The 114,278-nt window shown below is 69.3% G+C and carries 111 protein-coding genes (1 of these 111 running past the window's edge); 38 read left to right on the top strand and 73 right to left on the bottom strand.

Going from position 1 to position 114,278, the window contains the following annotated elements; translation table 11 throughout:
- From WA670_RS36730 to WA670_RS36675, 12 genes are all read right to left on the bottom strand, one after another.
- On the bottom strand, positions 1-88 hold the beginning of the coding sequence (locus WA670_RS36730) for an N-acetylglucosamine kinase (RefSeq protein WP_336160856.1). It extends 893 nt beyond the left edge of the window; only the first 88 of its 981 coding nucleotides appear in the window; it begins with the start codon at positions 86-88; its stop codon lies off the left edge, out of view.
- Complete coding sequence (locus WA670_RS36725) at positions 85-1,350, bottom strand: 6-phospho-beta-glucosidase (RefSeq protein WP_336160854.1); 1,266 nt, start codon at positions 1,348-1,350, stop codon at positions 85-87. Before WA670_RS36725 ends, WA670_RS36730 begins: the two co-directional genes overlap by 4 nt.
- Complete coding sequence (locus tag WA670_RS36720) at positions 1,347-2,237, bottom strand: carbohydrate ABC transporter permease (protein ID WP_336160852.1); 891 nt, start codon at positions 2,235-2,237, stop codon at positions 1,347-1,349. Before WA670_RS36720 ends, WA670_RS36725 begins: the two co-directional genes overlap by 4 nt.
- Positions 2,234-3,223: a carbohydrate ABC transporter permease gene (locus tag WA670_RS36715; protein WP_037815791.1), complete on the bottom strand. Its 990-nt coding sequence runs from the start codon at positions 3,221-3,223 to the stop codon at positions 2,234-2,236. Before WA670_RS36715 ends, WA670_RS36720 begins: the two co-directional genes overlap by 4 nt.
- Positions 3,220-4,596, bottom strand: a complete 1,377-nt coding sequence (locus tag WA670_RS36710) for an extracellular solute-binding protein (RefSeq protein WP_043834947.1) — start codon at positions 4,594-4,596, stop codon at positions 3,220-3,222. Before WA670_RS36710 ends, WA670_RS36715 begins: the two co-directional genes overlap by 4 nt.
- 25 nt (positions 4,597-4,621) lie before the next feature.
- A complete protein-coding gene (locus tag WA670_RS36705; protein ID WP_037816374.1) occupies positions 4,622-5,818 on the bottom strand; it encodes an ROK family transcriptional regulator in 1,197 nt (398 codons plus the stop codon).
- A gap of 325 nt (positions 5,819-6,143) precedes the next feature.
- A complete protein-coding gene (gene nudC / locus WA670_RS36700; RefSeq protein ID WP_134734157.1) occupies positions 6,144-7,151 on the bottom strand; it encodes an NAD(+) diphosphatase in 1,008 nt (335 codons plus the stop codon).
- The gene (locus WA670_RS36695) at positions 7,151-8,542 is read right to left on the bottom strand and encodes a M16 family metallopeptidase (protein ID WP_134668894.1); all 1,392 of its coding nucleotides are present in this window, start codon (positions 8,540-8,542) and stop codon (positions 7,151-7,153) included. The genes nudC and WA670_RS36695 overlap by 1 nt, the downstream gene beginning before the upstream one ends.
- Complete coding sequence (locus WA670_RS36690) at positions 8,539-9,831, bottom strand: M16 family metallopeptidase (protein WP_043834952.1); 1,293 nt, start codon at positions 9,829-9,831, stop codon at positions 8,539-8,541. Before WA670_RS36690 ends, WA670_RS36695 begins: the two co-directional genes overlap by 4 nt.
- A gap of 9 nt (positions 9,832-9,840) precedes the next feature.
- The gene (locus tag WA670_RS36685) at positions 9,841-11,361 is read right to left on the bottom strand and encodes a DUF2207 family protein (protein WP_336160848.1); all 1,521 of its coding nucleotides are present in this window, start codon (positions 11,359-11,361) and stop codon (positions 9,841-9,843) included.
- A complete protein-coding gene (locus WA670_RS36680; protein ID WP_336160847.1) occupies positions 11,358-12,461 on the bottom strand; it encodes a hypothetical protein in 1,104 nt (367 codons plus the stop codon). The genes WA670_RS36685 and WA670_RS36680 overlap by 4 nt, the downstream gene beginning before the upstream one ends.
- A gap of 4 nt (positions 12,462-12,465) precedes the next feature.
- Positions 12,466-13,314, bottom strand: a complete 849-nt coding sequence (locus WA670_RS36675; RefSeq protein ID WP_336160845.1) for an RDD family protein — start codon at positions 13,312-13,314, stop codon at positions 12,466-12,468.
- 51 nt (positions 13,315-13,365) lie between these two features.
- On the opposite strand from WA670_RS36675, the gene WA670_RS36670 reads away from it, so the two are divergent.
- Positions 13,366-14,370, top strand: a complete 1,005-nt coding sequence (locus tag WA670_RS36670) for a stage II sporulation protein M (protein WP_336160843.1) — start codon at positions 13,366-13,368, stop codon at positions 14,368-14,370.
- Between the two features lie 57 nt (positions 14,371-14,427).
- Here WA670_RS36670 and WA670_RS36665 read toward each other — a convergent pair whose 3' ends face one another.
- The 5 genes from WA670_RS36665 to WA670_RS36645 form a co-directional block, all read right to left on the bottom strand.
- Positions 14,428-15,708, bottom strand: coding sequence for a DUF58 domain-containing protein (locus WA670_RS36665; protein ID WP_336160841.1), 1,281 nt, complete (start codon positions 15,706-15,708; stop codon positions 14,428-14,430).
- The gene (locus WA670_RS36660) at positions 15,709-16,659 is read right to left on the bottom strand and encodes an AAA family ATPase (protein WP_107051104.1); all 951 of its coding nucleotides are present in this window, start codon (positions 16,657-16,659) and stop codon (positions 15,709-15,711) included.
- A gap of 11 nt (positions 16,660-16,670) precedes the next feature.
- A complete protein-coding gene (locus WA670_RS36655; RefSeq protein WP_134734149.1) occupies positions 16,671-17,810 on the bottom strand; it encodes a DUF4350 domain-containing protein in 1,140 nt (379 codons plus the stop codon).
- On the bottom strand, positions 17,807-18,265 hold the full coding sequence (locus WA670_RS36650; protein ID WP_336160910.1) for a DUF4129 domain-containing protein: 459 nt from the start codon (positions 18,263-18,265) through the stop codon (positions 17,807-17,809). Before WA670_RS36650 ends, WA670_RS36655 begins: the two co-directional genes overlap by 4 nt.
- A gap of 171 nt (positions 18,266-18,436) precedes the next feature.
- Positions 18,437-19,576, bottom strand: a complete 1,140-nt coding sequence (locus WA670_RS36645) for a hypothetical protein (protein ID WP_336160839.1) — start codon at positions 19,574-19,576, stop codon at positions 18,437-18,439.
- 724 nt (positions 19,577-20,300) lie between these two features.
- Between WA670_RS36645 and WA670_RS36640 the strand changes: the two genes are divergently transcribed.
- The gene (locus tag WA670_RS36640) at positions 20,301-21,488 is read left to right on the top strand and encodes a neutral zinc metallopeptidase (protein ID WP_240690910.1); all 1,188 of its coding nucleotides are present in this window, start codon (positions 20,301-20,303) and stop codon (positions 21,486-21,488) included.
- A gap of 85 nt (positions 21,489-21,573) precedes the next feature.
- Here the strand turns inward: WA670_RS36640 and WA670_RS36635 are convergent, their stop codons facing one another.
- Together WA670_RS36635 and WA670_RS36630 are read right to left on the bottom strand one after the other, a co-directional pair.
- Positions 21,574-22,044: a hypothetical protein gene (locus tag WA670_RS36635; RefSeq protein WP_308196595.1), complete on the bottom strand. Its 471-nt coding sequence runs from the start codon at positions 22,042-22,044 to the stop codon at positions 21,574-21,576.
- A gap of 419 nt (positions 22,045-22,463) precedes the next feature.
- Entirely contained in the window at positions 22,464-23,546 is a 1,083-nt protein-coding gene (locus WA670_RS36630) for a potassium channel family protein (RefSeq protein WP_037815818.1), read from the bottom strand.
- A gap of 106 nt (positions 23,547-23,652) precedes the next feature.
- Between WA670_RS36630 and WA670_RS36625 the strand changes: the two genes are divergently transcribed.
- Complete coding sequence (locus WA670_RS36625; RefSeq protein ID WP_134668906.1) at positions 23,653-24,036, top strand: DoxX family protein; 384 nt, start codon at positions 23,653-23,655, stop codon at positions 24,034-24,036.
- Positions 24,037-24,039: 3 nt separating this feature from the next.
- Here WA670_RS36625 and WA670_RS36620 read toward each other — a convergent pair whose 3' ends face one another.
- Both WA670_RS36620 and WA670_RS36615 read right to left on the bottom strand, forming a co-directional pair.
- Positions 24,040-27,420, bottom strand: a complete 3,381-nt coding sequence (locus WA670_RS36620; RefSeq protein ID WP_336160835.1) for an ATP-dependent helicase — start codon at positions 27,418-27,420, stop codon at positions 24,040-24,042.
- Positions 27,417-30,590 (bottom strand): ATP-dependent helicase, encoded by a 3,174-nt coding sequence (locus tag WA670_RS36615; RefSeq protein WP_336160834.1) that lies wholly within the window; start codon positions 30,588-30,590, stop codon positions 27,417-27,419. Before WA670_RS36615 ends, WA670_RS36620 begins: the two co-directional genes overlap by 4 nt.
- 116 nt (positions 30,591-30,706) lie before the next feature.
- Between WA670_RS36615 and WA670_RS36610 the strand changes: the two genes are divergently transcribed.
- Together WA670_RS36610 and WA670_RS36605 are read left to right on the top strand one after the other, a co-directional pair.
- The gene (locus WA670_RS36610) at positions 30,707-31,036 is read left to right on the top strand and encodes an MGMT family protein (RefSeq protein ID WP_336160833.1); all 330 of its coding nucleotides are present in this window, start codon (positions 30,707-30,709) and stop codon (positions 31,034-31,036) included.
- Positions 31,037-31,395: 359 nt separating this feature from the next.
- The gene (locus WA670_RS36605) at positions 31,396-32,217 is read left to right on the top strand and encodes a siderophore-interacting protein (protein WP_336160831.1); all 822 of its coding nucleotides are present in this window, start codon (positions 31,396-31,398) and stop codon (positions 32,215-32,217) included.
- Here the strand turns inward: WA670_RS36605 and WA670_RS36600 are convergent.
- Complete coding sequence (locus tag WA670_RS36600) at positions 32,214-33,020, bottom strand: uroporphyrinogen-III synthase (RefSeq protein WP_134668915.1); 807 nt, start codon at positions 33,018-33,020, stop codon at positions 32,214-32,216. The genes WA670_RS36605 and WA670_RS36600 overlap by 4 nt on opposite strands.
- A 94-nt stretch (positions 33,021-33,114) precedes the next feature.
- The gene (locus tag WA670_RS36595) at positions 33,115-34,092 is read right to left on the bottom strand and encodes a helix-turn-helix transcriptional regulator (RefSeq protein WP_037815832.1); all 978 of its coding nucleotides are present in this window, start codon (positions 34,090-34,092) and stop codon (positions 33,115-33,117) included.
- 62 nt (positions 34,093-34,154) lie between these two features.
- On the opposite strand from WA670_RS36595, the gene WA670_RS36590 reads away from it, so the two are divergent.
- Genes WA670_RS36590 through WA670_RS36580 form a run of 3 tightly spaced genes read left to right on the top strand, consistent with a single transcriptional unit; the run spans position 34,155 to position 36,653 of the window.
- Entirely contained in the window at positions 34,155-34,550 is a 396-nt protein-coding gene (locus WA670_RS36590) for a DUF3224 domain-containing protein (protein WP_037815834.1), read from the top strand.
- A gap of 11 nt (positions 34,551-34,561) precedes the next feature.
- Positions 34,562-35,680, top strand: coding sequence for a winged helix DNA-binding domain-containing protein (locus WA670_RS36585; protein WP_336160825.1), 1,119 nt, complete (start codon positions 34,562-34,564; stop codon positions 35,678-35,680).
- A 22-nt stretch (positions 35,681-35,702) separates the two neighbouring features.
- The gene (locus WA670_RS36580) at positions 35,703-36,653 is read left to right on the top strand and encodes a squalene cyclase (protein ID WP_336160823.1); all 951 of its coding nucleotides are present in this window, start codon (positions 35,703-35,705) and stop codon (positions 36,651-36,653) included.
- On the opposite strand, the gene WA670_RS36575 is transcribed toward WA670_RS36580, so the two are convergent.
- The 11 genes from WA670_RS36575 to WA670_RS36525 all read right to left on the bottom strand — a co-directional run bounded on the left by WA670_RS36575 (position 36,650) and on the right by WA670_RS36525 (position 51,092).
- The gene (locus tag WA670_RS36575) at positions 36,650-37,264 is read right to left on the bottom strand and encodes a formylglycine-generating enzyme family protein (protein ID WP_336160821.1); all 615 of its coding nucleotides are present in this window, start codon (positions 37,262-37,264) and stop codon (positions 36,650-36,652) included. The genes WA670_RS36580 and WA670_RS36575 overlap by 4 nt on opposite strands.
- A gap of 10 nt (positions 37,265-37,274) precedes the next feature.
- Positions 37,275-38,402: a uroporphyrinogen-III synthase gene (locus tag WA670_RS36570; RefSeq protein WP_336160819.1), complete on the bottom strand. Its 1,128-nt coding sequence runs from the start codon at positions 38,400-38,402 to the stop codon at positions 37,275-37,277.
- Positions 38,399-38,731, bottom strand: coding sequence for a nitrite reductase small subunit NirD (nirD, locus tag WA670_RS36565; protein WP_370318216.1), 333 nt, complete (start codon positions 38,729-38,731; stop codon positions 38,399-38,401). Before nirD ends, WA670_RS36570 begins: the two co-directional genes overlap by 4 nt.
- Positions 38,728-41,232 (bottom strand): nitrite reductase large subunit NirB, encoded by a 2,505-nt coding sequence (gene nirB / locus WA670_RS36560; RefSeq protein ID WP_336160817.1) that lies wholly within the window; start codon positions 41,230-41,232, stop codon positions 38,728-38,730. Before nirB ends, nirD begins: the two co-directional genes overlap by 4 nt.
- Before the next feature lies 1 nt (position 41,233).
- A complete protein-coding gene (locus tag WA670_RS36555; RefSeq protein WP_336160815.1) occupies positions 41,234-42,571 on the bottom strand; it encodes a nitrate/nitrite transporter in 1,338 nt (445 codons plus the stop codon).
- Positions 42,572-42,597: 26 nt separating this feature from the next.
- Positions 42,598-44,022: an FAD-dependent oxidoreductase gene (locus WA670_RS36550; protein ID WP_275295801.1), complete on the bottom strand. Its 1,425-nt coding sequence runs from the start codon at positions 44,020-44,022 to the stop codon at positions 42,598-42,600.
- Positions 44,019-46,055 (bottom strand): molybdopterin oxidoreductase family protein, encoded by a 2,037-nt coding sequence (locus WA670_RS36545; protein WP_336160813.1) that lies wholly within the window; start codon positions 46,053-46,055, stop codon positions 44,019-44,021. The genes WA670_RS36550 and WA670_RS36545 overlap by 4 nt, the downstream gene beginning before the upstream one ends.
- A gap of 115 nt (positions 46,056-46,170) precedes the next feature.
- A complete protein-coding gene (locus tag WA670_RS36540) occupies positions 46,171-46,968 on the bottom strand; it encodes a TIGR02569 family protein (RefSeq protein ID WP_336160812.1) in 798 nt (265 codons plus the stop codon).
- A 577-nt stretch (positions 46,969-47,545) separates the two neighbouring features.
- Positions 47,546-48,727 carry an adenylyltransferase/sulfurtransferase MoeZ gene (moeZ, locus tag WA670_RS36535; protein WP_037816386.1) on the bottom strand — a complete coding sequence of 394 codons (1,182 nt, stop codon included), beginning with the start codon at positions 48,725-48,727 and terminating at the stop codon, positions 47,546-47,548.
- A 98-nt stretch (positions 48,728-48,825) separates the two neighbouring features.
- Positions 48,826-49,998: a DUF3152 domain-containing protein gene (locus WA670_RS36530; protein ID WP_336160811.1), complete on the bottom strand. Its 1,173-nt coding sequence runs from the start codon at positions 49,996-49,998 to the stop codon at positions 48,826-48,828.
- Between the two features lie 80 nt (positions 49,999-50,078).
- Positions 50,079-51,092: an alpha/beta hydrolase gene (locus tag WA670_RS36525; protein ID WP_442893157.1), complete on the bottom strand. Its 1,014-nt coding sequence runs from the start codon at positions 51,090-51,092 to the stop codon at positions 50,079-50,081.
- Positions 51,093-51,173: 81 nt separating this feature from the next.
- Between WA670_RS36525 and WA670_RS36520 the strand changes: the two genes are divergently transcribed.
- Both WA670_RS36520 and WA670_RS36515 read left to right on the top strand, forming a co-directional pair.
- Positions 51,174-51,797, top strand: coding sequence for a TetR/AcrR family transcriptional regulator (locus WA670_RS36520; protein ID WP_009072985.1), 624 nt, complete (start codon positions 51,174-51,176; stop codon positions 51,795-51,797).
- A gap of 5 nt (positions 51,798-51,802) precedes the next feature.
- Positions 51,803-52,477 (top strand): alpha/beta fold hydrolase, encoded by a 675-nt coding sequence (locus WA670_RS36515; RefSeq protein ID WP_336160807.1) that lies wholly within the window; start codon positions 51,803-51,805, stop codon positions 52,475-52,477.
- 1 nt (position 52,478) lies between these two features.
- Here the strand turns inward: WA670_RS36515 and WA670_RS36510 are convergent, their stop codons facing one another.
- The 3 genes from WA670_RS36510 to WA670_RS36500 all read right to left on the bottom strand — a co-directional run bounded on the left by WA670_RS36510 (position 52,479) and on the right by WA670_RS36500 (position 55,967).
- A complete protein-coding gene (locus WA670_RS36510) occupies positions 52,479-54,059 on the bottom strand; it encodes a hypothetical protein (RefSeq protein WP_336160805.1) in 1,581 nt (526 codons plus the stop codon).
- Between the two features lie 100 nt (positions 54,060-54,159).
- The gene (locus tag WA670_RS36505) at positions 54,160-55,062 is read right to left on the bottom strand and encodes an alpha/beta fold hydrolase (protein WP_037815858.1); all 903 of its coding nucleotides are present in this window, start codon (positions 55,060-55,062) and stop codon (positions 54,160-54,162) included.
- Complete coding sequence (locus WA670_RS36500) at positions 55,059-55,967, bottom strand: AurF N-oxygenase family protein (RefSeq protein ID WP_037816391.1); 909 nt, start codon at positions 55,965-55,967, stop codon at positions 55,059-55,061. Before WA670_RS36500 ends, WA670_RS36505 begins: the two co-directional genes overlap by 4 nt.
- A gap of 116 nt (positions 55,968-56,083) precedes the next feature.
- On the opposite strand from WA670_RS36500, the gene WA670_RS36495 reads away from it, so the two are divergent.
- Both WA670_RS36495 and WA670_RS36490 read left to right on the top strand, forming a co-directional pair.
- Positions 56,084-56,869 carry a TetR/AcrR family transcriptional regulator gene (locus tag WA670_RS36495; RefSeq protein ID WP_037815860.1) on the top strand — a complete coding sequence of 262 codons (786 nt, stop codon included), beginning with the start codon at positions 56,084-56,086 and terminating at the stop codon, positions 56,867-56,869.
- Positions 56,870-56,883: 14 nt separating this feature from the next.
- A complete protein-coding gene (locus tag WA670_RS36490) occupies positions 56,884-57,204 on the top strand; it encodes a DUF4873 domain-containing protein (protein ID WP_037815862.1) in 321 nt (106 codons plus the stop codon).
- A 62-nt stretch (positions 57,205-57,266) separates the two neighbouring features.
- Here the strand turns inward: WA670_RS36490 and WA670_RS36485 are convergent, their stop codons facing one another.
- Both WA670_RS36485 and WA670_RS36480 read right to left on the bottom strand, forming a co-directional pair.
- A complete protein-coding gene (locus WA670_RS36485) occupies positions 57,267-57,497 on the bottom strand; it encodes a DUF3107 domain-containing protein (protein WP_009072973.1) in 231 nt (76 codons plus the stop codon).
- A gap of 103 nt (positions 57,498-57,600) precedes the next feature.
- Complete coding sequence (locus tag WA670_RS36480; RefSeq protein WP_199817816.1) at positions 57,601-58,281, bottom strand: ferritin-like fold-containing protein; 681 nt, start codon at positions 58,279-58,281, stop codon at positions 57,601-57,603.
- Positions 58,282-58,782: 501 nt separating this feature from the next.
- Here WA670_RS36480 and WA670_RS36475 point away from each other — a divergent pair.
- Complete coding sequence (locus WA670_RS36475; protein WP_336160908.1) at positions 58,783-60,381, top strand: DEAD/DEAH box helicase; 1,599 nt, start codon at positions 58,783-58,785, stop codon at positions 60,379-60,381.
- Positions 60,382-61,301: 920 nt separating this feature from the next.
- Entirely contained in the window at positions 61,302-62,636 is a 1,335-nt protein-coding gene (locus WA670_RS36470) for an Rv3212 family protein (protein WP_336160906.1), read from the top strand.
- A gap of 6 nt (positions 62,637-62,642) precedes the next feature.
- Here WA670_RS36470 and WA670_RS36465 read toward each other — a convergent pair whose 3' ends face one another.
- The 6 genes from WA670_RS36465 to WA670_RS36440 form a co-directional block, all read right to left on the bottom strand.
- The gene (locus WA670_RS36465) at positions 62,643-63,323 is read right to left on the bottom strand and encodes a hypothetical protein (protein WP_336160802.1); all 681 of its coding nucleotides are present in this window, start codon (positions 63,321-63,323) and stop codon (positions 62,643-62,645) included.
- Between the two features lie 167 nt (positions 63,324-63,490).
- A complete protein-coding gene (locus WA670_RS36460; protein WP_037816395.1) occupies positions 63,491-64,339 on the bottom strand; it encodes a RecB family exonuclease in 849 nt (282 codons plus the stop codon).
- Between the two features lie 71 nt (positions 64,340-64,410).
- Positions 64,411-65,040 (bottom strand): MarC family protein, encoded by a 630-nt coding sequence (locus WA670_RS36455; protein ID WP_009072963.1) that lies wholly within the window; start codon positions 65,038-65,040, stop codon positions 64,411-64,413.
- Position 65,041: 1 nt separating this feature from the next.
- Positions 65,042-65,905 carry a PHP domain-containing protein gene (locus tag WA670_RS36450; protein WP_199817818.1) on the bottom strand — a complete coding sequence of 288 codons (864 nt, stop codon included), beginning with the start codon at positions 65,903-65,905 and terminating at the stop codon, positions 65,042-65,044.
- A 66-nt stretch (positions 65,906-65,971) separates the two neighbouring features.
- Positions 65,972-66,532, bottom strand: a complete 561-nt coding sequence (locus WA670_RS36445; protein WP_037353298.1) for a PH domain-containing protein — start codon at positions 66,530-66,532, stop codon at positions 65,972-65,974.
- Between the two features lie 22 nt (positions 66,533-66,554).
- Positions 66,555-66,740, bottom strand: coding sequence for a hypothetical protein (locus WA670_RS36440; RefSeq protein ID WP_037815868.1), 186 nt, complete (start codon positions 66,738-66,740; stop codon positions 66,555-66,557).
- A 167-nt stretch (positions 66,741-66,907) separates the two neighbouring features.
- Here WA670_RS36440 and WA670_RS36435 point away from each other — a divergent pair, with 167 nt between their 5' ends.
- Positions 66,908-67,309, top strand: coding sequence for an NUDIX hydrolase (locus WA670_RS36435; protein WP_336160797.1), 402 nt, complete (start codon positions 66,908-66,910; stop codon positions 67,307-67,309).
- Between the two features lie 302 nt (positions 67,310-67,611).
- On the opposite strand, the gene WA670_RS36430 is transcribed toward WA670_RS36435, so the two are convergent.
- Positions 67,612-68,724 (bottom strand): DUF2332 domain-containing protein, encoded by a 1,113-nt coding sequence (locus WA670_RS36430; protein ID WP_442893158.1) that lies wholly within the window; start codon positions 68,722-68,724, stop codon positions 67,612-67,614.
- A gap of 30 nt (positions 68,725-68,754) precedes the next feature.
- Complete coding sequence (locus tag WA670_RS36425; RefSeq protein ID WP_037815874.1) at positions 68,755-69,258, bottom strand: MaoC family dehydratase; 504 nt, start codon at positions 69,256-69,258, stop codon at positions 68,755-68,757.
- Positions 69,259-69,587: 329 nt separating this feature from the next.
- Here WA670_RS36425 and corA point away from each other — a divergent pair, with 329 nt between their 5' ends.
- The 4 genes from corA to WA670_RS36405 all read left to right on the top strand — a co-directional run bounded on the left by corA (position 69,588) and on the right by WA670_RS36405 (position 72,763).
- Positions 69,588-70,676, top strand: coding sequence for a magnesium/cobalt transporter CorA (gene corA / locus WA670_RS36420; protein ID WP_037815877.1), 1,089 nt, complete (start codon positions 69,588-69,590; stop codon positions 70,674-70,676).
- A gap of 195 nt (positions 70,677-70,871) precedes the next feature.
- The gene (locus WA670_RS36415; protein ID WP_043836938.1) at positions 70,872-71,525 is read left to right on the top strand and encodes a metallophosphoesterase family protein; all 654 of its coding nucleotides are present in this window, start codon (positions 70,872-70,874) and stop codon (positions 71,523-71,525) included.
- On the top strand, positions 71,522-72,361 hold the full coding sequence (locus tag WA670_RS36410; protein WP_238608504.1) for a DUF4032 domain-containing protein: 840 nt from the start codon (positions 71,522-71,524) through the stop codon (positions 72,359-72,361). Before WA670_RS36415 ends, WA670_RS36410 begins: the two co-directional genes overlap by 4 nt.
- A gap of 54 nt (positions 72,362-72,415) precedes the next feature.
- Complete coding sequence (locus WA670_RS36405) at positions 72,416-72,763, top strand: ClpX C4-type zinc finger protein (RefSeq protein ID WP_037815884.1); 348 nt, start codon at positions 72,416-72,418, stop codon at positions 72,761-72,763.
- Between the two features lie 56 nt (positions 72,764-72,819).
- On the opposite strand, the gene WA670_RS36400 is transcribed toward WA670_RS36405, so the two are convergent.
- Positions 72,820-73,014, bottom strand: coding sequence for a PspC domain-containing protein (locus WA670_RS36400; RefSeq protein ID WP_051172855.1), 195 nt, complete (start codon positions 73,012-73,014; stop codon positions 72,820-72,822).
- A gap of 143 nt (positions 73,015-73,157) precedes the next feature.
- Positions 73,158-73,658, bottom strand: a complete 501-nt coding sequence (locus tag WA670_RS36395) for a DUF4265 domain-containing protein (protein ID WP_238608505.1) — start codon at positions 73,656-73,658, stop codon at positions 73,158-73,160.
- Positions 73,659-73,772: 114 nt separating this feature from the next.
- Here WA670_RS36395 and WA670_RS36390 point away from each other — a divergent pair, with 114 nt between their 5' ends.
- Complete coding sequence (locus WA670_RS36390; RefSeq protein ID WP_238608506.1) at positions 73,773-74,681, top strand: hypothetical protein; 909 nt, start codon at positions 73,773-73,775, stop codon at positions 74,679-74,681.
- A gap of 54 nt (positions 74,682-74,735) precedes the next feature.
- Here the strand turns inward: WA670_RS36390 and WA670_RS36385 are convergent, their stop codons facing one another.
- From WA670_RS36385 to WA670_RS36360, 6 genes are all read right to left on the bottom strand, one after another.
- Entirely contained in the window at positions 74,736-75,911 is a 1,176-nt protein-coding gene (locus WA670_RS36385; protein ID WP_336160789.1) for an ABC transporter ATP-binding protein, read from the bottom strand.
- 3 nt (positions 75,912-75,914) lie between these two features.
- Positions 75,915-76,757, bottom strand: a complete 843-nt coding sequence (locus WA670_RS36380; RefSeq protein WP_037815895.1) for a carbohydrate ABC transporter permease — start codon at positions 76,755-76,757, stop codon at positions 75,915-75,917.
- Positions 76,757-77,704 (bottom strand): carbohydrate ABC transporter permease, encoded by a 948-nt coding sequence (locus WA670_RS36375; RefSeq protein ID WP_037815896.1) that lies wholly within the window; start codon positions 77,702-77,704, stop codon positions 76,757-76,759. The genes WA670_RS36380 and WA670_RS36375 overlap by 1 nt, the downstream gene beginning before the upstream one ends.
- Entirely contained in the window at positions 77,701-79,020 is a 1,320-nt protein-coding gene (locus WA670_RS36370; protein ID WP_275295315.1) for an ABC transporter substrate-binding protein, read from the bottom strand. Before WA670_RS36370 ends, WA670_RS36375 begins: the two co-directional genes overlap by 4 nt.
- A gap of 248 nt (positions 79,021-79,268) precedes the next feature.
- Positions 79,269-79,796: a general stress protein gene (locus tag WA670_RS36365; RefSeq protein WP_037815899.1), complete on the bottom strand. Its 528-nt coding sequence runs from the start codon at positions 79,794-79,796 to the stop codon at positions 79,269-79,271.
- Between the two features lie 76 nt (positions 79,797-79,872).
- On the bottom strand, positions 79,873-81,063 hold the full coding sequence (locus WA670_RS36360; protein ID WP_134734418.1) for an acyl-CoA dehydrogenase family protein: 1,191 nt from the start codon (positions 81,061-81,063) through the stop codon (positions 79,873-79,875).
- A 164-nt stretch (positions 81,064-81,227) separates the two neighbouring features.
- On the opposite strand from WA670_RS36360, the gene WA670_RS36355 reads away from it, so the two are divergent.
- Genes WA670_RS36355 through WA670_RS36345 form a run of 3 tightly spaced genes read left to right on the top strand, consistent with a single transcriptional unit; the run spans position 81,228 to position 82,216 of the window.
- Complete coding sequence (locus WA670_RS36355) at positions 81,228-81,563, top strand: DUF4190 domain-containing protein (RefSeq protein ID WP_043832010.1); 336 nt, start codon at positions 81,228-81,230, stop codon at positions 81,561-81,563.
- Between the two features lie 58 nt (positions 81,564-81,621).
- On the top strand, positions 81,622-81,831 hold the full coding sequence (locus WA670_RS36350; RefSeq protein ID WP_336160783.1) for a hypothetical protein: 210 nt from the start codon (positions 81,622-81,624) through the stop codon (positions 81,829-81,831).
- Positions 81,818-82,216: a DUF4190 domain-containing protein gene (locus WA670_RS36345; RefSeq protein ID WP_336160781.1), complete on the top strand. Its 399-nt coding sequence runs from the start codon at positions 81,818-81,820 to the stop codon at positions 82,214-82,216. The genes WA670_RS36350 and WA670_RS36345 overlap by 14 nt, the downstream gene beginning before the upstream one ends.
- Here WA670_RS36345 and WA670_RS36340 read toward each other — a convergent pair.
- Entirely contained in the window at positions 82,201-83,076 is an 876-nt protein-coding gene (locus WA670_RS36340; protein WP_134668866.1) for a slipin family protein, read from the bottom strand. The two genes, WA670_RS36345 and WA670_RS36340, sit on opposite strands and share 16 nt — an antisense overlap.
- A gap of 94 nt (positions 83,077-83,170) precedes the next feature.
- Here WA670_RS36340 and WA670_RS36335 point away from each other — a divergent pair, with 94 nt between their 5' ends.
- The 4 genes from WA670_RS36335 to WA670_RS36320 are packed head-to-tail and all read left to right on the top strand — an operon-like array spanning position 83,171 to position 87,105.
- On the top strand, positions 83,171-84,076 hold the full coding sequence (locus WA670_RS36335) for an aminoglycoside phosphotransferase family protein (RefSeq protein WP_275295319.1): 906 nt from the start codon (positions 83,171-83,173) through the stop codon (positions 84,074-84,076).
- 57 nt (positions 84,077-84,133) lie between these two features.
- A complete protein-coding gene (locus WA670_RS36330) occupies positions 84,134-85,444 on the top strand; it encodes a magnesium transporter MgtE N-terminal domain-containing protein (RefSeq protein ID WP_037815906.1) in 1,311 nt (436 codons plus the stop codon).
- A complete protein-coding gene (locus WA670_RS36325) occupies positions 85,437-85,934 on the top strand; it encodes a DUF1003 domain-containing protein (RefSeq protein WP_037815909.1) in 498 nt (165 codons plus the stop codon). The genes WA670_RS36330 and WA670_RS36325 overlap by 8 nt, the downstream gene beginning before the upstream one ends.
- Before the next feature lie 25 nt (positions 85,935-85,959).
- A complete protein-coding gene (locus tag WA670_RS36320) occupies positions 85,960-87,105 on the top strand; it encodes an Mrp/NBP35 family ATP-binding protein (protein WP_037815911.1) in 1,146 nt (381 codons plus the stop codon).
- A 58-nt stretch (positions 87,106-87,163) separates the two neighbouring features.
- On the opposite strand, the gene WA670_RS36315 is transcribed toward WA670_RS36320, so the two are convergent.
- From WA670_RS36315 to sigE, 5 genes are all read right to left on the bottom strand, one after another.
- Positions 87,164-87,670, bottom strand: a complete 507-nt coding sequence (locus tag WA670_RS36315) for a hypothetical protein (RefSeq protein ID WP_037815913.1) — start codon at positions 87,668-87,670, stop codon at positions 87,164-87,166.
- A gap of 332 nt (positions 87,671-88,002) precedes the next feature.
- Positions 88,003-88,428: a Sec-independent protein translocase protein TatB gene (gene tatB, locus WA670_RS36305; RefSeq protein WP_275295321.1), complete on the bottom strand. Its 426-nt coding sequence runs from the start codon at positions 88,426-88,428 to the stop codon at positions 88,003-88,005.
- Between the two features lie 98 nt (positions 88,429-88,526).
- The gene (locus WA670_RS36300) at positions 88,527-90,056 is read right to left on the bottom strand and encodes a S1C family serine protease (RefSeq protein ID WP_134668858.1); all 1,530 of its coding nucleotides are present in this window, start codon (positions 90,054-90,056) and stop codon (positions 88,527-88,529) included.
- A gap of 558 nt (positions 90,057-90,614) precedes the next feature.
- Positions 90,615-91,304 carry an anti-sigma factor family protein gene (locus WA670_RS36295; protein ID WP_336160776.1) on the bottom strand — a complete coding sequence of 230 codons (690 nt, stop codon included), beginning with the start codon at positions 91,302-91,304 and terminating at the stop codon, positions 90,615-90,617.
- Complete coding sequence (sigE, locus tag WA670_RS36290; RefSeq protein ID WP_134734579.1) at positions 91,301-91,915, bottom strand: RNA polymerase sigma factor SigE; 615 nt, start codon at positions 91,913-91,915, stop codon at positions 91,301-91,303. Before sigE ends, WA670_RS36295 begins: the two co-directional genes overlap by 4 nt.
- A gap of 235 nt (positions 91,916-92,150) precedes the next feature.
- On the opposite strand from sigE, the gene WA670_RS36285 reads away from it, so the two are divergent.
- A complete protein-coding gene (locus WA670_RS36285) occupies positions 92,151-92,807 on the top strand; it encodes an O-methyltransferase (RefSeq protein WP_009072906.1) in 657 nt (218 codons plus the stop codon).
- A 4-nt stretch (positions 92,808-92,811) separates the two neighbouring features.
- Here WA670_RS36285 and WA670_RS36280 read toward each other — a convergent pair whose 3' ends face one another.
- On the bottom strand, positions 92,812-94,002 hold the full coding sequence (locus tag WA670_RS36280; RefSeq protein WP_275291072.1) for an MFS transporter: 1,191 nt from the start codon (positions 94,000-94,002) through the stop codon (positions 92,812-92,814).
- A 63-nt stretch (positions 94,003-94,065) separates the two neighbouring features.
- On the opposite strand from WA670_RS36280, the gene WA670_RS36275 reads away from it, so the two are divergent.
- Both WA670_RS36275 and map read left to right on the top strand, forming a co-directional pair.
- Complete coding sequence (locus tag WA670_RS36275; RefSeq protein ID WP_037815921.1) at positions 94,066-94,962, top strand: LysR family transcriptional regulator; 897 nt, start codon at positions 94,066-94,068, stop codon at positions 94,960-94,962.
- 82 nt (positions 94,963-95,044) lie between these two features.
- Positions 95,045-95,833: a type I methionyl aminopeptidase gene (map, locus tag WA670_RS36270; RefSeq protein WP_037815922.1), complete on the top strand. Its 789-nt coding sequence runs from the start codon at positions 95,045-95,047 to the stop codon at positions 95,831-95,833.
- 40 nt (positions 95,834-95,873) lie between these two features.
- On the opposite strand, the gene WA670_RS36265 is transcribed toward map, so the two are convergent.
- The gene (locus WA670_RS36265; RefSeq protein WP_336160772.1) at positions 95,874-97,313 is read right to left on the bottom strand and encodes a leucyl aminopeptidase family protein; all 1,440 of its coding nucleotides are present in this window, start codon (positions 97,311-97,313) and stop codon (positions 95,874-95,876) included.
- An 88-nt stretch (positions 97,314-97,401) separates the two neighbouring features.
- Entirely contained in the window at positions 97,402-97,569 is a 168-nt protein-coding gene (locus tag WA670_RS36260) for a DUF3117 domain-containing protein (RefSeq protein WP_005155393.1), read from the bottom strand.
- 202 nt (positions 97,570-97,771) lie between these two features.
- Here WA670_RS36260 and WA670_RS36255 point away from each other — a divergent pair, with 202 nt between their 5' ends.
- Complete coding sequence (locus tag WA670_RS36255) at positions 97,772-98,566, top strand: enoyl-CoA hydratase-related protein (protein ID WP_336160766.1); 795 nt, start codon at positions 97,772-97,774, stop codon at positions 98,564-98,566.
- A 544-nt stretch (positions 98,567-99,110) separates the two neighbouring features.
- Here WA670_RS36255 and WA670_RS36250 read toward each other — a convergent pair.
- From WA670_RS36250 to WA670_RS36230, 5 genes are read right to left on the bottom strand one after another with little or no spacing between them, the layout of a single operon-like run.
- Positions 99,111-99,674 carry a DNA-3-methyladenine glycosylase I gene (locus tag WA670_RS36250; RefSeq protein ID WP_134668847.1) on the bottom strand — a complete coding sequence of 188 codons (564 nt, stop codon included), beginning with the start codon at positions 99,672-99,674 and terminating at the stop codon, positions 99,111-99,113.
- Positions 99,671-100,126, bottom strand: coding sequence for an SRPBCC family protein (locus tag WA670_RS36245; RefSeq protein WP_037815932.1), 456 nt, complete (start codon positions 100,124-100,126; stop codon positions 99,671-99,673). Before WA670_RS36245 ends, WA670_RS36250 begins: the two co-directional genes overlap by 4 nt.
- The gene (locus tag WA670_RS36240; RefSeq protein WP_037815935.1) at positions 100,119-100,448 is read right to left on the bottom strand and encodes a DivIVA domain-containing protein; all 330 of its coding nucleotides are present in this window, start codon (positions 100,446-100,448) and stop codon (positions 100,119-100,121) included. Before WA670_RS36240 ends, WA670_RS36245 begins: the two co-directional genes overlap by 8 nt.
- Positions 100,445-101,143: a permease prefix domain 1-containing protein gene (locus WA670_RS36235; protein ID WP_238608517.1), complete on the bottom strand. Its 699-nt coding sequence runs from the start codon at positions 101,141-101,143 to the stop codon at positions 100,445-100,447. The genes WA670_RS36240 and WA670_RS36235 overlap by 4 nt, the downstream gene beginning before the upstream one ends.
- Entirely contained in the window at positions 101,140-101,457 is a 318-nt protein-coding gene (locus WA670_RS36230) for a helix-turn-helix transcriptional regulator (RefSeq protein WP_037815937.1), read from the bottom strand. Before WA670_RS36230 ends, WA670_RS36235 begins: the two co-directional genes overlap by 4 nt.
- A gap of 140 nt (positions 101,458-101,597) precedes the next feature.
- Here WA670_RS36230 and WA670_RS36225 point away from each other — a divergent pair, with 140 nt between their 5' ends.
- From WA670_RS36225 to cydC, 4 genes are read left to right on the top strand one after another with little or no spacing between them, the layout of a single operon-like run.
- The gene (locus WA670_RS36225; RefSeq protein WP_336160764.1) at positions 101,598-102,761 is read left to right on the top strand and encodes a cytochrome ubiquinol oxidase subunit I; all 1,164 of its coding nucleotides are present in this window, start codon (positions 101,598-101,600) and stop codon (positions 102,759-102,761) included.
- A 4-nt stretch (positions 102,762-102,765) separates the two neighbouring features.
- A complete protein-coding gene (gene cydB, locus WA670_RS36220) occupies positions 102,766-103,743 on the top strand; it encodes a cytochrome d ubiquinol oxidase subunit II (protein ID WP_336160762.1) in 978 nt (325 codons plus the stop codon).
- A gap of 13 nt (positions 103,744-103,756) precedes the next feature.
- Positions 103,757-105,247: a thiol reductant ABC exporter subunit CydD gene (gene cydD, locus WA670_RS36215; protein ID WP_336160760.1), complete on the top strand. Its 1,491-nt coding sequence runs from the start codon at positions 103,757-103,759 to the stop codon at positions 105,245-105,247.
- A complete protein-coding gene (gene cydC / locus WA670_RS36210; protein WP_238608520.1) occupies positions 105,244-106,752 on the top strand; it encodes a thiol reductant ABC exporter subunit CydC in 1,509 nt (502 codons plus the stop codon). Before cydD ends, cydC begins: the two co-directional genes overlap by 4 nt.
- On the opposite strand, the gene WA670_RS36205 is transcribed toward cydC, so the two are convergent.
- Together WA670_RS36205 and WA670_RS36200 are read right to left on the bottom strand one after the other, a co-directional pair.
- A complete protein-coding gene (locus WA670_RS36205) occupies positions 106,736-107,320 on the bottom strand; it encodes a hypothetical protein (RefSeq protein WP_238608521.1) in 585 nt (194 codons plus the stop codon). The genes cydC and WA670_RS36205 overlap by 17 nt on opposite strands.
- 93 nt (positions 107,321-107,413) lie before the next feature.
- Complete coding sequence (locus WA670_RS36200; protein WP_037815945.1) at positions 107,414-108,319, bottom strand: glucosyl-3-phosphoglycerate synthase; 906 nt, start codon at positions 108,317-108,319, stop codon at positions 107,414-107,416.
- Between the two features lie 54 nt (positions 108,320-108,373).
- On the opposite strand from WA670_RS36200, the gene WA670_RS36195 reads away from it, so the two are divergent.
- Positions 108,374-109,048 carry a lysophospholipid acyltransferase family protein gene (locus WA670_RS36195; protein WP_037816398.1) on the top strand — a complete coding sequence of 225 codons (675 nt, stop codon included), beginning with the start codon at positions 108,374-108,376 and terminating at the stop codon, positions 109,046-109,048.
- Positions 109,049-109,053: 5 nt separating this feature from the next.
- On the opposite strand, the gene WA670_RS36190 is transcribed toward WA670_RS36195, so the two are convergent.
- Positions 109,054-109,596, bottom strand: coding sequence for a TIGR00730 family Rossman fold protein (locus tag WA670_RS36190; RefSeq protein WP_200864309.1), 543 nt, complete (start codon positions 109,594-109,596; stop codon positions 109,054-109,056).
- Complete coding sequence (locus WA670_RS36185; protein WP_043831975.1) at positions 109,596-110,381, bottom strand: TIGR00730 family Rossman fold protein; 786 nt, start codon at positions 110,379-110,381, stop codon at positions 109,596-109,598. Before WA670_RS36185 ends, WA670_RS36190 begins: the two co-directional genes overlap by 1 nt.
- Before the next feature lie 359 nt (positions 110,382-110,740).
- Here WA670_RS36185 and WA670_RS36180 point away from each other — a divergent pair, with 359 nt between their 5' ends.
- Together WA670_RS36180 and WA670_RS36175 are read left to right on the top strand one after the other, a co-directional pair.
- Positions 110,741-112,831 carry a M4 family metallopeptidase gene (locus WA670_RS36180; protein ID WP_134733763.1) on the top strand — a complete coding sequence of 697 codons (2,091 nt, stop codon included), beginning with the start codon at positions 110,741-110,743 and terminating at the stop codon, positions 112,829-112,831.
- A gap of 194 nt (positions 112,832-113,025) precedes the next feature.
- Positions 113,026-114,081 carry a chitinase gene (locus tag WA670_RS36175; RefSeq protein ID WP_037815951.1) on the top strand — a complete coding sequence of 352 codons (1,056 nt, stop codon included), beginning with the start codon at positions 113,026-113,028 and terminating at the stop codon, positions 114,079-114,081.
- The last annotated feature ends 197 nt before the right edge of the window (positions 114,082-114,278 follow it).

Below are 114,278 nucleotides of genomic sequence, written 5' to 3'. Positions count from 1 at the left end.
AAGCGCCGAGCACGACGCCGTCCCGCGAAACCACCAGCACCTCGGTCTTGCTGTTCCCCCCGTCGATCGCGACGACGGTGTCGCTCATGCCCGCGCCCAGGGCAGGAAATCCCGGTTGCGTGCGACGAGTTGGTCCGCGAGCTGGTCCGCCTTGGTGTACTGGCCGACCAGCGGGTGCGCGAGCAGCGCGTCCGCGACCCGATCCCGGCCGCCCTTGATCGCGGCGTCCAGAGCCAGGTACTCGTACGCGGTGACCCCGGCGATCAGCCCGGCGAACCGCGGGTCCACCGGAGACTGCGGAATCGGGGTCGCGCCCGCGGAATCCACAGTGGACGAAACCTCGATCACCGCGTCGTCCGGGAGGAAATCGAACGTGCCGTTGTTGCGGACGTTCACCACGTGTTCCTCGGCGGCACCGCCCGAAGTGAGCGCGTGCACGAGCTGCACCGCCGCCTCCGAGTAGTAGGCACCGCCGCGCTTCTCCAGCGATTCCGGCTTCGTGACCTGCTCCGGGTCGAGGTAGATCTTCAGCAGTTCTTCCTCGACGTCGCTGACCACCTCGGCGCGCGGACGCTCGGTCTGCTGCTTCGCGACCTGCGCGTCGTGCGAGTAGTAGTACTTGAGGTAGTACGACGGCACGGCCTGCATCCGCTGCATCCACTCGACCGGAACGCTGACCTCCTCGCCGAGGTATTCCGCGTGCTGGGCAAGGAGTTCCGGCAGCCGGTCGACGCCGTCGACCAGGACGCCGCGTTCCCAGCTCAGGTGATTCAGTCCAGTGTGGACCAGCTTGACGTCGCCGGTCGAAGCGCCGAGCAGCTTCGCGAACTTGCGCTGCAGGTTGATCGCGACGTTGCACAGGCCGACCGCGCGGTGCCCCTCCTGCAACAGCGCGCGGGTGACGATGCCGACCGGGTTGGTGAAGTTGACGATCCAGGTGCCGTCGCCGGCGACCTTGCGCACCCGCTCAGCGATGTCGAGCACCACCGGCACCGTGCGCAGCGCCTTCGCCAGGCCGCCCGCACCGGTCGTCTCCTGGCCGACACAACCGCACATGTGCGGGAACGTCTCGTCCGACGCGCGCGCCTTCTGACCTCCGACGCGCAGCTGGATGAGGACCGCCGACGCGCCGTCGACGCCTTCCTCCAGGTTCGCCGTCGTGCGCACGCGGGCCGAATGCCCCGCGTGGTTCAGCAGCCGCTGGCTGAAATCGCCGACTGCCTCGACCCGGTAGGCGTCCGGGTCGATCAGCACGATCTCGTCGACGTCGAGCGAGGCCCGCCGTCCGGCGATGCCGTCGATCAGCTCCGGCGTGTAGGTGGACCCACCGCCGACCACTGCCAGTTTCATCCCTTGACTCCCGTGAACGTGATGCCCTTGACGAACGACTTCTGCGCGAACACGAACAGCACGATCACCGGCAGCATGATCAGCGCGGTGGCGGCCATCGTGAGGTTCCATTCGACGTGGTGCATGCCTCGGAAGGACGCGATCGCCAGTGAAAGCGGCCAGTTGTCTTTGTTCTCGCCCGTGTAGAGCAGCGGGCCGAAATAGTCGTTCCAGGTGAACAGGAAGCAGAACATCGCGGTGGCCGCGATCCCCGGCTTCGCCATCGGGATCAGCACCCGCGTGAGCACCCGGAACTCGTTGCAGCCGTCGATCTTCGCCGCTTCCAGGTAGTCCTTCGGAATGGTGAGGAAGAACTGCCGCAGCAGGAAGATCGAGAAGGCGTCGAAGAAGAAGTACGGCACGATGAGCGGCACCAGCGTGCCGGTGAACCCGAGCCGCACCCACAGGTCGTACAGCGGGACGACGGTGACCTGCGGCGGCAGCATCATCGCGACCACGACGAGCATGAAGCACAGGTTCTGCCCGCGCCACCGCAGTTTCGCCAGCCCGTACGCCGCCGGGATCGCCGAGACCAGCGCCCCGATCGTCGCCAGCGCCGAATACAGGAAGCTGTTGCCGAAGTACTCCAGCAACGGGGCCTTCCGGAACACCTCGACGAAGTTCTCGAAATGCCATTCGGTGGGCCACAGGCTGGACGTCATCGCCTGGTCGCTCTTCATCACCGAGGTGAGGAAGACGAACAGCAACGGCAGCATGAAGATCACGCCGAGCGCGATGCCGACCGCGTGCGTGGCCACAAAGGACAGTTTCTTGTCCCAGCGCCGCTTGAACTTCTCCCGCGGATGCACCGGAGCAGCCGGACGCGGCGGTGCCGAAAGCGTCGTCATGCTCCGTCCTCCTGATGTTGCGTCTTACGCATCTGCCGCACCAAAATCCACGTGAACCCGGCTGAGACCAGGAACAGCAGCACGGCCATCGCCGCCGCGTAACCCATGTTGAAGTACCGGAAACCCTGTACGTACAGCCAGATCGGATACGTCAGCGTCGAGTTTTCCGGCGCACCGATCAGTTTCGAGTTCCCCGCGACGTCGGCGGTGCCCGCGGAAGCGGACGCGGCGACGATTGCTTGGGTGAAGAACTGCAGTGCGTAGATCATCGAGTTGACCACGCCGAACAGCAGCACCGGGGAGATCGACGGCAGCGTCACGTGCCAGAACCGGCGCACCGGGCCGGCCCCGTCGAGTTCCGCGGCCTCGTACTGCTCCTGCGGGACGTCCAGCAACGCGGCCAGGATGATGATCATCAGCTCGCCCGAACCCCACAGCGCGAGCAGAGTCAGCGCGGGCTTCGACATTTCCGGGCTGTTGAACCACAATCCGCCGTCGATGCCCACGAACCGCAGGAACCGGTTCACCGGACCGAATTCCGGGTTGAACACGAAGACGAACGCGAGCGTCGCGGCCGCCGGCGGGGCGAGCGCGGGCAGGTAGCAGAGCGTGCGGACGATGCCGACGCCCGACTTCAGCCGCGAAATCACCGACGCGACGCCGAGCGAGAACAGCACCCGGCAGACGGTCAGGATGATCACCAGCCACAACGTGTTGTACGCGGCGGTTTTCACCAGCGGCTCGCTGGTGAACATGCGCACGTAGTTGTCGAACCCGATCCACTGCGGAGGGTTGATCAGGTCGTAGCGGGTGAACGAGTAGAACAGCGTCGCGCCGAGCGGGTAGGCGAAGAAGATGAGGAACCCGATGGTCGCCGGCGCCATGAACCAGAACACCGTGCGCCTGCGCTTGGCCCGGGGAGACCCCCGCCGCGCCTGGTTCGGCGCGGAGGGGGTTCCGGTTTCCGCTGCGGTCAGCGTGGTCATCCGCCGGCGCCCTTCTGCGCCAGTTCGTCGTTGATCTGCGCGTCGACCTTCTTGAGGCCCGCGTCCAGATCAGGCACCGACCCGGCCTGCCACTTCTCGGCGAAGTCGTTGACCGCCTTGAGGAACGCGTCGCCGATCGGCGTCGTCGGGTTGGCGACCAGCTTGCCGCTGTTGTAGATGTCGGTGAAGGTCTTGAACTGCGGCGGCATCTTCAGGTTCGGCGAGTTCAGCGAATCCTTCGTGCTGGGCACGTTGTTCAGGCCGTTGGCCATCTCGACGAGGGTGTCGGTGTCGAGCGAGGCCTGCTTGATCAGCTCCCACGCCGCGCCGGGGTTCTTCGCGCCCTTCGGGATCGCGATGATCGTGCCGGTGCCGAACCCGCCGCCGTACTGGCCGGCCAGGCTGTCGAGCACCGGCGCGGGCGCGGTGCCGTAGTCGAGCGAGGGCACCTGGTCCTTGATGAACGCGGTGCGGAATTCGCCGTCGTAGATCATCGAAAGCTTGCCGGTCTGGAAACCGTTGTCCTTCGAGTATTCGTCACCGAGGCCGGCCTTGAACTTCTCGACCTTCTCGTGCCCGCCGTAGAAGTCGATGAGCTTCTTCTGGAACTGGAACATCTCCTTCCAGCCGGGGCTGGAAGCGAGCGACGATTTCCCGTCCGGGCCCATGAACTTGGCCCCGAAGTTCGGCGCCCAGTACTGCGCCTGGTTGGCGTAGAACGGCATCGACGGCAGGAAGCCCGCGGTCTTGATCGAACCGTCCGGGTTGAACTCGGTGAGCTTCTTGACGTCCTCGAACAGTTCGGTGGTGTTCTTCGGCGGGCCGGCGATGCCCTTGGCCGCGAACTGCGTCTTGTTGTAGAAGAATCCGTACACGTCGGCGAGCATCGGCATCGCGCACCGCTTGCCCTGGTACGACGTGTAGTCGCGGACCGCCTGCGGGATCTGCTCGAGGTCGATCTTGTCGCGCTCGATGTAGGGCTTCAGGTCCTGGAAGCTGCCGGTCGAGCACCACGCGCCGAGGTTGTCGGTGTAGAACGAGATCGCCACGTCCGGCGGGTTGCCGCCGCGGATCGACTGGGTGAGCTTGTCGTCGTCCTGGTTCCCCTCGTGCTTGATGGTGATGTTGGGGAACTTCGCCTTGAGCTTGTCCAGCGCCTTCGTGACCACGCCGTACTCGCGGTCGGTGAACTTGCTGTAGACGGTGATGGTGAGCTTGTCGTCCTTGTTCGGCGGGGCCGCGGCGTCACCGCCGCCTGCGGGCGCGGCGGCGCCGCACGCGGCGGTCGCCAGCAGCGTGCTCGCCGCGAGAGCGCTGAGCACCAGGGATCCGCGCTTGCGCGCGAGACCCCGGATGCGGGTGGGAGCGGACATGAACCCTCCTGTCCATCGGGTGGGTCTACTCGGTCGGGGACGGGGCTTGCTCTCCGGCGGACCGACGCGGCCCGAGGAGCGTGGGGGTGACGACGCCGAAGACGTCCTCACGGGCGGTGGCGAGCGCGGACTGCAACGCACCGGCGCGCACCGCGTTGCCCTGCACCGAAGCGACGCCGACCGGCGTGCGCGGCAGGACAAGTTCGTGCAGTTTTTCCGCGACGATTCCGGCGAACTCGTCGCCGCCGGCGCGGCTGGTCTCGCCGCACAGCAGGATGAGCTGCGGGTCGGCGACCGCGACGAGGCTGGCGACCCCGCTGGCGACGCGCCGCGCGAGATCGTCCAGGAACCCTTGGTGGGCAACGCGTCGTGCCTGGGTGACGGCGTCCCATCCGCTGTCCGCGGAGATGCCGTGCGCCTTGGCGAGCCGGACGATCGCGGACGAGTCGACCAGGTTGCCGTACCGGGCTCCGGCCGAGGGCCAGCTGTCGCCAGTGTCCACAGTGGCCGGATCGGGGACGCGCATCCAGTCGATCTCCCCGCCGCCACCGGTCGCGCCGCGCAGCAGCCGCCGTCCGATGACGACCGCGCCGCCGACGCCCTCGGACAGCCACACCAGCACGAAATCGTCGACGTCCTGCGCGTTACCGACGGTCATTTCCTCAACGGCGACAAGGTTTACGTCGTTTTCGATCTTGACCGTCACGCCGAGTTCGTCGCTCAGCCGCTTCGGCACGTTGAACCCGAGCCAGCCCGGGATGTGCGGTGCCGAGGACAGCAATCCGGTTCGCGGGTCGAACGCGCCCTGCGCGCCGATGACCACATTGGCCAGATCGTCGAGCTGCATGCCCGCGGCCTTGGTGACCCGGCGCAGCGCCTGCCCGAACGAGCCGACGACATCGGCGTCCTCGGCCACCGGAAGCTGCACGCGGTACTCGGCGAGCACTGCCCCGGCGACGTCGGCGACCACGAAGTCCGCGACCCGCGGGGTGAGGTCGACGGCCGCGACGTGCGCGAGGGCGCCGTTGACCGCCCACAGCTGGGCGCGCGGCCCGCGTCCGCCGCCGGCGCGCTCCCCGGCTTTGCCGACGAGATTGTCCTGCTCAAGGCGGGTAAGCAGCTGCGCGGTGGCGGGTTTGGACAACCCGATGGCGGCCTCCAGCTCGGCCCGCGTGAGCGGCCCGTTCCGCAGCAACGCCTCGATCGCCGCGCGGTCGTTCATCTCGCGCAACGTTCGCGGACTGCCGGCTCGCACCTGGCTGCTCCTTTATTAGGAAACTTTACAGACGGTTTTCCGGGACTGTAGTGAGCGCGGCCACACGGCGTCAATGGGCTCGGGAAACAGCGCGGTAACGGCTTGATACCGCGGGATGTCCGCGCTGGGCGCAGGGTGACCAGGCGAACGCGCAGGGTTGGCCGAGGCGGACCGCGGGCAGGGCGTGGTCCGGGGCGGGGAGGCCGCAACGCAACTGGGCCTCGTGAGTGGCTAGACCGGTTAGAACCGGCGTCGCCGCTCACGAGGCCCAGAGGCTCGCATCGCGGGAGAGTTACTCCTCGGCTTCCGCCCACGCTTTCAACATCACGCGGGCGATCGACGAGTTCCCCGGCAGCAGCAGATTCGACGCGCCACCGGCGATCGGCGTCGGCACTCCGGTTCCGGCGTTGCGGAACGCGGCCCGGACGTCCTCACGGGACACCCACAGCGCTTCCTCGATCTCGCCCTCGGCCGGGACCAGCGGCGCGTTGCGGTCCGCGCGCGCGGTGAAGCCCAGCATGATCGAGCGCGGGAACGGCCACGGCTGGCTGCCGAGATACCGCACGTCCCCGACCTCGATCCCGGCCTCCTCGCGGATTTCGCGGACGACGCAGCCCTCCAGGGACTCCCCCGCCTCCACGAATCCGGCGAGCACCGAGTACCGGTCCGGCGGCCAGATCGGCTGGCGCGCGAGCAGCACGTGCGAACCGTTGACGCCGTCGAGGTCGTGCACCAGGCAGATCACCGCCGGGTCGGTGCGCGGGTATTCCTCGTGTCCCTTGGCTTCGCAGCGGCTGGCCCAGCCGAACTGGATCAGCTGCGTCGGCGAGCCGTCGCGGGTGCAGAAGCGCGACTGCCGCCGCCAGTGCCGCAGCGCCTGCGCGGTGGTGAACAGCCCGGCCGACGTGTCGTCCAGCTGCTCGCCGTAGCCGCGCAGTTCGACCCACAGCTCGCCGTTGGCGCGCGGGACCTCTTCGATCACGCCCCAGCTGCCCGCCAGCCGGACGCTGTCGACGTCGCCCTCGATGGAGCCGGGCAGCGACCAGTAGTCGACGTCCTCCCACTCGCCGAGGAACACCGCGTCGGCGGGCGGTTCGGTGCCGAAGTCCATCGCCTTGCGGGTGGCCAGCGATGAGCCGCCCTCGAGGACCGGCGTGCGGCCGGTGTCGTCGAGCAGCACCACGCGGGCTTCCGACCATTTCGCGGCGAGCCGCTCCGGGTTGGTGCGCAAGGTTTCCTGCCGGTCCACTGTGGAACGCGACAGGGTCGGCAGTGCCCCTAGTTCGAACGGAACGCTCATCAGTCCTTCTCGCTGGTGGAAACTCCGAGCGCGGCCAGCTTCGGCGTGAGCAGGTCCGCGTCGCCGACCACGACTCCGGTGAAGCGGCCCGGCGCGAAGAACTCCGCCGCGGCTTCGGCGACCTGCTCCGCGGTGACCGCCGCGAGCCGCTCCGGGTGGCTCTGCAGCCATTCGATGCCGAGGCCGTTCGAGGCCAGCGCCATCAGCTGCCCGGCGAGCCCGCCCTGCGACGACGTGCCGGTGACGAGCGAGCCCATCGCGTACTGCCGCACCGATTCGACCTCTTCGGCCGTCGGCGGCACGGTGCCGAGCCGGAACAGCTCGTAGCGGGTTTCCAGGTACGCCGCCGCGGTGACCTCGTTGGCGGTGTCCGCGTCCACATTGACCACTGCGGTGTCGCCGGTGAACTCGAAACCGGAGTGCGCGCCGTAGGTGTATCCCTTGTCCTCGCGGATGTTTTCCACCAGCCGCGAGGAGAAGTACCCGCCGAACGCCAGGTTCGCCAGCTGCAGCGCCGGGTACCGCGGGTCGACGCGCGGCACCGTCTGCGCGGACAGCCGGATCTGCGACTGCACCGCGCCGGCACGCGGAACCAGCAGGACGTTGCCGCCGGTCAGCGCGGGCAGCGGCGGCAGCACCACGGCCGAACGGTCCGACTTCCAGCCGCCGAGCGCGCGCTCCAGTTCGGCCGGAACCTCTTGCGGGTCAAGGTCTCCGACCAGCACGAGCACCGCACCGCGCGGCAGCACCGAAGCGTTGTGCAGCGCGCGCACCTGCTCGGGAGTCACCTCGGCGACGTCCTCGGCCTGCGGGACCTCGCGGGTCGCCGGGTGGTCGCCGTACCGGTGCTTCTGCAGTGCTTCGCGCGCGATGGTGCGCGGCTGCGTCCGCGACACCGCGATGCGCTCGATCAGCCGCTCCCGCTCGCGCGCGACCTCCGCGTCGCCGTACGTGGCTCCGGTGAGCACGTCGCCGAGCACGTCCAGCAGCGTCGGCAGACCGTCGGACAGCGCGGTGCCGCCGAAGTACAGCCGCTCCGGGTCCACGCCCGCGTTGAGGTCGCCGCCGATCAGCGCGACCTCGGCGTCGATTTCCACCCGGTCGCGCCGCGCGGTGCCGGTGAGCACGGTTTCCGCGAGCACCTCGGCGGTGGCCGCGTGCATCCGGTCCTCGCCCGCGAACGGGATCCACAGCCGCAGTTCGACCATCGGGACGCTCGCCTTGCGCACCGCGAGCACGCGCAGCCCGTTGGACAGCGTGGTGTCCACATGGGACAGATCCGCGGCGGCGCGCTGGTGCCCCAGCGCGGGCAGCGGCCGCGGTCCGGCGGCGGTGCGGCCGATCTCCTCGGCGCTGCGGTGTGCGGCTTTGACCTGTTCAGCCGAGGTCACTGTTCCGTCCCTTCGGTGCTTGCGGGCTTCACGACGAGCACGGCGCGCGCGTCCGGGCGCAGCGCCTTCGCCGCCGCCGACACAGCCTCGCCGGAGACCGCGGACAGGCGGTCGGCGAGCTGGTAGACCAGCGACGCGTCGCCGTAGAGCAGTTCGAACGCGCCGAGCGCCAGGGTGCGCGACACGAGCCGGTCGTGCTCCGCGTGCAGGCTCGCCGCCCAGCGCGCGGTGACCTTCTTCAGCTCCTGGTCGTCCGGCGGCGTGGACGCGAGCTTCTCCAGCTCCTCGTCCAGCGCGGCCAGCACGCGCTCGCGCGGCACGTCCGGCGGGTGGATCGCGGTGATGGTGAACGTGTCCGGATCGCGCGCCTCGAACGGGCCGAAGAGCCCGGCGCCCGCGCCGACGTCGACCACCAGCGGTTCGACGTGCACCAGCCGCTGCTGCAGCCGCGAACCGTCACCGTCGGTGAGCACGCCCGCCAGCACCAGGTACGCGAGGTAGCCGTCGAGGTCGTTGATCGGGTCCGGCATCCGGTAGCCGACGGCCAGCGCGGGCAGCGGCGCGTGCGGGTCGGTGTGCTCGCCGTTCAGCTGCGTGGTGGGCAGCGGCTCGGAGAACGACGGACGGACCGGGGCCGGCCGGTGCGGGACGTCGCCGAAGTGCTTCTGGACCAGCGCCTTCGCCTCTTCCACCGCGAAGTCGCCCGCGACGGTCAGCACCGCGTTGGCCGGCGAGTAGAAGGTGTCGAAGAAGGCGGCGCAGTCGTCCAGCGTCGCGCCCTCGAGGTCTTCGAAGGCGCCGTAGCCGTCGTGCGCGTTGGCGAAAGTGGAGTACAGCACCGGCGGCAGCAGGATCCACGGGAATCCGCCGTACGGCCGGTTGCGCACGTTCAGCCGGATTTCCTCCTTGACGACCTCGATCTGGTTCGCCAGGTTCTCCGCGGTCAGCTTCGGCGCGCGCATCCGGTCGGCCTCGAGGAACAGCGCGCGTTCCAGCGCCGCGGCGGGCAGCACCTCGTAGTAGTCGGTGTAGTCCGGGTGCGTGGAACCGTTGAAGGTGCCGCCGCTGGACTGCACGTGCCGGAAGTGCGCCAGTTTCTCCAGGCTTTCGCTGCCCTGGAACATCAGGTGCTCGAAGAGGTGCGCGAAACCGGTCAACCCCTCCGGCTCGGAGCGGAAGCCCACGTCGTAGTGCACGCTGACCCCGACCACCGGCGCGGTCGGGTCAGGAGCGAGCACCACGCGCAGACCGTTGTCGATCGTGAAACGGAAGAGCTCGGGATCGGCCATGCCTCCACCCTACGCAGGCGCGGGCGTCTTCGGCTCGTCCGGTCGGAGGTCCCTCACGCCCTCGAACGCGACGGTCAGTGCGGTCACGAATCCGCTGGTCCGCGCCAACGGCACGGCGTCCTCGCCGGAGCTGCCGTACCAGTACGCCGACAGCGAACAAGCGTTAACTAGCCAAGCGTCTGCTTCCCCCAGCGCGTACGCGTACGGGAGCGCGCGAGAGCCGAGCAGTTCGTCGTCCGGCGCTTCCATCGTGCGCAGCTGTGCGTTAAGGCCGAGAAGGCGGTCTCGGAGGTCCAGTCCGGCCTTCGTCCGCTCCGGCAGGAGACGCGCGGCTGCCGTCACCACGATGCCGGTGGCGAGAAGCACCAACCCGAGTTGTGCGTAACCGACGGTGAAGGCCAGCAGGACGGTGAGGAAAACGCCGTACCCACATAGCCGCGGGCCGATCTTCGACAGTCGCTTCGGGGAGCGCCAGCCGCGACGGACAGTGTCGGCGGCTAGTTCGCGTACGCCCGCTTCGCGGACTTCGGCGAGCGTCGCGGCTTCGCCGGGCACGGCGGCTGTGTACACCGCGCGCTCGAAGGCCGTGAGGTGTTCGTCGGGTGGGTTGCGGCGTACGAGGACCCAGTTGCGCGGGCCTTCTTCGCTGATCCATAGGTAGTTACGGACGCATAGGTCCAGCACTGTCGCGGCTAGGTCGACGGAGCTGACGCGTCCGGTGAGAAGCAGTCCTACGTGCCCGGGGAGCACGCCGTCGGGCGAAGAGAAGCGGCCGTTGTCGAGAAGCTGTACGGGGGTGGCGTGGCCGGGCTGTTGGTCGCGTCGGCGGCGTACGTACACCGCGACGGCACCGGCGATCGACAGGACGGCGAAGGCCAGCCACGACCACCACACTGGCGCGGTCGCGGCGAAGGGACCGCTGGGGATGAGCTTCTCGGTCGCGGTGACGGTGCCGCCGGGGAGTTCGGCAGTCAGCTGTACGCGGGAGCCGGGCTCGAGTTTCGGCACCGAGACGCGGGTCAGGCCGGAGTGGTCGATCTGCGCGGCACCGCAGCGGGTCGTCGAACCGGGCGGACCGGCGAGGCAGCTGAGCGCGTCCGGGATGGCGGGCGCGGCGAAGGTCGCGCGGACCAGTTCGAGCCGGGTGTCCCAGCCGCCCGCGACGTCCCAGGTCACATGCTCGACGCCGAGGCTCGTGCCGACCGCACCGTCCACTGTGTACCGGAGCACGGACGTTCCGCCACGCAGATAGAAGGTCACCTGGTCGTTGCCGGATTCGGCGTTGCCCGCGCCTTCGATGCTGATGTCGCGGATTCCCAGCACGCGGTCGTTGGCGCGCAACGGAATGGTGCGGGTCATAGAGGTGTCGCGCGGCACCGACACTGCCTCGGTGACGGAGAGGCTGCCGTCGCGCTGGACCTTCAGGGCTACTTCGACGCTCTGCGGCAGACCGGGCAGCGACGGCTGGTCTTGCGCCGCAGCGGGTGTCGCGGAGAGGAACGGGATCAACAGCAGCGCGGCGAGTTTCATTGCGCGGACACCGCCGAGCGTCGTTCGGCCATGGCTTGGATCGCGCCGATCTCTGCCGCCAACGGTGATTCGCCTCGTCCGGCAGGAGTCCCCAGCGCGCGGCCACGGCGGGGTTGAACCAGCGGAGCGGCGGCGAAGGTGGCGATTCCAGCGATCAGGAGCGCGACGCCGATCAGCGCCTCGCCGACGGTGAGGGCGAGGACGACGGTCGTCACGATGCCCGCAGCGGCAAGGATGAGCCCGGCCCAGCGGACGAGCGGTTGCCTCGCGGACAGCCAGCCTTGGCGATGCGCTTCGGCGTCGAGAAGGGCGCGCAGCTCATCCTGATCCGGCCGTGCGGCAGCGAGCGGACCCGGCGGGAAGGCGGTCTTGACTGCCTGCTCGAACGGCGTGAGCGGATCGGCTTCGCCATGGCTGACCTGTCCGTCGACGATGTGCAGATGCCCGCGAGCGACGAGGTCGAGGACCGTGCCGGTGAGGTCGAGTTCGCCGCGCGGCCGGGTGCGGCGACGCAGCACGCTGGCACCGACGAGCAGGTAGAGCACTAACGCGAGACCACTGAGGACGGTCGGAAGTCCTGGCGCGAAAACAGCCAGCGGTCCAGTCGGGACAAAGCGGGCGTTGTCCGGCAACGGTCCGGTTTGGACCGCCAGATCGATCCGTTCCCCTTGGAGCAGACCGTTCTGTTCGGCATGCGCTCCCCCGCTCCGGAGTTCGGAAAACGTGCATTGCCGCGACGATCCCGGTTGACCGGCGTAACAATCCGCAGTGGACACTTCCGGCCCGTTGAAGGCGGCGGTGACCCGATCGACCGTCCGATCCCAGCCCCCGGTGAGCTGAAACCGGACCTGCCCAGCCGCGACCGCACCGTCCACTGTGTACTTCACGGTCGCCGGCCCGGTGACCGTGACCGTCGTTCCGTCGGCGGCAGCGGCACCGGAGACCTGCAGATCGGTGATCGAGTAAAGCCGGTCCTCGTCGTCGGTGACCGGGACGCGTTCGGCGATGCGGTGGACGGCTGGGGCGTCGGTGATGATGCGCTCGATGACCGTGAGCTGACCGTCCTGCGCGGTGGTGACGGTGACGTCGTCGGCGAGCATGTCCTCAGCTCGGCGGGGTGAAGGGGTTGTCGGATTTCGGCGGTGCGGGAGGCTGGACCGGCGGCGGAGCGGAGGCGGGCGGGCCGTACTGCATCGGCGCGAGCCGGGCGTGGTCGCGGTTGCGGCGTTCGGCCAGCACCGCGGTGAGGAAGACCCACGGCGGCATCCCGTACGGCATCGGCACCCCGATCGCCGCGGAAACCTGCTGCGCCAGGCCGAAACCGAGCGACGCGGCCGCTTCCGGGCGCAGTTCGTGGTAGCGGCCGAGGTACTGGCGGGCGGCCATGGCGAGGTCGTCGGTGAGGCCGCTGAGATCGAAGTGCGCGGCCCACGCCTCCAGACCGGGCGGCACCACGAGAATCGCCTGCGCGGATTGCGGCACGCGTTCGCGGATCACCAGGGTGCCCGCGAGGTAGTCGCCGACGCGCCGGCCGTTCGACGACGTCAGCGACACGATGACGGCCACCGCGCCGAGGAAGCCGAGCGCCCAGAAGTCGACGAAGAAACCGGCGAGCGCGCGGGTCAGCGCGTGCCGGAAGCTGATCGGGCCGCCGTCGAGGCGCACCACGCGCAGGCCGAGCGCGAGTTTGCCGAGCGAACGGCCGCGGCTGAGCGTTTCGAACAGCACCGGATAGCCGATCACCACCAGCACGAACACGGTCAGCATCAGCGCCACGGTGAGCGCCGAGTCGAACGACCCCGCGGTCAGCATCAGCGCGACGAGCACGAGCAGCAGCAACGCGGCCTGGACGAGGACGTCGAGCAGCATCGCGACCGCGCGGCTGGCGAGCTTCGCCACCCGCAGGTCGAGGACGACGGCCTCACCGGTGACGAGATCGGACTCTTCCTGCACGAGGCCAGCGTAGAGCGCCTGCCTCTATCCTGGCGGGAGAGGAGGTGGCCGGTGGACGTCGACGTGTTCGTCGCGGCGCACAGCGCGGAGTGGAGCAGGCTCGGCGAACTGGCCGGACGGCGCAGGCTGACTGGTCAGGAGGCCGACGAGCTGGTCATGCTCTATCAGCGGGCGGCGACGCATCTGTCGATGATCCGCTCGACCGCACCCGACCCGGCCCTGCTGGCGAGGCTGTCGGCGCTGGTCGCGCGCGGCCGTTCGGCGGTCGCCGGTTCGCACAGCCCGGCGTGGCGCGAGGTCGGGCTCTTCTTCACCCACCGCTTCCCGGCCGCGGTGTACCTGAGCCGCCGCTGGTGGATCCCGGCGGCGCTGCTGTCGGTCGCGGTGATGGCGGTGCTGGGCGTGTGGATCGCGGGCGACCCGCAGGTGCGCGCGTCGCTGGTCTCGCCGGACGAGGTGAAAGCGATGACCGCACCCGGCGGCCAATACGAGACGTACTACTCGAACGGCCCAGCGGCGTCGTTCGCGGCGAAAGTGTGGACGAACAACGCGTGGGTGGCGGCGACGTGCCTGTTCCTGGGCGTCGCGCTCGGCCTGCCGGTGATCGCCGCGCTGTGGATGAACTCGCTCAACGCCGGGGTCGCGATCGGCCTGATGTCCTCAGCGGGCCGCGGCGATGTCCTGCTGGGCCTGCTCCTGCCGCACGGCCTACTGGAACTGACGGCGGTGTTCATCGCGGCCGGGACCGGACTGAAACTCGGCTGGACAGTGGTGGATCCGGGCCGCCGGTCGCGCAGCGCGGCGCTGGCCGAGCAGGGCCGTTCGGTGGTGGTGATGGCGCTGGGACTGGCGTGCGTGCTGCTGGTGTCGGGCGTGATCGAAGCGTTCGTGACGCCGTCTGGCTGGCCGACGTGGCTGCGGATCGGCATCGGGGCGGTGGTGGAGCTGCTGTTCCTGACGTACGTGTTCACGCTGGGACGCCGAGCCGCGCTGGGCGGCGAAACCGGGGACGTGGACCGGCGGGTTGCGGGGGACGCGCTTCCCGAAGCTGGGTAGAAGTCCGTGAAGGGCTCCTTGAGGGACCTAGATTCCCTCAAGGAGCCCTTCACGGACCTACAACCGGCCTGCGGCTTTCAGGGCCAAGTAGCGGTCGGCGAGCGCAGGCGGAAGTTCCTCCGGCACCGCGTCCACCACCCCGACCCCGTGCCGGGTCAGCCAAGCCACCGAGGACTCCCGGTCCGCCAGCGCCCGCTCGGCCGCGGCCGCGTCGTAAACCGCCTCCGCGGAACCCCGCGAAGCCGCCATTTCCGCGACCCGCGGGTCCGCCACCGAAGCCACCAGCACCTCGTGCCGTGCGGTCAACGACCCCAGCACTGGGAACAGACCCTCCTGCAACGGTGCCGGTTCCAACCCGGTCAGCAGCACCACCAAAGCCCGCCGACGGGTCCGGCGCAGGACCTCCGCCACCATGCCCCGCGCGTCCGTCTCGACCAGTGACGGTTCGATCGTCGCTAACGCGTTCACCAAAGACGGCGTCGACGCGTTCGGCACCGAAGCCTGCACCCGCCGGTCGTAAGCCACCAGATCGACCCGGTCCCCCGCGCGGGAAGCCAGCGCGGCCAGCAAAAGCGCCGCGTCCATCGCCGCGTCCAAGCGGGGCGCGTCGCCGACTCGGCCCGCCGAAACGCGGCCGGTGTCCAGCACCAGAACGACCTGCCGGTCGCGTTCCGGACGCCACGTCCGCACCATCACGTCCGACGCGCGAGCCGTCGCACGCCAGTCGATCGACCGGACGTCGTCGCCGATGACGTACTCGCGCAAGGAATCAAATTCCGTTCCCTGACCCCGAATCAGCACCGCGTTGCGGCCGTCCAGCTGCTGCAGCCGAGCCAGCCGCGAAGGCAGATGCTTACGGCTGTGGAACGGCGGCAGCACGCGAACCGTCCACGGCACCTCGTGCGAACCCTGCCGCGCGGCCAACCCCAGTGGGCCCACCGCACGTACGGTCACCCGGGCCGCAACACGGTCCCCGCGGCGAGTCGGCAGCAGCGGGGTGACGAGAGCACGCCGTTCGCCGGAAGGAACCGCGAGCGGGTGCCGGTCGTCGGCACCGGCGCTCGGCGGCCAGGCATCCCGCAGCGAACCGCGAACGGTGCGTCCGCCGGGATTCGTGACGGTCAGCGTGACCTCGGCGGGCTCCCCCAGCCGGACGGAAGTGGTGCCGCTGCGCGAAAACCGCAGCGCTCGCACACTCCCGGCAAGGACGAGGTCCACGACGACCAGCACCAGCAGCACCGCGACCACGACCGCGACGCCGGTGCCGGACGGGAACAGCAGCCCGACCACCAGCGCTCCCAGGAGCGCCAGCAGCCCGAGCCGCCCGGTGACGGCCATTTAGCGCGGCACCGGCACGGAAGCCAGCACCCGGTCGAGGACGCCGTCCGCGGTCACGCCTTCGAGTTCGGCTTCGGGCCGCACGTCGAGCCGGTGCCGGAGCGCGGGACGGGCGAGCGCCTTGACGTCGTCCGGCGTCGCGTAATCCCGGCCGGACAGCCACGCCCACGCACGCGTCACGGCGAGCAAAGCCGTTGCGCCACGCGGAGAAACGCCGATGCGCACGGCCGGGAGTTCCCGCGTCGCGCGGCAGAGGTCGACGACGTAGCCGATCACTTCCGGGCCGACGGTCACCTTCGCGACCGCTTCCCGAGCGGCAGCGAGATCCGCCGCGCCAGCGACCGGACGGATGCCCGCGGCGGCGAGGTCACGCGGGTCGAAACCCTGTGCGTGCCGCCAAAGAATGCCGATTTCGTCCTCGCGCGACGGAGCCGGCATGGTCAGCTTCAGCAGGAACCGGTCCAGCTGCGCCTCGGGCAACGGGTAGGTGCCCTCGTACTCCACCGGGTTCTGCGTCGCGACGACGACGAACGGATCCGGCAGCGGACGCGAGGTGCCGTCGATCGACACCTGCCGCTCCTCCATCGCCTCCAGCAGCGACGACTGCGTCTTCGGCGGCGTCCGGTTGATTTCGTCGGCCAGCAGCAGATTCGTGAAGACCGGGCCCTCACGGAACGAGAACTCGCCGCTGTGCGCGTCGTACACAATGGACCCGGTGACGTCGCCCGGCATCAGGTCCGGCGTGAACTGCACGCGTGTCGTCTTCAGGTCCAGCGACGCCGCCAACGCCCGCACCAGCAACGTTTTCGCGACGCCGGGAACGCCTTCCAGCAGCACATGCCCCCGGCAGAGCAACGCGAGGATGAGCCCGGTGACGGCCGCGTCGTTGCCGACCACGGCCTTCCCGACCTCGGTGCGCAACGCGATCAGGGCCGCCCGCGCGTCCTGCATTTGTTCGGTACTCAAGAACGCTCCACCTCTCGTTCCACCGCGTCCAATTCGTCCGCCAGCCGCACCAGCGCCGCCTCGTCGGACGGCGACGGGCCGTACAGCACCGCCCCGACCTCGTTCGGCGCCCGGCCGGTCCGCGCGCTCACCGTCTCCACCACCGCGGGCGGACCGGCGTCGCGCGGCAATCCCAGTCTCTTCCGCAGCCGCGTCCGGGCCGCCTCGCGCAAGGTTTCCGCCGCGTGCCCGGTCGCGCCGCCCCGCCGGTACAGCCGGGCCCGGCCCTCCGCCGTTTCCGCCGACCGCACGACCACCGGCAGCGGTTCCCGCACCACCGGCCCGAGCCGTCGCGCGCGCCACAGTGCGAACAGGACGATCGCGATCCCTACGGTCAGCGCGCCGTATCGCCAGCCCGGCGGGATCAGGTCGACGAAGGGCTTCTTTTCGCTGTCCAGCGCGGGGTCCTCTGTGGACGGGACGTACCAGATCAGCTGCCGGTGATCGCCCAGCAGCCGCATGCCGAACGCCGCGTTGCCTTCCTTGGCGATCTGGTCGTTGGTGAACGCTTCCGCCGAGCCGAGCACGGTCACGGTGCCAGTCCGGTCGGCCAGTTGCACGAAAGTCGGTTCGCCGCCGTCGCGATAGCAGGCACGCGCGGTCTTGTCGTCCGTGCGGTAATGGCGCCCGCCGAGCGTGACCGAACCCGCGCTCACCGCCGCGCCGACCGTGCAATCCGGTTGCAGCGTACGGATGTCTCCCGCCCCCGCCGAGGAAACAGTCGGCGCGGCCATGTCCAGCGCGGTCGAGCCGGGCGCGACGAGCACGAGGTGCGCGACCCGGCGGCGCAGATCGGCCAACCCGTTCGCGGGCACCAACTGCGGGTTGGTGATCAGCAGGGTTCCGCCGTCGGCGGCCTCGCGCGCTTCGGCAAGCGAATGCGCGGCGCGGATCTGAACGCCTTGCTGCTCCAGCAAATGCGCGAGCGCGTGACTTCCGCGCGGTTCGTAGGAACCGGGGTCGAACTCGCCGCTGGTCTGTTTGCCGCGACTGAGCACAATGGCCAGTGCGATGATCACGATCAGCAGGAGCAGCGCGAGCGGAACCCGGGCACCGCGCCAAATTCGGCGCAGATCCGGCGAAACGGCCGTGCTCATGCGTCCGCCAGCACCGGTCGGGCACGCCGGACGCGATCGTCCAATTCGGACAATGTGCGGTAGCCGGATTCGGTGCCCGGCCGTCCGCCGTAGTGCACGTCGTCGAACTGCCGTGCGGCGGCGATGAGGTCAACAGCCAGGTCCGGCAGGAACCTCCCGGCTTCGGCGACGGCTTCGTCGGCGGTCCGGCCGGAGCGGACGTCCAGCAGCGCGCGTTCTTCCATTCCCCGCACCAGCGCGCGGAACCGATCCCGCACCGCGTCGGAGAAATCGCCGCGAGCAGCGGCTTCCTCGGCGGCTTTCCGGTACTCGTCCGCCGTTTGCCGCCGTCCGCTGAACACCTCGCCGGACGTTTTCGCCGCCCGGCCGACCTTGCCGACCCGCAGCCGCACGACCACGATCAGCACGATCAGCAGCGCCACCACCAGCAGCAGGCCGAGCGGGCCGCCGGGCACTCCGGACAACGCGTCGAACAGGCTCGGAAATCCGCTGTCCGAGCCATTGCCAGAACCGTTCGAGCACCCCCGGCCGCGCGGCCGCGTAACCGGGATCGGTGAGTTCCTGGATCGCCCGCAGCCGGGCGGGGTCCCGGTCGATGTCGACCGGGACGTCGGCGAGGAAGCCGATCACCACGCCTGCCGCGGCGGCTGCGGCGGCTGGATGCCCGCCGCCCTGGCCAGTTCGATGTCCATGCCCTCGCGGCGCATCCGCTGGTCGATGTAGAGCACCACGGTGACCAGCGCGGTGAACGGCATGACGATCGTCTCCGCGATCACCTTGCCGACCGACTGCAGCACCAGGCCGCCGGTCGTCACCGTCGGCAGGGTCGTCTGCGGGTCGAAGATGCCGCTGAACGCGCCCGAGCCGAGGCTGAACGGAATGCCGATGATCGCCGAGATCAGCCAGCTGATCACGGCCGCCAGCAGCAGCACCCCGAACACCCGCCAGAACATCCCGGCCACGAGCTGCCGCGACCGCGTGAACGCCTGCCCGATGGTGCCGCGTTCCAGCACCAGCGCCGGACCGGCGAGCGACCAGAACACATACGGCAGCACGGCCGGGATCAGGCAGAACACCGCCGCGACCATCGTGGCCAACGTGTACAGGACGGTGACCGCCAGCAGCGGCAGCAGACGCGGCGCGGCTTCGCGCATCGCCGACCCGAAGTCGACCGGACGGCCCAGCACCGCCTTGCCCATCACCACGGTGAGGAAGCCGGTGAGGAAAGTCTGCGTCAGCATGGAGATCACCAGCACGGGCAGCAGCGAGGTGAGCGCCGAGCCGAGCAAGCTGTAGGCCGCGTCGAGCTGCTGTTGCTGAGTCGCGGCTGGGCCGAGCTGGGCGACCCGGTTGAAATCGGGAACCAGCCACAGCGACGCGACGAGGTTCAGCCCCGCCGAGATCACCGCGACGACCGCGGACACCCCGAGGATCAGCAGCGGATACCGGCGGATCGCGGTGATCGCGCCGTCGAGGATGTCGCCGACGTTCAACGGACGCAACGCGATCACGCCCGGTTTGCCCAGCCCGTTCGGCCCCCAGCCCGCACCGGGACGGCCGTAGCCGCCGCCCGGGTACTGCGGAAGCGGTTGCTGGCCCGGGGATTGCCACTGTGCGCCGCCTGCCGGAGGCGGAGTCCCGCCGGGCGGCGGGAACGCACCGGGCTGCGACGGGGTCGCGCCGGGGGACGAAGCCGCTCCGGCCGAGGTCTCGCTGCCCGGCTGCGGGGTGGCGCCGGAGCTTTCGCTGCTCGACTGCGACGTCACGCTTTCGCCGCTCGGCTGAGATGTCGCGCCAGCAGGGCTTTCGCCGCCTGACTGCGGCGTCGCGCCACCCGGGCTCACCCAGCCCGGCTGCGACAGCGCAGGATCCTCACCGGCCGAAGGCGAACTCCCACCGACTGAGCCGCTCGACTGCGGAGTCGCGCCACCCGGGCTCACCCAGCCCGCCTGCGACGGCGCCGGATTCTCACCGGCCGAAGGCGAACTCCCACCGACCAAGCCGCCCGAGCCACTCGACTGCGGCGTCGCACCAGCGGGATTTTCGCTGCCAGCCGAAGGATCCGCGCCGGTCTGGTTCGTCCCGGCAGCCGGATTCGTCCCGGTCGAAGCGGCGTTTTCGCTGGCGGACGACGAAATTCCGGCGCTCGTGCCGGACGGCGCGGACGAGGTGTCCGTTTCGCCGGTCTCCGGCGGGGTGGCGGCGGACGCGTCCGGATCGGGAGCGGCGAAGCCCCGGCTCGGCGTAGGCGTGTCGTCCCCCGGCCCGGGCGAACCGGGTGAATTTGTCATCGGAGCCCCTCGTCTGCACGGCCCTTGCGGTTGCTGCCGTCACTCTTCCAGAGCCGTCCGCACCCGGCCAGACCTGGGGGGACGTCCGGACGGGAAGCCAGTCCGGCGAAGTGCTGCGGCGGGCCGGGCGTCCCCCGATATGCTGAACGGCAAGCCGGGGGACGCCCGGCCCGCGCCGAGACCCACCGGGACTGCCCTGATGACGCAACCGCCCTACGGCCAGGTGCCGCCACGCGGGACCGTTCAACCCCCGCCGGTGCCGGGTCAAGGACCGGTGCCGCCGGGCCAGTACCCAGGCCAGGCGCAAGGCGGCTACCAGGCCCAGCCTGGACAGGGTCCGTACCAGGGGCAGCAACCGCCGTTTCAGGGCCCGCCGCCGCAGGGGCCGCCGTGGCAGCAGCCGCCGCCGTCGTATCCGGTGCCGCCGCGCAAGCCGACCGGGCTGATCGTCGGGCTGTGCCTCGGCGCGGTCGCGGTGCTGGCGCTGGGCGTCGTGGCGATCGTTTCGCTGAACCGCGGGTCGGGGCCGAGCAACGCCGGCTACCAGGCCGCGCCGCCGTCGCCGTCCTCCGCTTACGAACTGCCGCCGACCAGCGGCTCGTCCGCCCCTTCGAGCACGCCGACCAGTCCGTCGGAAAGCCCGAGCACCTCGACCAGCGCCGGCCCGCACAAGATCCTCAAGCTGGCCGACCACCCGATCCTGCAGGATCCCAACGCCGGCCTGCAGAACCGCGTCTGCAACCTCCCGCCGTGGACGAGCACGCAGGACGGCGCCGAAGCCTTCTTCACCGCCGCGAGCAAATGCCTCGACGCGGCGTGGGGTCCGTTCCTCGAGTCCTACAACCTGCCGTTCACGCCGCCCGCGCTGCACTTCCCGACCGGCCCGAGCTTCGACACCGAATGCGGCACCATCCAGGTCGGCATCGCCACCGCGGCGTACTACTGCGAGAACAATCTGTACGTTCCGTTCAAGGGCCTGCAGACCGACCAGTACGGCAACAATCCCGGCGTCTACCTGGCGCTGTTCGCGCACGAGTACGGCCACCACGTACAGGAAGTCGCGGGCATCATGGACGCCGCGTGGCAGAAGATCTACGCGGCCGGGCAGAACAGCCCCGAGGGCCTCGAGATGTCGCGCCGCAAAGAACTCCAAGCGCAGTGCTTCTCCGGAATGTTCCTGGGCGCGCACGTCGACCGCGGCGGCACGATCACCCGCGACATGTACAACAAGGCCTGGAACGACCAGGAAACCCGCGGGGACAACACTTCCCGCAGCCACGACCACGGCACCAACGCGCACTACGCGCAGTGGTGGCGCGCCGGGGCGAAGGACAACCGGATCGCGGACTGCAACACCTTCGCCGCTTCCTCGTCGGACGTCAGCTGACCTGGCAGCCACTGCGCCCGTAGTGGTTCGCGTCCAGGCACTACGGATGTAGTGGTTTCCCGCAACGGCCGTGCTCCGAGCCGCGTCAGCTGAGCAGCGCGAGCTTGCCCGGACCGCGGATCACCAGGTACGCGTACATCCCGCCGCAGAAGCAGGCGAACACCAGCAGCGCCAGCGCGATCGGCGCGCGGAGGTCCTGCGCGCCCGCCGAGGTGTCCGGCATGGTGACGGAGACGATCCCGTCCGCCGGGGCGTCGTCCGGGACCAGCACCTGGAGATGCTCGTCCTTCCCGTGCCCGCAACTGTCGAGGGTGCCCTGCCGCGGTTTGCCGCCGAGCTGGAACGAGACCGATTCGGCCGCCCCGGGAACGGAACAGTCGACGGCCTTGGTGACCTGGGCGTCCACCGGCGCACCGGGAGACTTCGCGCGGATGCCGAGCATCCCCGGACCGGCGAGCCACACCAGGACCACGACGAGCACCCCGACCGCGACCGGGATGCCCACCTGAAGCCACCGCTTGACCGCGCTCTTATGCGGGGGGTCGGAAACCTGCACGACGCCATGCTTCCAGATGCCGGGGGCAAAACCCAGTGAGGTGCCCGCGCACGGGTGACCCCGGGCGAGGTCGCGTCCGTCACTCCCGGTGGATGCTCGCCGCCACCCGACTCGGGGGCGGCCCTTGCCACTACCCGGCTCCGGCCAGACCTCGCCGCCACCCAGCCCGCTCGGCCCTCGCGCCACCACCCGGCGCCGGTCGGCCCTCGCCTCTGCCCTGGCGCGGGGCGGTGAGCCTCGTCTCCGCCCCGGCTCGCCCGCGCGAACGCCCCATGCCGCGTTGCGTGCCTCTCACACAGCGCATTCCGTTGCGGCGGCGGCGCATGGATGAAGCACCCAAAGCGGCATTGGTTGCGTCCCACGCACCCAACGCGGCCCCCGCCCCGAACCCAGCGGAACCCCAGCGAGCCCGCCGCACCTCACCGCTCGATCTGATCCACCTGCGTGACCTTCTTGACGTACAGCAGCCGGTCCCCCGGCTCCAGCGCGTCCGCCTGCGGAGCGTCCACCCGGTAGAGCACGCCGTCGCGCACCACGCCGAGCACCGTGTCCGCCAGGTGCCGGGGCGAGCCGCCTTCCTCGCTCGGTTCGATGCCGCGCTCGGCGATCGCCAGTCCGGATTCCGGGGTCAGCAGGTCCTCGACCATGTCCACTACAAGCGGAGTGGATGTCGCCATCCCGAGCAGCCGCCCGGCGGTCTCGCTCGACACCACGACCTGGTTGGCCCCGGACTGCTTCAGCAGGTGCACGTTCTCCGCCTCGCGCACCGACGCCACGATGTGCGCCTTCGGGGCCAGCTCGCGCGCGGTGAGGGTGACCAGCACGGCGGTGTCGTCGCGGTTCGGCGCGACCACTACGGCCCGTGCGTGCTGCACGCCCGCGACGCGCAGGACGTCCGCCCTGGTCGCCGAGCCGTGCACGGTGACGAGGCCGAGCGCGCTCGCCGCGTCCAGCGCCTGCTGGTCGGTGTCGACGACCACGACGCGGTTGGCCTGCACCTCCTCGTCGCCGAGCAGCGCGTTGACCGCCGAGCGGCCCTTCGTGCCGAAACCGACGACGACGGTGTGGTCACGCACCTTCGTCCTCCACTTCTGGATTTTGAACGCCTGCCGGGAGCGCTCGGTGAGCACTTCCAGGGTGGTCCCGACGAGGACGATGAGGAAGAGCACCCGCAGCGGCGTGATCACGATGACGTTCACCAGCCGCGCGGACGCGGTGGCCGGAGCGATGTCGCCGTAGCCGGTGGTCGAGAGGGAAACTGTCGCGTAATAAAGCGAGTCGAGAAGGGAAAGGCCGTCGCCGTTCGCGTCGCGGTAGCCGTCCCGGTCGAGATAGACGATCAGCACCGTCGCCAGCAGCGCCAGCATGGCCCCGATGATCCGCTTGACGATCGCCCGCATCGGGCTGACGGTCAGCTCCGGCATGCGGATCACGCCGACGAGCTCGTGGTCGGGCCGGTCGTTCAACCGGACGTTGAGGGGCAGCCGTTTCAAGGCCTTCATGCACCGGCTCCCCGCGCGCGTTCGGCGTCACTCACAGCCGGGAGGATAACCCAATCGGAGCACCCGCACACCCGTCGCGGCGATCATGCTGTGGCAGGCTTGCCGCATGTCCGAGCCTCGCGCGTCGCAACGTCCAGCGCTTCTTCTCGCCGCCGTCCTCGCCGGGGCGGGCGTTCTGCACTTCGCCCGGCCGAAGCAGTTCGACGCGCTGGTCCCGAAGGAATTGCCCGGTGACCGGCGCACCTGGACGTACGCGTCGGGCGTCGCCGAGCTGACCGTCGCCGCCGGGATCGCGATGCCGCGCACGCGCCGGCTCGGCGGATTGGCGGCGGCGCTGCTGTTCGTCGGGGTGTTTCCGGGGAATGTGAAAATGGCGTTGGATTATCAGCGGCGCGGCCGTCCGGCCCGCGACCGCGCGGTGGCGTGGCTTCGGTTGCCGCTGCAATGGCCGTTGGTGAACTGGGCGTTGACCGTCCGGGATCGGGCCTAGCTTCTATTCCTGCGGAACGTTGCGCAGCAAGGCGCGCAGGCCTTCCGCGTCCAGCAGGTCGGCCGGGCGCAGCGTGTGTCCATGCCGGACATAGTGGAAGGCCGCACGCACCCGTTCCACCGGCACTTTCTTCAGCGCGGCCCATGCCAATCGGTACGCACCGAGCTGAATAGCCAAGGCCGGCAGCCGTTCTTCGGACGGGACGGAACCGGTTTTCCAGTCCACGACGGTCCAGCCGCCGTCCGGGTCCGCGTACACCGCGTCCATCCGGCCGCGCAAGGTAATGCCTTCGACGTCCGCGGAGAACGGCACCTCCACGGCGACCGGGACCCGGTCGGCCCATTCGCTGTTCTCGAAAGCTTCTTGCAGGGATTCGAAATCGGTATCCGGTGCTTCGCCGACGTCGGCCGCGCCCGGGAGGTCGTCGATCTCCAGCAGCCGGTCGCCGGAGAACCGTTGCTCCAGCCAGCTGTGGAACGCGGTGCCGCGACGAGCGAAAGTATTGGGCGGCAACGGAAGCGGACGGCGCAGGCGTTGCGCCAGAGCGTCCGCATCGGACGCCAGGTCCACCAACTGGCTCACGCTCAGCTGCGCGGGCAGCGCAACGCGATCCACAGTGGACTGCGAGCGCGCGCGTTCGGCGAGGAGGACGTCGGTGTCGGCAGCCCAGCCGTCCGGGTCTTCCGGATCGATGACGTCCTCGTCGTCTTCGAAGTACTCGTCGTCCGGCAGGAATTCTTCTTCGTCCTCGGGTTCCGGCGGCAACGGGATTTCGTCGTCGTCAGCGGCCGGAAGCGGCTCGGCTTCCGGTTCGCGCTCCGGTTCCTCTTCCAGGACGGCCATTTCCGCCAGCAGCAGATCCACCCCGGTGGCGACGCCGGACCGCCGCTCGCCCAGCGGGTCCACCGGCCACTGCGCCGTGCGAGAGTCCGCGACCAGCGGGTTCTCCTCGCCCTCCTCCGGTTCCTCGGCCCAGACGTCCACCACGCCCAGCGGCGGATCGGCCTCGTTCATCACCTCGGCGATTTCGGAGAGGAAGATCGACGGCCCTTTGGCTCGCGTACTGCTTTCGTTCCACCAATGCCCGGAAACGAGCAGCGCCCGCTCGGAACGGGTCAGCGCGACGTAACACAACCGTCGTTCCTCGTCGGCCTCGCGGGCGACGAATCCTTCCTCGTGCAGTTCCAGCGCTTCCTGCACTTCTTTGCGGTCATAGCCTTCCGCGATCTGCAGCTTCGGCAGATCCGCCGCGTCACCGCGCAAATGCGCGGGCAGCGCGGTAGAAGTACGCAACCACGACGACGAACGACGCTTGCCCGGGAACACCTCAGCGACCAGATGCGGTACCGCCACCACTTCCCACTCCAGCCCCTTGGCGGAGTGCACGGTGAGCACCTGCACGCGATCCGGAACCACCTGCACCTCACCAGGTGTTAGCCCGTCTTCCGCGTGCGCAGCGGTGTTCAGGTAGTCCACAAAGGACAAGAGAGTCGCTGTCGGCGCTGTCTCCGCGTAGTCAGTAACGACTTCGGCAAAAGCATCCAAATGCGCGCGACCCGCTGACCCAGGTCGGGCGAGCGATTCAACGTCGAGCAGCATCGTGCGTTCGACATCCGCCACCAATTCCGGCAGCGACTGATCCAACCGACGGCGCAAGGCGGTCAATTCCGCGCCCAGACGGCGAATTCGCCGGTAGCCCTCCGCGGAATACCGCTCAGGCGCACCGGGTTCGTCGACGGCGTCGATCAGCCCGGCCTGTTCCGCGCGTTCGGCAACTAGTTCCGGCTCTTCGCCCTCCTTCACCCGAGGCTCGGGTGAGGTGAGTTCGTTGGCCCGCCGCCACAACGCCGCGACGTCCGCCGCCGCGATCCGCCAGCGCGCACCGGTCAGCAATCGAGCGGCCGCGCTGCCGGCCAGCGGATCGGCGAGCACCCGCAGGGTGGACACGAGGTCGGCGACCTCAGGTTCGTCCAGCAACCCGCCGAGGCCGACGACCTCCACCGGCAGCCCGCGCATCCGCATTTCCGCCGCGATCGGCGCCATGTCCGCCCGGCGGCGCACCAGCACCGCGGCGGTCGGCGGCTTGCCGGATTCTTCTTTCTCCGCATGCCAACGCTGGGCCATCGCGTCAGCAACCCATTCGCGTTCCGCGCGCACATCCGGCAACAGCGCGACCGCGATGTCCGCCGGACCGGCACCGTCCCGCGCCCGCAACCGTTCCACGCCAAGTCCGCGCTGCCGCAGCGGTTCCGAAATCGCGTTGGCCAGTTCCAGGATTTCCGGCGGATTGCGGAAACTGGTAAGCAGCCCGAATTCGTGCGCCGTTTCGAGCCGTTCCTCGCCACGGCGCGGGAAGTCCGTGGTGAACCGGGGCAGGTTCGCCGCGCTCGCGCCGCGCCAGCCGTAAATCGCCTGCGCCGGGTCGCCGACCGCGGTCACCGGCATCGGCGCATGCTCAACGCCGCCGAACAACGACCGCAGCAACACTCGTTGCGCGTGCCCGGTGTCCTGGTATTCGTCCAGCAGCACCGCCCCGTACCGCTCGCGCTCCCCCGCCACCACCGCCGGATACCCGTCGGCGAGCTGCGCCGCGAGAGACATCTGATCCGCGAAGTCGAGCGCACCTTCCGCCCGTTTGCGGCGATGATAATCCTCGACCAGCGGCAGCAGTGCCAGCCGGAACCGTTGCGCTGCCAGCACTTCCTGCAGCTTCACCGGCAGCGACGCGCGCTGGCCTTTGGCGCGTGGCGCATTCTCGATGACCTCGCACAGCCACTCGGTGTATTGCCCGAGCTTCTCCGTCGAGATCAGATGCTCGCCCAGTTCCCCGGCCAAAGCGAGCAGCTGCGCGGTGACCGTCGGCGGCACGCGGTCGGTGTCCAGGTCATTGTCCCAAGTGGACACCACTCGATGCGCCAGCTGCCACGACGAAGTCTCCGACAGCAACCGGACACCAGGCTGCACCGGAAGCCGCAACCCATGCTCCGAAAGCAAACGCCCGGCGTACGCGTGATAAGTCAGCACCGTCGGCTCACCGGCGACCACAGTGGCCCGCAACGCGCCCGACGGATCGATCCGCTCCAGCAGCCCCGAACCGGCGAGCCGCCGCAACCGCGCCCGCACTCGCTCCCCGAGCTGACGCGCGGCTTTCCGGGTGAAGGTCAGCCCGAGCACGCGTTCCGGGCTCACGATTCCGTTAGCCACCAACCACACCACGCGCGCGGCCATGGTTTCGGTCTTCCCCGCGCCCGCGCCCGCGACGACCAGAGACGGCTCGACCGGCGACGCGATCACGGTCGCCTGCTCGGGCGTCGGCCGGTGCAATCCCAGTGCGTCGGCGATTTCCGCGGGCCCGACGGGATTGGCGATCACCACCGGGCTCACGGTCCGGTCACCTGCCGGCCTTCCGGACGCAACGGGCAGCAACCGCGCGCCGGGCACCGGTCGCAGTCGGCGTTCTCGTGCGCCTGGTAGTCCGGACCGACCGCGGCGGCCGCGGCCGAGCGCACCAGTTCCAGCCACTCGCGCCCGTTGTCCTCGTCCATCGGCGGCTGATCCCGTTGGGTGGCCCCGGTTTTGTTGTTCCCCTTCGCGACATACACGAGCTTCGCGCCGCCGGGTGTCGTCTTGCCCTCGACCGCGCCCAGCAGCACCGCCAGCTGGTACGCCGCGAGCTGCGGGTGCTTCTCCGCGTCCGCGCCGGACACCGGGACCTTGCCGGTCTTGATGTCCACGATCACCGGACGGCCGTCCTTGTCCATCTCGACCCGGTCGACGCGCCCGCGCAGCAGCACGCGCACCTCTTCGTCGCCCATCGGCAACTCGACCTCGATGTCCTGCTCGACCCCGGCCTCGATCAGCTCCTGCCGCGATTTTTCCAGCCACGACACGAAGTTGCGCAGCATTTGCTCCACCCGCGACCGTTCGCGTCGGGAGAACCACGGCGCGCCGGCGTCGACGCGCACCCACGCTTCGTCCAGCGCAGCCTGGATCTGCTCCTCCGTGCTGCCGCCCGCGATCGCCTGCGCCAAACCGTGCACCAGAGTTCCGGTCACCGCCGCCAGCTGCGCCGGATCGCTGCCGCCGTGCCGTTCGATCAGCCAGCGAAGCGGGCACTTCACCAGGATCTCCACAGTGGACGGCGAGATCCGCATCAGGTCGCCAGGCCCGTGCACCGGGTCCTCTGTGGACGCTTCCATCAATCCGTACCAAGTGTCCGGATGCGCCCCGGGAACCCCGGCCGCGGCCAGCCGGGCGAGCTGTTTCGCCGCCCGCTTCCGGCGTTCCGGATCCGTCTTGTCGTCGCACACGACCTCGCGCAACTCGCCGACCAGTTCGGCCAGCACGAGCGACCGGCCCGGCGGTTTCATCCGGGAGTCGAGCATGCCGTCGTCGGCGCCGTTCTCCTCAAGGTCGTCGAGGAACCGGGACGGCTGCTCGTCTTCCCCGGCGACCGCGGTCACCAGCAGCGTCCGGCGCGCGCGGCTCGCCGCGAGGTAGAACAGCCGCCGCTCCTCGGCGAGGATCGGCGCGATAGCGGACACCTTGTCGTGTTCGTCCACTCCGGACAGCAGGTCGACCAGCCGTTCGACACCCAGCAACGAGCCACGCAGCCGCATATCCGGCCACGCGCCCTCCTGCACCCCGGCGACCGCGACCACTGTCCACTCGCGACCCGCCGACGCGTGCGCCGTCAGCAGGGAAACCCCTTCGCCCGGAATCGCCGCCGGTGCGAGCGTGTCCCCCGCGATGTTCTGCGACGACAGGTAATCCGCGAACGCCGCGACGCTCGCCTTGGGCAACCGATCGGCATACCGGCCTGCCGCGTCGAACAACGCCACCACGGCGTCCAGGTCGCGATCAGCCTGCGCACCGAGCGAGCCGCCGCGATCCACCAGACGCAGCAACCGTTCCTGCAGCCCGCTCGCCTGCCACAGCTCCCACAGCACCTGCTCGACGCTTTCGCCGCGGCTCACCGCCTGGTGCGTGACGCTCAACAGCTTGCCGACCCGGCGAACCGGCAACGCCTCGTTGTCAGCGAGACCGACGAGAATGTCCCCGCCTCGCAACGCTTCCACCAGCAATTCATCACTGGACCGCTGCCCGCCGCCAGCCAACTCCAGCCGACGAAGACCGCGCCGCAACCGTCGCAACGCCAACGGATCCGCTCCGCCGAGCGACGAGGACAGCAACATCTCCGCGATGTCGACGTCCAGCAATTCCGGCTCCGCCGCGATCCGCAACACCGCCAGCAACGGCCGTACCGCGGAATGCTTCGCCAGCGGCAATTCCTCAGTGGCCGAACCGATCGGCACCCCAGCAGCGCGCAAGGCGCGTTGCAGCACAAGGAAAGTCCGTGCTGGAGACCGGACCAGCACCGCCATCTCCGACCACGGGACTCCGTCAACGAGATGCGCCCGCCGAAGCTGGTCGGCGATCCAGCTGGCTTCCGCCGCCGGAGTCGGCATCAGCCGCACCCGCACCTTGCCGCCGCGTTTCCCTTGCGGGGTAACCAACTTCCGATGCGGGGAGGCACCCGGCAACGTCGCACCGAGCTTCGCGACCGCCGCCCGGACCGTCGGAGCGAGCCGGTGCGAGGTGGTCAACATGACCGTCCGGTCGCCGTCATTGTCGGAATCGGCGAACAGTTTCGGGTCCGCGCCGCGGAAGGAAAACACCGACTGATCCGGATCGCCTGCCACCACGAACTCCTCCGCGGTGTGCCCGATCGTGCGGATCAGCTGAACCTGCAACGGATCCAGGTGATGCGCGTCGTCCACGAACAAATGCCGGACCCGGCCGCGCTCGCGTTCGCGCAATTCCTCGTCGTCCTCCAGCGCGAGCAACGCCGACGTCACCAGCTCCGCGGCGTCCAGCGCGGGCGCGGCAGGCAGGCCCAGCGCGTTGCCGCCCGCCCCCTGCAGCTGGGTGACCTCCTCGTACTGCGCCCAGAAGTGCCCCGCCGCGACCCACTCCTCGCGGTCCTGGCGATGCCCGAGTTCAGTCAGATCCTCCGGCCCGAGCCCGCGTTCGGCCGCCCGCATCAGCAGGTCGCGCAGCTCCTCGGCGAACCCGGGCACGGTCAGCGCCGGACGCAGTTGCTCCGGCCAGTCGGTCGCGCCCGCCTCCAGGTCGCCCTCCAGCAGTTCGCGCACGACGACGTCCTGCTCCGCCCCTGCCAGCAACCGCGGCGGCGGCAGTTCCTCGGCGCGAGCTTCCAGACGCAGCAAGGAAAACGCGTACGAATGCACTGTGCGCACAAGCGGTTCACTCACCGTGCGCGGCAGCGGAGACTCCTGATCCGGGTCCGACGTGAGCCGCCGCGTGAGGTCGGCGCGCAGCGCGTCGGCGGCCCGCCGAGACGTCGTGAGCAGCAGCACGCTCTCCGGATCCGCCCCCTCGGCGATCCGGCGCGCGGCCGCGGTGGCGAGCAGCGCCGTCTTCCCGGTGCCCGGCCCGCCGAGCACGCGGCGGAATCCCGCGGGCGCCGACAGCAGCCGTCGAGCGTCCTCGTCCCAGGTGAACGTGGGTGCGGCGGGGACCGGCGGGCGCACCAGCCGCGCCTGCCCAGTCCCTGCTCTCCGCACGTGCACATCAGCGATGGAACCATGCCCGCTCACCCGGGTGGCGCACCGGCACACCCCTCGGCGGGACTATCATTCCCCGGGTCATGAACGACGAACTGCACGAGCGGATACGCGCAGTCATCGCCGACGTACCCGCGGGGACAGTCGCGACGTACGGCGACGTCGCAGCGCTCTCCGGTGCTCCCTCTCCGCGCATGGTCGGCCGCGCCCTCGCCGAGGACGGCCACGACCTGCCCTGGCACCGCATCCTCCGCGCGAACGGGACCCCCGCGCCGCATCTGCTGCACGAACAGCTGGAGCGACTGCGCGCCGAGGGCGTCCTCGCGGACGGCGGCAAGGTGGACCTGCGGAAGTACCGCTGGAGCCCGGACGGGGACGAGCACGGGGAGGACGAGCCGGTCGGCTTGTTCTAGTGACGGCTTTAGCTTCCTGCTGACGCTGCGGCGTCCGCGATACTGACGACCGTGAAGGACTCCCCGAGGGACTCTGATTCCCCCAAGGAGTCCTTCACGGACCTCTGCCGAAACCCGCCGCTTGGTCCGGGCCGCACCTGACCGGGCCGTCGCGCACGACCCGCACCTCGGCGTGCCGACCACCCGGTGCCCTTGAGCGACGCCACCTCCCAATCCGGAAAGCGCCGTGGCCTCACCACACCCTGGCCCCGCCGACCACAACCGCACCCCGACCGACGCCACCGAACCCGGCAAACCGTGGCGTCCGCCATCCTCCTCGGCCATAGCCCGCCCCACCCGTTTTAGGTTAGCCTCACCTCATGAGCGTCCTGACTTACCACCCCGGCAGGGTCACCGCGGTCCGGCGGGTCACTCCGCACATGGCGCGGGTCACCTTCGACTGCCCGGGGCTCGCGGCGGCGGGCCCGGCGGCGCCGGACGCGTACGTGAAGGTGTTCTTCCCCCTCCCCGGCGACGAGGAGCCGCACCTGCCGCCCGCCGAGGTGGGCGAGGACGACGTCCTGTCCTGGTATCGCCGGTACCTCGCGATGCCCGACGAGGTCCGGCCGCCGATGCGGACGTACACGGTGCGCGCGGCGCGTCCGGAGACCGGCGAGGTGGACGTCGACTTCGTGCTGCACGAGGAGAGCGGCGGCCCAGCATCGACGTGGGCGGGGCAGGCGGAGGTCGGCGGCCGGGTGGCGTTCCTCGGGCCGCACGGGCTGTACGACGTGCCGGACGGGACGACGTGGCAGCTGCTGGTCGGCGACGAAACCGCGCTGCCGGCGATCGGCGGGATCCTCGAGCGGTTGCCGCAGTCGGCGCGCGCGTCGGTGTACGTCGAGATTCCGGACCGCGCGGAGCGACAGACCTTCGAGACCAACGGTGTCGTCGAGGTGCACTGGGTGGTCCGCGGTGCGCGTACGCACGGCGAAGCGCTCGTAGACGCCGTACGCGCGGCTGAGCTGCCTAACGGCACGCCGTACGCGTGGGTCTCCGGCGAAGCAGGCGTCGTGAAGCTCGTTCGGCGACACCTTGTCCGCGAGCGCGGCTTCGACAAGACAGCCATCTGCTTCACCGGCTACTGGCGACAAGGTCTCAGCGAAGAGGCTGCGGGACGACAGCAGGCCGAAGCGTCCTAACCGAGCTTCGCGACCACCAGCTTCACCAACGCTCCGAGCCGCTGACGCTCCGGCTGTAACGTGCTGATCCCGGCTGCCTCCAACGGCGCTGCAGTCACCGGACCGACGCACGCGCAGACGACCGTGCCGCCGCGCAGGGTCTCGCGCAGCTCGGCGCCGTGGCCGGATTCGTCGGCGAGGGTCAGGAAATTCGTCGCGGCCGGGGCGCTGGTGAACACCAACGCGGCCAGTTCTCCGGACAGCACTTCGCGGATCAACGAGAACACCGGCTCCGCATCCGGCGGCGTGTGCCAGCGGTAAGGCTGCACGGCGAGCACCGACGCCCCGGCCGCGGCGAGCGGATCGGTGAACTCCGGCAGCGGCGCCCCGTGCAGTTGCAGCGCGACGCGCGCGCCCTCGACACCGGCTTCGGTGAGCGCGCCGAACAGCTCGTCGTTGGTCTCGCCGGGCGCGGAGTACTCCTCGCGCAGGCCGACGCCCCGCACCGCGCCGACCGCTTTCGGCCCGCGCGCGAAGATGCGCGACCCGGCCAGTGCGTCCAGCAGCGCCTCGCGAAGTCCCCAGCCCTCGGCCGCGTCGAGCCAGCCGCGGAACCCGGCCCCGGTGGTGACCGCGGTGAGGTCGACCGGCGCGGCGAGCACGGCTTCGGTGCCGCGACGCAGTTCCGGATCGTCGGCCAACGGGACGATCGTGATCGTCGGCGCGTGCCGCACTTCCGCGCCGTGCCGGAGCAACGCGCCGATCAGGTCGTCCGCGCGCCGCTCGGCCGTGACGCCGATCCGCACGCCGTCCAGCTCACCCATTCGCTTGCCCCGTCTCTTGCGAAAACCCGATCAGCTCGCTCATCCGCTCGTCCTGTCTCCGGCGAAGGCGGGCAGCCAGCCGAACCCGCCGCACTCACTCATACGCCTGCCCCATCTCCCGGATCGCCGCCGCCAGTTCCGTCCGCAGCCCCTCCGGCGCGAGCACCTCCAGATGCGGCCCGAACCGCAGCAGTTCGCCAATCGCGGCTTCTCCCGGTTCGACCGGCAGGTCGATTGTCAACCATCCGTCGCTGTCCGGTTCCGCTCCGGCGGCGGTTGCCTCGCGCAGCGCCCGGGCACCGACGCTGCCCGCGTAGAACGGTACGAGAGCTTGGGCCCTCGGCGAGAGGCGGACTGTCGCCTTTCGGGGGTACATCCGGCGTTCGAACTGCTCCGACCACTCCTGCCAGTAACGAGCGAGGTCGAATTCCGCCGGTCGCTCGAACTCCTCGCCGAGGTCGGTCAGCTCGTGGATGCGCGAAATCCGGTAGGTGCGATCGGTCCCCTCGCACCGGGCGGCGAGGTACCAGTTGCCTGCTTTGAGGATCAGCCCGAGCGGCTCCAGCACCCGCTCGACCTCGCGCTGGCCCCATCGTTCGTACCGGACGCGGACCCGTCGCCCGGCCCAGACCGCGTCGGCGACCGCGGACAGGGTCGGCAGGCTTTCGATGCCGCGATGCCAGCCGGGAACGTCGAGGTAGAAGCGTTCGGCGACGCGGCCGGCGCGGCTGCGCAGTTCGTGCGGCAACGCGGCGTACAGCTTCAGCTGCGCCGCCGCGAGCACCGTGCCGAGCCCCAGCTCCGCGGCCGCCACCGGGAGCCCGGCCAGCGCCAGCGACTGGGCTTCGTCCTCGTTGAGCCCGGTCAGCCGGGTCCGGTAGCCGTCGACGAGCTGGTAGCCGCCGCTGCGGCCGCGGTCGGCGTAGACCGGCACGCCCGAGGCCGACAGCGCCTCGATGTCCCGGTACACGGTCCGGACCGAAACCTCCAGCTCAGCGGCCAGTTCTTCGGCGGTCATCCGGCCGCGGTTCTGCAGCAGGAGAAGCACGGTGAGCAAACGGCCGGCACGCATGGGGCAAGTATGACTGAAATACCTGACACAAGATGGCAGGTATAGGTGATTGAGTAAGCGGCATGAACACGTTTGGCATGACGAAGTGGGAAGAGCACGTGGCGAGCGGCGAGGAGGGCGGCCCGCGCGTCGCGTACGTACACGCCGCGATGGACTACTCGGGCGTGATCCAGGGTGCGGCCACGGGCGACTACCTGCTGTACTACCCGGGCGAGGGCTACGACGGCGGCGCGACCACGTCGCCGGGCTACGACCGGTTCGAGGGCACTGTCGACGGCCGCCGCGGCACGTTCGTCGTCCGCCAGGAGTGGAGCTTCGACCCGAAGAGCATCAGCTCGAAATTCGAGGTCGTGCCGGGCTCCGGGACCGGCGAACTGGCCGGAATCGGCGGATCCGGGACAGTGCACGGCGTACTGGGCGAGCCGACGGTGTCGTACACCTTCGATTACACGCTCTGAAGGAGGCCGGGATGCTGGAGGTGTCGCGCGAACAGGCGCTGGCGTACCGGATCGCCGAGCAGGGGCTGCACCGCTCCGTCGCCGATCCGTACGACCTGCCGCTGCTGGACCTGGGTCTGCAGGACAGCATGCGCGACACCGCTTTGCTCTCGCTGGCGGCCCGGATGCCTGGTCCGGTCACGCCGGAGTCTCTTGTGGACGATCAGCGGCTCGCCCTGGTGTGGTCGCACCGGGGCGCGCCGCATTTCCACCGGCGCGCGGATCTGCCGGAGCTGGCAGCCGCTTTAGTGCCCATCGGCGATCCGGACGCGCTGGCGCGGATGTTGTGGCAGAAGAAGGACATCCAGGCGGCAGCGGAGTCCCCAGTGGACATTGTGTTCACCACCGCGCGGGCGATCCGCAAGGTCGTCACCAAGCCGATGACCAAGGGGGCGGTGAGCGGGGAAATCACGAAGTTGTTGCCGCCCTCGTTCAGCCGGTGGTGCCGTGGCTGCAACGCCACTCACGTGCACGAACAGCTCATGCGTGTCGCTGCCCTCCACGGCGGAACGAGGCTCGAAGCCGGGCAGAGTCCGGCGACGCTCGCGCCGCTGGAAGGTCGCGGACGGATGTCCACGCGCCCGGTTCCGGCGGCGGTTTCGCGGGTGCTTGAGCAGTATTTGCGCTTCAACGGACCCGCGACGCCGGGCGACGCGGCCGGTTTCGTCGGCACCGCGAAGACGTGCATCAACGAAACGTGGCCTGCCGCGGTCACCGAGGTCAAAGTGGACAGTCGACGGGCCTTCATCCCGAATGACCGGCTGGCCGCGCTGGAGAACCCGCCGTCGCCTGCCGGAGTACGCCTGTTGCCGCCGCTCGATCCGTACACTCAGGGCCGCGACAAAGCCGTCCTCGTGCCGGACAAAGCACGGGCGAAAGAGGTGTGGAAAATTCTCGGCAGCCCGGGTGCGCTTTTGGTCGACGGCGAGATTCTGGGCACTTGGCGCATGAAGGCGTCCGGCAAACGGCTGACTTTCACGCTCGCCGAATTCGATCCGCTCCGCCGCCCGGACCGCGCGGCGGCCGAGGACGAGGCGGCCCGGGCCGCGACCGCGCGGGGTTACCAGGACTTTTCCGTGACCTGGGCTTGACCGGCGGGCTACAGTTTCTGACGTGCTGAAATGGCTGCTCGACTCCGACCCGGCGCTGCGCTGGCAGGTCGAACGTGACTTGGCGGACGCGCCGCCCGAGGTCTGGACGGCCACCCGGCACAAGATCGCGACCGAGGGCTTCGGCGCGCAGCTCCTCGCCCGGCAGGACCCGGACGGTCAGTGGGCGGGCGGTGCTTACTTCCCGGCGCGATTCACGCCCGGTCCCGATACCGGGCAGCCGTGGACAGCCACCACGTGGTCGCTCAATATGCTGCGGGAATGGGGAATGGATCCCGCGGTCTTGCGCGCCAATCGCACCGCTGAATTGCTCGCGGAGAATTCCCGGTGGGAATACGACGATTTACCGTACTGGGGCGGCGAGGTCGACGTCTGCATCAACGCCTGGACGATCGCGAACGGCGGCTGGCTCGGCGTCGACGTCTCCGGGCTCGCCCGCTGGTTCACCGAGCACCAGATGGCCGACGGCGGCTGGAACTGCGAATGGGTCGAGGACTCGAAGCGCTCGTCCTTCCACTCGACGCTGAACGCGGTGAAAGGCTTGCTCGCCTACGACATCGCGACCGGCGGGACCGACGAGACGCACGCCGCCCGCCGCGCCGGTGAGGAGTACCTGCTGAAGCGTCGTCTGCTCTATCGGCTTTCGACCGGCGAACAGGTGGCTCCCTGGGTCGACCACTTCGCGTACCCGACGCGGTGGCACTACAGCGCGATCAACGCCCTCGAATACTTCCGCGAAGCCGCCGTCGTGGACGACATTCCGCCCGACCCGCGCCTCGCCGACGCCGTGGAACGGGTTCGCGCCGCCCGGCAGCCAGACGGAACTTGGCTGCAGGACGGTCGACTGCCCGGCGACATGTGGTTCGAGGTCGACGTCCCGGCCGGCGAACCTTCGAAGTGGCTCACGTTGTACGGTGCCCGGATTCTGTCCTGGTGGGACTCCGCGCAGTCCTAACTGGACCGCGCGACGCGAAAGCCGACGTCGTCCACCCGGAACGTCGGGTGGCTCCGCCGACGCACCGACACCCGGACGCTCCAGTGCTCGTCCGCCCAGCCGCCGCCCTTGAGCACCCGGTACTCGCCGTAGACCGCCGGATCGTAGAGATCCCAGCACCAGTCCCACGTGTTGCCCAGCAGATCGTGAACACCCCAGGCGTTCGGACGCTTCTCGCCAGGCGGATGCAGCCGACCGCCGGAATTTCCTTCGTACCAGGCGATCTCGTCCAGGTCGCCGTACCTCGAACCCTCAGTTCCCGCGCGGCAGGCGTGTTCCCATTCGGCTTCAGTAGGCAGCCGGTAGCCGGACGCGGACCGGTCCCACGCCACTTCTCCGCCGTCAACGCGATACGCCGCTGCCAGTCCGTCCCGTTCGGACAGTGTGTTGCAGAACCGCACCGCGTCCAACCAGGACACCTCGACGGCGGGGAGACCATCGCCGCCGTCGTATTGCTCCTGGGTGACCGGGAACGCGCCAAGCTCGAAAGCGGGCACGTCGACTGTCCAACTGCGTTCTGTCCGCCGGTCGGTGAGCGTCACCGTTCCCGGCGGAATCGGGACCATCCGCACCGTGCCGAGGCTAGCCGATCGACGCTGGGGTGTCGCCGGGATTCACTGCCAGCCGGTACCCGCGCTTGACCACCGTCTGCACCACACCGGCACCGCCGAGAGACGTCCGCAACCGGCCGATCGCCGTCTCCACCGCGTGCGCCTCGCCGCCGGACGGAAGCTCGGCGGACAACTCCCGGCGCGCGACCACCCGGCCGGGCTGTCGCGCGAGCGCACGCAGAAGCGCCATCGGGGCCGGAGCGATCTCGCGCCATTCGCCGTCCACCAGCGCGCCGGTCCCGCGGATCTGCAATACATGTCCGGCGGCATACAGCGTCGGCGAGGCGGTGACCAAGGCGTCCGCGACCGTTCTCGCTAGCGCTCCGATCCGCGACCGTCTCGGTTGGACAGTCGGAATGCCGAGCGAAGCGAGCGGCGCGGCCGCGATCGGGCCTACGCACGCCACGACCACGCGGGTGCTCAACACCTCGATCAACGCAGCGAGCCGACCGGTCCGCCGCGCCATCGCGACCGTGGACGCGGCAGCGGGCGCACTCGTGAACGGCAACGCGTCGATCGTGCCTTCCAGGACCGCGTCCAACAGCCGGTCCAGCGGCCCCGGATCAGCCGGAGCCACCCAGCGGTACACCGGGATCTCGATCACCTCGGCACCCGCCTGCCGAAGAGTCTCCGCGAAGTACGGCAATGGCTCGCCGTGCAACTGCAACGCGATCCGTCGTCCGTCCACTCCGGACTGCGTGAGGTACTGCAACAGCTCCGCACTGCTCTCCGACGCGGGTGAGTAGTCCTCCGCCAACCCGGCCGTGCGCACCGCCCCGGCTGCCTTCGGACCGCGAGTGAGCAACGAGGCGTCCGACAGATGGTCCAGCACCTTTTCGCCGAGACCCCAGCCTTCCGCGGCCTCGATCCAGCCGCGGAAGCCGATCCCGGTCGTCGCGACCACGATGTCCACTGGGGATTCCAGCAACCGCATCGTCGCCGCGTGCAATTCGGTGTCGTCGGCCAGCGGCACGATCCGGATCGCCGGTCCGTACCGGACGGCCGCACCCTGGCGCACAAGCAGCGCGCCCAGCTCTTCAGCTCGGCGCGCTGCCGTGATTCCCACCGTGAACCCGGCCAACGGCCGGACGTCCGTCACGGCGAGCCCACCTCGATCACCCCGTCCCGTACGCGAACCGGATACACCGGCACCGAAACGCCTTCCGCGTCGAGACACGCGCCGCTGCGAAGCGAGAACCGTTCCTTGTAGACCGGCGACGCGACCACCGGCTCTCCCCCGGCGTCGCCGACGATCCCACGCGACAGCACCGCCGCGCCGCTGCACGGGTCCCAATTGGACAGTGCGTACCAGCCGTCTCCGGCGTGGAACACCGCGACCTGGTGGCCGTCGATCAGCGCCGCCGCTCCGGAGAACTCCGGGATCTCCGCCGCCGCGCACACCGCGGTCCAGGATGAAGTCATGGTCATCGCCGCACCTCCGGAACTCCCAGCAGCACCGGGATCTTCTGCTCCCGCTCCGCACGGAACGAGATCGACGGGTCCGGCGTCCCCGGCGCGTTCACGAACGAACTGAACCGCGCCAGCTTGTCCGGATCCTCCAACACTCCTCGCCATTCGTCGGTGTAACCCTCGATGTGTTTCGCCATCGCCGCGTCCAGGTCCTCGCAGATGCCGAGACTGTCGTCCACGATCACCGCACGCAGGTGGTCGAGCCCGCCGTCGAGCTCCTCGATCCACGGTGCCGTGCGCTGCAACCGATCCGCCGTGCGCACATAGAACATCAGGAACCGGTCAATCGTGCGCACCAGCGTTTCGGTGTCCACATCAGACACCAGCAGTTCCGCGTGTCGCGGCGTCGCTCCGCCATTGCCGCCGACGTAAAGGTTCCAACCGTGTTCGGTGGCGATCACGCCGAAGTCCTTGCCGCGCGCTTCGGCGCATTCGCGCGCACAACCCGATACTCCGGCCTTGATCTTGTGCGGCGACCGCAGTCCGCGATACCGCAGCTCCAGATCGATCGCCAGCCCCACACTGTCCTGCACCCCGTAGCGGCACCAGGTCGATCCGACACAGGATTTGACCGTCCGCAAAGACTTTCCGTACGCGTGCCCGGACTCGAAGCCCGCGTCGACCAGTCGCCGCCAGATGTCCGGCAGCTGGTCCACAGTGGCCCCGAACAGGTCGATCCGCTGTCCGCCGGTGATCTTCGTGTACAGCCCGAAATCCTGCGCGACCTGAGCGATCACCATCAGTTTCTCCGGCGTGATCTCGCCGCCGGGAATCCGCGGCACCACCGAATAGCTGCCGTTGCGCTGCATGTTCGCCAGGAACCGGTCGTTCGTGTCCTGTAGCGCCGCCTGCTCGCCGCCGAGAATGTGCCCGTTGCCCAGCGTCGCCAGAATCGACGCCACCGCGGGCTTGCAAACCGCACAACCCGTCCCGGTGCCGTACCGGCTCACTACCTCGCTGAACGTCGTCATTTGCGTCGCACGGATGATCTCGAACAGCTCCGCACGAGACTGCGTGAAGTGTTCGCACAACGCCTTCGACTGCTCGACGCCGCACGCGTTCAGCAGCTTCGCCAGCATCGGCACGCACGAGCCGCATGACGTTCCCGCGCGCGTGCACGCCTTCAGCTTCCCGACCGAATCACAACCGTCCTCAGTGATCGCCCGGGTCAGCGCGCCCTTGGAAACCCCGTTGCACGAACAGACCTGCGCCTCGTCCGGCAACGCGTCCACGCCGACCGCCGCACCGCCGCCGGCCGGGGCGAGCAACGCGCCCGGGTCGGCGGGCAGCGGACGGCCGACCAACGCCCGCAGCGTGTTGTACTCCGCCGCGTCGCCGACCAGGACCCCGCCGAGCAGCGTCCGGCCGTCGTCGGTCACCACGAGCTTCTTGTAGGTCCCGGCCACGGCGTCGTTCACCGCGACTTCCAGCGCTCCTTCGGTGACGGCGTGCGCGTCGCCGAAGCTGGCGACGTCCACGCCCATCAGCTTCAGCTTCGTCGCGGTGTCCGGTTCGGGGAAGCTCGCCGTCGTGCCGGCGAGCTGCGCCGCGACCACCTCAGCCATCGCGTATCCCGGCGCGACGATGCCGTACACCCGGCCCTCGACCGCCGCGCACTCGCCGATCGCGTACACCGACGAATCGCTGGTCCGGCACGTCGCGTCGACCAGCACGCCGCCGCGCTCGCCAACGTCCAAACCGGACTCGCGAGCCAAGTCGTCCCGAGGACGGACCCCGGCGGAGAAGACCACCAGGTCGACGTCCAACTCCGTGCCGTTGCCCAACCGAGCCAGCAACCGCGTACCGTCCGCCTCGATCGCATCCGTCGAGGTTCCGGTGTGGACAGTCACGTCAAGGTCGGCGATCAGCCGTCGCAACAGACCGCCGCCGCCATCGTCGACCTGCAATGGCATCAACCGCGGTGCCATCTCCACCACGTGCGGCGACAACCCCATGTCCCGCAATGCCTTCGCTGCTTCGAGACCGAGGAGACCGCCACCGATCACCATCGCTGCACGACGGCCGCGACCCTGCCGTTCTGCGGCGGCCCGAATCGCGTCGAGGTCTTCGATCGTCCGGTACACGAACACACCCGGCAGATCCCGCCCCGGCACCGGCGGCACGAACGGACGCGAACCGGTCGCCAGCACCAGCGAGTCATACGACTCGACATGTCCGGACGCCGTCGTCACCGTCTTGGCTTCACGATCCACCGACACGACGACTTCGCCGAGCCGAAGGTCGACCGTGTCGTCGTCCGCGTAGTCCGATCCCGGCAACGCCAACGCGGCCGGATCCCAGCTGTCCACATAGGAGGTCAGCGCGACCCGGTCGTAAGCGGGACGGTTCTCCTCGCCGAAGACAACGACCCGCCACTCGCCCGCCTTGTCCGCCGCGCGAAGTGCCTCCACGAACCGGTGCGCGACCATGCCGTGCCCGGCAACCACCACTGTGGGCATTTCAGACCTCCGCTCCTGCCAACGCCACCTGCGCGCGCACCGCTGGCTTGCGCAGATAGCCGAACCACGTCACACCCACGCACACCGCGTAGAAGACCAGGAATCCGACGAACGCGGGAACGCCGCTGTGCGCTTCGGCGAACGACTGCCGGAACGCGAGGTTGATGAACAACCCGCCCAGCGCACCGATCGCACCGGCCAGCCCGATCAACGCGCCGGACAGCCGCCGCGCGTTGCGCAGTTCCGCCGTCGCGTCCGCACCAGCCTGAATCGCCGCCTGTGCCTTCACCTGGAAGATCGCCGGGATCATCTTGTACGTCGATCCGTTGCCGATTCCGGTGAGCACGAATAAAACGATGAACGCGGCGGTAAATGTCGCCAGCGAGTCCGCCGAGGAAGCCAGCACCAGCACCACGGTCGCCAACGCCATCGCGCCGAACGTCGCGAAGGTGACGCGGCCGCCGCCGATGCGGTCCGACAGCCATCCGCCGATCGGCCGGGACAGCGAACCCAGCAGCGGACCGAGGAACGTCACCGCGGCCGCCTGCAACGGCGTCCGGCCGAACTGGTTCTGCAGCACCAAACCGAAGGCGAAGCTGTAGCCGATGAAGGAACCGAACGTGCCGACGTACAGCAGCGACATGACCCAGGTGTGTCCATAACGGACTACCTCGCGCATCGCTTTGGTGTCCCCGCGAACGCTGGCCAAGTTGTCCATGAACAACGCGGCGCAGGTGGCGGCGATGACGATCAGGGGAAGGTAGATGTAGAGCACCAATCGCGGCGCGGTCGCACCAGCGGTGCCGATGACGAGAAGTCCGACGAGCTGAATCACCGCGACACCGAGGTTTCCGCCGCCGGCGTTCAACCCGAGTGCCCAGCCTTTGTGCCGTTCGGGATAGAAGGTGTTGATGTTCGTCATCGACGAAGCGAAGTTGCCGCCACCGACGCCGCCGAGCGCGGCCATCAGCACGAAGGTGCCCAGCGAGGTACCCGGGTGCAGCACGATGGCGGTCAGCACCGTCGGAATGAGCAGCAGCACCGCGCTGATGACTGTCCAATTGCGACCGCCGAAGCGCGCGACCGCGAAGGTGTACGGGATCCGCATGATCGCGCCGACCACCGTCGGGGTGGAGACGAGCAGGAATTTGTCCGCCGCGCTGAACCCGTAGGCCGGGCCCATGAACAGCACCACGACCGACCACAGTGTCCAGATCGAGAAGCCGATGTGCTCGGAGAACACGGAAAACCACAGATTGCGCCGGGCGACGCGCTTGCCGGTCGATTCCCAGAACTCGTCGTCCTCGGGATCCCAGTGCTCGATCCAACGGCGGGTCATGGCGTCCTCCTCGTTACGGGGGGCGGTCATTGCGCGGCCAGCCAGTCCGCGACCGCGCCGACCGTGTCGCGGCAGCTGCCGCATCCCGTGGTCGCGCGGGTGGTGCGGGCGAGTGCGGCAGCGTCGGTGGCGCCACCCCGCCAGGCTTCGATCAGCCGGCCTTTGGTCACCGCGTTGCAGCGGCAGATCACTGTGGACGAAGGAAGATCCGCCGGGCTCGCCGCCGTTGGCGCACCCGCGGGCAGCGCACGGCCGAGCAGCACCGCGAGCCGGTCTTCGGGGACCGGCGTGCCTCGGTCGTGCAGCTGCGTCACGGTCGCCGCCGCGTCCGGCAGGCCGAGCAGGATCGCGCCGGTCACGCGGTCGCCGCGGACGACGAGCTTGCCGTACCTGCCGCCGGACGGATCGTCGAAGGTCACGACCTCGGCCGCGGCGTCCTCGCTGGTCACCTGCGTTTCGCCGAGCGCGGCGAGGTCGATGTCGCGGGCTTTGAGCCGGGTCACCGTGCGGGTGCCGCGATAGCGTGCCGTGGCGTCCGAGCCGGTGAGCAGGTCCGCGAGCACCGCGGCCTGTTCCCACGCGGGCTGCACCAATCCCGGCGGCGCACCCGGGTGTCGAGCGCAGTCGCCCAGTGCGTGGATCCGGCCGTCGCTGGTCCGGAGCAGATCGTCCACCAGGATTCCGCGGTCCACCGCGAGCCCGGCGGCTTCGGCGAGCGACGTCTCCGGGCGCACTCCCGCCGCGACGACCACCAGGTCAGCGGGAACGAAGCTGCCGTCATCGAGTTTGAGACCGTCTCCGGGCAGGTGCCGAGCGGCCGTCACCTCGAATCGGAACGTGACGCCCAGCTCCGCCAACCGCCGCGCCAGCACCCGGCCGGCGCCGGAATCCAGCTGCCGTTCCAGCACATGCGGCTGCGGATGCACCACCGTGACGTTCGCTCCGCGTCCGGCCAGCCCTCGTGCGGCTTCCAAGCCAAGCAACCCGCCGCCGAGCACCGCAACCGGCGCGCCCGGACGTGCGGCGTCCACGATGCGCGCGCAGTCGTCCAGCGTGCGGAACGCCACGACCTCCGGTCCGAGTTCGAGCCCTTCCACCGGCGGCAGCCAGGGCGCGGCTCCGGTCGCGAGGACGACCGCGTCGTAAGGGAAATCCTCGTCTTCGGTGCAGACGACCCGGCGCATCGGGTCGATCCGCGTCACCCGCGTTCCGAGCCGCAAATCGACTCGCGTCTGCGCGGCCCACTCGGAATCGTGCAGCCGCACCGTGTCCGGGCTCATCCCGCCAGCGACCACAGTGGACAGCAGCACCCGGTTGTAGGCCGGATGCGCCTCCTCGCCGAGCACGGTCAGCCGTACCCGGTCGCCTTCCGGATCGCGCCGCCGGATCTCGTCCGCGAGCCGGGCCCCGGCCATCCCGTAACCGATGACGACGACGTTCCGCGCGCTCATGCTTCCGCCTTCGCCAACGACACCGCGCACACCTTGAACTCCGGCATCCGGCTCACCGGGTCCAGCGCCGGGTTGGTCACCAGATTCGCCCGCGCCGCACCGGGAAAGTGGAACGGCAGGAAGACGAGGTCCGCCCGCATTGACGGCACACACCGCACCAGCGCGACGGTCTCCCCGCGCCGCGACCGCACCACCGCGTGGTCTCCGTCGGCCAGCCCGGACCGCGCCGCGGTATCCGGATGCACCTCGACGAACGCCTCCGGCACGACCGCCGTCAACTCCGCGATCCGGCGAGTCTGCGCACCGGATTGGTAGTGCTGCAACACTCGTCCAGTCGTCGCCTGCAACGGAAAAACCTCGTCCGGCAGTTCCGCGGGTCCACTGTGGTCAACCTCGGCGAACCGCGCCCGGCCGTCTGGATGCGCGAATCCGTCGAGGAACATTCGCGGCGTGCCCAGGTGGGTCTCGTCCAGCACCGGCCAGTGCAATGCTTCCCCGGAACGCAGCCGTTGGTAAGTCACCCCGGAGTAGTCCGCGGCTCCACCCTTCGACGCGGCTCGCAGCTCCTCGAAGACTTCCACCGCCTCGTCGGGAAAACTTTCCGCAGGCTGTCCAATTCGGACCGCGAGATCCCGCAACAGCGACAGATCGCTTCGTACTCCGTCCGGCGGCTCAATCGACCTTTGCCGCAAGAGGACTCGGCCCTCGAGGTTGGTCAACGTGCCCTCCTCTTCGGCCCACTGCGGGACCGGGAACACCACGTCGGCCAGCTCCGCGGTTTCCGAGAGGACAAAGTCCGCCACCACGAGAAGATCCAGTCCGGCCAACCGTTCCTGCACCCGGGACGAGCGCGGAGCCGACACGACCGGATTGCTTCCGAACACCAGCAGGGCCTTGATTGAATCGCCCAGCGCGTCGAGCAACTCGACCGCGGAACGCCCCGGCCCCGGCAAGCTTTCCGGCGGTACACCCCAGACCTCGGCAACATGCGCACGCGCCGCCGGGTCGTCGATCTTGCGATAGCCCGGCAGTTGGTCTGCCTTCTGCCCGTGCTCGCGTCCGCCCTGGCCGTTGCCTTGTCCGGTCAGGCACCCGAAGCCAGATCCGGCACGCCCGGGCAAACCGAGTGCGAGCGCGAGATTGATCCACCCGCCGACCGTCGCGGTTCCGGACGCGTGCTGTTCGGTCCCGCGCCCAGTAAGCACATACGCGTTGCGAGCCCGGGCGAGCATTTCCGCGGCCTGCCGCTGGTCCGCGGCCGAGACCCCGGTGACCCGCTCGACCCGTTCCGGCCACCAGGTCGCGGCGATGCGCCACATTTCGTCGAACCCGGACGTCCGAAGATCCACATAGGACTTGTCCAGGTGTCCTTCGGCGACGACCGCGTGGAGAATTCCCAACGCCAGTGCAAGATCCGTTCCTGGTGCCGGGGCGAGGTGCAGCGCAGCCCGCTCGGCGGTCGGCGTGCGGCGCGGGTCGATGACGATCAGTTCCGCGCTCTCCAGATGCTGCATGAACGGCGGCATCGTCTCGGCCGGGTTCGCCCCGGCGAGCAGGACGACGTCCGCGTTCGCGAGATCGGTTACCGGGAACGGGAGTCCACGGTCGACGCCGAATGCGTGCATCCCGGCCGCGGCGGCGGAGGACATGCAGAATCGGCCGTTGTAGTCGATTTGCGACGTTCCGAGCGCGACCCGGGCGAATTTCCCGAGCAGATAAGCCTTTTCGTTCGTAAGCCCGCCGCCGCCGAACACAGCGACCGAATCCGCACCGTGTTCGCGGCGCGAGGCAAGCAGTCGGTCCGCGACGAAATCCAGTGCCTCGTCCCAGGAAACCGGCTGGAGTTCGCCGTCTCGGCGGAGCAGCGGCGAGGTCAGGCGTGCGCCGGATTCCAGCAGGGCGCCGGCGGTCCAGCCTTTCTGGCACAGGCCGCCCGCGTTGACCGGGAAGTTCCTTGGGGTGACCCGGGTCTCATCCAGGCGCATCCCGCACTGCAGGGCGCAGTACGGGCAATGTGTGTCGACGTGCGGCACAGGCGCTCCTCGGGTCGGCGATGACCCGACGGTAAGGACGCTGTGTTACCTCGACGTGCCGGAATGTTTCGGGCAGTTGACATTGCCCGCCGTCATGGCGGAGGCGCGCAGTGAGTCAGAGGATCGCGCTGACCTCGCGGGCCGCCGCGCGCAGGCCGTCCAACGCGGCGTTCGTGGACCTGGGGTCGAGTGCGTGCGAGGCGAGACGGAAGAGGATGGCGCGCAGCAGGAGCTGGGGCCATTCGGGGAGGTGGGCCCAGCGCTCCAGGAGAGCTCCGGTCGCGCCGCCCCAGATCAGCGAGTCGACCGCGGCGATCGCGGCACCCCATTCGCCTGGGCGGTAGTACGGGACGAAATCGACCACGCCGGGAGCTTCGTCACCGTCGAAGAGCAGACCCGCCAGGAGTTCGCCGTGCGCGACCTGGTGCGGGAGTTTGATCGGACGGCGGGCCGGGGCGAGGATTTCGAACCAGCGGCCGCCTTTTTCCTCCGACAGCGGGCGGTCTAGTTCTTCCCAGGCGATCCGGTCGGCTACCGCGTCGATGTCGTCGCGGGCGGAGAGGAAGTCCGGCCTGGGGAGGTCTGCGGTGGTCCGGTGGAGGCGTACCGCGGCGAGAACCGCTTCGTCACAGCGGTGTTCGGCGGTGCCAGGGAGGTAGCGCCAGGCCGACCAGTCCCCGACGATCCAGCGGCCGTCTCGTGAGCGGACCGGTTTGGCGATGCGGAGGCCGGGGTCCTCGGCGAAGTCCAGGGCTCGGGCGGTCCAGAGGGCTTGGGAGCGGTCGGTGACGCGTTTGAAGACCACGTCGCCGGCGTGCCAGGTTTCGGAGTCCGGGAGGAGGGTGATGGCGTCGGCGTCGCTGCCGAACGCGTTGCAGACGCGTTCGGTGGGGCGTTCGAGGGTTGACCGCACAAAGGGGGAGGTTACCCCGGGGGCGGTCGGATTATGGGGGAGACTCGCTGGTCGTTGGGCGGCTCGTCGCCTGGCGGCGACATTGCTTTCTGGCGTGCGGTGGGCACCCCGAAGCTTGATTGTGCTGACGGTCTGGGGTGGCTTGTCAAGGCGGGAAAGATGCCTTGACAAGCCACCCCAGACCGCAGGAGAGCTTCGTATCGGGGTGCGGGGGTGGTGTGGGTGCACCGACAGTTGAGTGCACCGGCGGCGGTTTCTCGCAGTGTGGGGCTAGCGCCCCAATGTGGCATTGGGTGCATCTGACGCACCCAATGTGGCGTTCGGTGCGTGGGACGCAACCAATGCCACATTGGGGCGGCATCCCGAGCGGGCACGGGGCGAGCGGGCGGGCCGTGAAGGGCTCCTTGAGGGAATCCAGGTCCGTGAAGGGGTCCCTCACGGACCGTCGGCTGGTCGTGAGGGGAACCCTCACGGAATCAGAGTTCCTCAGGGTGGCCCTCACGTCACCAAAAAAGCCGTGAAGGGCTCCTTCAGGGAATCTAAGTCCCTCAAGGAGCCCTTCACGGCCAAACGGTGCTCAGTAAGTCGGCAGGCTCGGGTCGATCTGCCGTGCCCAAGCCAGGACTCCGCCGCCTAGGTGGGTGGCGTCCTTGAAGCCTGCTGCGTGCAGCGCGGCCAGTGCCTCGGCCGAGCGGGCGCCGGACTTGCAGTGCAGGACGATGGGCTTGTCCTGCGGCAACTCCGCCAATGCCTCGCCGGACAGGATGCGGTCCTTCGGGATCAGCGTGGCGCCCTTGATGTTGACGATCTCGTACTCGTGCGGTTCGCGGACGTCGATCAGGGCGAAGTCCTCGCCCGCGTCGAACTTGGCCTTCAGTTCCGCCGGGGTCAGCGTGCTGCCCGAGGCGGCCGAGGCGGCTTCGTCCGACACGACGCCGCAGAAGGCTTCGTAGTCGATCAGTTCGGTGATCTTCGGGGTCTCCGGGTCCTTGCGGATCTTGACCTCGCGGTACTTCATCTCCAGCGCGTCATAGGAGATCAACCGCCCGAGGAGCGGCTCTCCGATGCCGGTGATGAGCTTGATCGCCTCGGTCACCATGATCGAGCCGATCGACGCGCACAGCACGCCCAGTACGCCGCCTTCGGAGCAGGACGGGACCATGCCGGGGGGCGGCGGCTCGGGGTAGAGGTCCCGGTAGTTGAGGCCCTTGCCGTTCGGGGCGTCCTCCCAGAAGACGCTCACCTGGCCTTCGAACCGGAAGATCGAGCCCCACACATACGGCTTGCCCGCCAGCACCGCCGCGTCGTTGACCAGGTAGCGCGTGGCGAAGTTGTCCGTGCCGTCGAGGATCAGGTCGTACTGGTTGAAGATCTCCAGCGCGTTCGCCGATTCCAGGCGCTCGGTGTGCAGGTGCACCTTCACCAGCGGGTTGATCTCGGCGATCGATTCCTGCGCCGACGCGGCCTTGAGCTTGCCGAGGTCGGACTGGCCGTGGATCACCTGGCGCTGCAGGTTGGATTCGTCGACGACGTCGAAGTCGATGATGCCGAGCGTGCCCACGCCGGCGGCCGCCAGGTACAGCAGCGCCGGGCTTCCGAGGCCGCCCGCACCGATGACCAGGACCTTCGCGTTCTTCAACCGCTTCTGCCCGACCACCCCGACGTCCGGGATGATCAGGTGACGGCTGTACCGGGCCACCTCTTCCTTGGTGAGCTCGGCTGCCGGCTCGACGAGCGGCGGCAGTGCCGTGTCTGACATCGGGTCCTCCATACTCGCGCGGGTCGCGTAGTCGATCCCAGTATGTTCAACGCCCGCCCGCAAGAGACACTTCCCTGCTCTCAGATCGTGGGACGTTGTTACGGGCCCTGCGGAGTCGGGTTCGGCCACCCGTTCGGCTTGCACACGTGGTGGTCCGCGGCGACCTTGCCCTTGTCGCCGCCGGGGATGTCGTTGAGCTTCGCGACGTAGTCGTCCGCGACGCCGAACGTCTGCTGCATCATCACCGGGGCCGGTTTGCCGTCTCCGGGACAGCCCACGTGATGGTTGCCCAGCGCGTGCCCGACCTCGTGGTTGATGGCGTACTGCCGGTACCCCGTCATGTCCGGGCCGTAGGCCTTCGCGCCGCGCACCCAGCGCGACAGGTTGATCAGCACCCGGCCCATGCTGCTCCGGTAGCACGAGGCCTCGAATTTGATCTGGAACCCGCACGCGTCCGGCCGGTGCGTGGTGTCCGGCGTGGTGAGGCTCACCCGGAAGGTCGGGTTCGGATAGCTCGCGTCGACCCGCTGCAGCCGGAGCTCGCCATTCCAGGTCCAGCTGCGCGGATCGGACAGAATGCCCTGCACCGCGGTGCCGAAGCTGTCGTCGCCCGCGTAACTGGCCGGGTCGATGCCGTCCTCGACCTCGACGGTGTAGGTGTAGAGCTTCCCACCCTTGCCCACGACGTCGCCGGACCCCGGCACGACGTGCCAGGTGCCCTTGCCCGTCTGCGTGTAAGGGCCGCCGGCGGGCAGATCCGCGGTGGGCACGTTGAGGTCCACCGGCTGCGCGGGGTTCTCCGGGATGCCGCCGCCGCTGTCGATCGCGCCGGAGGACGTGTCGCCGGACGCGACCTCGCCGCTGCTGCCGGCGACCCCGGCGTCGGACGGGCCGGAGGCGGTGTTGACCGCGACCAGCACGGTGATCACGGCCAGGATCGGCAGCGCGTACACGCGCCAGCCGTAGGTCTTCACGAATCGCGCGAACGGCGACTGCTTCTTCTTCGGCGTTGGGCGCTTCTCGGAGCCGCCGTCCTTGGGTTTCCAGGAGGCGGCGAGCGGCTCGGCGCTGGTGCGGCGTCCGCCCGGCCGGTACCGGTCGTCGCCCACGCGCTGGGCGGGCTTGCGCGCGGGCCGGTACTGGCCGACGCGCGGAGAGTCGGCCTCCGCATCGCCGGAGCCCGCCGACCCCGAGGACGCTGAACGCCGGGCCGACCCGGCGGTCGGGCCCCGCCGGTCCTTCGCTCGCGCGTCCTGCTTCAGCCGGTCCACCGACCCAGGGTGCCACACGACGGCGACGTTCCCGGCAGCGACTGGCGGGCTCCCCGGCGATCCGCGGTCCCCCGTCCGGGCTACCAGGAGCCCTTGTCCGCGCCCTCCCACAGACCCAGCACGGCCTTGGCCACCACGTGCGGACGTTCCATCTGCGCAACGTGTCCGGTGCGCGGGAGGACCAGCATCCGGGCGTGCGGAATCGTCTGCGCGGTCCGCAGCGCGCGCTTGACCGAGATCACCCGGTCGTGGAGACCCCAGACGACCAGCGTCGGGGCCTGGACCTGTTTGGCGACCGACCACAGCGACGCGGCACCGAGCGCGGTCCAGCGCCGGAAGATGCCGAACGTGCTGCGCTCCATCGCGGCCAGCGCCCACGGGAACCCGGCGCGCGCGGCGTGCTCCTCGACCAGTTCGTCCAGCCGGGCGTCCGGGAAGCGGGACGGATCGTGGAAGCACAGCTTGATGACCTGCGCGGCGCGTTCGCGGGCGGTCATCCCGGCCATCCGGCGGCGCACCCGCGCCCCGACCACCGGGAGGTAGGCCAGCGCCATCAGCGGATCGGACAGCCTGCGCGGGTCCGGGCGGCGGTCCGGCATCGCCGGGGAAATCAGGGTGAGAGTTCTCACCAGCTCCGGCCGCCGCGCCGCGACCAGCAGCGAGATCGCGCCGCCCATCGAGTTGCCGAGCAGATGCACCGGCTCGCCGAGCCGTTCCAGCCTGCTCGCGATGACGTCGGCGTGGTCGTCGAGGCTGTAGGCGAATCCTTCCGCGGGCTCCGAATAGCCGAATCCGGGCAGGTCAACGGCCTGTCCGGCCGCGGTCGGGGCGAGCAGCGCGGCGAGGTCGGTCCAGTTCGTGGACGACCCGCCGAGCCCGTGCACGTACACCGCGGGCGTGCCGTCCGGACCGGGCGTGTGCCGGATGTGGAGGCCGTCCTCGACCGTTCCCGGCCAGGCAGGCAGCGCCCCGTCGAGCGGCGGAAGGGGCGTAGTCGACAATGGCACCTGGGTCACCGGCGGGCGGACCGCCGCCGCGGCGGCGGGGCGGGAGGTCGTGGTGGTCACCGGTCCAGGATGCCTGACCCTTGGCATTTCGGGCGTACCCACGGGTAATGTCAGATTCACTTCACGCGGTGGTGAACCCGCCCGGCGAAGGCTGCGGACGGAGGAAGAATGACGGAGATGGCGCGACTGCAACGAGGCGTCCGGTTGCCCCGGACGGAGCGCCGGGCCCAGTTGCTGACGGCCGCGCAGCGCGTCTTCGCCGAGCACGGCTACCACGCGGCGGCGATGGACGAGATCGCCGAGGAGGCCGGGGTCAGCAAACCGGTCCTCTACCAGCACTTCCCCGGCAAGCTCGACCTGTACATCGCGCTGCTGGAAAGCCACGTCGACGACCTCGTCGGCCGCGTGCAGGGCGCGCTGAACTCCACCACGGACAACCGCCAGCGCGTCCCGGCCACGGTCGGGGCGTTCTTCGACTTCGTGAACAACGACGCCGGCGCGTTCCGCATGGTCTTCGAATCCGATCTCCGCGGCGAGCCCGCCGTGCAGGAGGCGGTGGACCGCGCGACCTCGGCGAGCGTCGAGGCCATCACCGAGACGATCACCTCCGACGCCGGGCTGGACGAGGAGAAGGCCCGTCTGCTGGCGGTCGGCCTGGTCGGGATGAGCCAGGTCAGCGCGCGCTACTGGCTGCAGCACAACCAGTCGATGAGCCGCGAGGACGCGGTGGCGCTCACCGCGAACCTCGCCTGGCGCGGCATCGGCGGCGGTTTCCCGCTCAAGGACAACTGACGCCCGTGCGCGTGGTCGCGGTGCCGGGCACGTTGTGCAGCCCGCTGATCTACGCACCGCTGGCGGCCGCGCTGCCCGATGGACTGGACGCGGTCGACTGGATGACCGCACCGGGTCCGTGGCGGATCGAGGACATCGCGGCGCGCGTCGCCGACCGGATTGAACAGCACGGCGGCCCGGTCACCCTGATCGGGCACTCCACGGGCGGCTGCGTCGCGGCGACGGTCGCGGCCACCCGGCCGGACCTGGTTTCGGCGCTGCTGCTCGCGAACACCGGCGCGCACATGCGCGGCCACGGCGACGTCGACCGGATCCTCGCCACGATCGCCACCGAATGGGGTCCCGACCTGCACGCAGCCGTCCTCGACCGGTCCTTCGCCGCGCCGTTGCCGCCGGATCTGCGCACTCAGCTGCTCGACTACGCCGCCCGCGTCCCGGCCGAAGCCGCGCTGGAAGTCCTGACGAGCCAACGGAATCTGGACCTCACGCCGCGGCTCGCGGCGATCCGCTGCCCGGTCGCGGTGCTGCACGGAATCCACGACCGCGCCCGCACGCTCGCGGACGCCCAGCACCTCGTCGACCACCTGCCGGACAGCGAACTCGTCACCGTCGAGACCGGGCACTCGCCGATCTGGGAAGACGTCCCGGCCACCGTCGCCGCGCTCGAACGGCTCCGCTAGCTCATTCGCGCGGTTTTCGCTGGCGGGGCACCGATCTCGCCGCTCCGGGCAGTTCGACCAGCAGCTGTTCGAGATGGTCCGGCAGCGCGCCGTGCGGATCGGTCAGCCAGGCGTCGGCTTTGCTTCGCCGCGACGGTTGTTCGCTGTCTGACAACAAGGCGACGTAACAGCCGTAGTCGATGGCGAACCCGTCGTAGAGCGTTCCCGGCCGCTTGCGGTTGACGATCCCGCGCCGTACCAGGTGAACGAGCCGGGCGTCGTGCAGATCGCGCATGGTCTCGTCGTGCGCGCCGCTGGCGTGCTCGAGCAGGAAAGTACGCGAGCGGCGCCGGCCGACCACCTCGTCCACCAGCCAGCGAAGCGTCGTCAAGGCCGGTTCGTTCCCGGCGATGGCGGCGTATTTGTCGCGCAGGTACCAATCTTGTGCGGCCTGCCGGACGTGCCGGATCCCGATCGTCGCGGTATTCGCGTGCTGCGCGGCCAGCGCGGCGATGTTGATCGCGTCGCGGGGCACGCCCTCGGCCGCGCGCACGAGTTCGGGAAACGCGGTGCGGCTGAACGCCGTGGCCACGAATTCCGCCGGGTCGTCGGTCATCGGCATCCGCGGTCGTACGTGATTAAGGAAGAGTTCGGCGAAAAACTGTCTCGACTGGGTCCGGCCGTGGTCGAACAGCAGCACGTCGTCGAAGCTGACCGCGGAGGCCGCGTCCGCGCCGACCTCGATGCCGACGTAATCGCCGTCGCGGCCCGGTTCGCGGAACCGGGACCGGCGTTCGATCGCCGCGATCTTGACCGTCGTCCCGCGCGTCGGCAGCACGCTGCGGCGCAGCAGATCCGCCAGCAACGGTTGCAGCTCAAGGGGAATCGAACTCCACTCGTCCAGCAGCAGCCACAGCCGGGCCGGCGCCAACGCGGCCGTGACCCGGGCCAGCGCCCGGCTGAGCGGCCCGAAAATGACCTGATGATGCTCGGTTCCGGTGCGCCGCAAGCGATCCGAAGCCGTCACCGATTGCCGGCTGCTGCCCGACATCGTCACCCGGCCGCGCGGACCGCCCGGTCCCCAGGACGCGGAAGCCCCGGCGCTGGTCGCCTGCTCGGCTGAACCGCCGACGGTCGTCTCCCGCTCGACATTGCCGACGACCTCGACCGTCGTCGCCGCCTCGGTCAGCTCGTCGAGGCCCTGCAGCAAGCCTCCTTGATCGAACACCTGCGTCTCGATCGCCGTGGTCAGCAGCTGTTCGTGCACCGCTTCCAGCGTGTCGACCAGCAGCTGCGTGCCTCGAAGCGACACTGGCAGCTGCTGATTCGCATACAGCCCGCTGGTGGACCCGATCGTGCGGAGATCCAGGTACACCGCGACATCGTGCGTTTCCTCGACCAGATCGGCCAGATACAGCAAGGCGTGCGTTTTCCCGGTGCCGCGGCGGCCGTAGAAGATCTGGTGGTCAGCCGAATGCAGCATCGCCGAAAACGACCCGGCCACCACGAAGGTCTTGGCCAGAGTGTGCCGGTCCACGCTCTCCGCCCGCCGGGAAATCGCCATCAGGCTGCGGTTGACGTGCGCGCTCAGCGGCTGCCCCATGCACCCGTCCTGTCTGTCGGCGACATCCCAGCCACCCAGCGTGACAGCGCCGGGCGGCCGGGACCAGCCGACAGACAGGTACGAGCGCGAACGCGAAGGGTCACGAAACCCGCAGCAGCGCCCCGATGCGTTTCGCGACCTCGCCCGCCCGCTCCTGCGGCAACATGTGCCCAGCACCGGGAAAACGGACAAACTCCGCGTCCGGCAGCTCGTCCGCGATCACTTTCGCGTGCGGCAGCGGGCAAAGCCGGTCCTTCTCCCCCGCCAGCACGACGGACGGCGTACCGCGCAAGGTCGCCAGCGCGACGCGGCGGTCGTGCGTCGAAATCGCGTCCTGGAACGCGCCCAGGCTCGCCGGATGCGCGCACAACAGCTGATCCGCGACCAGCCGCAGGTCCGCGCGGCGCGGATGCTCCCCGAACACGAGGAACCGCGCGCCCGAACGCACCATCGCCGGGCTCAACGGCAGCCGCTCGCCCTTGCGGTGCGACAACGCTTTCGCCAGCCTGCGCTCGAACCGCGCGGAGAACTGGCCCGCCATTCCGGGCAGCCCCAACGTGATCCTGTCCATCTGCCCCGAGGACGTCGCCACGAACGCCGCGCCGACCACCCGGTCCCGGACCAGTTCCGGATGCCGTTCGGCCAGCGCCATCATGGTCATGCCGCCCATCGAATGCCCGGCGAGCACCAGCGGACCCGACGGCACGCGCGCGGCGATCAGTTCGGCCAGATCGTCGGCCAGCCGCGGAATCGTGCCGGTTTCCTTGGTCGCGGGCGCGGAACCGCCGTGCCCGCGCAGGTCGTAGCGCAGCGTCCGGACGCCGGGGCCGAGGTGGTCCATGACGCCGTCCCACGTGCGGTGGTCCTGCGTCCAGCCGTGCACCAGCACCAGCGTCACCGCGGCATCGGCCGGGCCGCTCAGTTCGACGTGCAGCGCACAGCCGTCACTGGTCACGAACCGGTGCTCACGAGCCGGATTGCGCAGCCGCTCGACGGTAGTCATTTGCCCTCCGGCAACAGGAAAGACTTGCGCCAGAACGGTTTCCCTGGCAACCCGACCAGACCGGACTCCTGCAGGAACGGCATGATCTTCTCCCCGGCCCACGCGATCGTCGCGCGCCAGTGCGGGTTGTTCAGCGCCGTCTCGACGCCCTCGCGCGGCCGGATCCCGACCGCCTTGTAGACGTTCGGGTTGATGAACGCCCGCGTCACGAAGTACGAGATCAGCGCGATGCTGAACTGCTGGTAGGCGACCTCCGCGCGGCCGAGTTTCGCCATCCCGCGGGTGACTTCCTCGCGGGCGAAGGTGACGTGCCGCGCCTCCTCCAGCACGTGGATCCGGTTGACCATCCGGACCAGCGGCTGGATCTGGTCGTCGTTCATCTGCTCGCGTTGCAGCCGGTCGAGCACCTCCTCGGCGACCAGGATCGCGCCGTAGCGCGCCGGGCCGTAGGAGATGGTCGGCATCAGTTTCGCGAACTGCCGCAGCACCGGCACCGGGCCGTAGGTCGGGCAGCCGATCCGCGCGGACATCCGGGCGAACATCGTGGAGTGCCTGCACTCGTCGGCGATCTCGGTGAGCGCGAACTGCGCGTGCGCCGTCGTCGGGTCCTGTGCGTAGACCTCCTTGAGCAGCATCTGCATCAGGAGGATCTCGAACCACAGCCCGGTGGTCGCGATGCTGGCCATCTCGTGCTTGCCCAGCTCGATCCGCTGTTCCGGGCTCAGCCGGTCCCACAGCGGGGTGCCGTAGAGCGACGAGCGCTCCGGCAGGATGTACCGCTTGCCCTCGACCAGCGGCGCGTCCCAGTCGATGTCGACGTCCGGGTCGTAGAACTTGTTCGCCGCCGACTTCAGCAACCGCTGTGCCGTCGCCTCCCGGTCGGTCACCTTGAGCGTCCGCGTCATCATCAGCCCCTTCCAGCGCCTGACTCGCCGTTGAATCGAGAAGCCGCGTCCCGCCTGTTGCCCCGGGCTCTGTGCTCCAGAACATGTAACCCGTGGTAACAGTTACCTCTGGTAGCATGACCGCCGTGATCGAACGTGTCAAGCGCTCCAGCAAGCAGTCCGGCAAGCAGGCGGCCGACACCGAAACGAGCACCGGGGACGCGCGCCGCGATCGCTGGCGCAAGCACCGCATCGCCCGTCGCGCGGAGTTCGTCGAAGCGGCCCTGCGCGCGCTCGACGCGCACGGTCCAGACCTCGGCATGGAGGACGTCGCCGCGGAAGCGGGCGTCACGAAACCCGTGCTGTACCGGCATTTCGAGGACAAGGCCGACCTGTACGTCGCACTCGGCCAGCGCGGCACGGAGATCCTTTTCGAACGGCTGATCCCGGCGATCAACGCGGAACTCGCGCCGGTGCCGCGGATCCGGATGGCGCTCGACGCGTTCTTCGGCGTCATCGAAGAGCACCCGAACCTGTACCGCTTGCTGGCACACGGCGGACTGCCGGGCAAAACCACCGATTCGGACGTCGTCGCGGAGGACAAGGAGGTCATCGCGACCGCGCTGACCGCCCTGCTCGGCGACTACATGCGGATGTTCAACATGGACTCCGGCGCGGCCGAACCGTGGGCGCACGGGATCGTCGGCATGGTCCAGAGCACCGGCGAATGGTGGCTGGACCGGCGTTCGATGGGCCGCGATTCGGTGGTCGAGTACCTCACCCAGATCATCTGGGCGGCGATCGACGGGCTCACCCGCCAGCAAGGCGTGGTGATCGACCCGAACCTGCCGCTCGAGGAGAACAAGGTCGTCCAGCTCGGACGCACCGAGAACGACACCGCCGCCGGCGACGAGGCCGGCTGACGAGAGGACCCCGGATGAGCGACGAAGACGGCTACACGGGCTCGGCGACGCTGGTCGTCGACGGCACGGAGATCGCCGCGGACCTCGATCTGCGCGGCTATTTCCAGCCGATCGACGGGTACTACCACTGGTACGGCCGCGTCGCCGCGAACCCGAAGCTGGCCGAGGCGGTCGGCGGGCGCAAGAAGGCCTGCGAGGTGCGAGTCGGCGAGCACACCGCCGAGGGAGAGCTGTCCGATCCGGATCCGTGGGGCCGCTACCGGCTCACCGGCACCTCCACGCCCCCGTTCTCAGTCCCGAAAACGCTGGCCGAGGTCGAAGAAGCAACAGCCTGAACCACGAAAAAGGCCGCTCCGGAAGCTGTGCTCCGGAGCGGCCTTTCGCGTGTACGGCTGAATCAGTCGCCGACGCCGAACCCGACCTTGCGGACGTCGGACGGGGCGATCTCGACGTACGCGATGCGGTCGGACGGGACCAGGTACTTGCGGCCCTTCTCGTCGTTGAGGCGGAAGAGCCCGTCACCGGCCGTCAGCGCCTCGGCGACCAGCTTCTCCACCTCTTCGGGAGTCTGGCCACTGGACACCACCAGCTCGCGCGGCGTGTCCTTGATGCCGATCTTGACCTCCACGTGGGACCTCCGCTGGAAACTCGTTGTGACTACGCCCGGCAAGGCTAACCGAAGCGGGCCGCCGCGGTGGCGCGCGACCAGCAGGTGATTCGCGACCACTCGCTCAGCCCAGCCCCAGCGCCTGCATGCGCTTGGTGTGCCCTTGCTGCAACCGGCGGAACAGCGCGCCGATTCCCGCGAGATCGCCGGACCCGGCGACGATCAGTTCGGCCAGGCCATCGCGCTCGGCCACCACGTACTGGGCCTGGGTGAGCGCCTCGCCGAGCAGCCGGCGGCCCCACAGCGCGAGCTTGTCGCGGGCCTTCGGATCGGCCTTGATCCCGGCGGCGACTTCGCGTTCGGCGAACGCGGAGTGCCCGGTGTCGGCGAGCACGGTCAGCACCAGGTCCTTGGTCTCCGGATCGAGCCAGTTCGCGATCTCGCGGTAGAGATCGGCCGCGAGCCCGTCCCCGACATACGCCTTGACCAGCGACTCCAGCCACGACTTCGGCCGGGTGGAGCCGTGCCAGGCGTCCACTTGCGACACGAACGGGGCCATCGCGTCCTCGACCGCGACGCCGTTCGCCGCGAGATGCTTCGTCAGCAGGTCGAGGTGCCCGATCTCGGCGGCCGCCATCGAGGCGAGCGCGGCGCGGCCGGCCAGCGTCGGCGCGCTGCGGGCGTCCTCGGCCATCCGGTCGAACGCGGACAGTTCGAGGTAGGCGATCACGCCGAGCAGGTCGACGACGCCTTCGCTGATCGCGGGCGGGGAAGTTGCGGGCGCGGCTTCGGCGGGGTCGGTCACGGCGACGAGGGTATCGCCGAACCGCAGGCCCGCGCCGCGAAGAGACCGATCCCACGCCGCGCCGCCCGCTCCCGGTATTCCCCGGAAAACACCTGACCAGGTACAGTGGGGTCGGATAAACAGAGCTTCGCCGCGCCGGACCGCCCTTTTTCGAGGGCCCCGACAGCGGCGGGAACCAGGCGAACGGCCGGTGCCACCAGGGCGGCCGGGGTTCGCCGCAAGTGTGCGTGCACGCCTCCTAGCGGCATTCCCGGGAGGGCGGCTCCGGCGCCACAGGCCTCCGCAGACGAGGCCGCGGCGTGAGTCAGGCCCCCGGTCGAGTGTCGAGTGACAACCGGCCTGTGCGCGCTGGTCACGAGAGAGGCGATCACCCTGACCGCAGAACAGTCCACAACCGAACAGACCGAAACCGCGCAGGCCACCGCCGCTGTCGCTCTCGAGCACAGCGAAAACGGACCGGCCGCGCTGGACACGTCGCACCCGCTGCAGGCCGGTGCACCGGTGACCGAAGAGGCGCCGACGTTCGAGTCCTTCGGTGTGAAGCCGGAAATCGTCAAAGCGCTCGCGGAAGCGGGCATCGTGCACACGTTCGCCATCCAGGCGCTCACCCTGCCGCTCGCCATGGCCGGCGACGACCTCATCGGCCAGGCCCGCACCGGCATGGGCAAGACGCTGGGCTTCGGCGTCCCGCTGCTGCACCGCGTGCAGGTGCCCGGCGACGGCACCCCGCAGGTGCTGGTCGTGGTGCCGACGCGCGAGCTGTGCATCCAGGTCGCGAACGACCTGAAGGGCGCCGGGAAGCACCTCGGCATCCGCACGCTGGCGATCTACGGCGGGCGGCCGTACGAGCCGCAGATCGAGGCGCTGCGCAAGGGCGTCGACGTCGTCATCGGCACGCCGGGACGGCTTCTCGACCTCGCCGAGCAGCAGCACCTGGTGCTGGGCAAGATCCGCGGGCTCGTCCTCGACGAGGCCGACGAGATGCTGGACCTCGGCTTCCTGCCGGACATCGAGCGGATCCTCCGGATGGTGCCGGACGAGCGGCAGACGATGCTGTTCTCCGCCACGATGCCGGGCCCGATCATCACGCTCGCGCGCACGTTCCTGAACCAGCCCACGCACATCCGGGCCGAGGAGAACGACGCCGGCGCGATCCACGAGCGCACCTCGCAGTTCGTGTACCGGGCGCACTCGATGGACAAGACGGAGCTGATCGCGCGGGCGCTGCAGGCCGAGGGCCGCGGGCTCACGATGATCTTCAGCCGCACCAAGCGCACCGCGCAGAAGATCGCCGACGACCTGGTGGAACGCGGTTTCGCCGCGGCCGCGGTGCACGGCGACCTCGGCCAGGGCGCCCGCGAGCAGGCACTGCGCGCGTTCCGCTCGGGCAAGGTCGACGTCCTGGTCGCCACGGACGTCGCGGCGCGCGGCATCGACATCGACGACGTCACGCACGTGATCAACTACCAGTGCCCGGAGGACGAGAAGACCTACGTGCACCGCATCGGCCGCACCGGCCGCGCGGGCCGCACCGGTGTCGCGGTCACGCTCGTCGACTGGGACGAGGAACCGCGCTGGAAGCTGATCTCGGACACGCTGAACCTCGACCTGGCAGAGCCGGTCGAGACGTACTCGTCGTCGCCGCACCTGTACAGCGACCTGGGCATTCCGGAGGGCACGAAGGGCCGCCTGCCGCTGTCGAAGCGCACGCGGGCCGGCCTGTCCGCCGAGAAGGAAGAGGACCTGGGCGGCAAACGCCGAGGCCGTCGTGGTGCGAACGGTCCTTCCTCGCCCGCCGCGGAAGAAGAAGCCCCGCGCAAGCGCAACCGCGCCCCGCGCAAACGAACCCGAGGCGGCGCCCGCTCCGCCGCGGCCATCGAAGCCGCCGACGCCGCGTCGGCTGCCTCGGACCAGCAGGAAGACCGCCCCCGGACCCGCCGCCGCACCCGCTCGGGAGCAGACGCGACCGGCCCGGCGACCTCCGCGGGCAACGCCACCCCCGCGACGACGTCCGACTCCGGAGAAACCGGAGACCGCCCGGCACGCCGCCGCCGTCGCCGTCGTCCGTCCGCATCTGATACACCTGCGTCGGCAGACTGAGCGACACACCGGGAGTCAGTTACGTGAACGACCACGGGAACGGCACCGACGAAACGCCCCCCGAACCCGGATCGAACGTAGCGGGCACTCCCGCGAATCCCGACGAACGCCCCCGGCCGGATAATCCGGCCGGGGAGCACGTCCCGGACGAGGCCCCTGCTGGGGTGGGCGAGGTGCCTTCCGCTGAGCGGGGCGTTTCGTTGTCTGGGGATTCCGCTGTTGTGGGCTCTGGTTTTGGTGGGGACGCTTCGGGATCGCCTGCCGGGGAGTCGGCTGCTTCCGCTGCCGACGGTGCTTCCGCTGCAGCAGAGGAGCCGTTTGCGGGCTCTACCGGGGCGGTTTCCGGTGCTGCTGGAAGCGCTTCCCCGGCACCGGCCGTTCCTGGCTCGCAGCCCGGAGACTCCGCCGCTCACGCCGCCGACGCAGCTGCCACCGAACCCCACCGGCCTTCCAGCACCGCCGGAAACACTCCCGCGGCACCGACCGCTCCCGGCACACAGCCCGGAAACTCCGCCGCACACGCCGCCAACGAAGCTCCCGCCGAACCCCACCGGCCCTCCAGCACCGCCGGAAACACTCCCGCAGCACCGACCGCTCCCGGCACACAGCCCGGAGACTCCGCCGAGGAAGCTCCCGCTGAGCCCCGCAGGTCCTCTGCAGTCTCCAGCGCTGCTGGAAACACTCCCGCAGCATCAGCCGTTCCTGGCTCGCACGCCGGAAACTCCGCCGCACACGCCGCCGACGAAGCTCCCGCCGAGCCTCATCAGCCCCCCGCAGCAGCCTCCCGCGCTGCCGGAGACACTCCCGCCACGCCAGGCCCGCAAACCGGTCAGCCGATCGAGCCTGCGCACGAAAAGGCTTCCCCCGCAGGTGCCCACGCCGCGATCCCCCCGGTCACTCCCGAGGAGCAAACCGGCCCGATCGCGCGCGTCACCGACGAACCCGCCGGGGTCAGCAGCACCTCCGCCGAGCCCTATGGTTCCGAAAACCTCCTCCCCCGCCAGCCCGCCGCCGCGGATTCCGTTGCGCCGCCAGGGAAAGCCCGTCGCTCGCCGTGGAATCGGGGGCGGGACCGGGTGATCGCGGGGGCGATCGTGGTCGTGGTCGCGGTGGTCACCGCGATCGTCGCGATGAACAGCGACAATCTGCACACCAGCCGCGCGCTGGCCGATCCGCCGCATGCCCTCCCCGCGCCGCCGACTTCCGTGCCTGGGTCGATGACACAGCTGTGGCAGGCCCCGAGTTCCGCGACGCCGATCCCGATCGGACAGTCCGACTCCGTCGTGACCGCGGACGGCAGCGAGGTCGCCGGCCGCGATCCGCTCACCGGGCAGATCCGCTGGCACTACACCCGCGAAAATCTGCAACTGTGCACTGTGGACACCGCATGGGGCCGGGTGAACGCGGTGTACCACAAGTCCATGGGCTGCAGCGAGGTCACGCAACTCGACCCCGCGACCGGCCGCATCACCGCTCAGCGCAACGGCGACGCCGAGCTGGGCACCCGCCTGATCAACGACGGCAGCCACGTCACGACGACCGGCAAACATCTCCTCGACACGTGGCGCGACGATCTCGTGAAGAGCATGGAGTACGGCAAAGTCCCCTTCCTGCAAAACGCGAACAAACAACCCCGCCCCAACTGCACTTACGGCACGGTAGCAGCGGGCGCCGACAAAATCGGCGTGATCGAACGCTGCCCCGGCGATCGCACGGACCGCCTGACCGTCTACAAGGCGACCGCCGAGCACGAAGACGAACCGAAGGTCACCTACACCGCCCTGCTGGCCGGCAAACGAGCCCGGGTCATCGCGATGTCGGGCGACCTCACCGGAGTGCTGCTGCCCGACCAGAAGCTGTATGTCGTGTACGGCGCGGACGGTTCGCAAAAAGCCGCCTACCCCATGGATCTCCCCGCCGCGGACACCGCGAACGACCCGGTCGGCGGCACCGAGGCGACGACCCGCACCGCTGCGGGGATCTACTGGTACACCGGCTCCAAAACCGTTGCCCTGTCCCGAGACGACCTGTCCCCGCGCTGGACCTTGGACGGCACGCTCGGCCCGGGAATCACCTTCGCGACCCAGTTGGTCGTGCCCATCCGCGGCGGCCTGGCCGTGCTGAACGAAATGAACGGCGCAACGCTGCGCACAGTCGGCATCGACCGCGGTGCCTACACGGGCCCAGTCCGCCTCACCGCACTAGGCCCGGTACTGCTCGAACAACGCGGCCCGACCCTCGCCGCCCTGCGCTGACCTCCCTCAGAACCACCACAACAGACTGAACGCCGCGCCCGCGACGACCAGCACCCCGGCACCCGCCCCGACCGCCACTTTCCCGACGCGACGGTCGGCAACCCGTTGCAGCACAAGCGCAATCACCGCAGCGACGGGATGCCCGACCAGCTTGAGCGGACCTGGCCCGGGTGCTCCGTTGACGAGGCACAACACGCCGACCACGAGCACCCCGAGGGCCAGGACCGCCAGCCCCGCGGCGACCGACCCGGTGAACCCACGCCACCACCGCCCACGCGGCTTCCGCTTGACGGACGACTCATGGCGCTCGGGTGCCGCCTTGACTGGCGCTTCGTCTTCGCCGGTCGCGCGGTCTGGCAGCGCCGAATCATGGATAACCGCATCCTCGCCAGGCACAAGACCATCGGCGGCGGTCGAGTCATGGATAACCTCGAACCCGGCGCTGTCCTCCGCCGCTGAACTCCGCGACGCCATCGCAGCGCGCTTCGCCTCAGAACCAGTCAGAGCAGCATCCTCCGCCGCAACACCGCTGCCCCATGCCGCGCTATCGCTTCCACCATGCGACATCGCGGCACCGCGCGTGTCCGCGCGGCCGTTCCCCGCCGTGCTGACCGCATGCGAGCTGGCGTCCTTGACACGACGACCGTCACGAACCCCGCCAGATCCCGCGGCAAGATTCGTCGACACAGCAGCAGAATCCTTCCTTGCTACGCCGTGAACCGACCCATCACCCGCGACTCCACGGCCCCGGCCAGCGTCGCGACCATGCGCAGCACCAGCCCCGCCGCGGGACGGTTTTTCGATGTCCGGTGACGCCACGATCCTCGGGTCCAATCCACGTCTCGGGAAACCCCCTACGGCGCAAGCAAATCCCACGGTTGCGCGGCAGGGGCGGTCTGCTGTCCCGCCACGCAGCTCGGGCGGAAGTCGCACCATGCGCAGCGGCGGTCGGGGCGGGCGGGGAACAACGTGTCTCCGTCGCCGCCTGCGTCAAGGGTATCTGCTGCCAACCGCAAATCCCCCGCGGTCTCCTCGGCGCGTTCCAGGTGCCGCTTCAAGGTTTCCGGCGTGTGTTCCGCCGCGGCGATCGTGCCGGACGGCAAATGGTGCAGCTCGACCTTCGTGCACGGCATGCGCAACGTGCGGGTGGCCGCCACGGCGTACATCGCCAGCGCTTGCGACGCGCGGGCCTCGTGTTCGTCCGGGGCTCGGCGGCCGGTTTTGTAGTCCACGATCACCAGTTCGCCGCCGCGCTGGTCGATCCGGTCGGCTCGGCCTTCGATGATCATCGTCGGGCGGCCGCCGGTGGTGCTGACCGGGGCGGACACCCAGCGTTCAAGGCCGACCGGGTCGTCGCTGACGTCGTTGTCCTCCACGTACTCCGCGACCCAGCCCTTCGCGCGCGCACGGTAGCGCGCGGCCTGGTCGTCGTCGGCGAAACCGGCGTCTTTCCAGTGCTCGGCCACCAGCGCGATCCCGCGCTGCGGCGTCCGTTTCGCCACCGGCAGGTCGAAAAGCGCCCGCAACGCGTTGTGCACCACCGCGCCCAGCGTGCTGTGCGCCCACGGCCCGGTGCGCTGCGGTGTCGGCCGGTCGAGATAAGCCAGCCGGTACCGGCGCGGGCAATCGTCAAAGGTGCTCAGCCGTGCGGGCGAGACCTTGGTAAGCCGTTGCGGTTGCTCGACGCCGAAGTCGAACCCCATCTGTTCTTTCACGCCGCCCCCTTCCATCGACGCCCACGCTACGCACCACCACCGACACTTTCCGGCGTGGGCTAGCCGCCCGCGATGAAGCCCTGCACGGAATTCGCGACCAGCTCGACGGCGATCGCGGCGAGCAGCAGGCCGGCGATCTTCGCCAGCAGCGTGATGCCGCTTTCCTTGATCAGCCGGATGACCACGCCGGAGAACCGCATGCAGGTGTACAGCACGAAATGCACGGTCACGATCGCGAGCGCCAGCGCGATGTACGCGCCGAGGTGTCCGTCAGCCTGCCGGACGAACACGATGGTCGCCGCGATCGCGCCCGGACCGGCCAGCAGGGGCGTGCCGAGCGGGACGAGGGCGACGTTGACGTCCTCGGCCGCCTCGGGCTCGTTGCTGCCCGCGTTGCTGGTGAGCAATTGCAGCGCGATCAGCAACAGCAGCAAGCCGCCCGCGCCCTGCAGTGCCGGGATGCCGATGCCCAGATACGCCAGGATCGCCTGCCCTGCCACCGCGAACAGCGAGATGACCAGCAGCGACACCAGCACCGCCTGCCGGGCCGCTTTCACCCGCGTCGCCATCGGCTTGCGGCCGACCAGGCTCAGGAACACCGGCACGGTGCCCGGCGGGTCCATGATCACGACGAGGGTGATCGTCGCGCTCATGAAAAGCTTCGCGTCGAAGAAATCCGAGACGGCCATCTCAGCCTTTCACCACTTGGAAGCCGGTCGCCCGCCCCACCAATTCCTCCAGCTGGTCCGGTTCGGTCGTTTCCTGGCCGAGCCCGATGGTCTTGTTCGTGCCGTGGTAATCGCTGGACCCGGTGCGGACCAGGCCCAGCTCGTCGGCCAGTTCCCGGGTGCGCACCCGGGTCGCCGGATCGTGGTTGGGATGGTTGACCTCGACGCCGGTCAGCCCGCGCGCCGCCAGGTCACGCAGGGTGTCCTCGCTGATCGTCGCGCCGCGGCTGAAGGCGAAGGGGTGCGCGATCACGGTAACCCCGCCTGCCGCGGTCACCATGTCGATCGCGTCCTCGACCGGGGTGTCGCGGCGCGCGACGTAATAGCCGCGACGGCTGTGCAGATAGTCGCTGAACGCCTCGTCGACGGAGCTGACCAGCCCGGCGCGGACGAGCGCCTGCGCGAGGTGCGGCCGCCCCGCGGGCGAGTCCGCCGGCAGCAGGCCCAGGATTTCGTCGGCGTCGACCGGGAGGCCGTCGGCGGCCATCCGCTCGGCCATCCGCCGCAACCGGGTGCGCCGTTCGATCCGCAGCCGCGTCTGTTCCGCGACGATCGCGGGCGCGGCCGGGTCGAAGAGGTACGCGAGCAGGTGCACGCTGATTTCGTAGCCGGTGTCCGGGTCGATCGAGACCGTCGACAGTTCCGCGCCCGGCACCAGCGTCAGGCCGGCGGGCAGGGCCTCGGCGGCCGGTTCCCAGCCCGCGGTGGTGTCGTGGTCGGTGATCGCGACGACGTCGAGACCGGCACGCGCGGCAGCGCCGACGAGCTCGGCAGGGCTGTCGGTACCGTCGGAGGCCGTGGAGTGGGCGTGCAGGTCGATGCGCATCGGACCCATTCTCGACGATGCGCTGCGTCACCTCGGCACCGGGACCAGGGCCGACGCGCCCCGAGGTCAGCCGACCGGCTTCTTGCCCCGCGCCGCGCGCTGCGCCTTGATCATCGAGAACCGTTCGGCCTGCTTCTGCTTGTCGCCGAACACGAGCTCGGAGATCGTGTCGTAGAACTCCTCGGGCCGCGGCAGGTAGTCGATCCGGTTCAGCGCCTGGATCTGGCCCGCCGATTCGACGACCATCGTGCCGTAGCCCAGCATCCGGCCCCAGGCCGAACGCTGGTAGGTGAGGTCGGTGACCTTGCTGATCGGCATCATCAGCACCTTGGTGGTGAAGACGCCGGTGGTCATCACGAACCGTTTGTCGGTGACGACCAGCCGTTCGACCCACCACTCGATGATCACGTAGGCGAACCGCAGCACCACCGCCAGCGCGACGTACCAGAGGATGTTCTGCACCACCCACAGCGAGGGCGGCAGCAGATACGACACCAGCACGCACACGATCAGCAGCGCGGCTGCCTCGAACGTGTCCCAGAGGAGCACCGCCCAGTGGCGGCGGATCCGGATGACCCGCCGCTCGGTGTCGAGAAGGTACTCGTCAGGGTCGCGTGGCGCGAACATGGTTCGAGGGTATCCCCTGTCGTCAGTGGAAGATGTTGCTGACGAACGTGATCACCGATTCGGCCGAGCTGCGGAGGAAGTCCACAATGTTGCTGACAAGACCAGCAGCATGGCCCGGCTGAGCGATCACGAAGAACAGCACCAACGCGATACCCACGAGTCCCGCAAGCTTCTTCGCGTTCACAGCGATCAATCCCGTCTCTTCCATGACACCCGGAAAACTGACTTTCTACGTTGTACCGCACTGACCACTCACGCGGGAGGAAAGTCCCGCGCATGGGTCAGCCAGGCGCTCGAAGTGTACCGTACGGCTACTCTCCGTGTACAGGTTCCCGAACGCTAGGGGGCGCGGCCGGGTTCGGCTACCTTCGTGGCATGGACGGCCTCGAGCGCTGCGTGGGCGGAATTGTGTTCGACGACCAGGGCAGACTCCTGCTCATCCGGCGCGCGAACGATCCGGGCAAAGGCCAGTGGTCGCTGCCCGGCGGCCGGGTGGAACCGGGCGAAACGGACCACGAAGCCGTGGTCCGGGAGCTCCGCGAGGAGACCGGGCTCGACGTGAGACCGCACACACTGACCGGCTCGGTCGTCCGCGGCAACTACGACATCCACGACTACGAATGCACGTGGACCGGCGGAATCCTCACCGCCGGCGACGACGCCACCGACGCGCGGTGGGTCAACTCGGCCGAACTGGTCAATCTGGACGAAGCGGGCCACCTGGTGGACCAGTTGCTCATAACGCTGCGTGACTGGAATGAGTGGCCCGCCGCGTAATCCGGAGCGGCTATTTCCGTATTGCCTCCGGCGGCGTCCGCGATTGCGAACGCATTGCGGAGTTGTCGGAAAGTTTCCCCATCGTTCAAGCATCCGCGATGAGCACGGAAAATGCGCGGAACGCGTATTCGATATCGCCGGACACGCATCAGTCCGGCGGCGCGGGCGCGTGCGGGACAGTGTGACTGATGGGGTGAATGTGACACACGTTACTCACGGCGCCCGAGCGATGCCGAGCGGCACCGAGCGACGTCGTGCGCGGCGATCACGGTTCCAGCCGCGGTCGCCGCGCACGAATCAGCTCACGGCAGCCAGGTCATCCGCTGCCCGTGCGGCGCCGTCCTGGCCAGCGCGCGGGCCTCGGGTTCCCCGCCGACCCAGCTCGTCAGCCCCAGCACCGCCATCGCGGGCTCGCCGGCGGCCGCGCCGTCCGAGGACAGGTCGTCCCGGCCGGGCATGACGGTCTCCAGCCCGGCTCGGTAGAACTCCTGGCTCACCCACCACACCGGCCGGGACGAGGACAACCGAGCCAGCTCGGCCACGAAATCCGCCCGCCGGTCCCCGAGGTACGCCAGCGCGTGACTCGTCAGCACCACCAGGGGCAGTTCCTCGGGCAGTCGCGCAGCCGCCGAGGCCAGGTCGTCCACCGCGTCCCCGGCGATCAGCTCCGGCGCGTGCTTCCGCTGTTCCGCGGCAGCCGTGCGCAGCAGCCGGATCCGGTCGACCTGGTCGGCCCAGACGCACGCCTCCAGCCACGCCAGTTCGTCCTCGTCCGAGAGGTCCACCGGTGCCCGGTCCAGGCCCGCTCGGGCCGCCACAGCGACCTTCTTCGGCAGCTTGGGCAGCTTCGCACCAGGCGCGACGTCGATCGCGCAGTGCAGCCCGACAGCGGCCTTCGCCGGACCCGCCGCGAGCTGTTCGCCGCCGTCGCACTGGTAGCGGTAGCCGAACCGGTCGAGCCCCAGCAGCAACCCCGCGCTGCAGCCGACCTCGAGCAGCGCGATCTTGCCGCCCGCTTCCTTCGCCGCCGCCGTGACCGCCGGGTACAGCAGCGCGGCGCGGCGCACCTCGTTCGTCTGCGTGTAGCGGGTCGAGATGATCTCGCGGGCCTGGTCCGCGCGTTCCAGCAGGAACGAGCGGAACAACGGCCACGTCTCGCTGTCGACGCCGTCGAAACCGCCGACCGACGGGTAGTACCGCGACAGCGGATGGATCGGATCCGCCTGCACCAGCCGGTGCGCGGCGGCGAACAGCAAGGTCCCGCGCGCTTCGCCGCCGCGAGCGTCGGTCAGCAGCGCGGCGACGTCGTCGTCCTCGGCCGCGTGCGTGGCGAGGTGGTCATACAGCGGCGAAACCCCGCGCGCCTCCACCTCGGCGAACTTGCGCAGCGTCTGCTTGATCTTCTCCAGGGCGATGGCCACCCGTGCTCCCCTTCGGCGGATCGATCACTCGTGCGGCGTCGGACGGCCGGGCTGCTCCCCGCCGCGGGTGTCGCCGTAGGACCGCTTCGGCACCATCACTTTGCGCCGGAAAATGCACACGATGGTGCCGTCCTGTTTGTACCCTCGCGTCTCGACGTACACCACTCCCCGGTCGTCCTTGGACTTCGACGGGGTCTTGTCGAGCACCTCGGTCTCGCCGTAGATCGTGTCGCCGTGGAACGTCGGCTTGACGTGCTTGAGCGATTCGACCTCGAGGTTCGCGATGGCCTTCCCGGACACGTCGGGCACCGACATGCCGAGCAGCAGCGAGTAGATGTAGTTGCCGACCACGACGTTCTTGCCGAAATCGGTCGTCTCGCCCGCGTAGTGCGCGTCCAGGTGCAGCGGGTGGTGGTTCATCGTGATCAGGCAGAACAGATGGTCGTCGTATTCGGTGACGGTCTTGCCGGGCCAGTGCTTGTAGACCGCGCCGACCTCGAACTCCTCGTAATACCGGCCGAATTGCACGCTTGCGCCTCCTGTCCGGGTAACACCTGCCGAACCAGGTGCGACACGTATCCGTGGTGAGGAGTACCCTCGACCATCGGTGATCGCGCGTCAACGCGACCCCTGCCACTTCGCACGCCCTGGCGTGTCCCGGCCGAAAGGAGGTGAGGAACCGCTCATGAGCAGTGGTGATAGTCCGCTCCCTAGTAGTACGTGCGTTCCCGCCTCGCCGGCCGGCCTTCTCCCTTCCTGGTAGCCCGCGTCCGGGAACTCACGGTGCCGCCGGACGGACCCCCGCAGTCCGCCTGGCCGTCGTCTTCGTGCTTCACGACGCCTGCCCAGGAGAACCCATGCCTGCCATTCCCTCGCTAGGCGGCCTTCGCGGCCGCGGCAACAACCGGGCCAAGGCCAATCTCGACCGGCCGATCCCGGTGCCGCTGTCGGCCTATGTCGTCGATTGCGCGGTGTATGTCGACGGCAAGCGGCTGCCCGGGCGCTGGACGCACGCCGAGGCGATCCGCGAGGTGCGCAAGCGCCACGCGGGTTTCGTCTGGATCGGCTTGCACGAGCCCGATTCCGACCAGATCCAGGGCATCGCGGACACCTTCGGCCTGCACGAACTGGCGGTCGAGGACGCGCTGGAGGCGCATCAGCGGCCGAAGCTGGAGCGCTACGACGACACGCTGTTCCTGGTGCTCAAGACAGTCCGCTACGTCGAGCACCAGTCGCCGACCACGGCGAACGAGATCGTGGAAACCGGCGAGCTGATGGTGTTCCTCGGCCGCGATTTCGTGATCACCGTCCGGCACGGGAACCACTCCGGGCTCGCCCGGCTGCGCCGCGACCTCGACGACGACCCGGAGCGGCTCGCCCTCGGCGCGGCGGCGGTCGTGCACGCCATCGCCGACCACGTGGTCGACCACTACCTGGAGGTCACCAGCCGGATCGAGGCGGACATCGACGAGATCGAGGCGCAGGTGTTCGCGCCGCGTTCGTCGGTGAGCGCCGAGCAGATCTACCTGATGAAGCGGGAAGTGCTCGAACTGCGGCGCGCGGTGGTCCCGCTCGCCACGCCGGTGTCGCGGCTCGCCGAGGGCTACACGCGGCTGGTGCCCGACGAGGTCCGCTCGTATTTCCGCGACGTCGCCGACCACCTCGCCACCGTGTCCGAACGCGTGGCGGCGTTCGACGAACTGCTCAGCACCCTGGTCGACGCGACCGTCGCGAAGATCTCGCTGCAGCAGAACACCGACATGCGCAAGATCACCGCGTGGGCGGCGATCATCACGGTGCCCACGATGGTCGCGGGCATCTACGGCATGAACTTCGACTACATGCCCGAACTGCACTGGCAGTTCGGCTATCCGATCGTGGTCACGATCATTCTCGCGATCTGTCTGCTGCTGTACCGAATATTCCGGAAGAACGGCTGGCTGTAGCCGCCCTCGCGGTCCCCTTTTCTTCCCCCGGTCGCAGGAGGTTTGTCTCGTCATGTCCCGGTTGCTGTCCAACCTCAAGTTCTGGGCTCTCGCCCTCTGCCTCGTCTGGATCGTCGGCATCGTCGCGATGATCGCGCTCAACCCCGGGTTCGCGCACGGCATGAAGTGACGCCGCGTGCGCCGTAACCTTGGCGCATGCCGAAAGCGCTGGTGGTGGCCGACGAGGCCGACGAGCGGCTGTGGACCTCCGCGGTCCGCTCGCTGCGGGTCGACCTCGTCGTCGCCGCCGGCGATCTGCCGTTCGCGTATCTCGAGTTCCTCGCCGGCATGCTCGACGTGCCGTGCGTGTTCGTCCCCGGCAATCACGATCCGGACCTGAGCGGCTTCACCCGCTACGGCGGACTGTCCATGAAGGACGGTTTCCCGACCGAATGGCCGGGCCCGGCAGGCGGGATCAACGCCGACGGCCGGATCGTCGACGTCGCCGGGCTCCGCATCGCCGGGCTCGGCGGTTCGATCCGCTACCGCGACGGCCCGAATCAATGGACGCAGCGGCAGCAGGCGCGCCGGGCCCGGCGGCTGGAGCGCCGGTTCCGCTGGCGGAAATGGCGCGACGGCAACGGAATCGACATCCTGCTGACGCATTCGCCGCCGCGGCATCTCGGCGACCGCGAAGACCCGCCGCACCAAGGTTTCACCTGTCTGCACCGAACGATCGACACCCTGCGGCCGCAGTGGCTGCTGCACGGACACATCCACCCGCACGGCGAACCGGTGCCCGATCGCGTGGCAGGCCGTACCCGGATCCGCAATGTGGTGGGCTATCAGGTGATGGAGTTCCCGCGATGACCCGACCGACCGGTTTCCCGCGTGCCGACGCCGAAAACGACTTCCTGCGCGCCCGCCGCAGGCAGGTGCTGTCGCGGCTTTCCACGTGGCTGCGCCGCGAACCCGACGACGTCAACATCATGCTGCCGTTCCACGAAGTGGTGCAGGCGCTCGGTTACGTCAGCGAGACGCGGATCGGGACGCGAGTGATCACTTTGGACTCGATCGTCGGCACCGTCGACCGGAGCCGCGATTTCGACCGCCGCTTCCGCCCGACGTCCGCCCGCGTCCGGCAACGCTGGGAACGGCTCGCACTGGCCGCCCGGCGCGGCGAAGCGATCCCGCCGATCGAGGTGTACCGGATCGGCGAGCTGCACTTCATCATCGACGGCCATCACCGGGTTTCGGTCGCGCTGGCGCAAGGACTGTCCACAATAGAAGCTTCGGTGACGGTCGTGCGCACCAAACTGGACCCGAGCGGCATCCGGTATCGCGGCGACCTGATCGTGAAGGACTACCGGCGGCTGTTCCTGGAACGAGTCCCGCTGTCCGGACACGCCCGCGCGTCGGTGCTGATGACGGATCCGTGGAACTACGCGCAACTCGGCGAGCACGTCGAAGCGTGGGGTTTCCGGCTCATGCAGGACGAAGGCCGGTTCACCGACCGCGCGACCGTCGCGCAACGCTGGTTCGACGAGGAATTCACGCCGGTGGTGGCGATGCTGCGGCAAGCGGATCTGATCGGCGACCGCACCGAGGCCGAGGCATACCTGTGGGTCGCGTGCGAGCGGTACCGGCTGATCCGGACGCATCGCTGGGACGAGGAGGTCATCGAGACGCTGCGCTCCCAGCGGTGACTTGTCAGGCCACCCCTGACGTGTCAGGATGATCCTGACACCAGGAGGTTGCTGATGACTTCGTACTGCTCGTTCTGCCTCAAACCGGCCGACGAGGTGGCCAAGCTGATCGCCGGCTCCGGCGTCTACATCTGCGACGGCTGCGTCGGATTGTGCGAACAGATCCTGGCCGGGAAACACGAGCCGGGAACGCCCGAGGTGACGCTGTGGGAGCGGAAGACGGACGAGGAGATCCTGGAGAGCATCCCGCGGATGGCGAAGGTCAGCGCGCAGACGGACGCGCGGATCCAGGAACAGGTGGACCTGCTGCGGAACCGCGGCGTGGCGTGGGCGCGGATCGGCGAGGCGCTCGGAGTGACACGGCAATCGGCCTGGGAGCGGTTTTCCGCCGAGCGGAAATGAGAAGGGCCCCCTCCCGTCTGGCGGCGGCAGGGGGCCGATCGAGCTCGATGGTCTGCTCAGTCGTTGGGGATGATGGCCCAGAGGATCAGGTACGCGACGAACTGCGGCCCCGGCAGCAGGCACGACAGCAGCGCGAGCACCCGGACCTTGCCCGGCGTGGTCCCGAAGCGGCGGGCGAGCCCGGCGCAGACGCCGCCGATCATGCGCCCCTCCCGCGGCCGGCTCAACCGGCGAGTGACAGGTGCGGTCATCGTCTTCCCCTCCCGTTTGGGTTCGTACCTCTATGTCACCACGTCCGGCGTCCGGGCACATCGCTCCGGGGGACGATCTGGACCCCTAAGGGGTTGGGGCGCGGCGGTGGGGAGAAGTCGGGGTCGGGGCGGGAACTCGCAGGTCAGGATCCGGCCGCGAGCCATGCGTCGCTGACGCAGCCCTCCTCGTAGGCCCACGAACCGTCCGCCCGGCCCTCCTGCAGCGCACGCTTCGCCTCGGCGAGGTTCGCTCCCGGCGGGACCGTGAACCCGACCATGCCGAATTGGCTGAACTGTTCGCCCTCGAAGCCGAACGGGGCGAAATGGTCGATCGCCCGGCCGAGGTCGCCGCCGAACGGGCCGTCCGCCCAGACGATCATCCGAATGGTGCAGTTCCCGGACCATTCCACCCGTTCGACCGGCCGGAGCACCCCCTCCTCGTCCCGCTCGACGCGGAAGACGTCGCCTTCGGCGGCGCCCCGGGCGAACCACGGAATGCTGGCCAGGCGGACGTGATCCGGTCCGAGCGGGACCGCCCACAGCCCTTCCCTGCTCACCGGCGGCCAGTCGTCGCCCTCGGAAGGGAGTTCGAACACCACCTTGACGTGGGTCGGCTGATCAAGGTCGGCGGATTGTTCAGGCACCGCCGTATCCCGCCACCCGTCCGAAACCGCCCGACCAGCGGTGATGACGCAGCGAAGTGTGGGATTTCCCGGCGAGGGCTGGATTTTTCGCCACTCACGGTGATACTGCACCCCGTGCGTAACCCACTCGGAGTCCTCGCAGTCGGCTGTTCGGTGCTGCTCGCCGCGACGGCCGGATGTGCCGCGGAGTCTGCCCCGACGACGGCGCCGACGCAGTCCACGCCGGTGCCCTTGACCGCGATCTCGGCGCTCGGGGACTTCGCCACGCTCGATTACTGCAGCCTGCTCGACCCGAAACGGCTCAAGAACAGCACTGCCGACACGCCAGATTCCTCGTTCACCGCTTGCCAGGCGGACTTCGTGCAGGCCGGGCGGCCCCGGACGGTCACCATCGGGCCGCTTGCCGCTGATCGCGATCCCAATGTGCAGGCGTACGCGTATCCGGGTCAGGTGCCGGACGGGGTTTCGGTGCAGCAGGCCGGGTTCGTGCCCCCGCGGACGTGCGGGCGGGCGGTCACGTTCGCCGACGGGGTTCGGCTTGCCGTCTCGATCACGGACAAGGACGACAGCGGCAGTGCGGAGGATCGGTGTACCGCGGCGGACGACGTGGTCGGCGGGGTGCTGGACGCGGTGACCGGCAACCGGGTACGGCATCCGCAGTTGCCGGACCGGTCGTGGGGACGGGTGGATTCCTGCGCGATCCTCAGCGCGTCCGGCGCGCAGGGCGCCGACGCGACGGCCGGGTTCGCCGGGCATTCCTGCATCCTCGACAAGGTGAGCCTGGAGTTCGCGGTGGTGCGGCAGGCTCCGGCAGGACCGTCGGAAACGCTCGGCAACCGGACCGCACGGGTGGCGGCCGACGGAGCGTTCTGCCGCGTCCGGACGGTGCAGCCCTCCCCGGCCACTCCGGGACGCGCGGAGCAGGCGACGGTGAGCGTGGTCGACACCAGCGGCGCAGGCGGGGAAGCTGCTTGCCCCGCCGCCCGCACCGCTGCTGCGACGATCTTTTCGCGGATCCCGTGAAGGGCTCCTTGACGGAATCTGATTCCCTCAAGGAGTCCTTCACGGACTGGCAACTCAGTCGGAGTAGGTGACGTTCCGGCCGTCGGACGGGTCGAAGAGCTTCACCTTGTCCGCGTCGAACCACATCTGCAGGTCCTGGTTCTCCGCGGCCGCCGATTCGGCCGACAGCCGGGCCACGATCAGCGATTCCGCGCCGGGGACGTCGGCCGAACCGCTGTCCGCGGCCAGTTCCGCCAGTTCGGCCGAGGTCGCGGCTTCGCCGTCCACGGTGAAGTGCGCGAACTTCTCCGAACCCATCGACTCCAGGACGTCCACGTGCGCGGTGAACGTCGCGCCCTCCCGGCCCGATTCGACCAGGGCGGCGTCCTCGAAGTGCTCCGGGCGGATGCCCATGATCACCTCGCGCGGGGCGTTCGCCGCCTCGGCCATCCGGCGGATCCGGTCGGTCAGCGGGGTCGTGCCCAGCGAACTGCGCAGCTCGCCGTTTTTCAGCGTCGCGGGGACGAAGTTCATCGACGGGGAGCCGATGAACCCGGCCACGAACAGGTTCGCCGGGTTGTCGTAGAGGAACTGCGGCGAACCGATCTGCTGCACATACCCGGCCCGCAGCACCACGACGCGGTCGCCGAGGGTCATCGCCTCGGTCTGGTCGTGCGTGACGTACAGCGTGGTCGTGCCGAGCTGCTTCTGGATCTTCGACACCGACGTCCGCATCTGGCCGCGCAGTTTCGCGTCCAGGTTGGACAGCGGTTCGTCCATCAGGAACGCCTTGGGGTTGCGGACGATCGCCCGGCCCATCGCCACCCGCTGCCGCTGCCCGCCGGACAGGTTGGCCGGTTTGCGGTCGAGATGCTGGGTCAGGTCGAGGATCTGCGCCGCTTCCTCCACTTTGGACCGGACGATCTTGTCGTCCACTTTGGCCAGCCGCAGCGGGAACGCCATGTTCTCCCGCACGCTCATGTGCGGGTACAGCGCGTACGACTGGAACACCATCGCGATGTCCCGGTCCTTCGGGGCCTTCTCGTTGACCCGCTTGCCGTCGATGCGCAGTTCGCCGGAGGAGATGTCCTCCAGCCCGGCGACCATGTTGAGCGTGGTCGACTTCCCGCAGCCGGACGGGCCGACGAGGATGATGAACTCGCCGTCGGCGATCGTGATGTCCACTTCGGACACCGCGAGCGCGCCGTCGGGGTAGCGCTTGGAAACCTTGTCGAGAACGATTTCAGCCATGGGTCAGCCCTTCACCGCACCGGACGTCAGCCCCGCCACGATGCGACGCTGGAAGAACAACACGAACAGGATGATCGGCACCGTGATGACGACCGCGGCCGCACACACCTGGCCGGTCGGGTCCTCGAACTGCGAGGACCCGGTGAAGAACGACAACGCCGCCGGCACCGTGCGCGACGACTCGGTGGACGTCAGCGAGATGGCGAACAGGAAGTCGTTCCAGCAGAGGATGAACACCAGGATCGCCGTGGTGAACACGCCCGGCGCGGCCAGCGGCGCGATCACCTTCCGGAACGCCTGCGCCGGCGTCGCGCCGTCCATTTTCGCCGCCTTTTCCAGTTCCCACGGGATTTCCCGGAAGAACGCGGACAGCGTGTAGATCGACAGCGGCAGCGCGAACGTGATGTAGGGCAGGATCAGCCCCGGCCAGGTGTCGAAAAGGCCGAGCCCGCGCTCGATGTTGAACAGCGGGGTGACGAGCGATACCTGCGGGAACATCGCGATCAGCAGGGAAAGCCCCACCAGCACCTGTTTCCCGGGGAAATCCAGCCGGGCGATCGCGTACGCGGCCATCGTGCCCAGCACCACCGCGATGACCGTGGAGATCACCGCGATGCCGATCGAGTTCACCAGCGCGTGCAGGAACTCCGTGGTCTGGAAGATGTCCGCGTAGTTCTTGAGCGTCCATTCCACCGGGATGAAATTGCCGTCGGTGAGCGTCGCCTTCGTCTTGAACGACAGCGAAAGCACCCACAGCACCGGGACGATCGCGAACACCAGCACCAGGATGTCGAGCAGGCCCCAGCCGACCTTGCGGCCGGTGGTGGCCGCACCTCCGATAGCCATCAGCGCTTCCCCCCGTCGTCCGTGCCGGGCGCGGCGGTGCCGAACACCTTGATGAAGAGGAACGCGATGATCGCCACCGTGATGAAGATCAGCACCGCCATCGTGGAGCCGATCCCGAGGTTGAGCCCCTTGACCAGGTTGTCGTAGGTCTGCATGGACACCGATCCGGTGTCCTGCGCGCCGCCGGTGAGCACGTAAATGTTGTCGAAAATGCGGAACGCGTCGAGCGTGCGGAACAGCAGCGCGACGAGAATCGCCGGTTTCATCACCGGCAGCATCACCTTGGTGAACCGCTGCCACGCGGTCGCGCCGTCCATCGCCGCGGCCTTCAGCAGGTCGTCGGGCACCAGCGCCAGCCCGGCCATCAGCAGCAGCGCCATGAACGGCGTCGTCTTCCACACCTCGGCGAGAATGATGATGAACAGCGACGGCCACTGGTCGGTGAGCGGTGCGACGCCCTCGCCCAGCGCGTTCGCCAGGTAGCCGGTTTTGGGCGTCCACGCGAAATACCACGAGAACGCGGCCACCACGGTGACGATGCCGTACGGGATCAGCGCGACGGTGCGCACCAGTCCGCGGCCGACGAGCGTGCGGTGCATGATCAGCGCGAGGCCCATGCCGAGCACGAACTCGATCGCCACCGACACGACGGTGAGGAACATCGTGGTGCCGAACGCGGTCCACCAGTAGGAATTCGTGAGCACCGCGGCGTAATTGTCGAAGCCGATGAACTCGTGCTTCGCCGGGAACCGCAGGTCATAGCGCTGCAGCGAAAGCCAGACCGAATAGACGATCGGGTATCCGGTCACCGCGATCATCACGAGGAACGCGGGCGCGCACAACCACAGCCCAAGCCGCCGTTCCGCCTTCTTGCCCTCGGAAAGCTCAGGCTTTCCCTTGCGGTGCGCCGCTTCTTTGGTGGCGGCGGCGGGATCCTGGACGGTCACGGGATCACTCCCTTCGACTGGAGCGCGTCATCGAGCTGTTCCCGCAGTTTCTGCGCGGTCGTCTGCGGATCGATCGCCGAGGGCGGGGAAAGGATTTTCGACATCACCGTGGACAGGTTCTGGTAGACCGGCGTGAGCGGCCGTACCGCGGCGGTCTTCAGCGCCGACAGAATGGAGTCGCGCATCGGGTACTTCTCGGCCATGTTCGGGTTGTCCGCCGACGCGGGCTTCGAAGGATCCAGCGGGGTGTCGTCGTGGTACACCGACTCGATCGTCGGCGGCACGCCGTCATTGATCGCGGACACCTTCTGGTTTTCCTTGCTGCGCAGGCACAACGCCGCTTCGTACGCCTCGGGCTTGTGCTGCGAGAAGGCGCTCACCGCCAGGTCGAACCCGCCGATCGTGCTCTTCGACGGAATGCCCGCCTTGGCCTGCGGATACACCGCCCACTTGAAGTGCGACAGGTCCTGCGGCTTTTCCTCGGCGTAGGAGGCGTAAACGAACGGCCAGTTGAGCTCGAACGCGGCGCCGCCGCCCTGGAACGTCCGCCGGACGTCGTCCTCCTTCTGGTTCGTCAGCGACGGGTCGGTGATGCCCGACGACGTGACCTTCTTCAGCAGCTCCAGCGCCTGCACCGCGCCCTCGTCCATCACGACGGATTTCCCGTCGTCGGACAGAATGTGCCCGCCGAGCGATTCGACCAGCGTGTTGTAGATGACGACCAGGCCCTCGTACTGCGCGCCGGTGAACACGACCGAATACGGTTTGTGCTCGCTCTTGAGCCGCTGCGACATCTGCATCATCTCGTCCCACGTCTTCGGCGGGGTCGGGGTGAGGCGGTCGTCGTACCAGAGCAACTGCACGTTGGTGTTCTTCGGCGCGGCGTAGAGCTTTCCTTGATACGTCGCGGTTTCCAGCGGCCCCTTGAGCACGCCCTCGGACGCGGCCGCCTTGTTCTGCCCGGTCCACTCGTCGACCCAGCCCGCCTCGGCGAACTCCGAAACCCAGGTGACGTCGAGGCCGAGCACGTCCATCGACGTGTCGCCCGCGGCGAGTCGGCGCGCCATCTGGATCCGCTGGTCGTCCGAGCCGCGCTGCAGCTTGTTGTAGACGATCCGGTACCGCCCGGCGGCGGTCTTGTTGCAGTTGTCGACGACCGTCTGGAAATGGTCCTCCGGGGAGTAGTAGACGTTGATCGTCGTCCCGGAAGCCGATCCGCAGCCCGCTATCAGGCCGCTGCCCGCCAAGCCCGCGGCGAGCAGCGCCGCCGCGCGGGCAGGTCCTCGTTTCTTTCCGCTGGGCCGTTTCTTCCCCATTCAAGCCTCCTCGCCATGTGCACACGGCACCGTCCGGCGCCGCCCCCAGACAGCACGCCGCGACGAGGCGGACCCGAGCCAGCACCCCGACGTGCCAGTTGCCGGCAGGCCGCGCTGGAGGACACGACCGGCCAACCGGTGTCGGTCAACCTATGCCCGGCGATCACCGGCCGCAAGCAGGGTCGGTAACGATTCAGCCAGGTGCGCGCGAACCATCGGAAGGACGGGTGAAAAAGTCCCGTGGGTAGTTATGCGGTGGCAGGCGGCGGACGCAACGCCAGCTTCGCCAGCAACTCCCGACCCTGCTCCGCACTGCGCGGCTGACACAGCACGTCATACCGGCCAGCCACAAGCTGACTCGCCGACGAGAAATCCCGACGCCCCCGCGACGTGCGGTAACCGATCGCGGAGAACGCCAGCCCGGACAGCACGCCCAGCACCAGCCCAGTCAGCAGTTGCAGCGTGAATCCGCCCTGGTTGACGAACATCCCCAGCAGCAGCCCGGCGAACAGGCCGAACCACGCGCCCGACATCGCGCCCGCGGCGAGCACGCGGCCCCACGACAGCCGTCCGATGACGCGTTCTACCAGCATCAGGTCGACGCCGACGATCGTCACGTCGGTGACCGCGAACTCGCTTTCGGCCAGGAAATCGACCGCCTGCTGCGCTTCGCCGTAGGTCGAGTACGACCCGATCGGCCAGCCGGTGGGCGGCGTCGGGAGCCGCGGCAGCCCGGCCGGGCTCTGGCCGCCACCAAAGGGACTGCTCACCATCATCACCTGCGCTCGTCCGGTCCGAGGGTTCCATCTTGTCAAGAACCGGCGGAGCGCGCGAACTCCGGCGAAGCGCGGGTCAGGCTTTGTAATCCCGCAGGAGGCCGCGGCTGATGATGGTTTTCTGGATTTCGCTGGTGCCCTCGCCGATCAGCAGGAACGGGGCCTCGCGCATCAGGCGCTCGATCTCGTATTCCTTCGAGTAGCCGTACCCGCCGTGGATCCGGAACGCTTCCTGGGTCACCTCGGCGCAGTACTCGCTGGCGATCAGCTTCGCCATCCCCGCCTCGACGTCGTTGCGGGCGCCGGAATCCTTCAACCGGGCCGCGTTCACCATCATCAAATGCGCGGCCTCGACCTTCGTCGCCATCTCCGCCAGCTTGAACGCGATCGCCTGGTGCTGCGCGATCGGCTTGCCGAACGTCGACCGCTGCTGCGCGTAGGCGATCGCCAGCTCGAACGACCGGATCGCGATCCCGCACGCCCGCGCCGCCACGTTCACCCGGCCGACCTCGACCCCGTCCATCATGTACGAGAAGCCCTTGCCCGGCGCCTCTCCCAGCACCTTGTCCGCGCCGATCGTGAAGCCGTCGAACACCGCTTCGGTGGTGTCGACGCCCTTGTAGCCCATCTTGTCGATCTTGCCCGGGATCGTCAGCCCCGGAAGCACCTCGCCGAACCCCGAGGGCTTCTCCACCAGGAACGTCGTCAGGTTCTGATGCGCCTTCTCCGCGCCCTCATCGGTCTTCACCAGCAGCGCGATCAGGTTGGAGGAGCCGCCGTTGGTCAGCCACATCTTCGCGCCGTCGATCACGTAGTCGTCGCCCTCGCGCTTAGCGCGGGTCTTGATCGCCGCCACGTCCGACCCCAGATCCGGCTCCGACATCGAGAAGCTGCCGCGGACCTCGCCGGTCGCCATCCGGGGCAGGAAATGCTGCTTCTGCTCCGGCGTCCCATGCTGCTTGATCATGTGCGCCACGATGAAGTGCGTGTTGATCACGCCGGACACGCTCATCCAGCCCCGCGCGATCTCCTCGACCACCAAGGCGTAGGTGAGCAGCGACTCGCCCAGGCCGCCGTACTCCTCCGGGATGGTGAGCCCGAACAGGCCCATCTCCTTCATGCCCTCGACGATCTCCGCCGGGTACTCGTCCGCGTGCTCCAGCGCCTGCGCGTGCGGGATGATCTCCTTGTCCACGAACGAGCGCACCGTGGACAGAATCTCCTGCTGTACATCGGTCAGGCCGGCGGTCCGGGCAAGACGGGCCATCACTGGGCTCCCTTCGGCGGCGACGCCGGCTCCCGGCGCTGGGTTACCGGGGAGTATGACTGGTTCGCGCCCGAGCGGCTATGAGGGTGCTCACGCCCAGCCCCGGTTTCCCCCGTTAAGGTGCGGATAAGGTGCTGATCCACCCGAAACCGCGAAGGATCCCGATGAGCGAGGGCAGCGACGAGCCTGCTGGCCGCGACAGCTACGAGCACCCGTCGTACGAGCACCAGCCCTATCCGCCGCGGGGTCCGGCGCCCGGCGCTGGGCTCGCGATCGGGTCCCTGATCTGCTCGATCGCCGGGTTCGTGGTGTGCGGGCCGATGGCCATCGCGGGGATCGTGATGGGGCACGTCGCGTTCTACCGGGCCCGGCGCGGCCGCGGCACCGGCGGCGCGCTGGCGGTCGCCGGGTTCGTGATCGGCTACGCCGCGCTGATCGTCTGGGGCATCGCCGTCCCGCTGGTCGTGCGCGCGCTGGTCCAGTCCGGCGTTTTCGGCTGATGCCGCCGCGAAACCCGGTAGCGTCGTCCTCCGAACCCGGCACCGTGAGGGAGCCCCGATGACCACCCCGTCCGACCGCGATCCGGTGCCGTACGAGCCGCCGCCGACCGCGGACCCCGCTCCCTACGAGCCACCGGCCACCGCCGATCCCACGCCGTACGAGGCTCCGGCGGACGCCGTGTCGTCCACCGCGGAGACCGACTCGCCCCGTCCCGCCGCCGGGCTGGACCGCACCCGATCCCGGACCGGTCGCGGTGCTGCCCGGTGAGCAGCCGGCTGCCGCCGCGGAACCGCCCGCGACGCCGTACCCCGTTGCGGCGCAACCGGATCCGTTCGCGCCGCCGCCCGCGTACCAGGGCTTCCCGGCTCCGCCTCCGTACGGCGGTGCCTACCGGCCGTACCCGAACACCAGCGACAGCGGGCTCGCGACCGGCGCGCTGGTGTGTTCCGTGCTCGGCCTGGTGACCTGCGTTCTCGCGATCCCCGGCATCGTGATGGGGCACGTCGCGCTGGCCAAGGCCAACCGCAACGAGGCAGGCGGCCGCACCATGGCGTTGTCGGCCGTCGTGGTCGGCTACGTCATGGCCGCGCTGTGGGGCAGTTTCTTCGTGACGCTGCTGGTCCTCGGCATGAACGGCTACCTCGACCGCTGATCCGGCACGTCGCTCGCCTCGCTCGCGGGCGGCGCGACCTGTCCGTTGCTGGCCGCTTCCGACGCCGACGGTGCTCGCGGCTCCGGCGGTTTCGCGGCCGGCGCCGCGGGGTCGGTCCGCGCGTCCAGGAACCGCAGCAACTCCACCGGGAACGGCAGCACCAGCGTCGAGTTCTTCTCCGCCGACACCTGCACCACGGTCTCCAGCAGCCGCAACTGCAGGGCCGCCGGGGTGTCCGCCATCGTCGCGGCGGCCTGGGCGAGCTTGTGCGACGCCTGCAGCTCGCCGTCCGCGGAGATCACCCGGGCGCGGCGTTCGCGTTCGGCCTCCGCCTGGCGCGACATCGAGCGTTTCATCGACTCCGGCAGCGCGACGTCCTTGATCTCGACCCGGTCGATGTGGATGCCCCAGTCGAGCGCCGGGCTGTCGATCATCAGCTCGAGGCCCTCGTTGAGCCGTTCGCGGTTCGACAGCAGGTCGTCCAGGTCGCTCTTGCCGATGATGGACCGCAGCGACGTCTGCGCGACCTGGCCGATCGCCGACCGGTAGTCCTGCACGTGGACCGCGGCCAGCACCGGGTCGATCACCTTGAAGTACACGACCGCGTCCACCCGGACGGTGACGTTGTCGCGGGTGATCCCGTCCTGCGCGGGCACCGGCAGCGTCACGACCTGCATGTTCACCTTCTGCATGCGGTCGGCTATCGGCAGCAGCAGCGCCAGCCCGGGATCCCGGACCTCCGGCCGCACCCGGCCGAACCGGAACACCAGCCCGCGTTCGTACTGTTTGACCACGCGCACCGCGGAGGCGAGCCACACCCCGCCCGCGACGACCACCGCGCTGACAATCTCGACGATCATGGCAGCTCCCGGGTTCGCCAAACCCCTATCCGTTCACTGTACGCGCGCGAAACAGCCCCGGAAACGGTTTGCGCGCCCGACCAGGATGGGCGTTGTGACCGTTTTGGAGATCCCGCCCGTCTTCGCTGAACGCGCCCCCAAGGTGCTCGGTCCGGAAGCCGTCCCGTGGCTCGCCTCGCTGCCCGCGCTCGCGCAGCGGTACGCCCGGAAGTGGGGGCTGGAGTTCGAGGACACCGCCCGGCACGGCTACGTCGGCGTCGTCCAGCCCGCCCGGCGCGCGGACGGTTCCCGCGTCGTGCTGAAACTCGGCTGGGTGGAGGAAGAATCGCGCGACGAGCCGCTCGCACTGTCCACATGGGCCGGTCGAGGATCGGTGCTGCTGCTCGAATCCGCGCCCGAGGACGGCGTGATGCTGCTGGAACGCCTCGACGACAGCCGGACGCTGGAGGACGAACCGCTGCTGCCCGCCGTCGAGATCATGAGCGAACTCGCCCGGCGGCTCGCCGTGCCCGCGCCCGCCGAGCTCACCCGCACGTTGTCCGCAGTCGCGGAGGAACTGCTCGAAGAACTGCCCAAATCGTGGCGGGAGCTGGCCGAACCGCTCCCCCGCCGAGAGCTGGACGCGGCGCTCGAGGTCTGCCGTGACCTCGGCCCGGAAGCCGGAAACGCACTGGTGAACGAGGATCTGCACTACGAGAACGTGCTGTCCGGCATTCGCGAGCCGTGGCTGGTGATCGACCCGAAGCCGCTCGCCGGCGACCTCGAGTACGGCGTGCTTTCGTTGCTGTGGAACCGGTTCAGTGAATCCACACTGGACTCGAAGCTCGCCGCGAGCGGGCTGGACCGCGACCGCGCCAAGGCCTGGACGCTCGTCCGGGCGGTGCAGAACAGGCTGTGGCACGCCCAGGATCTGGTCGATTTCGGCGGATTGCCCGAGGATGACGACGGCCCGTCCGCGGACGCGCTGCCCACGCTCACCCGGTGGGCCATGGCAGGCTGAGAATTCGCCGAGTCGCGGCACGAGCGCACTCGGGCGCCAGCCGATAGTGTCGGCGCCATGGCAGGCACAAACCGGGTTTACGCAGCACAGCTCGCGGGTCTGCCGGTGTTCGGGCCCGACGGGGAGTCGATCGGCAAGGTCCGCGACGTGGTCGCCGGGCTGCGGCTGGACCAGCAGCCGCCGCGGATCCTCGGCATGGTCGTGGAGCTGGCGACCCGGCGGCGGGTGTTCGTGCCCATGCTGCGGGTCACCTCGATCGAACCGAACGCCGTGACGCTGGCCACGGGTTCGGTCAACATGCGGCATTTCCACCAGCGGCCCAACGAGGTGCTGGTGTGCGGCCAGCTTCTCGACGCGCACGCGACGCTCACCGGCGCGGACACCCGGGTGACCGTGGTCGACGCGGCGATGGAGCCGACCCGCACCCGGGACTGGGTGCTGGCGAAACTCGCCGTCCGCGAACGGCCGACCCGGCTGTCCCTGAGCAGGCGGCGCACCGCGATGCAGGTGCTGCCGTGGAACGAGGTCGCCGGGCTCGGGCTCACCGACCTCGCCGGACAGCCGCAAGGCGCGGGCCAGCTGCTGATGCTGTTCGACACGATGCGCGCGGTCGACGTGGCCGCGACCCTGCGCGACCTGCCGATGAAGCGCAGGCACGAGGTCGCCGACGCGATGGACGACGAACGGCTCGCGGACGTCATCGAGGAGCTTCCCGAGGACGACCAGAAGGAACTGCTGTCCTACCTCGCCGAGGAACGCGCCGCGGACATCCTCGAGGCGATGAACCCGGACGACGCCGCCGACCTGCTCGCCGAACTCGCGCCCGCCGAGCAGAGCAGGCTGCTGGAACTGATGGAGCCGGAGGAATCCGCGCCGGTCAAACGGCTGCTGGCGTATTCGTCGGACACCGCGGGCGGTCTGATGACGCCGGAACCGGTGGTGCTGACGCCGGACGCGACGATCGCCGAGGCGCTGGCGCACATCCGCAACGCCGAACTTCCCGCCGCGCTCGCCAGCATGGTGTTCGTGTGCCGTCCGCCGACCGAGACGCCGACCGGCCGGTTCGTCGGCGTCGTGCACTTCCAGCGGCTGCTGCGCGAACCGCCCGCCGAACTGGTGGCCAGCGCGGTGGACACCGACCTCACCGCGTTGCGCCCGCAAGCGACGCTGTCCGAGGTCACCCGGTATTTCGCGGCGTACAACCTGGCCTGCGGCCCGGTCGTCGACGCCGAGGACCACCTGCTCGGCGCCGTCACCGTCGACGACGTGCTCGACCATCTGCTGCCCGACGACTGGCGCGAAACCGGGCTGCACGACGTCACCGATGGCGCCGACGGCGCTGATCTGGAGGAGGCCGAACGTGCCTGAACTCAGGACCGGCCGCAGGCTCGACCAGCCGCGCAGCCAGGCCCGCCTGCGGCTGAACATCGACCCGGACACCTTCGGCCGGTTCACCGAGCGGATCGCGCGCTTCCTCGGCACCGGGAAGTACCTGTTCTGGCAGACGCTGATCGTGGTCGTCTGGATCGTGCTGAACCTGGTCGCGGTGTCGCTGCGGTGGGACCCGTACCCGTTCATCCTGCTCAACCTGGCGTTCTCGACGCAGGCCGCGTACGCCGCGCCGCTGATCCTGCTCGCGCAGAACCGCCAGGACGACCGGGACCGGGTGTCGCTGGAAGAGGACCGCACGCGCGCCGCGCAGACCAAGGCGGACACCGAGTACCTCGCCCGCGAACTGGCGGCGCTGCGGCTGGCGGTCGGCGAGGTCGCGACCCGCGACTACCTGCGCAGCGAGCTCGACCGGCTGCGCGACGATCTCGACGTGGACTCCAAGCCGCGCAAGGCCAAGCAAAGCTGAACTGGGCAGTACGTACGATGGAAGCGTGACTGGTACACAGCAGCTCCCCAGCGTCGACGACGTCCGCACCGCGCTGAAGGACGTGTACGACCCGGAAATCAAAAAACCGATCACCGACCTCGGCATGGTCAAGGACGTGGCGGTCGGTGACGACGGGCTGGTCACCGTCGGGATTTACCTCACGGTCGCGGGCTGTCCGCTGAAGGCGACGCTGACCGAGGACACCAAGAAGGCCGTCTCGAAGCTCGCCGGCGTCGCCGACGTCAAGGTCGAGCTGGACGTGATGAGCGACGAGCAGCGCACTGAGCTGCGCAAATCGCTGCGCGGCGACGCGGCGGAACCGGTGATCCCGTTCGCGCAGCCGGGTTCGATGACGCGGGTGTACTGCGTGGCGTCCGGCAAGGGCGGCGTGGGCAAATCGTCGGTGACGGTGAACCTCGCCGTGGCGATGGCCGAGCGCGGCCTGTCGGTCGGCGTGGTGGACGCGGACATCTACGGCCACTCGGTGCCGCGCATGCTGGGCGCGCGCGAGAAGCCGACGAAGGTCGACACGATGATCATGCCGCCGCAGGCGCATGGCGTGAAGGTCATCTCGATCGGCATGTTCACCCCGGGCAACACCCCGGTCGTGTGGCGCGGCCCGATGCTGCACCGCGCGCTGCAGCAGTTCCTGGCCGACGTGTTCTGGGGCGACCTGGACATCCTGCTGCTGGACCTGCCGCCGGGCACCGGCGACATCGCGATTTCGGTGGCGCAGCTGATCCCGAACGCGGAAATCCTCGTGGTGACCACGCCGCAGCAGGCCGCCGCCGAGGTGGCCGAGCGCGCGGGCGCGATCGCGATGCAGACGCGGCAGCGCGTCGCGGGCGTGATCGAGAACATGTCGTGGCTGGAAACCCCGACCGGCGAACGCATCGAGGTCTTCGGCGCGGGCGGCGGCCAGACGGTGGCGGATTCGCTGTCGAAGTCGGTGGGCTCCACGGTGCCGCTGCTGGGCCAGGTCCCGCTGGACCCGCGGCTGCGCGAACAGGGCGACGAGGGCACGCCGATCGTGCTGTCCGATCCGGAGGCGCCGGCGGCGCTGGTGCTGAAGGACGCGGCGAAGCAGCTGTCGGTCCGGGCGCGCGGGCTGGCCGGGATGATGCTGAACGTCAGCCCCGCCGGACGCTGATCCTGCTCAGCAAAGAGGCGTGCACCTGATCCAGGTGCACGCCTCTTTTTTGTGCTTTTTAGGACGCGTGGATCGTCACCAGGAGGGCGCCGGACTCGCGGAGCGTCACCTTGGTGTCGCCCGGCTTGCTCACGGTCCAGTCGATGTCCTCGGGCTTCTTCGCGGACACGTCGCCCGACTTGTCCGGCAGGTCCTGGACGTCGATGTTCTGCGGCTGGTCGGACGACACGAGGATCTTCACCTTGTTGCCGACCTTGACGTCGACGACCTCAGCCGGCGGCGTGACCTTCCCGCCCTGGTAGGCGACGGTGACCAGTACGTCGACACCCGCCTCGCCGGTCTGCGCGCCGCGCTTGACGTTCGGCTGCTCACCGGTGGCACTGCCGTTCCCAGGAGCGCTCGACGGAGCGTTCGACGGGGCCGAAGAGGACGGCATCGCCGGGGCGGGCACCGAAGTGTAGGTGGCGGGCGCCTTGGTGCTGGGCTCGTCGTCGGCACTGCACCCGGCGACGGCGAAGGCGGCCGCAGCGATCGTTCCGGCCAGCGCAGCCGCACGGCGTGACATATCGGGAACCTCCAGGGTCGGTTGAGCTGATGCCCTGAGGCTACCCAGCCTGATCAGCGCGTCGCCCGGCTGGTCGTACGAGGAATCAGGTCGCGTCCGGATCCACCGGCGGACGCTCGCCCGGCTTCAACGGCTCCGGCTGCGGCAACGCGGTCTGCGGCTTGATCGTCGGAGCACCGTTGGAGCCGTTCCCGTTCGACCCAGCGGATCCGAATCCCGGTCGAACAAATGCTGCGCGACAACCCGCTTCGGATCGAGATTGCGCAGGCCGCGCAGGTCTTCCAAGGGCTTCCGCAACTGGTCAGCCTCGGGATCCATCTCCTCGCGAGGAATCAGGTCGCGTCCGGATCCACCGGCGGACGCTCACCCGGCTTCAACGGCTCCGGCTGCGGCAACGCGGTCTGCGGCTTGATCGTCGGAGCACCGTTGGAGCCGTTCCCGTTCGATCCGTTGAGCTCGTTCTTGAACCCGTTCAACCCCAGCGGATCCGAATCCCCGTCGAACAAATGCTGCGCGACAACCCGCTTCGGATCGAGGTTGCGCAGGCCACGCAGGTCTTCCAGGGGTTTGCGCAACTGGTCGAACTCGGGGCCCATTTCCTCGCGCAGCTGCTCGCGCGCGCCGGTCGCGAAGTCGCGGGCCTTGCGGACGCTCCTCGCCATCCAGGCCGCCGCTTCGGGCAGCCGTTCGGGTCCGAGGATGAAAAGCCCCGCGATGATGATCACGAGGATCTCGCCCCAGCCGACACTGTCGAACACCCGTGAAACCTCCGCTCGGTGCTGCCCCGCCCAAGACTACCCGGGCCGTTTCTCGTCCCGGCAGGCCCGAACGTCGCACGGGAGCTTAAGAACGGGTGTCAGTCCGACCCAAGAGTGACGTCCACCACCAGCAGCGCGCCGTCGCGAGCCAGTTGCACCGGGACGACCTGGCCGGGATCGTGGCTGCGCACCGCGACGGTCAGTTCGGCGGAGTCGCGCACGACGTGGTCGCCAACCTTGGTGATCACGTCGCCTTCCTTGATCCCCGCCGACGCCGCCGGTCCGCCCGGGGCGACGTTGCGCACCTGCGCGCCCATCGTGGTCGAGCCGGCGACCGTCGAGGCCGCGTTGATCCCGATGTCGGCATGCTTGACCTTGCCGTCCTTGATCAGCGCCTTGGCGATCTTGATCGCGTAGTCGCTGGGAATGGCGAACCCGATGCCGATGCTGCCGCCGTCGGAGCTGGACGAGCGGATCGCGGAGTTGATCCCGACCAGCGCCCCGGTCGAGTCGACAAGCGCACCGCCCGAGTTGCCGTGGTTGATCGCCGCGTCGGTCTGGATGGCCGAATAGGTGACCGGAGCCGCCCCGTTGTCGCCGCCTGCGGTGACCGGCCGGTCGAGCGCGCTGACGATGCCCGCGGTGATCGAGTTCTGCAGCGCGAGCGGCGAGCCGACCGCGATCACCGCGTCCCCGACCTGCAGATCCGACGACTTCCCGACCTGCATCACGACCGGGTTGGTCACGTTGACCTTCACCACGGCGAGGTCGGTCTTCTGATCCGCGCCCACGATCTTGGCCTCGGTGCGCGTCCCGTCGTTGAACACCGCGGTGATCTTCGTAGCCGCGTCGCCGACCGCCGTCGCGACCACGTGCTCGTTGGTCAGCACGTACCCCTGCGGATCGATCACCACGCCGGAGCCCTGCTCGCCGCTGTCCGCGCCAGGCTTGACGACCTCCAGCGAAACCACCGCGGGCGACACCCGCCGCGCGATGTCCGCGAGCGACCCCGGCGGCCGCTCCTTGGCCGCCTCCGCCTCGGAAATCGTGGCGCTGCCGGTCAACGCGGACCCCGTGTCCGCGACCCACCAGCCGACCAGCCCGCCCACCGCGCCGATCACCAGCGCGACGACCCCCAGCAAAGCCAACGCCTTCGGCTGCACCCGCCGCCCGAACAACACCTCGGGCAAGCTCAACTGCGCGCCCTTGGGCAGCTTCGGCTTCTCGGCCTCGTCCTCCTCCGGAGCGACCGCGGGCCCAGCCAACACCGCCCCGGCCGCCGGATCCCGCCACGGATCGCTGGCGTCCGTCCACAACGGATCTTCGGAAGTACCGCTCTCCCCGGAAGCCTCGAGCGGCCGCTGCAGCCGCACTCCCTCGGCCCCCGCGGGACGGCTGAACGCCTCCGCCAGCGACTCCGGCGTAGGCGGCGCGAGATTGAGCTTCTGCCCGTTCCCGTTGGGCGCAGGGGTGTAAAGCTTGTCGAACGCCCCCTCGACCCCGTGCGGCCGCCCGAAGACAGCCGCCTGCTGCTGGTCGACCGCGGGCCGCTCAAGCGGCCGAGGCCCCAACCGGTCCGTTCCGACGGCACCGGACTGATCAGAATTAGCGTTCGGCTGGTCGGTCATCATTCCCCGGGATGCGGTTCAGTCTGGCTGGGAGTCGACGATACCCAAGCCTAGGGATGAGTGTGCCCAGGCCGCAGTGAAATGCCTGTTGCCTGCCACTCCCACACCCCCGCCCGCCAGCCGCCAGTCAGTGAGGGGCCCCTTCACGGACCTGGATTCCCTCAAGGAGCCCTTCACGGACCACCCCCGCCCCGCCAGGGATGCGCCCCAATGCGGCATTGGGTGCATCTGACGCACCCAATGCGGCGTTCGGTGCGTCCCACGCACCCAATGCCACATTGGGGGCGCTAACCCCGCCCCCAACCGCCGCCCGCCGAATCCACCGCAACCACGCCCCCACCCCGCGCGCCCAAAACCGCAGCCAGTGCACCCAACGCATCGAGGCACCCACACCACCCCCGCACCCCGATACGAAGCCAAAATGCGGACGGCGGGTGCTTGTCAAGGCATCTTTCCCGCCTTGACAAGCACCCGCCGTCCGTCATCACAATCAGCTTCGGGGTGCCCCACGCAACGAAGGGGCGCAATGTCGCCGCCAGGCGACGAGCCACCCGCGATCTACCGAGCCGCGACAGCAGCCCCAGCCCGAACCACCCCAGCTTCTTCCGGCTCCGGCGAAGACGAAGGAGAAGGCGCAGGAGAGGAAGAAGACCCACCAGCCCGAGGCACATTCATATTCGCTGGCAGCAAATTAGCGTTAGGCGTCCGAACCGGCCCACTCCCGCCGGACCCGTCCCCGCTATCCGCCGCGGTCCCGACGAGCGCGAGCGCGCTCAGCACGAGCCCGGACACCACGACTCCGGCTCCTTGCGCCGCCCGCTTCCGGCTGAAAGCGAACCGACCGCCGCCGAGCACGTTCGCCGACTGCCCGAGCGGCGCGGTTGTTCCCAACGGCGCAGCACCCCCGAGCACCCCCGCGTCGCGCAGTCCAGCCACCCGGTCCGGCCGCTGGATCGCCACCAGCTGACCATCCGCGGTGACCGCGAGGTTGTCCGGCGTGCCCGGCAGGTCAGTGTGCTCCGGAATGGACCGGAGACTGGCCAGGAAGCCCGCCGACATCGACGGCGCGCCCGCGTCCTTCACCGCCGCGACGGCCTGCCGCTGCGACGTCACCTCGGCCGCGCAGTCCGGGCAGCGCGCGAGGTGCGCGAGCGCGCGGTCGTGGGCGACCGGCGTCAGCTCGCCGTCGACCAGTGCGACTACCGCGTCGGGCATGAGGTGGGATTCGGCGAAACGCCAGCCGGTCATACGGGCACCTTCGCAGATTCCTCCCGGGCCGCGCGACGGCGCTCCAGCGACGCGCGCAGCGCCGAGCGGCCGCGGTGGATGCGGCTGCGCACGGTGCCGAGCTTGACGCCCAGCGTCGCGCCGATCTCCTCGTACGACAGTCCTTCCACGTCGCACAGCACGACCGCGGCCCGGAACTCCGGGGGCAGCTCGTCGAGCGCCTCCTGCAGGTCGGGGTCGAGGTGGGTGTCGCTGTAGTGCTGCTCGGGGCTCGGGTCGTCGCCGACGATCCGGTCGGTGTCCTCGGGCAGTCCCTCCATGCGCACGCGCGAGCGGCGGCGCGCCATGTCGAGGAACAGGTTCGTGGTGATCCGGTGCAGCCAGCCCTCGAAGGTGCCGGGCTTGTACGACGCGAGCGACCGGAAGACGCGGATGAACGTCTCCTGGGTCAGGTCCTCGGCGTCGTGCGTGTTGCCGGTGAGGCGGTAGGCGAGCCGGTACACGCGGTCGGCGTGTTCGCGCACGACCTCGTCCCACGAGGGCGGCGTCCAAGCCGTCTCGGCTGCGTCCACGGTCACCGGGGCGGCTTCCGGCAGTTCGGCGTTCTGCATCAGGGGAGCAGGCACCTCCATCTGGGTCAACTCCTCTTCACCTCTGCCAACGCGGGCCGGGCACACGGTGTTCCCGTGTGGTTGAGACTCAGTCTGTCGGTCTTCCTTATGGAACTCATGAGACCGATCTGAGAGCAGCCTGAGAAGTTGGCCGGCGAGGTCCTTTCCAGGGCGATCGCGGGCTTTCCCCCGGGCCGGAAGGCGCTTACCAGGGAGCCTTCGCTGATTTATCGACAACCAGCGCTAACCTTCGCGCGTGAGTTCGGGGACAGAGGCGGCGGCCGAGACCGGGGCGGTCGGCGCCGAGCAGGTCGACGGGTACCTGCCCGACGACGACGTGCTGGCCGCGGCACGGCTGCGCGCGGTCGACCTCGGGTGCGCCCCGCTGGCCCCCGGAGCAGGCACGACGCTGCGGTTTCTCGCCGCGACGGTCGCCGCGCGGGCGGTCGTGGAGGTCGGCACCGGATCCGGCGTGAGCGGGCTGTACCTGCTGCGCGGGATGGCCCCCGACGGCGTGCTGACCTCGATCGACGTCGAGCCGGAGTACCAGCGCGCGGCGCGCAAGACCTTCCTCGAGGCGGGCTATCCGCCGGGCCGGATGCGACTCATCGTCGGCCGCGCGCTGGACGTGCTGCCGCGGCTCACGCCGGGCGGCTACGACCTGGTGTTCGTCGACGCCGCGCGGATCGAGTACCCGGGCTACTACGAGCAGGGCGTGGCCTTGCTGCGCCGCGGCGGGGTGATCGTGTTCCACCAGGTACTGGCGGGCGGCAGGCTCACCGACCCGGCGCGGCGCGATCCGGAGACGATGGCGTTGCGCGAGGTCGCGCGAGCGGTCCGCGAGGACGACCGGCTGATCCCGGCGCTGCTGCCGGTCGGCGGCGGACTGCTGGTGGCCACCGCGTGCTCGTGAGCGGTCAGCTCCCCACCAGCACCCGCTTCTCGCTCCGCACCCGCGTGCCCACCTGCACCGCCGCCACGGCCAGCCCGAGCCACACCACGACGGCCACGATCAACCAGCTCCACCCGTCCGCTCCGTAGACGACGCTGCCGACCCCGCCGCCGACGCTGCTGCCCAGGTAGTACATGAGCATGTACAGCCCGCCGACCTGTCCGCGCGCGTTCTCCGGGGCCTCAGCTGCGGCCCAGCTGTTCGCGATCGAATGCGCGGCGAAGAACGCCGTCGTCAGCACGAGGAAGCCGACGACGATCAACGGCAGCGAGTCCGGAATCGTCAGCAGCGCCCCGACGGCGGTCAGCAACAGCGCTCCGACCAGCGCCTGCCGACGGCCGATCCGCGCGGACAACCGGTTGGCCGTGGCCGAGGAAACCGAGCCCAGCGCGTACGACACGAACACCAGCGACGCGATCGCCGGCGACAGGTTCAGCGGCTCGCCGGTCAGCCGGAACCCGGCCGCGTTGTACAGCGCGACGAACGCGCCCATGGCCAGCAGCGCGACGGCGTACTGCGCGAGCAACACCGGCCGGCGCACCGCGGAAAGCAGGCCGACGCCGATGTCGCGAAGGCCCTGCCGCTCCCCCGTCCGGACCGGCGAAGGCGGCAGCGTCACCACAGTCACGACCGCGCAGACCAGCGAAAGCCCAGCCACCACGTACAGCGCGCCGCGCCAGCCGAACGGACCGGCGGTGAACCCGGTGGCCAGCCGCCCGGTCATGCCGCCGATGGTGTTGCCCGCGATCATCGCGCCGACCGCGGCCGCGACGCCGGTCTTCCCGAGCCGTTCCACGAGATAAGCGGTGGCCACGCCGGGGAATCCGGCGATCGCGACGCCCTGCACCGCGCGCAGCACCAGCAGCAGCGGGTAGTTCGGCATCAGCGGAAGCAGAAGCCCGAGCACCGAGGAGAGCACGACGGACGCGATGATCACCGGCCGCCGCCCGATCGCCTCGGACAACGCGGCGATGGGCAGCACGGAGATCGCCAGCGCGCCGGTCGCCACGCTCACCGCGAGCGCCGCGCCGCCGGGATCGAGGTGGTACTGCCCGGCGAGCTGCGGCAGGACCGCCTGCGGGGCGTAGAGCAGGGCGAACGACGTGAAGCCCGCGGCGGCGACCGCGACCTTGGCCCGGCGGGCGGAGGACAGCATGACCTCGAAAGTAAGCTTCGCTAATCAATACGTCTAATACGCAGATCTGCCATCATTCATACCGTGCCGAATGAGAGCCTCACTGCGCAGCTCGTCCCGCACCTGTGTCTGCTGGCCACACTGCGAAGCACCGGAAACGTCACTCGCACGGCCGAGCTCCTCGGAGTGCCGCAACCCACAGTCAGCAGGCGACTGGCCGCGCTCGGACAGACCCTCGGCGCACCGCTGACCGTGCCCGACGGGCGCGGTGTCCGGCTCACCCGCGCCGCCGAACTGCTGGCCGACGCTGCGGAACGCGCCCTTCCCGTGGTCGACGCCGGGGTCCGCCTCGCCCGCGAGGAGATCGAGCCGGCGAGCGGCCGCGTCGTGCTCGGATTTCTGCACCTGCTCGGCCGGTCGCTGGTGCCGGAATTGCTGCGCAGGTATCGCGAACAGGCCCCGACCGCCCGGTTCTCCCTCGTGCAGGGTTCGTTGCAGGACATGGTCGACCGGCTCGTGTCCGGCGAACTCGATCTCGCTCTGCTTGCCCCGGTCGTCGAGGACGAACGGCTGGAGACCGTCGTGCTCGACCGGCAGCCGATCCATCTGTCGGTCCCGGCCGGGCACCGGTTGGCCGGGCGGCGCAGCGTGCGCGTCGCGGAGCTGGCCGACGAGCCGTTCGTGCTGCTGGAACCCGGCTACGGACTGCGCCGGATCACCGACGACCTCTGCGCTGCCGCCGGTTTCACGCCGAAGGTCGCCTTCGAGGGGCAGGAATCCGACACTGTCCGCGGACTCGTCGGAGCCGGGCTGGGCGTCGCGCTCCTGCCGCGCTTCGAGCCGGGCTCCCCGGCCGGGGTCGCGGAGGTGCCGCTGCACCCGCCGGTCCACCGGACGATCGGGCTGGCCTGGCGCGCCGGGGAACCGCTTTCGCCCGCCGTCCAAGCGTTCCGCGACCACGTGCTCGGCAGGACGGATTAGCCGCCGGGGTGGTATTTGTATCCCGGTACCGTGCTAGCGTTTCCGGTATAGAAATACCGGAACTTGAGGACGCGAGGTAGTCGTGATCGAGCTGAAGACGCCTGCGGAGATCGACCGCATGCACGTGACCGGGCGGTTCATCGCCGAGGTGCTGACCGAGGTCGGCAAGCTCGCCGACGTCGGCGTCAACCTGATGGACATCGAGCACCACGTGCGCGGCATGATCAAGCGGCGCGGGGCCGTCTCGTGCTACTGGGATTACGCGCCGTCGTTCGGCGAGGGCCCGTTCCGCAACGTCATCTGCCTCTCGGTCAACGACGCCGTCCTGCACGGCCTTCCGCACGACTACCCGCTTCGCGACGGCGACGTGCTCACCGCGGACATCGCGGTCACCATCGACGGCTGGGCGGCCGACTCGGCGCGCACGATCATCGTCGGCACGCCCGCCGAGGAGGACCAGCGGATCATCCGGGCCACCGAGGAAGCGCTGGAAGCCGCCATCGAGGCATCCCGTCCGGGCAACCGGCTCGGCGACATCTCGGCCGCGATCGAGGCGGTCGCGACCGGCTACGGCTACCCGGTCAACACCGAGTTCGGCGGGCACGGCATCGGCCGCACCATGCACGGCGACCCGCACGTGTCCAATCGCGGCCGGGCAGGCCGCGGCATGAAACTCCGGCCCGGCCTGACGCTCGCGCTGGAACCGTGGCTGGCTCGCACGACGGACAAGATCGTCTACGACCCGGACGGCTGGACCATCCGTTCCGCGGACGGCTCACGCACCTCGCATTCCGAGCACACAGTCGCGATCACCGACGGGGACCCGATCGTGCTGACCCGCCGCGAGGAAGAGCTGGCAGGGAAGAACTAGCCCGCACTGCCGCGGCGACTTCCGCCGCGGCAGCGACCGGCTAGCCCTCGTAGGAAGCCGCGAACTCCACCAACGTCCGCGCCGCGAACCCGGACGCGCCGGGCACCACGTCGTCGTACGTCTTGTCCGCGCGCGCCGGGCCCGCGATGTCCAGGTGCGCCCACGGCAGCCCCGCGGTGAACTCGCGCAGGAACAGCGCCGCCATGATCCCGCCCGGGCCGCCGGGGGCCTGCCGGACGTCGCCGAGTTCGCCCTCGATGCCGGTCGCGTAGTCCTCGACCAGCGGCATCCGCCACCAGGCCTCGCCGGCGCGGGCACCCGCCTCGATCACGCGGGCGGCGAGGTCGTCGTCCGTCGCGAAGACGCCGCCGGTGCGCAGGCCGAGCGACACCTTCATCGCGCCGGTCAGCGTGGCCGCGTCGACGATCAGGTCCGGCTTGAACTGGGAGATTCCGTAGGCGAGCGCGTCGGCCATCACCATCCGGCCCTCGGCGTCGGTGTTGCCGATCTCGGTGGTCCGGCCGCCGTAGTGCCGCACGATGTCGCCGGGCCGGTACGAGCCGCCGGAGACGTGGTTTTCCGCCGCGGGCACCAGCGCGGTGACGCGCACCGGCAGCTTCAGCTCCCCGATCGCGCGCATCGCGGCGATCACGGCCGCGCCGCCCGCCATGTCGGTGCGCATCAGGTGCATGCCGTCGGCGGGCTTCAGCGAAATGCCGCCGGTGTCGAAGGTGATCCCCTTGCCCACGAACAGCAGGTGCTTCGTCGCGCCGCGCGGGCGGTGCGTCATCTCAATGAGCCGCGGCGGCGAAGCCGAACCGCCGCCGACCGCCAGGACTCCGCCGAACCCCTTGTCGGCGAGCCACTTCTCGTCCCGCACGGTCACGTCGACCGTGCCGCCCAGCACCTTCGCCGCGGTGTTCGCCAGCCACGCCGGGTTCTTGATGTTCGACGGCGCGTTCGCCAGGTCGCGAGTAAAGGCAGCAGCCGCCGCGAGAACGCGTACGCGCGCTACGGCGTCTGCGTACGTGGGTACGGCACGCTCGTGCGCGACAACGAGGCGTACGGCGGGCACCGGCGGCTTCGGCTCTGTCGTGGTGACCACGAACCGGTATCCGCCCAGCGACAGTCCAATCGCCAATTCGGCTGCGTGCTCGGCTGTCGCGTCTTCGGGCAGTACGACCTGGACTGTCCGGATCGGACGGTCCCCGGCCGCTTCGCGGAACGCGCGCGCCAACGCGGCACCGGTCTGTCGAAAGTCCTTCGGCGCGCCTTCGCCGATGCCGGCGACCCAGCGCGGAGCGTCGCCGTCTTCGGGCACTTCGCGTACTTCGGCGGCGCGTCCGCTCGACCCGTACGCTGTGCCTTCCTCCGCCTCGGCCGGCGCGATCAGCACTGCTCGCGGGACTCCGCGGCGCGTCGCGGCGACGACCTCGATTTCGGGCAGCTTCGTGGGGACGGGTGGTAGCGAGTTACGCACAGCGAGCAACCTTAGGGCGCAGACGAACCGACCCCGGCCTCCAGAAGGAGACCGGGGTGCACAGTGGACAGAGCGGGGAGAGCGCAGGTCAGCCAGTGACCTCCTGCAATGCGGCGCCGAGGTCCTTCGCTTCCTCCGCGGAGAGCTCGACGACCAGCCGGCCGCCACCCTCCAGTGGCACCCGCATGACGAGGCCCCGCCCCTCCTTGGTCACTTCGAGGGGACCATCTCCGGTCCGGGGCTTCATGGCCGCCATAGCGTGCTCCCTCCGTCTCAACCGGCGCGCCCGGGTCGCGCACTCCCATGCCAGCCGGGTCTCGTCCCCCATTGTCCCTCATCAGCGCCCGGGCGCGAACGCGGACCGATCATTTGCCGCCGCATCGGTGCTGGTATGCCGCCCGCCGAGGGTGCGAGACTCAGTCCCGAGAACCCGAGCCGCCGCTTCAGAGGAGCATTTCGTGACCACATCCGACGTCCTGTTGACCGCCGACGCCGACGGCGTGCGCACCCTGCGGCTGAACCGGCCGGAGGCGTACAACTCGCTGACCGTCGAGCTCAAGGAGCGCCTGATCGCCGAGCTGCGCGCGGCCGCCGAGGACCCGGACGTCCGCGCGGTGGTGCTCACCGGCACCGGCAAGGCGTTCTGCGCCGGACAGGACCTCAAGGAGCACGTCGGCCTGCTGCAGGCGAACGACCCTGCCCCGCTGCACACGGTGAGCGACCACTACAACCCGATCGTCAAGGCGATCACCGGGATGCCGAAGCCGGTCATCGCGGCGGTGAACGGCACCGCGGCCGGGGCTGGCGCGGCCTTCGCCTATGCCAGCGACCTGCGGATCGCGGCGGAGTCGTCGTCGTTCTTGATGGCGTTCGCGAATGTCGGGCTTGGGCCGGACTCGGGCGCGTCGTGGACGTTGCAGCGGTTGATCGGGTATGGCCGGGCTGCCGAGTTGATGTTGATGGCGCGGACGGTGGACTCGACGGAGGCGTTGCGGATCGGGCTCGTCGGGGAGGTTGTGCCGGACGAGGAGCTGGCCGCTCGGGCGCAGAAGGTGGCGGCGAAGCTCGCGGCTGGGCCGACTGTGGCTTACGCGAAGATCAAGAGTGTGTTGGGGGTGGCGGCTGAGTCTTCGTTGGAGGAGGCGTTGGCTGCTGAGGACGCTGCGCAGACGGAGTTGGGGGGTACTGCGGATCACGCGGAGGCTGTGGAGGCGTTTGTGGGGAAGCGGCGGCCTAATTTTCAGGGGAAGTGAAGGGTTAAAGAGGAGCGGCTGCGCCGCATAAGAAAAGAGGGTTGCGTGGGGCACCCCGAAGCTTGATTGTGCTGACGGTTCGGGGGTGCTTGTCAAGGCGGGAAAGATGCCTTGACAAGCACCCCCGAACCGCAGGAGAGCTTCGTATCGGGGTGCGGGGGAGGGCTGGGTGCCTCGCTCGTTGGGTGCATCGGCTGCGGGATGGGCTTGGTGCCTCAACGCGTTGGGTGCACCGGCTGCGGGGGGCTGGGTGCACTGATTGTTGGGTGCACCGGCGGCGGTTTGGTTGGGGTGGGGGTTAGCGCCCCAATGTGGCATTGGGTGCGTTGGATGCACCGAACGCCACATTGGGTGCATCTGACGCACCCAATGCCACATTGGGGGCGTATCGCGGGTGGCGGGCGGGGCGGGCAGCTGCCGGGTGGTCCGTGAAGGGCTCCTTGAGGGAATCTACGTCCGTGAAGGGGCCCCTCACCGAACGAGCGGCCGGTCGTGAGGGCCACCCTGGGGGAATCTGTGTACGTGAGGGTTCCCCTCACGTACTTCACGTTGCGCGGAAGCAGCCTTTTACGTGGTCGTCGACCATGCCGGTGGCTTGCATCAGCGCGTAGCAGGTGGTCGGGCCCAGGAAGGCGAAGCCGCGCTTCTTCAGGTCCTTCGCCATTGCCTTCGACTCGTCGGTGATCGCCGGGACGTCGGCCATGGTGCGGGGGCGGCGGTGTTTCGCGGGGGCGAAGGACCACAGCAGCTTGTCCAGTGGGATGTCCAGGTCTGCGACAGCGCGGGCGTTCTTCACGGCTGCCTCGATCTTCGCGCGGTTGCGGACGATTCCCGCGTCTTGCATGAGGCGGTTGACGTCCTTTTCGCTGAAGCGGGCGACCTTCTCCGGTGCGAAGCCTCGGAAAGCTTTCCGGAAGTTCTCGCGTTTGCGGAGGATGGTGATCCAGGACAGTCCGGACTGAAACGATTCCAGGCACAGGCGTTCGTACAGCTCGGCCTCGCCGTGGAGCGGGACGCCCCACTCCTCGTCGTGGTACGTCGCGTAATCGGGGGCTGAGTTACCCCAGCTGCAGCGGGCGATGCCGTCTTCGCCCAGTAGCTCCGTCATTGTTCCCCCATTGAATAATTTTCCGCGAACCTCGCGAACTGTCGCAGTGAATGGCGTACACCGAGGGCGAACGCGGGGCGCGCCAGGGGCCAGCCTGCGCGGCCTAGCAGGCCGAAGGGCAGTTTGAGGTGTTCGGCCCACACGAAGGTGCAGTGGCCGGCGCCCTTCGACAGCACCTGGAACACGCCGGTTCCCTGCACCAGGCTGCCCAGGTGGCGCACCGTGCAGCGCAGGGGCGGTTCCCAGGTCGTGATCTCCATCGTGTCGGTGAAGCCGATGCCTCCGAAGCCGGTGAAGGCCGCGAGTTTCGAGCCGACGCTGCGGCCGTTGCCCTCGACGACCCGTACCTGCGTGCCGAGCATCCACTCACCCTGGCGGGCCCAGTCGGTGAGTGCGAGCCAGGTCGTGCCAGCCGGTGCCGCGACGTCTACGGACAGCACCAGGTCACTCACCCGTCGGCCTCCGGTGCGCTGCTTCGCGGGGCTGTTGCGCGGCCTCGAGCCGGGCGACCCGTTCGCGCAGTTCGTCCAGTTCCACGCCGGTCCTGCGCAGCACCCAGTCCACTTCGGACATCTTGTACCCGCGGAACACCAGCTGGAAGCGTACCTGGCGGACGTCCTCGCCGGTGATGTCCTCGGCGGGCAGACGAGTGGGCGAGCTGCCCGGCGGCAGCGGCGCCAGTTCCTCGCCCCGGCCGAACACCACAGCGGCCAGGAGGAACACCACGGCGGCCACCAGCAGCATGACTACGAGGTAGATCAGCGCGGTCGTCACGCGACGATCGTGGCACACCGCCGCCAGGAACGTCGCGCTAGCACGACAAGTCGGAACGACAGGACCACCCAGGCGACCATCAGCACGCCGCACGGGCCGCTCAGGAACAGCCGCGCCGCGTCGACCACGCCGGTCGCTCCGATCAGCAGCAGCACGGAGAACAGGTTGAGGCCCACCGCGATCGCGCCGAGCGTCCGGCTGACCCGGGCCGTGCGGACGCCGTCGAACCGGCGGCTGAGGAACCGCGTGCCCAGCAGCGCGAGCAGGCCGAGCACCGGCACGGCGTAGATCGCGGCGTGGGTGAACTGCGTGACGTACGGATACCAGCCGGGGTTCGGCGTGGTCAGCCGCGACCAGGAGCCGTACGTGAAGATGCGCGCCACCTCCCACGACGTCTGCATCGCGGGCACGCCGAGCACGAGCAGCCACAGCGTCCGTACGCCGTTGTGCATGCTCAGTTCCGCTTGGTAGTCACCGGCGATCTCGCGGACCTGACCGAAATCCGCTACCGCGCGGCGTTGCGCCTCGACCTCGCTCCAGCCGCCCTCGCGGTACGCCTCGGCCGCGTCGCGCAGACCGTCGCGGGCTTCGGCGAGCAGGTCCGCTTTCGTGCCGCGGCGGCCGATCAGCGCGCGGTCCAGTTCGGCCAGGTAGGCCTCGATGGGGCTTGCCGCGGTCTGGCTTGTCGTGGTCATGGTTCCAGCACTCCACCGATCACCGTGGTGAACTCCCGCCACTGCACCCGTTCCGCGGCCAGCGCCTGCTGCCCGGCGCGAGTGAGCCGGTAGGTGCGCCGCTTGCGGCCGGACACCACGTCCCACTCGCTGGCAAGCCAGCCGGCGCGCTCGAGCCGGCGCAACGCCGGGTACACCGTGCCGGTGGGCAGGTCGAGCGCTCCGTCGCTGCGCAGCGCCAAAGCCTCGATGATCGCGTATCCGTGCAGCTTGCGGCCGTCGAGTACGGCGAGCAGCAACGCGTCGAGGTGTCCGCGCAACGTGTCCGCTTTCATAGGTCGGCAGTCTACTCATCTTGACCCTGGCAGGCTAATCTCCGCGCCTTCCCGAACCGTCCGGGAAAAACCCTGAGATCACCCCGATCTCATGGGTTTTCCCGCTACATGTAGCCGCGCTACGTATAGGCTGCGTCGGCATGGACCCACTGCCGATAGCGCGACTCCAGTTCGCGACCACAACCTCGTTCCACTTCCTGTTTGTGCTGCTCACCTTGGGTTTGGTGACCATGGTGGCGATCATGCAGACCCGCGCGACGCTCCGCGGCGGCGAGCAGCTGCACCGGATGACCGCGTTCTGGGGCCGCCTGTACGTGGTCAACTACGCGCTCGGAATCGTCACCGGAATCGTGATGGAATTCCAGTTCGGGATGACCTGGACCGGGCTGTCCGCGTTCGCCGGGGACGTTTTCGGCGCGCCGCTCGCGATCGAGACGCTGGTGGCGTTCTTCCTGGAATCGACGTTCCTCGGCGTGTGGATCTTCGGCCGCGGCCGGATGAACAAGTGGGTGCACCTTGCGGTGTTGTGGCTGGTCACGCTCACCGCGTACGCCTCCGCGCTCTTCATCATGGTCGCCAACTCGTTCCTGCAGAACCCGGTCGGTTCGCGGATGGAGAACGGCGTGCTGCGACTGGACGACTTCGGCGCGTTGTTCGCCAACCCGGCGCTGGTCGCGTCGCTGCCGCACGTTATCGGGGCCGCGTTGCTGACCGGCGGCTTCTTCGTGACCGGCGTCAGTGCGTACCACTTCCTCAAGCGCACCAGCGAGATCGACTTCTTCCGCCGGTCGCTGCGGATCGGGGTGGTGACGTCGCTGATCGGCAGCGTGCTGGTGGTCCAGGCCGGGTTCGCGCAGTTCGCCGAGGTCGCCGGGTATCAGCCGGACAAGTTCAAGGGTTCGGTCGCCGTCGGGCTGCCGCTCGGGATGATGATCAATATCGGCTTCTTCGCGTTCTTCGCGGCGCTGGTCGGCACGCTGCTGTTGTTCCGCGACCGGCTGCTGCGGGCGCGGCCGGTGCTCATCCTGATGGTGCCGGGGATCGCCGTGCCGTTCATCGCGGCGATCATGGGCTGGCTGGTCCGCGAGATCGGCCGTCAGCCGTGGCTGGTGTGGGGCAAGCTGCGCACCGCGGACGCCGTCGCCGACGTCAGCGGCGGGCAGATCCTGTTCTCCTTCATCGCTTTCACGCTGTTGTTCGCCGTGCTGGCCATCGCCGACTGGGTGCTTCTCGCGCGGATCGCCAAACGCGGTCCGGCGGTCGCCGCGGCGGAAACCGAACTTCCTGTCCTGAGTGGAGTGTGACCCCGTGGTGACGATCTGGTGGGGTGTGCTCGGTTTGCTGCTGGGCGGCTACTTCGCGCTGGCAGGCTACGACTACGGCGTCGGGATGCTGCTGCCCGCGCTCTCCCGCGACGAGGCTGGACAGCGGCGCGTGCTCGGCGCGGTCGGCCCGTTTTTCCTGGCGAACGAGGTGTGGCTGGTCGCGGCGGTCGGCGTGCTGTTCGGCGCGTTCCCGCATCTGGAAGGGCGGGTGTTCGCCGGGGCTTACGTGCTGATTGTGCTGTTGCTGCTGGGCTTGGTCACGTTCACCGCGGCGGTGCAGCTGCGGAGCCGGCATCCGGAGGGCAACCGGCGCGGGTGGACGTTCGCCATTACCGCGGGCGCGCTGGTCACCACGGTCTCGTGGGGATTGTTCCTCGGCAACCTCACGCGCGGGCTTCCGCTCGACGCGCAGGGCCGTCCGGTAGACGACGTTCTGGCGTTGTTCAACCCGTACGCGGTGTTATGGGGGCTTGGGTTTGTCGCCCTGTTCTGCTTGCAGGGCTTGGTTTTCCTCGCAGTACGTGGCCCGGCGGAAATTGCCGGACGGGTTCGGCGGCTGACTCGGTCGTTCCTGCTTCCGGTGGGCGTTTTCCTGGTTACAGCGACGGTTTGGGGAGCTTTCTCCGGTGGTTCTTGGGCCGCACTGGCGGTAGTAGCGGTCGCCTTCGCCGCCTACCTGACAGTCCTTTTCGGACTCCGGCGACCACGGTTGGCGCTCCCCGCCGTCATGCTGCTGAGCGCGTGCCCCGCGCTGCTGGTCGGGGTGCTGCGGTTCCCGGTCGTCCTGTCCTCTGGCGCGGGCTACCAGTTGACCGTCGACCAGGCCGCCACCACGCCGGACATGGCCGCGGTGCTCGGATGGTTCGCCGCGCCCACGCTCCTCGTGCTGGTCGTCGTGCAGTGGCTGACCTGGCGAGCGCACCGACGTCCGGTCGACGAGAAGTCGTTGCTGCACTATTAAAAGGAGTCTCACCATGCCTGGTCTTCGCGGCTACCTGACAGCGCTCGCTGTGCTGGGCGTCGGCACCGCTGTCACCGTGCTCGTCCAGGCGGACGGGCTCGCGACCCTGCTCACCGGCGGCGGCGTTTCGGTTGCCCTGTGCGTCGCCGCCGGGGCGAGGCTTCTGCTCGTTGTCGCGCAGGGCCTGCTCACCAGCCACTTCGCGGCATCGGCACAAGCAGGCCTGCGTCGTCGGTTGCTAGACGCGTCCGGCGACCCCGGCGTGACCGCCACCCGAATCACCAAAGGCGTCGATGCCACCGCCACCTACCTCACGGGCTACTTGCCAGCGATGGTGCTGTCGACCGTGGTCCCGGTCGCAGTACTGGCAAGGCTTTTCACTGCCGACCTGACCTCCGCCTTGATCGTCACCGCCACCGTCCCGTTGATCCCGCTCTTCGGCGCGTTGATCGGTGCGCACACGAAAGCACGTACACAGTGGACACTCCTAACGCGACTGGGCGGACACTTCCTCGACATCGTCCGAGGTTTGCCGACGCTCAAACTCTTCGGCCGCGCGCAAGCCCAGACCCGAATCGTGCGCGAAATGGCCGACGCGCACGCCGACGCCACCATCCGGACGTTGAAAGTCGCCTTCCTGTCCGCGCTGGTGCTGGAACTCGTCGCCACCCTGTCGATCGCGCTCGTCGCGGTACCCATCGGGTTCCGCCTGCTGTCCGGCTCGATGACCGCGCACACCGCGATGCTGGTCCTGGTCCTCGCCCCGGAGGCGTACCTGCCGCTGCGCGCCGCCGGAGCGAAGTTCCACGCCGCCGCGGAAGGACTCACCGCATGGAAAGAAATCCTCAGCGCACCAACGACAATCCGCCGGTCCGGCACGCGGACACGTCGCCTCGGTCCGCCGGAAGTGGTATTCGACCACGTATCCGTGCATTACGGCGAAACTTGCGCACTGTCCGAAGTAGACTTAACTATTCAACCCGGCGAACACCTCGCCTTGGTCGGGCCGAGCGGTTCCGGCAAATCCACTCTGCTCGCCGTTCTGCTGGGTTTCGTCGAGCCGACCGCCGGGCGAGTGCTCGTCGACGGCGTCGACCTGCGCACCCTCGACCACTCGTCCTGGCTGCGCGACACTGCGTGGCTACCGCAACGTCCGACGCTCTTTCGCGGCACCCTCAAGGAAAACACCGGCGGACGCCGCGTTGACGACATCGTCACCGACCTCCCCTACGGCTACGCGACGCAGATCGGCGAACTGGGCGCGGGACTGTCCGCCGGGCAACGCCAACGCGTCGGACTGGCCCGAGCTCTGTCCCGCACCGAAGCCGGACTCGTCCTGCTGGACGAACCCACCGCTCGCCTCGACACCGGTACGGAAGCGACCGTGCTGGCCGGTGCCAAGGAACTGCTGCCCGGCCGCACCGCAGTCCTGGTCGCACACCGACCCGCGCTGGCAGCACTCGCGTCGCGGACGGTCGAACTCAAGCATGGGGTGACGGTATGAAACTCGTCCGCGCGACCCTGCTCGCCGTCGGTGCCGAACTCGCCGGACTCGGCCTGACCGGCACCGCGGCCTGGCTGCTCATGCGTGCCGCCGAGCAACCTCCGCTCGCCGCGCTCACCCTCGCGATTGTCGCCGTGCGCGTCTTCGCCTTGGCGCGCGGCGGACTCCGTTACGCCGAACGCCTTGCCGGACACGACGTTGTCCTCCGCTACCTCGGCTCCCTCCGGACCCGGGTGTACCAGGCCCTACTCCCCCGTCGCGTCGCCGAACACTCCGGCGCGGACTTGGTCACTCGCCTGGTGTCCGATGTGGACGCCGTGCAAGACGCCATCCTCCGGCTAGCGCTACCGGCCGTGGTCGCGAGCACTGTCGGTCTAGCGGTCGTGGTTTTCGCCGGGCCGGTAAGCCTTCCGCTTTCCGGAATTGTCCTCATCGGACTGCTCGCAACAGGACTTCTGTTAATCCCCCGAAGCAAAGCCCCCGAGCCGCCGCAGGAACTCGCCGAACGCACCGTGGAACTCGTCCTCGGCCGCCACGAACTCATCGCCTACGGCTGGGAACAACGAGAAAAAACCCGCGCCACCACGGTCATCGACAAGCTGGCCGCAGAATCCCGCCGCACCGGCCGCCGTCTCGCCCTGACCACTGCCGCCGGAGTGGCCGTGCAATTCGCGACCACCGTCGCGGTCGCGCTGCTCAGCCCCGCGAGCATCCCGGTCACCGCCGCCCTCACCCTGACCACGATGGCCCTGTTCGAACTGGTCCTTCCGCTGCTTCCCGCCGCCGAGCGAATCCCCGAAATCCGCGCCTCGCTGAGCCGGGTGCGCGCCGTCCTCGCCGCGCCGGCCCGAACCCCCGAACCGATCCCCGGACCAGGGCATTTCCGGCTGACCAACGTCGGCGTCCAGTATCCCGGCCGCCGCGCCGCGCTGGAAGGCATCGACCTCGACCTGCCGCCCGGCACCCGGTTGGGCATCCTCGGCCCCTCGGGCGCCGGAAAAACGACTCTGCTGCACGTCCTGCTCGGCTTCGTCTCCCCCACGTCCGGTTCGATCACCGTCGACGGCCGCCCCGTGACCGGACCGCACCCCGCGGTGATCTCCGGAGCCCTCGCCGACGCACACGTCTTCGCCACGACCGTCCGCGAGAACCTGCTGCTCGCGAACCCGGAAGCCACCGACGACGACCTGCGCGCCGCCTGCGAAACCGCTGGCTTCGACCTCCCGCTGGACCGGGACACCGGCCAAGACGGCGACGCCCTCTCCGGCGGTCAACGGCAACGGCTGATCCTCGCCCGCGCGGTACTCGCCGCACCGCCGGTCCTGGTCCTCGACGAACCGGTGGAAGGCCTCGACCCAGCACACGGCGACGAGGTCCTGGCGAGGATTCTCGCTCAGGCGAAGGGAACCGTCGTGCTGGTGACGCACCGGCCGGAGCACGTCGCCGGGTTCGACCAGATCCTCATGGTGGAGGACGGTCGGCCAGCGCTCACTGTTCCCGGATGAGCTGGATCGGCGAGTCCATCGGATCGAGGTGGAACAGGTCGTTGGCGTCGACGTACGGCTGCGATTCCGGCGATCCGCGGAACAGCGCGACGACGACAGCGGTGAACCGGACTCGGCCGTCGCCGAGATGAGTGATCCCCTTCGGCTCGGCGAGACCGGCCAGCCACTCGGCCTGCACCGGGTGCATCGTGGCGGTGTAAGTCCCGGTCCGGCCGGCGCGGGCGGCCAGGACGTCGCCCCACCGGGCGAGCGAGAGGATCTCGTCGATCGCCAGCCGGATCTCGTCGCTTCCCCCGTAATCCAACGCCGTGTACCCGGCCTGGCGGGCAATTCCGCCGCGCCAGTAACTGGAGTCGTCGCCGGGCACGCTCCGGTAAACCGTCTGCCACGCGGGCCGCCGGTGAAAAGGATGCGGAGCCAGTTCGGCCCAGCCGACCAGGAACCCGTCCCTGCTGCCGTCGTCCGCGTAGACCCGCACGGTGTTCCGGTCCGGCTGCCGAAGAACCAGATCGCGCAGCTCCAGCCGGCGCGCGCTCGAAGGATCCAGTCGGTCTTTGGCCACGTCCATCGCCCCCGCTGCTCGAATCGGATCGGCTCCGGAACGTAGCGCGCGGCGATGACATCTCGATGAAGCCGCGTTCTGTCCACTGTAGACAGAAGGTCATTCCTGCCGGGCGGCCAGCACCTCGCGCATCGGCGGCCGATCCGCCACCGGCACCTCCGTCACGTCGGGCACCCACTCCCCGGACACCTGCACGAACTGCGTGAACCGCGCCGCCTCCGCGCTCGGCATCCCGCAGCGGGCCAGCGCGGTGCCGAGGATCTGCCGGGCCATCACGCCGAGTTGCAGCAGCGACCGGTTGCGGTGTTTGCGCACGCCGAGGTTGACCTGCGCCAACCCGTCGAGGCCGTAGCGCTCCTCGGCGTCGAGCAGCAGGCCGATCTCGACGCCGTATCCCCCGGCGAACGGCACCGACTCCAGGAACTCGCGCGTGCCCGCGTACTCGCCGCCCAGCGGCTGCACCAGCTCGCCGAGAGCCGGGCGCAGCGCGGACAGCACCGGGCGCGCCAGCAGCTCGGTGACCCGGCCGCCGCCGGTGCTCTCCAGCCGCAGCGGACGGCGGTAGAAGCCCTTGACCAGGTGCACGCCGTCCTCGGTGAGCAGCGGGCCGAGCAGCGACGGCACGAACGCCGGGTCCGGGTCGACCAGGTCGGAGTCGAGGAAGACCACGACGTCGCCGGTCGTCGCGGCGAGCGAGCGCCACAGCACCTCGCCCTTGCCCGGACGCGGCGGCAGCTCCGGCACGACGTCCTCGCGGAGGACCACCCGCGCCCCGGCGGCCGCGGCGACCTCGACGGTCGCGTCGGTGGAACCGGAGTCGACGACCACCAGCTCGTCGACCACTCCGCCGAGCAGCGGGCGCACCGAGGCGACCACCGCGGCGACCGTTTCCTCCTCGTTCAGCGCCGGCAGCACGACCGACACGGTCCGGCCGCGTTTGGCGGCGAGGATGTCCGCGGCGCTCCACCCGGGCTCCTGCCAGGTGCGACGGTGAAACCAGCTCATGGAGGCGATCGTGCCATGCTGGAGCCGGTGCCCGATCCTCCGGAGGGAGAACCCTTGCTGTCGCTGCTCGTCCGTTTCGTGCTCGGACCGCTGGTCCGCGCGCTTTACCGGCCCCGGGTCGAGGGGGTCGAGAACATCCCCGAGGACGGTCCGGTGCTGCTCGCCTCCAACCACCGGGCGGCGCTGGACACGGGTGTGATCACGTTCACCACCCCGCGGCAGGTCCGGTTCCTCGGCAAGGCCGAGTACTTCACGGGCAAGGGCGTCAAGGGCCGGTTCATCGCGAAATCGCTCGACGCGCTCGGGTACGTCCCGGTCGAACGCGGCAACGCACAGGCCGGGCTCGCCGCGCTCGAAGCGGGCCGGAAGGTGCTCACCGACGGCGGCGTCTTCGCGATCTACCCCGAGGGCACCCGCTCGCTCGACGGACGGCTGCACCGCGGGCACACCGGCGTCGCCGCGCTCGCGCTGTCCACCGGGGCGAAGGTGGTCCCGGTCGCGTTGTTCGGCACCGAGGGCATCCAGCCGAACGGCGCGAAAATCCCGCGGCTCGCCAAGATCAAGGTCCGCTTCGGCGAACCGCTGGACTTCGCGCGCTACGAGGGCCAGGACTCGTCCTCGGCGATCCGCCGCTCGGTCACCGACGAGATCATGTACGCGATCCTGGAACTGTCCGGGCAGGAATACGTCGACACCTATCACAAGCGACCGGACGAAAAAGCGTCGTAGGCGCCTTATCCGACCGAGCGGCTCATGATGTCGACCAGCTTGTCCGCGTCGGACGCGACGCTGATCAGCTCCCGCGTTTCCGGCCGCAGGAATCCCTTCTCCAGCATCTGATCGGCGAACGCCACCAGCGGCGAGTAATACCCGGCCACGTCGAGCAGCCCGATCGGCTTGCGGTGAATGCCGAGCTGCGCCCACGTCCACACCTCGAACAATTCCTCGAGGGTGCCGACCCCGCCGGGCAACGCGACGAACGCGTCCGACAGCGCGGCCATTTTCGCCTTGCGCTGGTGCATGTCGGCGACCACGTGCAATTCGGTGAGACCGCCGTGCGCGATTTCCACGTTCGACAGCACTTCCGGGATCACGCCGATCACTTCGCCGCCCGCGGCGAGCGCGGCGTTCGCCACCACGCCCATGGTGCCGACGCTCGCGCCGCCGTAGACGAGGCCGATTCCCCGCTGCGCCAATAGTTTCCCGACGCCGGCCGCCGCTTCGGCATACTCCGGCGAAAAACCCTGCGCCGAACCGCAGAACACACAGATCCGCATCAGTGCGTGTCCTCCCAAGCCTGATAAGACTCCTGCACGACGCGCACCGCGTCGTCGATGTCGTCGGTCAAATGCAGCAGATCGAGGTCCTTCTCGCCGATTTTCCCGCCGTCGAGCACGGATTTCGCGATCCAGTCGTACAGCCCGCCCCAGTATTCGGTGCCGAACAGCACGACCGGGAACTTCGTGACCTTCTTGGTCTGGACCAGCGTGAGCGCCTCGAACAGTTCGTCGAGCGTCCCGAATCCGCCGGGAAGGCAGATGAACGCCTGCGAGTACTTGACGAACATGGTCTTGCGCGCGAAGAAGTAGCGGAAGTTCACGCCGAGGTCGACCCACGGGTTCAGGCCCTGCTCGAACGGCAGCTCGATGCCGAGCCCGACGGAGAACCCGCCCGCCTCGTTCGCGCCGCGGTTCACCGCTTCCATCGCGCCGGGACCGCCGCCGGTCATCACCGCGAACCCGGCGTCGGCGAGCGCGGCCCCGATCTTGCGGCCCAGTTCGTACTCCGGGTGGTCGCGTTTGGTGCGCGCCGAACCGAACACGGTCACCGCGCGCGGAACCTCGGCCAGCGCGCCGAATCCCTCGACGAACTCGGCCTGGATCCGCAGCACGCGCCACGGGTCGGTGTGCACCCAGTCGCTCGGCCCCCGCGAGTCGAGCAGCCGCTGATCGGTGGTGCTGCCCTGGTCGCGCCGATCGCGCCGGAGCACCACCGGGCCCTTGTGCCGCTCCACCGGACGTTCGGGGTACTGGCCGTCGGGAAATTCAGACTGTTCGCTCACCAGCCAAGCCTACGGGCCGATCGGCCGCGGCGGGCGCCCGAGGCGGCACCGGAGCGTGACGGCTCGGTTGCCCGCGGCTGAACGCGGGAAAGCGGACCACCAGCGGGTTCCGGTCCTCCTACCAACGGCCGGTTGTCAGGAACTACCTACGAAAGTCGTCCGGCCCGTCCCGAACCGGCGTTTTCCCTGCTACGGGGCTACTTGCGGGGAATAGTCCCGATCGCCCTCGAGGTCCCGCTGGTCCGTTCAGCGCATTGACCGCCCCCGTGAGCGCTTTTTTACTCACGGTGTCCGCGGCCTGATCAGCCCAGCTCAACGCGTTGCGCTTTTCCCCATCGTGTACCCCGAAAGGACTGTCGATGACGTCCAGAAGAGGGCTCGCCACCGGCATCGCAAGTGTCGCCGGTCTCGCCCTTTCCCTGCTCGCGCTGCCGGTGACCCCGGCATCCGCGGCCCCCGCCCACCCCACCGCAGACCCGCAGGCCACCGCGATCGCGGCCGCCGACCGGGCCGCCGCCGCAGGCGCGGTCGGGCTCCGCAAGAGCTCGGCCGAAAGCCTGCACCGCGTCAGCACCACCCTGGGCGACGCCGGGCTGTATTACAACTCCTACGAGCGCACCTACGACGGCCTCCGGGTCGTCGGCGGGGATGCGGTGATCGTCGCCGACGGAACGGGCCGCGTGCGCGGCACCGACTCCGCCGAGGGCGCGGCCATCACCGTGGGCACCAAGCCCACTGTCGACGCGGCGCGCGCGGCCTCGGTCGCCCGCGCCCAGTTGCCGACCGTGAGCACGGTGAGCAAGCCTGATCTGGTCGTTCTCGGCGGCGCACAGCCGAAACTGGCCTACGAGGTCGTCGTCAAGGGCCGCACCGCGAAGGCGCCGAGCAACCTGCACGTCTTCGTCGACGCCGCCACCGGGAAGGTCCTCGACCAGCGCGACGACGTGAAGGCCGAAAGCCCGGCGAAGTCCGGCGCGAACGCCGCGGCCCCCGCCGCGGCGGGCAACGGCAACAGCTACTACGTCGGCCAGGTCAGCATCGACACCACCGGGTCGGGCAGCTCGTACTCGATGCGCGACCCGAACCGGTCGGGCATCAGCTGCGGCCGCGAAAACGGCTCGGTGTTCACGAAGTCCAGCAACAACTGGGGCAACGGGCAGGGCACCGACCTCGAAACCGGTTGCGTCGACACGCTTTACAGCGTGCAGACCGAGTGGAACATGCTGAAGGACTGGCTGGGCCGCAGCGGCATCGACGGCAACGGCCGCGGGTTCCCCGCCTCGGTCGGGCTGAACGACGTCAACGCGTACTGGGACGGTTCGTCCACGCACTTCGGCCACTCGCAGGACAACCAGCGCCAGGCGACGTCGATGGACGTGGTCGGCCACGAGTTCGGGCACGGCATCTTCCAGAACACGCCGGGCGGCGCGGGTTCGGGCAACGAGAACGGCGGGCTCAACGAGTCCACCGGCGACATTTTCGGCGCGCTGACCGAGTTCTACGCGAACAACCCGGTCGACAAGCCGGACTTCACCGTCGGCGAGGGCGTCAACCTGGTCGGACAGGGCCCGATCCGCTACATGTACAACCCGGGCCAGATCGGCGACCCGAACTGCTACTCGTCGTCGATCCCGAACACCGAGGTGCACGCCGCCGCGGGCCCGCAGAACCACTGGTTCTACCTGCTCGCCGAGGGCAGCTCTCCCTCGGACGGCCAGCCGTCGAGCCCGACCTGCAACAACAGCAGCGTCACCGGCGTCGGCATCCAGAAGGCGGGCAAGATCTTCTACAACGGCCTGCTGCACAAGACCTCGTCCTGGAACCACAAGGCGGCCCGCAAGGCCACCCTTCAGGCGGCGGTCGACCTGTTCCCGGGCAGCTGCACCGAGTTCAACGCCACCAAGGCGGCGTGGGACGCGGTTTCGGTCGGCGCGGTTTCGGGCGAGGCCACCTGCACCGGCAACCCGCCGGCGGGCAACGACTTCTCGGTCGCGCTGTCCCCGGCGACCGCGACTGTCCAGCCCGGTGAGTCGGCCAAGTCCACGGTGACCACCAAGATCACCAACGGCAACGCGCAGTCGGTGAAGCTGACCGCGAGTGGCCTGCCCTCGGGCGCGACCGCGACCTTCGACCCGGCGACCATCCAGTCCGGCGCCACCGCGACCGTCACCATCGCCACGACGGCCAGCACGCCGAAGGGCACCAGCAAGGTCACGATCACCGCGACCGGCGCGAACGCCACGCACACCTCGGACTTCACCCTGACCGTGGGCAGCGGCACCCCGCCGGGCTGCGGCGGCATCGCGGCGTGGGACTCGAACACGTTCTACGGTCCGGGCGACGTGGTCTCGTACAACAACCACAAGTGGACCTCGACGTGGTACTCCGTCGGCGCTGAGCCGGGCGCACCCGGTTCCTGGGCCGTCTGGACCGACAACGGGGCCTGCTGACGCATTAACCGCACTCTAGTTTCTCGGCCTTCTGGACCAGCCGGGCACGGCGCCTCGTGCCCGGCTGGTCCGTGTTCGTCCACTTGTCCAGACCACCCTGGCGGAATTTGTCTAGACCATACGTTCGGGGGTAGGAATCCCCCGGTGCGCCGCTTACCGTTGCGACACCACCGTTACCGGGGACGGGAGCCGTGATGAACGGACGGAAATCGCGCTGGTTCGGGACCGCCGTGGCGGCCCTGCTCGCACTGCCGCTCGCGGGAATCGCCCCCGCCTCAGCGGCCGCTCCGCAGTCGGACACCTGCGCGGTAAAACCGAGACCCTCCGGTTCGGTGCTGCAAGGCTATTGGGAAAACTGGGACGGAGCCTCGAACGGCGTCCACCCCGGCATGGGCTGGGTGCCGATCAACGACCCCAGCATGGCCGCACACGGGTACAACGTCATCAACGCCGCCTTCCCGGTGATCCTTTCCGACGGCACCGTGCAGTGGGAAGACGGCATGGACTCGACGGTGAAGGTCTCCACGCCCGCCGAGATGTGCGCGGCCAAGGACGCCGGAGCCACCATCCTGATGTCTATCGGCGGCGCAGCAGCGGGTATTGACCTGTCGTCCAGCTCGGTCGCCGACAAGTTCGTCAGCACCATCGTGCCGATCCTGAAGAAGTACAATTTCGACGGAATCGACATCGACATCGAGACCGGTTTGTCGAGCAGCGGCGACATCAATTCGCTGTCCGCCTCGCAAGCAAACCTGGAACGCATCATCGACGGCGTACTGTCCCAAATGCCCGCCGGCTTCGGCCTGACGATGGCCCCGGAAACAGCATACGTAACGGGCGGCTCGGTAACCTACGGCTCGATCTGGGGCGCATACCTCCCCATCATCAAGAAGTACGCCGACAACGGCCAACTGTGGTGGCTGAACATGCAGTACTACAACGGCTCCATGTACGGCTGCTCCGGCGACAGCTACGAAGCCGGGACCGTGCAGGGATTCACCGTGCAGACGCAATGCCTGGACAAGGGCCTCACCGTACAAGGCACCACAATCCGCGTCCCGCTGGACAAACAAGTCCCAGGCCTCCCAGCCCAACCAGGCGCAGGCGGCGGCTACATGGATCCGGGCCTGGTCTCGCAGGCGTACCAGAGCGTCCCCGGACTCAAGGGATTGATGGACTGGTCAATCAACTGGGACGGCTCAAAAGGCTGGACCTTCGGCGACAACGTGAAATCGCTGCAAGGCCGGTAAAAAAAGCTGCTGTGGGCCGGGGTGCTTGCGCATTGCGCCGCCCCGGCCTCAGCCCACAAACCAACGGGCCGCCGGTTCTCCCCGGCGGCCCTTTCTGCCGTGAGGGGAACCCTCACAGACGCTGATTCCCGCAGGGTTCCCCTCACGACCATGCTCCGGACGTGAGGGGCCCCTTCACGGACGTAAACCGCACCGGC

It is taken from the genome of Amycolatopsis sp. VC5-11 (genome assembly GCF_037034185.1).
In the GTDB taxonomy this organism is placed as follows: Bacteria; Actinomycetota; Actinomycetes; order Mycobacteriales; family Pseudonocardiaceae; genus Amycolatopsis; species Amycolatopsis nivea.
Note: the sequence above shows the minus strand (reverse complement) of the source record. Positions and strands in the feature narration are given on the sequence as shown.

Bases quoted from the DNA above. Each gene is read 5' to 3' on its own strand.
- WA670_RS36490 (WP_037815862.1), top strand. From the start codon at position 56,884: ATGAGCGACGAAGACGGCTACACGGGCTCGGCGACGCTGGTCGTCGAC.
- WA670_RS36500 (WP_037816391.1), bottom strand. From the start codon at position 55,967: ATGACGCGGACGCTCAAGGTGACCGACCGGGAGGCGACGGCACAGCGG.
- WA670_RS36330 (WP_037815906.1), top strand. From the start codon at position 84,134: ATGGCAGGCACAAACCGGGTTTACGCAGCACAGCTCGCGGGTCTGCCG.
- WA670_RS36230 (WP_037815937.1), bottom strand. From the start codon at position 101,457: ATGAAAGCGGACACGTTGCGCGGACACCTCGACGCGTTGCTGCTCGCC.
- WA670_RS36510 (WP_336160805.1), bottom strand. From the start codon at position 54,059: ATGGGGCAGCCGCTGAGCGCGCACGTCAACCGCAGCCTGATGGCGATT.
- WA670_RS36205 (WP_238608521.1), bottom strand. From the start codon at position 107,320: ATGGACGTGGCCAAAGACCGACTGGATCCTTCGAGCGCGCGCCGGCTG.
- WA670_RS36180 (WP_134733763.1), top strand. From the start codon at position 110,741: ATGACGTCCAGAAGAGGGCTCGCCACCGGCATCGCAAGTGTCGCCGGT.
- WA670_RS36640 (WP_240690910.1), top strand. From the start codon at position 20,301: ATGACGCAACCGCCCTACGGCCAGGTGCCGCCACGCGGGACCGTTCAA.
- WA670_RS36190 (WP_200864309.1), bottom strand. From the start codon at position 109,596: ATGCGGATCTGTGTGTTCTGCGGTTCGGCGCAGGGTTTTTCGCCGGAG.
- WA670_RS36505 (WP_037815858.1), bottom strand. From the start codon at position 55,062: ATGACTACCGTCGAGCGGCTGCGCAATCCGGCTCGTGAGCACCGGTTC.
- WA670_RS36440 (WP_037815868.1), bottom strand. From the start codon at position 66,740: ATGGAAGAGACGGGATTGATCGCTGTGAACGCGAAGAAGCTTGCGGGA.
- WA670_RS36450 (WP_199817818.1), bottom strand. From the start codon at position 65,905: ATGCGCATCGACCTGCACGCCCACTCCACGGCCTCCGACGGTACCGAC.
- WA670_RS36630 (WP_037815818.1), bottom strand. From the start codon at position 23,546: ATGAAGGCCTTGAAACGGCTGCCCCTCAACGTCCGGTTGAACGACCGG.
- WA670_RS36385 (WP_336160789.1), bottom strand. From the start codon at position 75,911: ATGGCTGAAATCGTTCTCGACAAGGTTTCCAAGCGCTACCCCGACGGC.
- WA670_RS36435 (WP_336160797.1), top strand. From the start codon at position 66,908: ATGGACGGCCTCGAGCGCTGCGTGGGCGGAATTGTGTTCGACGACCAG.
- WA670_RS36410 (WP_238608504.1), top strand. From the start codon at position 71,522: ATGACCCGACCGACCGGTTTCCCGCGTGCCGACGCCGAAAACGACTTC.
- WA670_RS36455 (WP_009072963.1), bottom strand. From the start codon at position 65,040: ATGGCCGTCTCGGATTTCTTCGACGCGAAGCTTTTCATGAGCGCGACG.
- WA670_RS36380 (WP_037815895.1), bottom strand. From the start codon at position 76,757: ATGGCTATCGGAGGTGCGGCCACCACCGGCCGCAAGGTCGGCTGGGGC.
- WA670_RS36370 (WP_275295315.1), bottom strand. From the start codon at position 79,020: ATGGGGAAGAAACGGCCCAGCGGAAAGAAACGAGGACCTGCCCGCGCG.
- WA670_RS36445 (WP_037353298.1), bottom strand. From the start codon at position 66,532: ATGTTCGCGCCACGCGACCCTGACGAGTACCTTCTCGACACCGAGCGG.
- nirD (WP_370318216.1), bottom strand. From the start codon at position 38,731: ATGACCATGACTTCATCCTGGACCGCGGTGTGCGCGGCGGCGGAGATC.
- WA670_RS36605 (WP_336160831.1), top strand. From the start codon at position 31,396: ATGAGCGTCCTGACTTACCACCCCGGCAGGGTCACCGCGGTCCGGCGG.
- WA670_RS36235 (WP_238608517.1), bottom strand. From the start codon at position 101,143: ATGACCACGACAAGCCAGACCGCGGCAAGCCCCATCGAGGCCTACCTG.
- WA670_RS36720 (WP_336160852.1), bottom strand. From the start codon at position 2,237: ATGACGACGCTTTCGGCACCGCCGCGTCCGGCTGCTCCGGTGCATCCG.
- nudC (WP_134734157.1), bottom strand. From the start codon at position 7,151: ATGAGCGTTCCGTTCGAACTAGGGGCACTGCCGACCCTGTCGCGTTCC.
- WA670_RS36685 (WP_336160848.1), bottom strand. From the start codon at position 11,361: ATGAAACTCGCCGCGCTGCTGTTGATCCCGTTCCTCTCCGCGACACCC.
- WA670_RS36400 (WP_051172855.1), bottom strand. From the start codon at position 73,014: ATGACCGCACCTGTCACTCGCCGGTTGAGCCGGCCGCGGGAGGGGCGC.
- WA670_RS36710 (WP_043834947.1), bottom strand. From the start codon at position 4,596: ATGTCCGCTCCCACCCGCATCCGGGGTCTCGCGCGCAAGCGCGGATCC.
- WA670_RS36200 (WP_037815945.1), bottom strand. From the start codon at position 108,319: ATGAGCTGGTTTCACCGTCGCACCTGGCAGGAGCCCGGGTGGAGCGCC.
- WA670_RS36715 (WP_037815791.1), bottom strand. From the start codon at position 3,223: ATGACCACGCTGACCGCAGCGGAAACCGGAACCCCCTCCGCGCCGAAC.
- sigE (WP_134734579.1), bottom strand. From the start codon at position 91,915: ATGGAGGTGCCTGCTCCCCTGATGCAGAACGCCGAACTGCCGGAAGCC.
- WA670_RS36460 (WP_037816395.1), bottom strand. From the start codon at position 64,339: ATGGGGTTCGACTTCGGCGTCGAGCAACCGCAACGGCTTACCAAGGTC.
- WA670_RS36690 (WP_043834952.1), bottom strand. From the start codon at position 9,831: ATGGCCGATCCCGAGCTCTTCCGTTTCACGATCGACAACGGTCTGCGC.
- WA670_RS36595 (WP_037815832.1), bottom strand. From the start codon at position 34,092: ATGCGTGCCGGCCGTTTGCTCACCGTGCTTCTCCTGCTGCAGAACCGC.
- corA (WP_037815877.1), top strand. From the start codon at position 69,588: ATGCCTGCCATTCCCTCGCTAGGCGGCCTTCGCGGCCGCGGCAACAAC.
- WA670_RS36520 (WP_009072985.1), top strand. From the start codon at position 51,174: ATGACGGAGATGGCGCGACTGCAACGAGGCGTCCGGTTGCCCCGGACG.
- WA670_RS36350 (WP_336160783.1), top strand. From the start codon at position 81,622: ATGACCACCCCGTCCGACCGCGATCCGGTGCCGTACGAGCCGCCGCCG.
- WA670_RS36295 (WP_336160776.1), bottom strand. From the start codon at position 91,304: ATGACCGGCTGGCGTTTCGCCGAATCCCACCTCATGCCCGACGCGGTA.
- WA670_RS36625 (WP_134668906.1), top strand. From the start codon at position 23,653: ATGTCCGAGCCTCGCGCGTCGCAACGTCCAGCGCTTCTTCTCGCCGCC.
- cydD (WP_336160760.1), top strand. From the start codon at position 103,757: ATGCCTGGTCTTCGCGGCTACCTGACAGCGCTCGCTGTGCTGGGCGTC.
- WA670_RS36705 (WP_037816374.1), bottom strand. From the start codon at position 5,818: ATGAACGACCGCGCGGCGATCGAGGCGTTGCTGCGGAACGGGCCGCTC.
- WA670_RS36225 (WP_336160764.1), top strand. From the start codon at position 101,598: ATGGACCCACTGCCGATAGCGCGACTCCAGTTCGCGACCACAACCTCG.
- WA670_RS36660 (WP_107051104.1), bottom strand. From the start codon at position 16,659: ATGCAGGACGCGCGGGCGGCCCTGATCGCGTTGCGCACCGAGGTCGGG.
- WA670_RS36610 (WP_336160833.1), top strand. From the start codon at position 30,707: ATGAACGACGAACTGCACGAGCGGATACGCGCAGTCATCGCCGACGTA.
- WA670_RS36555 (WP_336160815.1), bottom strand. From the start codon at position 42,571: ATGACCCGCCGTTGGATCGAGCACTGGGATCCCGAGGACGACGAGTTC.
- WA670_RS36665 (WP_336160841.1), bottom strand. From the start codon at position 15,708: ATGGCCGTCACCGGGCGGCTCGGGCTGCTGGCGCTCCTGGGAGCGCTG.
- WA670_RS36550 (WP_275295801.1), bottom strand. From the start codon at position 44,022: ATGAGCGCGCGGAACGTCGTCGTCATCGGTTACGGGATGGCCGGGGCC.
- WA670_RS36725 (WP_336160854.1), bottom strand. From the start codon at position 1,350: ATGAAACTGGCAGTGGTCGGCGGTGGGTCCACCTACACGCCGGAGCTG.
- WA670_RS36300 (WP_134668858.1), bottom strand. From the start codon at position 90,056: ATGACCGACCAGCCGAACGCTAATTCTGATCAGTCCGGTGCCGTCGGA.
- WA670_RS36315 (WP_037815913.1), bottom strand. From the start codon at position 87,670: ATGTCACGCCGTGCGGCTGCGCTGGCCGGAACGATCGCTGCGGCCGCC.
- WA670_RS36495 (WP_037815860.1), top strand. From the start codon at position 56,084: ATGACCGCCGTGATCGAACGTGTCAAGCGCTCCAGCAAGCAGTCCGGC.
- WA670_RS36590 (WP_037815834.1), top strand. From the start codon at position 34,155: ATGAACACGTTTGGCATGACGAAGTGGGAAGAGCACGTGGCGAGCGGC.
- WA670_RS36585 (WP_336160825.1), top strand. From the start codon at position 34,562: ATGCTGGAGGTGTCGCGCGAACAGGCGCTGGCGTACCGGATCGCCGAG.
- WA670_RS36250 (WP_134668847.1), bottom strand. From the start codon at position 99,674: ATGACGGAGCTACTGGGCGAAGACGGCATCGCCCGCTGCAGCTGGGGT.
- nirB (WP_336160817.1), bottom strand. From the start codon at position 41,232: ATGCCCACAGTGGTGGTTGCCGGGCACGGCATGGTCGCGCACCGGTTC.
- WA670_RS36360 (WP_134734418.1), bottom strand. From the start codon at position 81,063: ATGGCCCGTCTTGCCCGGACCGCCGGCCTGACCGATGTACAGCAGGAG.
- moeZ (WP_037816386.1), bottom strand. From the start codon at position 48,727: ATGTCAGACACGGCACTGCCGCCGCTCGTCGAGCCGGCAGCCGAGCTC.
- cydC (WP_238608520.1), top strand. From the start codon at position 105,244: ATGAAACTCGTCCGCGCGACCCTGCTCGCCGTCGGTGCCGAACTCGCC.
- WA670_RS36175 (WP_037815951.1), top strand. From the start codon at position 113,026: ATGAACGGACGGAAATCGCGCTGGTTCGGGACCGCCGTGGCGGCCCTG.
- WA670_RS36260 (WP_005155393.1), bottom strand. From the start codon at position 97,569: ATGGCGGCCATGAAGCCCCGGACCGGAGATGGTCCCCTCGAAGTGACC.
- WA670_RS36415 (WP_043836938.1), top strand. From the start codon at position 70,872: ATGCCGAAAGCGCTGGTGGTGGCCGACGAGGCCGACGAGCGGCTGTGG.
- WA670_RS36525 (WP_442893157.1), bottom strand. From the start codon at position 51,092: ATGCCAAGGGTCAGGCATCCTGGACCGGTGACCACCACGACCTCCCGC.
- WA670_RS36405 (WP_037815884.1), top strand. From the start codon at position 72,416: ATGACTTCGTACTGCTCGTTCTGCCTCAAACCGGCCGACGAGGTGGCC.
- WA670_RS36655 (WP_134734149.1), bottom strand. From the start codon at position 17,810: ATGAGCACGGCCGTTTCGCCGGATCTGCGCCGAATTTGGCGCGGTGCC.
- WA670_RS36355 (WP_043832010.1), top strand. From the start codon at position 81,228: ATGAGCGAGGGCAGCGACGAGCCTGCTGGCCGCGACAGCTACGAGCAC.
- WA670_RS36600 (WP_134668915.1), bottom strand. From the start codon at position 33,020: ATGGGTGAGCTGGACGGCGTGCGGATCGGCGTCACGGCCGAGCGGCGC.
- WA670_RS36340 (WP_134668866.1), bottom strand. From the start codon at position 83,076: ATGATCGTCGAGATTGTCAGCGCGGTGGTCGTCGCGGGCGGGGTGTGG.
- WA670_RS36680 (WP_336160847.1), bottom strand. From the start codon at position 12,461: ATGCTCGCCGACGACGTCACCGTCACCACCGCGCAGGACGGTCAGCTC.
- WA670_RS36365 (WP_037815899.1), bottom strand. From the start codon at position 79,796: ATGATGGTGAGCAGTCCCTTTGGTGGCGGCCAGAGCCCGGCCGGGCTG.
- WA670_RS36280 (WP_275291072.1), bottom strand. From the start codon at position 94,002: ATGCTGTCCTCCGCCCGCCGGGCCAAGGTCGCGGTCGCCGCCGCGGGC.